The organism is Cohnella phaseoli (genome assembly GCF_003386235.1).
GTDB classification, from domain to species: Bacteria; Bacillota; Bacilli; order Paenibacillales; family Paenibacillaceae; genus Cohnella; species Cohnella phaseoli.
This window is the reverse complement of record NZ_QRDZ01000040.1, coordinates 1-92,504: the sequence shown is the minus strand read 5'-3', so window position 1 is coordinate 92,504 and position 92,504 is coordinate 1. Positions and strand designations below refer to the sequence as shown.

General features: G+C 55.4%; 65 protein-coding genes and 1 pseudogene. 15 read left to right on the top strand and 51 right to left on the bottom strand.

The window, feature by feature from the left end; genetic code table 11:
- Nucleotides 1-219: 219 nt before the first annotated feature.
- Nucleotides 220-1,383 carry a glycoside hydrolase family 172 protein gene (locus DFP98_RS33710; RefSeq protein ID WP_220377210.1) on the bottom strand — a complete coding sequence of 388 codons (1,164 nt, stop codon included), beginning with the start codon at nucleotides 1,381-1,383 and terminating at the stop codon, nucleotides 220-222.
- 164 nt (nucleotides 1,384-1,547) lie between these two features.
- Here DFP98_RS33710 and DFP98_RS33705 point away from each other — a divergent pair, with 164 nt between their 5' ends.
- Both DFP98_RS33705 and DFP98_RS33700 read left to right on the top strand, forming a co-directional pair.
- Nucleotides 1,548-2,492, top strand: coding sequence for an AraC family transcriptional regulator (locus DFP98_RS33705; RefSeq protein ID WP_116065026.1), 945 nt, complete (start codon nucleotides 1,548-1,550; stop codon nucleotides 2,490-2,492).
- 91 nt (nucleotides 2,493-2,583) lie between these two features.
- Nucleotides 2,584-3,726, top strand: a complete 1,143-nt coding sequence (locus DFP98_RS33700; RefSeq protein ID WP_116065025.1) for a glycosyltransferase WbsX family protein — start codon at nucleotides 2,584-2,586, stop codon at nucleotides 3,724-3,726.
- Between the two features lie 114 nt (nucleotides 3,727-3,840).
- Here DFP98_RS33700 and DFP98_RS33695 read toward each other — a convergent pair whose 3' ends face one another.
- From DFP98_RS33695 to DFP98_RS33675, 5 genes are all read right to left on the bottom strand, one after another.
- Nucleotides 3,841-7,719, bottom strand: coding sequence for an S-layer homology domain-containing protein (locus tag DFP98_RS33695; protein ID WP_116065024.1), 3,879 nt, complete (start codon nucleotides 7,717-7,719; stop codon nucleotides 3,841-3,843).
- 80 nt (nucleotides 7,720-7,799) lie between these two features.
- Entirely contained in the window at nucleotides 7,800-8,975 is a 1,176-nt protein-coding gene (locus tag DFP98_RS33690) for a response regulator (RefSeq protein WP_181918114.1), read from the bottom strand.
- Nucleotides 8,976-9,062: 87 nt separating this feature from the next.
- On the bottom strand, nucleotides 9,063-9,686 hold the full coding sequence (locus DFP98_RS33685; RefSeq protein ID WP_116065022.1) for a response regulator transcription factor: 624 nt from the start codon (nucleotides 9,684-9,686) through the stop codon (nucleotides 9,063-9,065).
- 5 nt (nucleotides 9,687-9,691) lie between these two features.
- Complete coding sequence (locus DFP98_RS33680; RefSeq protein ID WP_116065021.1) at nucleotides 9,692-10,909, bottom strand: sensor histidine kinase; 1,218 nt, start codon at nucleotides 10,907-10,909, stop codon at nucleotides 9,692-9,694.
- A 12-nt stretch (nucleotides 10,910-10,921) separates the two neighbouring features.
- Nucleotides 10,922-12,946, bottom strand: a complete 2,025-nt coding sequence (locus DFP98_RS33675; RefSeq protein ID WP_181918113.1) for an S-layer homology domain-containing protein — start codon at nucleotides 12,944-12,946, stop codon at nucleotides 10,922-10,924.
- Nucleotides 12,947-13,290: 344 nt separating this feature from the next.
- Here DFP98_RS33675 and DFP98_RS33670 point away from each other — a divergent pair, with 344 nt between their 5' ends.
- Together DFP98_RS33670 and DFP98_RS33665 are read left to right on the top strand one after the other, a co-directional pair.
- Complete coding sequence (locus DFP98_RS33670; RefSeq protein WP_116065019.1) at nucleotides 13,291-15,066, top strand: ABC transporter ATP-binding protein; 1,776 nt, start codon at nucleotides 13,291-13,293, stop codon at nucleotides 15,064-15,066.
- A complete protein-coding gene (locus DFP98_RS33665) occupies nucleotides 15,053-16,828 on the top strand; it encodes an ABC transporter ATP-binding protein (RefSeq protein WP_116065018.1) in 1,776 nt (591 codons plus the stop codon). Before DFP98_RS33670 ends, DFP98_RS33665 begins: the two co-directional genes overlap by 14 nt.
- A gap of 71 nt (nucleotides 16,829-16,899) precedes the next feature.
- Here the strand turns inward: DFP98_RS33665 and DFP98_RS33660 are convergent, their stop codons facing one another.
- The 9 genes from DFP98_RS33660 to DFP98_RS33620 form a co-directional block, all read right to left on the bottom strand.
- A complete protein-coding gene (locus tag DFP98_RS33660; protein WP_116065017.1) occupies nucleotides 16,900-17,781 on the bottom strand; it encodes a fumarylacetoacetate hydrolase family protein in 882 nt (293 codons plus the stop codon).
- Between the two features lie 71 nt (nucleotides 17,782-17,852).
- Nucleotides 17,853-20,567: an alpha-L-rhamnosidase gene (locus tag DFP98_RS33655; RefSeq protein WP_116065016.1), complete on the bottom strand. Its 2,715-nt coding sequence runs from the start codon at nucleotides 20,565-20,567 to the stop codon at nucleotides 17,853-17,855.
- Nucleotides 20,568-20,602: 35 nt separating this feature from the next.
- Nucleotides 20,603-21,430 carry a carbohydrate ABC transporter permease gene (locus DFP98_RS33650; protein WP_116065015.1) on the bottom strand — a complete coding sequence of 276 codons (828 nt, stop codon included), beginning with the start codon at nucleotides 21,428-21,430 and terminating at the stop codon, nucleotides 20,603-20,605.
- Nucleotides 21,430-22,299: a carbohydrate ABC transporter permease gene (locus tag DFP98_RS33645; protein WP_116065014.1), complete on the bottom strand. Its 870-nt coding sequence runs from the start codon at nucleotides 22,297-22,299 to the stop codon at nucleotides 21,430-21,432. The genes DFP98_RS33650 and DFP98_RS33645 overlap by 1 nt, the downstream gene beginning before the upstream one ends.
- Nucleotides 22,300-22,362: 63 nt before the next feature.
- Complete coding sequence (locus DFP98_RS33640) at nucleotides 22,363-23,712, bottom strand: ABC transporter substrate-binding protein (RefSeq protein WP_116065013.1); 1,350 nt, start codon at nucleotides 23,710-23,712, stop codon at nucleotides 22,363-22,365.
- A 40-nt stretch (nucleotides 23,713-23,752) separates the two neighbouring features.
- Nucleotides 23,753-24,508 (bottom strand): SDR family NAD(P)-dependent oxidoreductase, encoded by a 756-nt coding sequence (locus DFP98_RS33635; protein ID WP_116065012.1) that lies wholly within the window; start codon nucleotides 24,506-24,508, stop codon nucleotides 23,753-23,755.
- A 1-nt stretch (nucleotide 24,509) separates the two neighbouring features.
- The gene (locus tag DFP98_RS33630; RefSeq protein ID WP_116065011.1) at nucleotides 24,510-25,529 is read right to left on the bottom strand and encodes a zinc-dependent alcohol dehydrogenase; all 1,020 of its coding nucleotides are present in this window, start codon (nucleotides 25,527-25,529) and stop codon (nucleotides 24,510-24,512) included.
- A 44-nt stretch (nucleotides 25,530-25,573) separates the two neighbouring features.
- A complete protein-coding gene (locus tag DFP98_RS33625; protein WP_116065010.1) occupies nucleotides 25,574-26,545 on the bottom strand; it encodes a C-terminal binding protein in 972 nt (323 codons plus the stop codon).
- Nucleotides 26,546-26,558: 13 nt separating this feature from the next.
- Nucleotides 26,559-27,200 (bottom strand): cyclase family protein, encoded by a 642-nt coding sequence (locus DFP98_RS33620; protein WP_116065009.1) that lies wholly within the window; start codon nucleotides 27,198-27,200, stop codon nucleotides 26,559-26,561.
- A 452-nt stretch (nucleotides 27,201-27,652) separates the two neighbouring features.
- Between DFP98_RS33620 and DFP98_RS33615 the strand changes: the two genes are divergently transcribed.
- Nucleotides 27,653-28,759: a GntR family transcriptional regulator gene (locus DFP98_RS33615; protein ID WP_116065008.1), complete on the top strand. Its 1,107-nt coding sequence runs from the start codon at nucleotides 27,653-27,655 to the stop codon at nucleotides 28,757-28,759.
- 111 nt (nucleotides 28,760-28,870) lie between these two features.
- On the opposite strand, the gene DFP98_RS33610 is transcribed toward DFP98_RS33615, so the two are convergent.
- The 11 genes from DFP98_RS33610 to DFP98_RS33560 all read right to left on the bottom strand — a co-directional run bounded on the left by DFP98_RS33610 (nucleotide 28,871) and on the right by DFP98_RS33560 (nucleotide 44,637).
- The gene (locus tag DFP98_RS33610) at nucleotides 28,871-30,013 is read right to left on the bottom strand and encodes a response regulator (protein ID WP_116065007.1); all 1,143 of its coding nucleotides are present in this window, start codon (nucleotides 30,011-30,013) and stop codon (nucleotides 28,871-28,873) included.
- Nucleotides 30,010-31,818, bottom strand: coding sequence for a sensor histidine kinase (locus tag DFP98_RS33605; RefSeq protein WP_116065006.1), 1,809 nt, complete (start codon nucleotides 31,816-31,818; stop codon nucleotides 30,010-30,012). The genes DFP98_RS33610 and DFP98_RS33605 overlap by 4 nt, the downstream gene beginning before the upstream one ends.
- 134 nt (nucleotides 31,819-31,952) lie before the next feature.
- Nucleotides 31,953-34,223 carry an ATP-binding protein gene (locus tag DFP98_RS33600; RefSeq protein ID WP_116065005.1) on the bottom strand — a complete coding sequence of 757 codons (2,271 nt, stop codon included), beginning with the start codon at nucleotides 34,221-34,223 and terminating at the stop codon, nucleotides 31,953-31,955.
- Nucleotides 34,224-34,265: 42 nt separating this feature from the next.
- On the bottom strand, nucleotides 34,266-35,573 hold the full coding sequence (locus tag DFP98_RS33595) for a hypothetical protein (RefSeq protein WP_116065004.1): 1,308 nt from the start codon (nucleotides 35,571-35,573) through the stop codon (nucleotides 34,266-34,268).
- 115 nt (nucleotides 35,574-35,688) lie between these two features.
- Complete coding sequence (locus tag DFP98_RS33590; protein ID WP_116065003.1) at nucleotides 35,689-36,234, bottom strand: glutathione peroxidase; 546 nt, start codon at nucleotides 36,232-36,234, stop codon at nucleotides 35,689-35,691.
- A gap of 135 nt (nucleotides 36,235-36,369) precedes the next feature.
- Entirely contained in the window at nucleotides 36,370-38,118 is a 1,749-nt protein-coding gene (locus DFP98_RS33585) for a methyl-accepting chemotaxis protein (RefSeq protein ID WP_116065002.1), read from the bottom strand.
- Between the two features lie 38 nt (nucleotides 38,119-38,156).
- Complete coding sequence (locus tag DFP98_RS33580; protein ID WP_116065001.1) at nucleotides 38,157-39,182, bottom strand: protein-glutamate methylesterase/protein-glutamine glutaminase; 1,026 nt, start codon at nucleotides 39,180-39,182, stop codon at nucleotides 38,157-38,159.
- Nucleotides 39,183-39,187: 5 nt separating this feature from the next.
- Nucleotides 39,188-40,003 (bottom strand): CheR family methyltransferase, encoded by an 816-nt coding sequence (locus DFP98_RS33575; RefSeq protein WP_116065000.1) that lies wholly within the window; start codon nucleotides 40,001-40,003, stop codon nucleotides 39,188-39,190.
- Nucleotides 40,004-40,107: 104 nt separating this feature from the next.
- Nucleotides 40,108-41,967 (bottom strand): methyl-accepting chemotaxis protein, encoded by a 1,860-nt coding sequence (locus tag DFP98_RS33570; protein WP_220377209.1) that lies wholly within the window; start codon nucleotides 41,965-41,967, stop codon nucleotides 40,108-40,110.
- Between the two features lie 45 nt (nucleotides 41,968-42,012).
- Nucleotides 42,013-42,507: a chemotaxis protein CheW gene (locus tag DFP98_RS33565; RefSeq protein ID WP_116064999.1), complete on the bottom strand. Its 495-nt coding sequence runs from the start codon at nucleotides 42,505-42,507 to the stop codon at nucleotides 42,013-42,015.
- Between the two features lie 18 nt (nucleotides 42,508-42,525).
- Nucleotides 42,526-44,637, bottom strand: coding sequence for a chemotaxis protein CheA (locus DFP98_RS33560; RefSeq protein ID WP_116064998.1), 2,112 nt, complete (start codon nucleotides 44,635-44,637; stop codon nucleotides 42,526-42,528).
- Nucleotides 44,638-45,003: 366 nt separating this feature from the next.
- Between DFP98_RS33560 and DFP98_RS33555 the strand changes: the two genes are divergently transcribed.
- Complete coding sequence (locus DFP98_RS33555; RefSeq protein ID WP_116064997.1) at nucleotides 45,004-45,780, top strand: copper amine oxidase N-terminal domain-containing protein; 777 nt, start codon at nucleotides 45,004-45,006, stop codon at nucleotides 45,778-45,780.
- Nucleotides 45,781-45,989: 209 nt separating this feature from the next.
- On the opposite strand, the gene DFP98_RS33550 is transcribed toward DFP98_RS33555, so the two are convergent.
- Genes DFP98_RS33550 through DFP98_RS33540 form a run of 3 tightly spaced genes read right to left on the bottom strand, consistent with a single transcriptional unit; the run spans nucleotide 45,990 to nucleotide 47,389 of the window.
- Nucleotides 45,990-46,439, bottom strand: a complete 450-nt coding sequence (locus DFP98_RS33550) for an SRPBCC family protein (RefSeq protein ID WP_116064996.1) — start codon at nucleotides 46,437-46,439, stop codon at nucleotides 45,990-45,992.
- On the bottom strand, nucleotides 46,436-46,885 hold the full coding sequence (locus DFP98_RS33545; RefSeq protein ID WP_116064995.1) for an SRPBCC family protein: 450 nt from the start codon (nucleotides 46,883-46,885) through the stop codon (nucleotides 46,436-46,438). The genes DFP98_RS33550 and DFP98_RS33545 overlap by 4 nt, the downstream gene beginning before the upstream one ends.
- A gap of 12 nt (nucleotides 46,886-46,897) precedes the next feature.
- Entirely contained in the window at nucleotides 46,898-47,389 is a 492-nt protein-coding gene (locus DFP98_RS33540) for a MerR family transcriptional regulator (RefSeq protein ID WP_116064994.1), read from the bottom strand.
- Between the two features lie 200 nt (nucleotides 47,390-47,589).
- On the opposite strand from DFP98_RS33540, the gene DFP98_RS33535 reads away from it, so the two are divergent.
- A complete protein-coding gene (locus DFP98_RS33535) occupies nucleotides 47,590-48,582 on the top strand; it encodes a GNAT family N-acetyltransferase (RefSeq protein ID WP_116064993.1) in 993 nt (330 codons plus the stop codon).
- Nucleotides 48,583-48,688: 106 nt separating this feature from the next.
- Here the strand turns inward: DFP98_RS33535 and DFP98_RS33530 are convergent, their stop codons facing one another.
- Nucleotides 48,689-49,270 (bottom strand): cupin domain-containing protein, encoded by a 582-nt coding sequence (locus tag DFP98_RS33530; RefSeq protein WP_116064992.1) that lies wholly within the window; start codon nucleotides 49,268-49,270, stop codon nucleotides 48,689-48,691.
- Between the two features lie 146 nt (nucleotides 49,271-49,416).
- Between DFP98_RS33530 and DFP98_RS33525 the strand changes: the two genes are divergently transcribed.
- Nucleotides 49,417-50,862: a hypothetical protein gene (locus DFP98_RS33525; RefSeq protein ID WP_116064991.1), complete on the top strand. Its 1,446-nt coding sequence runs from the start codon at nucleotides 49,417-49,419 to the stop codon at nucleotides 50,860-50,862.
- Between the two features lie 353 nt (nucleotides 50,863-51,215).
- Here the strand turns inward: DFP98_RS33525 and DFP98_RS33520 are convergent, their stop codons facing one another.
- The 8 genes from DFP98_RS33520 to DFP98_RS33485 form a co-directional block, all read right to left on the bottom strand.
- Nucleotides 51,216-52,220 (bottom strand): ABC transporter ATP-binding protein, encoded by a 1,005-nt coding sequence (locus DFP98_RS33520; RefSeq protein ID WP_281275183.1) that lies wholly within the window; start codon nucleotides 52,218-52,220, stop codon nucleotides 51,216-51,218.
- Nucleotides 52,198-53,205, bottom strand: coding sequence for an ABC transporter ATP-binding protein (locus DFP98_RS33515; RefSeq protein WP_116064990.1), 1,008 nt, complete (start codon nucleotides 53,203-53,205; stop codon nucleotides 52,198-52,200). Before DFP98_RS33515 ends, DFP98_RS33520 begins: the two co-directional genes overlap by 23 nt.
- Before the next feature lie 29 nt (nucleotides 53,206-53,234).
- Complete coding sequence (locus tag DFP98_RS33510) at nucleotides 53,235-54,419, bottom strand: hypothetical protein (protein WP_116064989.1); 1,185 nt, start codon at nucleotides 54,417-54,419, stop codon at nucleotides 53,235-53,237.
- A gap of 18 nt (nucleotides 54,420-54,437) precedes the next feature.
- Entirely contained in the window at nucleotides 54,438-55,331 is an 894-nt protein-coding gene (gene nikC / locus DFP98_RS33505; protein ID WP_116064988.1) for a nickel transporter permease, read from the bottom strand.
- A gap of 12 nt (nucleotides 55,332-55,343) precedes the next feature.
- Entirely contained in the window at nucleotides 55,344-56,327 is a 984-nt protein-coding gene (locus DFP98_RS33500; protein WP_116064987.1) for an ABC transporter permease, read from the bottom strand.
- 74 nt (nucleotides 56,328-56,401) lie between these two features.
- Nucleotides 56,402-58,039 (bottom strand): ABC transporter substrate-binding protein, encoded by a 1,638-nt coding sequence (locus DFP98_RS33495; RefSeq protein ID WP_116064986.1) that lies wholly within the window; start codon nucleotides 58,037-58,039, stop codon nucleotides 56,402-56,404.
- Nucleotides 58,040-58,082: 43 nt separating this feature from the next.
- A complete protein-coding gene (locus tag DFP98_RS33490) occupies nucleotides 58,083-59,117 on the bottom strand; it encodes a ketopantoate reductase family protein (protein WP_116064985.1) in 1,035 nt (344 codons plus the stop codon).
- A 6-nt stretch (nucleotides 59,118-59,123) separates the two neighbouring features.
- Nucleotides 59,124-60,875: a M28 family peptidase gene (locus DFP98_RS33485; protein WP_116064984.1), complete on the bottom strand. Its 1,752-nt coding sequence runs from the start codon at nucleotides 60,873-60,875 to the stop codon at nucleotides 59,124-59,126.
- A gap of 213 nt (nucleotides 60,876-61,088) precedes the next feature.
- Between DFP98_RS33485 and chrS the strand changes: the two genes are divergently transcribed.
- The 4 genes from chrS to DFP98_RS33465 are packed head-to-tail and all read left to right on the top strand — an operon-like array spanning nucleotide 61,089 to nucleotide 64,390.
- On the top strand, nucleotides 61,089-61,574 hold the full coding sequence (gene chrS, locus DFP98_RS33480; protein WP_181918112.1) for a chromate efflux transcriptional regulator ChrS: 486 nt from the start codon (nucleotides 61,089-61,091) through the stop codon (nucleotides 61,572-61,574).
- A 12-nt stretch (nucleotides 61,575-61,586) separates the two neighbouring features.
- A complete protein-coding gene (chrB, locus tag DFP98_RS33475) occupies nucleotides 61,587-62,171 on the top strand; it encodes a chromate efflux transporter ChrB (protein WP_116064983.1) in 585 nt (194 codons plus the stop codon).
- A complete protein-coding gene (chrA, locus tag DFP98_RS33470) occupies nucleotides 62,168-62,719 on the top strand; it encodes a chromate efflux transporter ChrA (RefSeq protein WP_116064982.1) in 552 nt (183 codons plus the stop codon). Before chrB ends, chrA begins: the two co-directional genes overlap by 4 nt.
- A 60-nt stretch (nucleotides 62,720-62,779) precedes the next feature.
- Nucleotides 62,780-64,390 carry a gamma-glutamyltransferase family protein gene (locus DFP98_RS33465; RefSeq protein ID WP_116064981.1) on the top strand — a complete coding sequence of 537 codons (1,611 nt, stop codon included), beginning with the start codon at nucleotides 62,780-62,782 and terminating at the stop codon, nucleotides 64,388-64,390.
- 222 nt (nucleotides 64,391-64,612) lie between these two features.
- Here the strand turns inward: DFP98_RS33465 and DFP98_RS33460 are convergent, their stop codons facing one another.
- From DFP98_RS33460 to DFP98_RS33450, 3 genes are all read right to left on the bottom strand, one after another.
- On the bottom strand, nucleotides 64,613-66,808 hold the full coding sequence (locus DFP98_RS33460) for a hypothetical protein (RefSeq protein WP_116064980.1): 2,196 nt from the start codon (nucleotides 66,806-66,808) through the stop codon (nucleotides 64,613-64,615).
- 183 nt (nucleotides 66,809-66,991) lie between these two features.
- Complete coding sequence (locus DFP98_RS33455; RefSeq protein WP_116064979.1) at nucleotides 66,992-71,245, bottom strand: cadherin-like beta sandwich domain-containing protein; 4,254 nt, start codon at nucleotides 71,243-71,245, stop codon at nucleotides 66,992-66,994.
- A gap of 200 nt (nucleotides 71,246-71,445) precedes the next feature.
- Nucleotides 71,446-77,292, bottom strand: a complete 5,847-nt coding sequence (locus DFP98_RS33450) for an S-layer homology domain-containing protein (protein WP_116064978.1) — start codon at nucleotides 77,290-77,292, stop codon at nucleotides 71,446-71,448.
- A gap of 182 nt (nucleotides 77,293-77,474) precedes the next feature.
- On the opposite strand from DFP98_RS33450, the gene DFP98_RS33445 reads away from it, so the two are divergent.
- Both DFP98_RS33445 and DFP98_RS33440 read left to right on the top strand, forming a co-directional pair.
- Nucleotides 77,475-78,161: a response regulator transcription factor gene (locus DFP98_RS33445; protein ID WP_116064977.1), complete on the top strand. Its 687-nt coding sequence runs from the start codon at nucleotides 77,475-77,477 to the stop codon at nucleotides 78,159-78,161.
- Nucleotides 78,158-79,576 carry a sensor histidine kinase gene (locus DFP98_RS33440; protein ID WP_116064976.1) on the top strand — a complete coding sequence of 473 codons (1,419 nt, stop codon included), beginning with the start codon at nucleotides 78,158-78,160 and terminating at the stop codon, nucleotides 79,574-79,576. The genes DFP98_RS33445 and DFP98_RS33440 overlap by 4 nt, the downstream gene beginning before the upstream one ends.
- Before the next feature lie 49 nt (nucleotides 79,577-79,625).
- Here DFP98_RS33440 and DFP98_RS33435 read toward each other — a convergent pair whose 3' ends face one another.
- The 8 genes from DFP98_RS33435 to DFP98_RS33400 all read right to left on the bottom strand — a co-directional run bounded on the left by DFP98_RS33435 (nucleotide 79,626) and on the right by DFP98_RS33400 (nucleotide 90,814).
- The gene (locus DFP98_RS33435) at nucleotides 79,626-81,311 is read right to left on the bottom strand and encodes a glycoside hydrolase family 5 protein (protein WP_246016986.1); all 1,686 of its coding nucleotides are present in this window, start codon (nucleotides 81,309-81,311) and stop codon (nucleotides 79,626-79,628) included.
- Between the two features lie 33 nt (nucleotides 81,312-81,344).
- Nucleotides 81,345-82,178: a carbohydrate ABC transporter permease gene (locus DFP98_RS33430; RefSeq protein WP_116064974.1), complete on the bottom strand. Its 834-nt coding sequence runs from the start codon at nucleotides 82,176-82,178 to the stop codon at nucleotides 81,345-81,347.
- Entirely contained in the window at nucleotides 82,175-83,059 is an 885-nt protein-coding gene (locus tag DFP98_RS33425) for a carbohydrate ABC transporter permease (RefSeq protein ID WP_116065028.1), read from the bottom strand. The genes DFP98_RS33430 and DFP98_RS33425 overlap by 4 nt, the downstream gene beginning before the upstream one ends.
- 44 nt (nucleotides 83,060-83,103) lie before the next feature.
- Nucleotides 83,104-84,429: an ABC transporter substrate-binding protein gene (locus tag DFP98_RS33420; RefSeq protein ID WP_116064973.1), complete on the bottom strand. Its 1,326-nt coding sequence runs from the start codon at nucleotides 84,427-84,429 to the stop codon at nucleotides 83,104-83,106.
- 111 nt (nucleotides 84,430-84,540) lie between these two features.
- Entirely contained in the window at nucleotides 84,541-85,614 is a 1,074-nt protein-coding gene (locus DFP98_RS33415) for a response regulator (RefSeq protein ID WP_181918110.1), read from the bottom strand.
- On the bottom strand, nucleotides 85,607-87,400 hold the full coding sequence (locus DFP98_RS33410; RefSeq protein ID WP_116064971.1) for a sensor histidine kinase: 1,794 nt from the start codon (nucleotides 87,398-87,400) through the stop codon (nucleotides 85,607-85,609). Before DFP98_RS33410 ends, DFP98_RS33415 begins: the two co-directional genes overlap by 8 nt.
- 445 nt (nucleotides 87,401-87,845) lie before the next feature.
- Nucleotides 87,846-89,492 carry an N-6 DNA methylase gene (locus tag DFP98_RS33405; protein ID WP_116064970.1) on the bottom strand — a complete coding sequence of 549 codons (1,647 nt, stop codon included), beginning with the start codon at nucleotides 89,490-89,492 and terminating at the stop codon, nucleotides 87,846-87,848.
- A 59-nt stretch (nucleotides 89,493-89,551) separates the two neighbouring features.
- Nucleotides 89,552-90,814: an MFS transporter gene (locus DFP98_RS33400; protein WP_116064969.1), complete on the bottom strand. Its 1,263-nt coding sequence runs from the start codon at nucleotides 90,812-90,814 to the stop codon at nucleotides 89,552-89,554.
- A 135-nt stretch (nucleotides 90,815-90,949) separates the two neighbouring features.
- On the opposite strand from DFP98_RS33400, the gene DFP98_RS33395 reads away from it, so the two are divergent.
- Nucleotides 90,950-91,846, top strand: a complete 897-nt coding sequence (locus DFP98_RS33395; RefSeq protein WP_116064968.1) for a LysR family transcriptional regulator — start codon at nucleotides 90,950-90,952, stop codon at nucleotides 91,844-91,846.
- An 80-nt stretch (nucleotides 91,847-91,926) separates the two neighbouring features.
- Here DFP98_RS33395 and DFP98_RS33390 read toward each other — a convergent pair whose 3' ends face one another.
- Complete coding sequence (locus DFP98_RS33390; protein ID WP_116064967.1) at nucleotides 91,927-92,145, bottom strand: RpnC/YadD family protein; 219 nt, start codon at nucleotides 92,143-92,145, stop codon at nucleotides 91,927-91,929.
- Between the two features lie 80 nt (nucleotides 92,146-92,225).
- Nucleotides 92,226-92,504: pseudogene (locus DFP98_RS33385) on the bottom strand (hypothetical protein); the annotation flags it as partial.

Here is a 92,504-nt window from a genome sequence, read left to right as displayed (position 1 = left end):
CACTTGTATATTAGAAATAGTTCGTCGTGTGGTATCCAAATTCCTTTAAAATTTATGAAAAAGTCTCCCTATTTTCGGGAGACCTAAGTAGTAACGATAAACCACATAAAATAGACGCATCGACCGACAAAATCGCGGTGTTTATACGATTTATCGCACAAATGAACACAAAGATAATAGCCCGCACCATAAAATCCAGCGCGGGCTTTCGTCCCTTATTTATCCGTCCATCCTCGTCACCGCATCTGGCATGTCCGGCAGTCCCGCCATCCGGGCCTCGGCGTCAAGCAATCCGGGAAGCTCGTTGTCGGGACGATCCAGATAGAAGTACGCACAGCTGGACCAATCGTCCTGCCGCTCGAACAATCCCCAGTTCGGCGCTCCCCCACGCTCGGAAAAATTGACGGCCTTCAAGCCTTGTCCGGCTTTGTACACCGTCCGGCCCGCATTGTGCAGAAGCGGCTTCACCTCCGGCGACCAGCCTCCGATTTGCTGCATGGAGACGCGAATGTCCCGATGAAAATAAACCGGATCGGCGAGATGGTAACGGTAGAAGCAATAATGCATTCTCTCCGTATCGGCAATCGGGCAGCCCTGGCTCCATTGCGCGTATTGCCCTTGGCCCCATCCCGTTCCGATGTAGTCCTCGGTGCCCGTGCCGCACAGGCTGGGAAATCGCTCGTCGCCGTCGAGATATATTTTGCATTCGCCCTCGCCCCACCAGGAATGGAAATAGCGCTCGCGATCGACGATGACCCCGGCGTTCAAGCCAAGAAAACGTCCTCTCCCGCACACCCGGGGCAGGAAGGCGTAGTCGTGCTGCAAGCACGTCGGATTTTCCCTGTTGAAATACGCGTGAAAATACATCGTGTCGTCGCCATGCCCGTCTCCCACCGTATAGTTAATGTCGTAGAAGAGACTGTCCAAATCAAAACCGCTCTCGTTCGTCAACGTTATTTTCATCCCCGCCTTAAAGGGCATCGGAACGGTGCAGTGGAAGCTGCGTCCCTCCGGACTTGAAAATAGCGCGCATTCGAAAGCGGCGGTCCGCCCGAGACCGATGCCGAAGAAATCGCCAAGCGGAACGCTTACCGCCGGCTTCTCGGCACCGTCCCAGCAGCAGTCGAGCCGCAGCCCGCGCAGCATAGCCGGAGAGCGATTCTCCATCGTCATCCAGATGCGGCGGATCGTCCCGCTGCCCGCCGCTTCCTCGGCAAGTAGGATACTCGCCCCCGCTTTCAAAGGAACGTTCGGCGCCCCTTTGCGTCCTCCGTTGCTTTTTCCTCCCGCTCCTGCGGCCGCAGATGGATTTTCCGGACTCGCCCATTTGGTGCTCAACGTTAGCTTGGGCATTACGAATAGCGGATTGCAGTCGTCGTACATGTCGCCTTTCCTCCTCGATTGTTCTCCCATACTCTACAGCGCCTCCATTGTACAGGATTCGGGCGAGCATGGATTTGGCCAAAACTTCGAACTTGGCGGGGGCAATATGATAGAATATCCTCAGTAACCAACCATACAGCCGCCGGCATTGAGGGGGCGCTTAGATGAGTTCCAACCAACCACAAATAGATGAGACAAGGCAAGTAGGCTTCCAAGAGCTGGCGCCCTACGTCCGGCTTGTGCAGCACATTGAGGGGGACGACAGCTACAGGCTCCCCCCGAGAATCATCTATGATTATGAGCTTATATACGTCGTTGCCGGCCGCTGCGATTATGTTATCGAGGGCGCCGATTACCCGATCGGCTCGGGCGATCTGCTATTTATGCCGCCGATGGTGAGGCATTGCTGCTCGGTGCCTGCCGGAGAGACGTTCCGTTATTACGCCGTTCATTTCGATCTCGTCTATATGGGCGAATCGTTCGATTTCTCCGTCGACGACGTATACACGAGCCACGATTATTTGCATGCCCCGTATATTCCCGACGAGCCGGAATTGACGGAGCGCCCGGTCGTTCGCCTTGCCGAGGCCGAGCTTCCGTACGTGCTGTCGGCGCAGGAGCCGCTTGCCTGCGAATCGCTGCTGCGGTCGATGTTCCGCGTCTACGAGAGCGGCTCTTACGGCAAAGAGCTGCAGCTTCGGGCGGACATGCTGAGTCTGCTGGCCGTTATCGTCCGTCAACTGGCCACTCCCTCGGGCATCAGCAGACAGCATCCCCAAAGCGAGCGCATCCAGCAGGCCATGCAGTGGATGAAGCTCAACTACCGGATGCCGATTCAGCTCGCGGATATCGCGGCATCCGTCCATCTGTCCCCGAGCCACTTCCGCGCGCTGTTCAAGGAAGCGACGGGCAAATCTCCGATGGAGATGCTCGTGGCGCTGAGACTGGAACGCGCGAAGGAGCTTCTGCTGCATTCGGCGCTGTCTGTCGGCCAGGTCGCCGAGGAGGTCGGCTATGCCGATCTACATTATTTCAGCCGATTGTTTAAGAGATCAGAAGGGATGTCCCCTGTTCAATACGTCCAATCGCTGCGCCCTAAATTCCGCTAATCGTCCAACAGCATCGGCGTTTCGTCCAAATACGCGGTCCCTTCCATGCGATACACTCGGAGTAACCTCTTGATGAAAGGTGATTATCCGAATGAATCGTAAACCGGAAGTGGCCGTCTATTATTTTCCTAACTATCACGTCGATCCTCGCAACGAGGCCGCCCACGGTCAGGGCTGGACGGAGTGGGAGCTCGTGCGCAGAGCGACGCCGCGCTTTCCCGGCCATCAGCAGCCGAAGGTACCCTTATGGGGTTACTTGGACGAAGCGAAGCCGGAGACGGCGGAGCGGCAAATCGCGGCGGCAGCCGATCACGGCATCGACGCCTTCATCTACGATTGGTACTGGTACGAGGACGGTGCCTTCCTGAATCGGGCGCTGGAAGAAGGTTATCTGCAGGCGGGCAACAACGATCGGTTGAAATTTTCGCTGATGTGGGCCAATCACGACTGGATCAACATTTTTCCATACAAAAGGGGAATGGACCATACGCTGCTGCACAGCGGTCAAGTCTCTCTGCAAGCGTTCGAGAGAGCCTGCGATTATATGATCGAAAAATACTTCCGCCATCCGTCCTATTGGCGGGTCGACGGCGGTCTGTACTTCTCCGTGTATGAGCTGATGAGCCTGATGCAAAGTTTGGGCGGCTTGGAGGGAACAAAAGCGGCGCTGGACGGGTTCCGCGCCAAAGTACGCGCGGCGGGTCTTGGAGAGCTGCACCTGAACGCCGTTGTCTGGGGCATTCAAAACCTGCCGGGAGAACGCACGCTGGAAAATCCGGGAGAGCGCGTAAAGGAGCTTGGTTTCGATAGCGTCACCTCGTACGTATGGATTCACAACGTGCCGATGGAGACGTATCCGACCGTCAATTACCCGGCTTACGCGCTGAAGGCCGAGCAGGATTGGAGCAAATACCGCGAACAGTTCGGCGATTACGACCTCCCTTATTTCCCGAACGTCTCGATGGGCTGGGATTCGAGCCCTCGCACCGTTCAATCCGACGTGCACGCGAACATCGGCTATCCGTTCACTCCGATTCTCGTGGGCAACACGCCGGACGAATTCCGCAAGTCTCTCGCCGCGGTGAAGGGATTCTTGGCAGAAAGCGGCACGAATCCGCCGATCGTAACGATCAATTCGTGGAACGAATGGACGGAGGGCAGCTACATCGAGCCGGATACGGTTCATGGCTTCGGCTATCTGGAAGCGATCCGGGACGAGCTCGTCGGCGAATAAATGTTGGCGGCGACCCAGATCGTGTGAAAATCGCACAAACCTATTTCCACTAACGCGAAAACGGACGGCTTTCCAAGAGCGTCGCGCTCTCGAAGAACCGTCCGTTGTATCCCGCTAAATCAATCCCGATTTTTGCAGAAGCCGCTCGATCATCACCGCGACTTCCGCTCTCCGAATCAATTCCTTAGGTGCAAGCAAGCCATCGTTCGTCCCTGTTACGATACCGGCTTCGATCGTTTGCGCAACGCCGCCGATCGCCCAGGCGGAAATCTCGCCTGCATCCCCGTAAGAGCGAATCCGTTCCTCCGCAGAAAAAGCTTGTGCCCTCTCGCTCAATCCCGTAAGCTTCATCGCATTGGCGATCATCGTCATCGCCTGCTCCCGGGTGATCTTGTCGTTCGGACGGAACGTTCCGTCTTCAAAGCCGCTAATCAACCGGTAGGCATGAGCCGTTTGTACTGTGCCGCCATACCAGTCGGATTCCTTCACGTCCTTAAAGACGTTTGCGTCGGCGCTCGGTCGGAGTCCCAGGGCGCGCACGATCATAGCCGCGAACTCGGCGCGAGTGATGTCGCGGTTTGGGCCGAATTGATTGTCGCCGACTCCGCCCACGACCATTCGCGAGCCCATGCCGTTGACGGCGCCCTTCGCCCAGTGCCGTTCGACGTCCTCGAACGCAACCGGATTCGATACGAGAGAGTACGTGCTGTTCGTCAAGCTGTGGATAACCGCATACGCGGCTCCGTTGCGAACTTCCAGCTTCGTCGGTACCGATCGGATCGTTCCGTCTTCGTGCAGGACTACGGTGGTCGTGACGGTTCCCGCTTCGGTTCCCTGAGGAATCGGGATTTCGCGCTCCACGAAAGAATTAAAGCTCGTCACCCGAATCGTACGACCGCCGGATGAGGCCGTGACCTCGAAGTCGATCGGTGAAGCGACGAGGCTGAATCCGCCGGCTTGCGCCGCCTTCCGGAGTCGTTCGACGTTTGCGCCGTCGCTTCGGACAATATCCGCCTGAACGGTGACGTTCTCCGGCAGCGTTCCCGCCCCGAACTGCGCCAGCAGCCGTTCGATCGGCACTTCGGCCGCCGGTAGCCTGTAGCTGCCGTTCGGCGTACGAATATCCAGAACGGCGCCTTTCTCCGCCAGTGCTTTGACGGCATCCCCCGTAAGGACCACGCTCACTTTATCCGCGCTGAGGGAAACAGGGATAACGATGATCGGACGATCCCCCGCCTCCTTCAACCGTTCGATCAGCTTGGCCGCGTTCACGGTCGCCGTCAGCACGGTTCGTCCGTCTTGATCGGTCATCTTCCCGGTTGCCACGGCTACCGCCGCATTGCCGTTAATCGTTATCGCCAGATCGGCATCGGTCTGATCCGGCTGGGCAGGCGTCACGCTTCCGCCTCCCCCTCCTCCGCCGTTGCCGGGAGACCCGCCTCCGCCGGAAGAACCTCCTCCGCTTTGCCTCGTTACCGCGATCGTATAGTTCTTCTTAGCGCCGTTCTGCGCCACGACTTCCACCGTGATCGTATTGCTACCGGCGACGAGATCGATCGGACGGCTTACCTGCCCGCTTGGGACCGGTTCGCCGTTAACCGTCACGCTCGCTTTGCGACCGGCTTGCGCGGTCGGGGTTACCGTGATGCTGGCGACCCCGCTCGCCACAGATGCGGTATAATCGGTCGTGGCCGGGTCGAACGCCCGATCCAGCGTGCCGGACGACAGATGTAACGCGGTCAAATCCCGAAGCGTACTTAGAGCTCGCCGGATGGCGGGTCCTCCTTCATCGTAGAAAGCCGCATAGGGGGTTCCGTCGTCTACGGATAGTCCCACGATTGCCGCTTGTCCCGTCGAAAGGTTCGCATCTCCTACGAGGAGCCATTTGTCCACCAAAGCCTCGTATTGTACGACCGTCGCCGCGCCGCCCAAACGCCGGTCCGAGAATACCGCGTAAGGAACGCCGCCGTCTATCGCGAACGCGATCTCGGACGAATAGCCTTCGAAGGGATTCATTCCGCCCAAGAAGCCCCACTCTCCGCCTTCATACTTCGCTACCAAAGCGAACTCGTTGTCATGCAATCCCAAATAAACGACGCCGTCTTCTATCTCCAAGCTTCCGATATTCACATACCGGGGGCCGTCCTCATCTTCTATGGCAGGCACCCAACCGCCGCCGATATATTTTTGAACGACAATTTGTCCATCCGTCTGCGGATACGCGACATAAGGAATTCCGTTGTCTACCGTCACGGACAAAGCTCCGCTGGCATAATAGTCTTCGTAGAGGGAAGAACCAATCGGCTCCCAGCTTCCGTTCTCATGCTTCATCACTCTGACGGCCGAAATAGAATTGGTTACTCGTTCGAAGTATGCCGCATAGACAATTCCTTCTTCCACGTGTACCGCGACATTGTACGCCTCGTCGTCCGAGAATCCGGCTCCGCCCACGGGGTGCCATGCTCCGTCCTGATATTTCGCGACGGTCGCTTTCCAGCCTTCGGCTTCATCCGAATACGCCGCATAAGGAATTCCGCCGTCGACGCTGAAAGACACGTGATCCCCGGCATCGGCTTCTCCGAATGAGAAGAGGCCGCCGACAGAATGCCACTCCCGGCTCGTATCCTTCACAATCTGATACGTTTTTGCCTGGACGTAATTCTCCGCCGATACCGAGATCAACGCAATGCCCGGAGTCAACACGCCTTTCGATATCGTGATTTTCCCTTCGGTTATCTCGTATTCGGTCCCGGCGGCAAGCGCGACGCCGTCGACCTTCACCGCGGTAACGGCTGAACGCCAAGCCGCATCGTCCGGGAACGTAATCTCGATGTCGTGTCCGTCATCGTTATCGATCGTATCCCCCGCTAACTCCGGCGAAGCTCGGTAAAGACTCATCACCTTTATTCTGTCGCTGTCCTCTTCCCGATAGGAAAGATACGGGATGCCGTCGGATACGGCCAACGAGAGAGTCGATACCGGCTCCGCGGATAACCCCGCTCGTCCGACCGTTATCCACTCAGCGCCGTCGTATTTCATTACGGTCGCCTTTCCGCCATTATCCCAGTCCTTAAATGCCGCATAAGGCGTACCGCGATCGAAGTACAACGAGAGGTCGTCGACCTGATCGGGCGAAAATCCGGCGTCGCCGACCGCCACCCAATCGTTGCCGTCATACCTTTTTACCGTAGCTCGAGAGTTTTCGTCATTGTCCTTATAGATCAAATACGGAATATCGTTATCGATCGCCAAGACGCCGCCTCCAAACGACGTTCCCGGAGAGCTCAGCGGCACCCACTGGTTGCCGTCATACTTCATCACGTTCATGCTGAGCGTACTCTGATAAACGACGTAAGGATGGTCTGAAGAGTCTGCCGCAACGGAAATGCCATTGATCGGCCCGGAGAAGCCGGCGGGGCCTACCGTAACCCAATCGCTGCCGTCGTGCTTCATCACCGTCCCTTTCCACCCATTGTCCCGATCTCGATATGCCAGGTAAGGCGTGCCGTAGACAGAGACGCTTACCGACATGGAATACGCCGCTCCCGCGGTAAATCCGGCATGGCCTATCGTCTCCCAGCCGCTGCCGTTGAATTTCTTCATCGTTGCTTTGCCGTCGTTATCCCCATCCATATAAGCGACGTAGGGCGTACCGGACCCGTCGAGCTCCATAAGCGGCTGATCCAACCAACTGTCCGCTTCCACCGGATTGCCGACGGTCTCCCAACCGCTGCCCCCGTGCTTCATCAGCTTCGCCTGGCCGTCTTCGTTCAGATACATCACATAAGGAGCGCCGTCATAGACGGCGATGGACGTCTGTGAGCCCTTCTCCGTGATGGCCGGGTCTCCGACCTCGCCCCAATCCAGCGCTGCGGGCGCCGCTTCCGCCGTTCCCGCGACCGGCCCTCCGATCGCTCCCAAAATTCCGCCTGATACCAGCAGCGCCGATAACAGTAACAGTGCGCCGACTCGTTTCTTCCCTCTTTCAAACATGTTCTGCCTCCAAGCTTCGTATGATGTTTGATCCGTGATTAAGTGTAAAGCACGCCAATGATACAACAATGACAACTCGACTACCCGGCGTCGATCGTCGATTGCAAATGAGCGTACAGCTTCCGCAGTTCCTCGGAAGGCTCGATATTCAGTTCCTGTCGCAATATTCTTGCATAAGCTTCATAGCGTTTCGTCAAGGAGGCTCGATCTTTCTTCATTGCATAGACGCGGAGCAGCAACTCGACGTTCTCTTCGTCCAGTTCATTGCGATCGGACAGCTTGCTCAGAAGCCGGAGGGGAACGTCCGTATGCCGGCGCTCCATCAGCTCGCGCGCCAGCTTTTTGACGAATCCGGCATACACGGCGAAAAGACGCTCCGCCTCCCCCAGCGCCCAGGCGTATCCCTTCTCGCCGAACAAATCCCCGGCGTACAGCTTCTCGATCTCCAGAGCCGTCTCCGGCTCGAAGACGGCAGATCCGTCATTCCGTCCCAATCGGCCCTCAAACTCCACGAAATCGATCCAGGCGCCGGCAAGATGTACCCCGTAACCATCGGCGTCCGATTGAATCAGGGTTTTCAAGCCGTGAGAATCCAGCGCTTTTCTCAATTGGTAGACGGACGTGTTCAGATAGATTTCCGCGTTTTTGGGCGGCAACTCGCCGAACACGTCGGAGATCAGCCTCGCGCGCGATACCATCCTGCCGCGATGCAGCAGCAGATAACCGAACAACTCGGCGCTTTTTCTGGAATTCCATTTCACCCTTTCTCCACCGCTAAACAGCTCAAGCCCGCCCAACGCATAAATCCGAATGGAGCCGAACTCCTTCTTCCACGGCGACATCGATTCGGGTAAACGAGATGACTCGGATAACCGACGGAACGCTTGCGCGCGCTTTATCGAACGCTCGATTCGCTCCAAGGATACGGGTTTGACGATATAATCGAGCGCCTGAAGCTCGAACGCTTGCACAGCGTAATCTTTATGCGAGGTGATAAAAACGATCGAAAGGTCCGGTCGCAGCGCAATCAAGCGCTCGGCCAGGCGCAATCCGCTTTCCCCGGGCATGCGGATTTCGATGAACGCCAAATGAACGTCCTCCTCTTCGGCGAATCGGACAGAGGCAGCCGCGTCCGAGAAGCATCCGACGACTTCGACATCCGGCAGCTTGCCGAGCATTCCGGACATAATCAGATGCATAGCCCCTTCGTCGACGACGATTGCTCTTACGGGGCCGCCGCCTTCCCGCTGACTCATGTTCTCATCTCCTGCGGTCGTTGTTTCGCGAATATTCATTTTATAAGGAAACGGACAAAGAAAAAATCCCCCGTTCAGGGGGGATTCTCAGAAAGTAATGTGAAGTTGTTCGGCTCGCCGGAGCAGTTGGACCCGATTGCTCACGTCCAGCTTCCGATACACGTTTTTCATATGCCATTTGACGGTTTCGGCGGCGATATTCAGCCGTGCGGCGATTTCTTTGTTCGACAATCCTTCGAAAACGAGGAGCATGACTCTCATTTCCTGCTCAGTCAACATTCCTTCGCTCAGCGTTCTCACGTTACTGGGGGATGGCCCGGGACGGAAACTCCCGTCGTTCGCTTTCCTGTCTCTTCGGCGGATCTTGTCCAGAACGAGCGACATTCTCCCGGCGGTTACCGGCTTCATCACATAATCGAGCGCGCTTAATTCGAACGCCCGGACCGCATATTCTTCGTAGCCAGTCGCAAACACGATGCGGATATCGGGATCGATCTCGCCCAGCAGGCTTGCCAGCCGCAGGCCGTCGAGTTCGGGCATCGAGATGTCCAGAAAAGCCAGCTCGAGCCGGCGCTCCTTCGCATATTGATACGCCTCCCACGGATTCTGGGTCATATGAACGATTTCGATCTCGTCAAATTCGGACAGCATTATCTTTAACCGCTCTACAGCCAGTTCCTCATCGTCCACGATCATCGTTCTCAGCCGCATCCGCTTCACCCTCCCGTCGATCCGGACGTTCCCGCAGGAATGCGAAAAACGACCTTCGTTCCGGCGCCTTCGGCGCTCTCAACCCGCAAGCTTCTGCCGTACAGCAGTTCGAGACGCTCGCCGATATTCCGCAGCCCCACGCCCTTCGTCTTCCGCTTGCGCACGGCTTCCAACTGCTCCGCGCTCATCCCGCATCCGTCATCCTCCACGGCTATCGTAAGCTCGTCGTCCGGATGTTGAACGACGGAGATTTTCACCTTTCCGCCGCGCAGCGTGGACATCAGCCCGTGCCTCACGGCATTTTCCACTAACGGCTGCAAGATCAACGGCGGGATCGGAGTATGGGGGCGGACGGCATCTACGTCGTATTCCACGACCAATCGGGCCCCAAAGCGCGCTTTCTCCACATTTAGATAAGCCCTGACGAGCTCCAGCTCACGGGCAACGGAGGTCAGGGAATCGAGTCGATCGAAAGCAAAGCTTTTTCTTAAATACTGCGAAAACTCCAGCGTCAACTCCTCGGCTTTGCGGGGATCCTTGAGACATAGCGTCGCGATCGAATTCAACGTGTTATAAAGAAAATGCGGCTTGATCTGGGAACGCAAAAAGGCGATTTCCGCATCCTTGGTCTCGGCCTGCAGCTGTTGATTTCTCCGAAGCATATCATTGATCGTTTCGCTTAACGCCGTGAACACCAGGACGGATCCGACGATAATAGCGGCATGGATTCCATGCATCTGCAGCGTGTGCATACTGAAACCTCTGACGACCGTGACGACGATAAGGCCGACGACGCAGTAGAACATGGCCAACGCCGCCGCGATATCGATTCTCATTCTTTCCGCGGCGGCGAAAAATCGTTTTCGGACATACAGGATCGCAGGCATGCTGAAGGCAAGCGTTAACAGAGTCGTGTAAAAGCCCGCGTCCATCCCCATAAACAATCGATAGAGAACGATAAGCGCCGACAGGGCCAAGCCCGCTCCCGTCCCGCCGTATAAGGTTCCAAGCAGCAGAGGAACGATCCGGATATCCAGCCGTATGCCCTGCGCCATATAGGCGGGGAAGGACATGCACAGCAGGATCGCCAATCCCATCGCCGCGGACAGGATGACGTTCGAGCGCGGCTTGTCCGATCTCCTTCCCGCATTGAAGATCTGGGAAATCGATACAATCGTTGCGATAATCGCCATTTGCGTCAAGAAATCTTTGAGCACATTCATCTTCCCATTATATCAGGGGTTTGCAAAGATACGATAGGAAGCAAAACGCAGCATGACCGTCGCCGCCTCCGCTCGCGTGGCCGATTCTTTCGGACGGAAGAAGCTTCCGCCTCTGCCCTTCATGAGCTCCAGCCGGTTCAACTCCTCCGCCGCGGCTTTCGCCCACGCCGGAATGTCGCGATCATCCGCGAAAGACGTCGGCGATCCCTCAGGCAGCGATAGCCGCGACGCTCGGGCCAGCATAACGGCGATCTCGGCGCGCGAAACGTTCGCGTTCGGGCGGAACGAGCCGTCCGCGTAACCGGATACGATCCCGGCTTGCGACGCCTGAGCAACCCCCTTCCTTGCCCATTCTCCAATCCCGGCAACATCCGTAAATCCGGATTCCGCAGCTTCGTCCGCCGGCATTCCGAGCGCGTTCATCAGCATGACCGCGAATTCCGCCCGGCTCACGGGGGCGTTCGGCCGGAACGATCCGTTCGCATACCCCGATACGAGACCTTTCCCGGTCGCCTCCAGGATGGCGTCCTCCGCCCAGTGTCCGCCTATATCGCTAAACTTAGGCTCCGCAGGCTTCTGCTCCGAACCTACGGCAAACACCGCGAATTTCGTAAAATGGTCCACCTGGACCGAGAGCAGGCCGTCGGCCGCCGCGCCGCCGATTTCCACCCACTGCGCCGACGCTTCGTCGTAATAGAATACGACGGGCTTCTGACCTTCCGCCAAGCGGGCCGAATCGTAAGCCAGCTTCAATGTGACCGGCCTCTTGAAGTTCTCGGGAACGTTTTTCGTGATTTCGAAGATCGAACTGAGCAAACGTTCCTTATCGAATAGAAGCTTGCCGGTGTCCAGCACTTCTTCGATGACGAGAATCAGCTCCCGCTCCGCTGCGCCGGCCGGAACCGATACGCGAACCGCCTCGCCGAGACTCAGCAGTCCCGCTCTCCCGACGGGAAGCGTCAAGCGGCCGTTCGTGGAACTCAAAGGTCCATCGTCATGCGATGCCGCGCCTGAGCCTCCGCCGTTGGAAGAAGATGCGGCAGCGCCGCGCCTAACCGTCACCGTGTAGGTTTGAACTTCGCCGGTTAACGGCGTCACGTCGATTCGAATCGGGTTGCTCCCCACGTTCAGACCAATTGCTTCGCTGGCTTGTCCGCTGGAGACTTCGGTTCCGTTCACCGTCAACAAGGCATGAACGTCATATACGCTCGCCGTGACCGATAAGCTGGACACTCCATAGGCTACATCGGCTACGTAGGACGTGATCGACGGGTCAAATTCCGGGAAGAGAGCCCCTGTCGACAACGATAATGCGCTTAATTCCGCATGACCGCCCGTTACGATCGGAACCGGCGTCGGTCCCGAGTACAGGGCGATCGGAATCGCGGAAAGATCCGGATCGTTGCTATCGATCAAGCTCGACATCATCGTGAACGTGACGAGACCCTTATCCGTGAAGCTGGACATCGCCCGGCTTTGCGTTTGGCTATTATGCCGGGGCTCGTTGTCGTAAAACGTCACTTGCTCCGAGGCTTCGATGTAAATTTCGGTTCGGTCGTCCACCGGTTCCCTGTTATTCCCGTAAACCGCATAAGTTACGCTCACAAATCCCGTTCTATTCGGATCCGCGACCGGTCGGCCCGCCTGAATGGCCGCGATCGGCTTGGCCCGGGGCTTGCTCTCGGCGATCTCCGAGAGGTAGACCTTCGAGCTGTTGTACACATCCTCGTATTCAAACCGGGGAACCCAACTGATCCCTGTCGCCGAGTCGTGAACAAACCCTCCGATCATCCTTTTATAGTCGGGATTCATAATGGAAAATGAAGCTTGTCCGGCCTGATTGTCCGAAGTAAGCGGTGTCGAGCCGTCTTGCAAACGCAAATAAAGCCGTTCATCGGCTTGAAGCGTATGGCCGTCAATTTCGAATTGGAGTTCCCCCTTCGTATTGATACACCCGCTGACCGCAGCCGCAATGAATAACAGAACGATCGACAAACTTAGCATCCTTCCGAAAACGAACCTTTTACTTAAGTTCAATTGTTCTCTTCTCCCTCTGCTTTTGACTGAATGCGTAACTTCAAGCATAACGCTCGCCAATGACAGAAGAATGACGGAAATCGGAGAGCACCGCCTTCGCCGTTGCGATTCATAATGCGACGGGTCGGCGTAAACGGAAGCAAATACGAAGCGATTCGCGAAAAACTAAGAATGCATCGTCCCCGAGTCGCGTCTTCGTTCAATTTGGCGCTCTTATCCGCTTTTCACCCGATTTGTCTCCGATAGCTTTATTGCCAAGCGTGATATAATCTCCATAGTTTGCGCAAATCGGGAGCCCGTCCTCGGCGCTCCGACACCTACAACAAATAAAAGCCGGTGATGGAATGTTTCAGCTAAAGTGGCTATGGCAAAATTTGAAAGGAGATCGGGTACGGTACGTACTCGCTTTATTGTTCTCGGTCGTCGGCTCCTCGCTCACGATCGTGAACCCGTACATCGGCCAGCTCATCGTCGATACGTTCATTACGGGCGCAGACGCGGCTCAGAAGCTGACCGACGAGCGGGCGCTGCTCATCGGGCTGTGCCTGGGCATGATCGGCTTTTCCCTTCTCCGTACGGGACTGGCTTACTTCACGACTCTGATGTACGAGCGCGCTTCGCAGAACATGCTCTACCGCATCCGCATTTTTCTGTACAACAAAATTCAAGGCCAGGACATGCACTATTACGACCACAATCGCACAGGCGACCTCATGACCAAAATGACGGGCGACCTGGATATGGTCCGGCATACGATGTCCTGGATTTTCAAGACGATCATCGAGTCGTTAACGGTGTTTGTGGCCGCAGTCGCCTATTTCTTTTACATCGACGCGGCGCTGACCTGGTGGATGCTGCTGCTGTCCCCTCCGATTTTTATCGTGACCTTTCTGTTCGCCAGACGCGTTCGCCCCATGTACACCGATCTCAGGGAGCGTTTGTCGCAGCTGAATACGATGACTCAGGAGAACATTGCAGGCAATCGCGTCGTTAAAGCGTTCGCCAGAGAAGAGTACGAGGTCGAGAAATTCAACGAGAAAAACATCAACTTCGCCAAAGCGAACAAAGCCGCGGCCATGGTGTGGCTCGATTACTTTCCGTATCTGGAGACGTTGGCCCAAGGCTTCACCGTGATTCTGATGATCGCCGGCGGATTGTTCGTCATGGACGGGCGCATCACCTTCGGGGAGTTCTCCGCCTTCTCCGCGCTGATCTGGGGCTTGTCCAACCCAATGCGCAACATCGGTATCATCATTAACGATATTCAGCGCTTCTTCGCAAGCTTGAGCAAAATCGTCGAGGTGTACTATGCGCATCCGAAAATCGTCAACGAGCATAAAGGAGACGCGAAGCGGCGTTACACGGGGCGAATTCAATTCGATCAGGTGAGCTTCAAGTACGACAATGCGATGGTTTTGGAAAATATCAGCTTCTCTGTCGAGCCCGGCGAGACGATCGCCATTATGGGCGCCACCGGTTCGGGCAAAACGACGTTGATCAATCTGATCCCCCGCTTCTACGACGTTGCGAAAGGGCGCGTGCTTGTCGACGGTACCGATGTACGCGAGCTGGAGCTGGATGAGCTGCGCGGCAATATCGGAGTAGCGACTCAGGACGTCCTGCTGTTCTCCGACACGATCGACGGCAATATCGCCTTCGGCAATCCGGAGATGCCGGAGGATGAAGTCGTGAAGTTTGCCGAATTGGCGGCCGCTCACAACTTCATTCGCAAAATGCCGGAAGGCTACAATACGATCGTCGGGGAACGCGGCGTCGGCCTATCGGGCGGACAGAAGCAGCGTATCGCCCTGGCGCGGGCGATGGCCGTGCAGCCGCCGATTCTGATTCTTGACGATACGACTTCGGCGGTGGATTTGGAGACGGAGGAACACATTCAGCAAAGCTTGCGAGAACTGGATTATTCCTGTACGAAAATCATCATCGCGCAGCGGGTATCCACCACGGCGCAGGCCGACCGTATTCTCATTCTGGATAACGGCCGCGTGATCGAAGAAGGCACCCATGCCGAGCTGCTGACCAAGCGGGGCTATTATTACGAGGTATTCATGCTGCAGAACGAAGGCATCGGAAGGCAGGCGACAGCGAATGGCCAGAAATAAATTCGACATCGACGAAGAGCTGGAATCGCCGTTTAATATACGGCATTTCCGACGTGCGCTCGTCTATATCAAACGGCAGAAGAAGCCGATGATCATCGCTTTCGTCCTGAGTGCGCTATCGGCCGGCATCGGGCTCTCCGCGCCGCTTATTATGCAGCACGTCGTCGACGTCACGATTCCCGCTAAGGACAAGACGGGCCTGGTTGGCTGGTCGGCGCTTATTTTCGCCACCATCGTCTTCAGCGTCATCCTGGCCACCATTCGTTCGCGCATTATGACGCGCGTCGGCCAAGACATTATTTTCGAGATTCGCCACGATCTGTTTAAGCACTTGCAGAAGCTTCCTTTCCAGTATTACGACGACCGGCCGCAGGGCAAAATTCTCATCCGCGTCGTCAACTACGTCAATGCCGTGTCGGATGTGCTGTCCAACGGGATTATCAACTTTATACTCGAAATTATGAACCTGTTGTTCATCGCCGCCTTCATGTTCGCGGTGGACGCGCGGCTGTCGCTGATCATTCTCGGCGGGCTGCCGATCTTCCTCGGCATTATGCTGCTGATCAAGACCAAACAGCGCCGGGCCTGGCAGGCGGTATCCAACAAAAGCTCCAACCTGAACGCTTATATGCAGGAGAGTATCAGCGGCATTCGCGTCACGCAAATCTTCACCCGCGAAGAACGCAACGAAGGGCTGTTCACCCGACTGGCCGCCAATGCCCGCCAAACGTGGATGAAGGCGATGTATTTGAACTTTCTCGTTCCGTTCACGGTGGACAACCTGACGACGATCGTTACGACGGCGCTTTTCTTCGTGGGACTGCTGTGGATGGGGCCGGCCGAGATTACCTTCGGCGTCATTCTCGCCATGAGCGGCTATGCGGCGCGCTTCTGGCAGCCGATTCTCAACCTTTCCAACCTGTATAACAGCTTTATCAACGCCATCGCCTATTTGGAACGTATTTTCGAGACGCTTGACGAGCCGGTAACCGTAACCGACGTTCCCGATGCGCTCGAGCTGCCGACGCTGCAAGGTCGAGTTACATTTGACGACGTGACCTTCGCCTATGAACCGGGACATAATATTTTGGAGCATCTGAGCTTCGATATTAAGCCCGGCGAGAGCGTCGCCCTCGTCGGCCCGACGGGCGCGGGCAAGACGACGGTCGTCAACCTGATCTCCCGCTTCTATAATGTAACGGGAGGCCGGATTCTCGTCGACGGTCAAGATATCGCGGAGGCGACGCTGCAATCGCTGCGCAGCCAGATGGGCATCATGCTGCAGGACAGCTTTATTTTCTCCGGTACGATTATGGACAATATCCGTTACGGCAAGCTCGACGCTACCGAGGAGGAAGTGATCGCAGCCGCCAAAACGGTGCGCGCCGACGATTTTATTCGCGAGTTCGAGAGAGGCTACATGACGGAGGTCAACGAGCGCGGCTCGAAGCTGTCCCAGGGGCAGCGCCAGTTGATCTCGTTCGCCAGAACGCTGCTGGCCAATCCGCGCATTCTGATTTTGGACGAGGCGACTTCATCCATCGACGCCCGAACGGAACGTTTGCTGCAGCAAGGGCTGAACGAACTGCTCAAGGGCCGAACGTCGTTCATTATCGCGCACCGTCTCTCTACCGTCAAAAACTGCGACCGCATTATGTACATCTCCGACAAAGGCGTCGCCGAGTCCGGTTCGCACGACGAACTGCTTGCCTTGCGGGGACGTTACCACAAGCTGTACAGCGCTCAGAAGATGGAGGCTTAAACCTTCCTTATAGAAACAACCCGTCCACGAGTTTTTCGCTCGTCGGCGGGTCGCTTTTATTGGTATTCGGATTAGTGCGGACGTTCGGCGACAAAACGGTTTGTCAGCGAGCCCAGCTTGTCGATCTCGATCGTCGCTTCGTCGCCCGGCTGCAAGTACACTTGCCGCTCCGGTGGCAGTCCGAGCACAACGCCCTCCGGCGTGCCCGTCAAAATCACATCCCCGGGAACCAGCGTCATATGCCGGGAAATGTAGCTGACGATCTCGTCGACAGGGAAGATCATGTCCGACGTATTGGAGCTTTGGCGCACCTCTCCGTTCACGATCGCGCGGATCGCCAAATCGTTCGGGTTACCGACCTCGTCCGCCGTGACCAAATACGGACCTAGCGGACTGAAGTCGTCGCATGTTTTGCCGAGCAGCCACTGCTGCGTGCGAAGCTGCAGATCGCGCGCGGACAAATCGTTCACGCAAGCATAGCCGAATACGTAATCAAGCGCCTTTTCTTTAGCTACGTTTTTCGCTTTCTTGCCGATTACGACGGCCAGTTCGGCTTCGTAGTCCAGCTTCCGAGTGACCTCGGGCACGGCGATCGGACGCAAATGCCCGGTCAGCGTGTTGTTGAACTTGTTGAACAAAATCGGATACTCCGGAATCGCCGCGTTCGTCTCTTCGGCATGCTTGCGGTAATTCAGACCGACGCAAATGATTTTGTTCGGGCGTGTGACGCAGGGTCCCCACTCCAAGGACGATTCGTCCAGTACAAATTCGGAGGAAGCCGACAGCTCCAACTCCCCGATCGCCCGCTCCAGCTCCGCCATTTTGGCTGCGCCGCCCTCTATCACTTCCATAATATCGCTTGTCAATCCGACTCTTGCCACATCGACAACGCCCGCATCCACCTTCACGCCAAGCTGCTGTCTTCCGTTTCTAACGAAAGTTACCAGTTTCATAGTCCCAAGTCCCCCGTATTCCAATTCTGATCCTATTGGCCATACCAAAATTTCAAGCTTCGAGTCTCCCGTCAGGTCGAGACTGTAAAGCGGTAAGTGCCCGGCTGGCATAGATAGGCCGCGTTTTCTTCGTCCCGTCTCAGGAGAGCAACGCCATCCGCCTGTTCGGCGGGCACGCCGCTTTCCGTAACCGTCGCTCCGAATTTCAACGGAATGACGACCTCTCCGGAAGCGTTGGGCGGGATTGTCACGCACATTTCCAATTCGCCCCGATCGGTCACTTCCCAGGCGGACTCGATCAACCCTTTGATGCAGCGATAGTGAACGTCGGCCTTGCGAAGACGCTCGTTGATTCTCGGCTGGATGACGATTTTCTTGTATCCCGGCTCCGCTGGATGGATGCCTCCCATATAGCGATACATCCATTCCCCGACCGAGCCTAACGCGTAGTGGTTAAAGGAATTCATTAACGTATTCTGGAATCCCTTCTCCTCCGTCCATCCGTCCCAACGCTCCCAGATCGTCGTGGCGCCTTCATGGATCGTGTACATCCAGGACGGATAAGTATCCTGTTGCAGCAGACGATAAGCAACGTCGTCATAACCGTACTCGGACAGCACAGGGAGCAAGAAGCGGATGCCATGGATGCCGGTCGTAATGTGCCAATCCTCGATCTCGATGCGGCTGACCAGATGCCGGGCCGCTTGCTCGCGCTTGTCCTCCGGAAGCAGATCCATAAACAGCGCCATGGCGTAAGCCGTCTGCGTATTCCCGCTGATGCGCGCATCTTCGCCGACGAACTCCCGGTTAAACGTCGCTCTGATCTCTTCGTGCAGCTCGGCGTATTGACGCTCGTCCTCCAACTTGCCGAGAACGCCCGCGATATCCCGCATCATGCCGGCGACATAAGCATAATAAGCGGTTCCGAACACTTCAAACGGCGTCGTCGAGAACGCGCTGTAACGAGTGGTGCCGTGCTGCTCGTCGGTCTGATCGGCCGCGGGAATGGACAGCCAGTCCCCGTATTGCGGTTTGTTCCACCGGATATGACGCGGGTACAACATCCGGTTATAGCGAATCCAACGGCTCATGGCCTCGTAATGCCGCTCGAGTATGCGCTTGTCTCCGTAGATCCAATACATGTTCCACGGAATCACGACCCCGGCGTCCGCCCATCCCGAAGAACCGACGAGCGGATAGGCCGAGATCGTCGAATACGGCAAATGCGGCGAGACGTCTGTAAACGCCCCCGTCGGTTTCTGCGCATCCTCGACGTCGATCATCCACTTTTTGAAAAACGAGGCGACCTCCATATTAAAACTGGCCGTAAAAGAATAGATTTGCGCATCTCCCATCCAGCCCGCTCTCTCGTCGCGCTGCGGGCAATCCGTAGGTACGCTGAGGAAATTACCGCGCTGCGTCCAAAAAATGTTGCTGAACAGGCGATTCACCATCTCGTCCGAAGTCTCGATCTGGCCCGTGACGTCCATCGCGGAGTGTATCACCTCGCCGACCAGACATTCTTCCGTCAACTCCCCGGGATACCCGTCGAACTCGACGAACCGGAAGCCGTGAAAGGTGAAGGTCGGCGCGTACGTCTCATCTCCCGAGCCGTTTGCGATATAGACATCGAGCTGTTTCGTGTTGCGAAGATTGTCCGTATACAGCTCGCCTTCGCGAGTGAGCACTTCGCCGTGGCGTATCGTCATCCGGTCGCCCCATTCAGCGTTCGCCGGAAGCTTCGCGATCACTCGGCCAACCATGTTTTGGCCCATGTCGACGATATATTTGCGAGGCGCGACCCGCGTTATTTTTTGCGGCTTAACGTTCATCGTCACTTTGATGTCAGGACCGCACTGCGCGTTCAAATAGCCTTTGTAGTCGAAATTGACGCTCGGGTCCAGCCAGCCGGTCGCCTCGTATCCGAATTCGTTCCAACCCGGCAACTCGAGTCTTGCGTCGTACACTTCGCCCATGATCAGGTCGGAGGAAACGATCGGACCAAAGGAAGCCTTCCAGCTTTCGTCCGTCGCCACGTACGACGAGCTCCCGTCTTCGTACTCGACATTCAGCTGCATCAGGGCAAAAGGATCGGTACCGTATTTCTGAAAATCGTACAGCCCGACGTAACCGGCATACCAGCCTTGGCCCAGCGTCAGCCCTATGCCGTTGCCGCCTTGCCGGAGTATTCCGGTCACGTCGAAAGTCTGATAATAGACCCGGGTATTGTAATCGGTAAATTCCGGAGAGAAGACATACTCGCCGACTTTTCTTCCATTAATATGGCACACGTACAAGCCGAGCGCCGTAGCATGCATCGTCGCGCGTTTGACCGGTTTGGAGACGTTGAAAGTCTTGCGCAAATAGACCGAGGGCTTCTGAATCTCTTTGTTCGGCACGATGTCGGATTTCAGGCCGATCCACTTGCCCTTCCACTCGTCCCGGCTCAGCAGCCCCATCGACCAGCCCCCGTACGACCAGTCGGAAGATTCGTCGTTTTGATTCCATATTTTCACTTTCCAATAATACCGCTGCCTCGATTGCAGCTCCGCGCCCGCATACTCCACGTGCTCCGACTGCTCTGACGCGACTTTGCCTGTATCCCAGGCATGGCCTTCCTCGGCGTCGAGAAGCGACAACTCGGTCGCGACAAGAATGCGATAGGCCGTTTGACGGGTCCCTCTGCCCGAAGCTTCCAGGGTCCAGCCGAGCCGGGGGCGCAACTCGTCCATGCCTAGCGGATTTTCCAAATATTCAACTCTCAAGCGTTCTGGGCGGAATGCCATGTGAGCACCTCGTTCGTTGGGTTTGTTCAGTTAGGTCAGCCTTTGATGGCGCCGGCCGTCATGCCGGCAATAATGAAGCGTTGCGCGAAAAAGTAAATGATCAGAAGCGGAGCCGAGATAATCAGAATGTTGGCGAAAACAAGATTCCACATCGATCCGAATTGTCCGGTAAATAAGTACATGGTCAGAGGCAGAGTCATCTGTTTGCCGCTGGACAAGAAATAGAGCACGTACATAAAGTCGTTCCAGACGAAGGTGGAGTTAAAGATAAACAGCGTAACCATGATCGGTCCCATTAGCGGAAGAACGATCCGGAAAAACAATTTATATTTGCCGCAGCCGTCGATGATGGCGGCTTCGTCGATCTCTTTACTAATGCTCTTCAAGAACTGGTTCGCCAGAAATACGCTGAGCGGCGAACGAGTCGCCACGTTGATCAGGACGACGCCGAGGATCGTTCCGTTCAAATGAAAAAAGCTAAGCACCTTGTATAGCGGAACGATAGCGGGAGGAACGACGAGCCCCAGCATAACCAATACGTTTAATGCCGCACTCCAACCGTCTTTTCTTCGCTGTATCACGAATGCGGCCATCGCGGCCGAGATCAGAATGATCGCTACGCTCGAGAAGGTGAGCACAATGCTGTTCGTAAAGGCGAGCGGCAGATCGGCGACTTCGAACACTTTGGAATAATTGCTCCATTCCAGCTTTGAAGGGAAGGCAAGGCCCAATTCGCTCGCTTCAGCGGGCGACTTCAACGAATTGATGAAGATGAGGTAAAAAGGAACGAGGATCAGCAAGCTCATAGCGGATATCACGGCAATGAGAGCGATTTGTCCATACGGAAGGGAACGCGACTTCATTAGACCTCAACCTCCCGCTTGTCCAGGAATTTCCTCATTGTAACCGTCAGCGTGATCACGATCACGAATATAATCAACTCGCCGGCGGTAGCCAGGCCGTATCGGCCCATGGCGAATTGCTTGTAGACCAATGTTTTCAGCACTTCCGAATAATAACCCGGTCCGCCGCCCGTCGTTACGAATACGAGATCGAATTTCGTCAATCCGACGATAAGCGCGAAAATGACGTTGGCGTTAAACGCCGACGCAAGCATCGGAAACGTAATATAGCGGAATTTCTTCCAGGGTCCCGCACCGTCTATGGAGGCCGACTCCATCATGTCGGAGGGAATAGTCTGCAGCGCCGCGATAAAAATCGCCAAGTGGAAACCGGCCGATTTCCAGACGTCGATGAAGACTAAGGAGTAGATGACCTGACCTTTCTCGATGAGCCAATTCAGCGCCAAAAAATCCAATCCTATCGCTCGCAGCGCTTTGTTCAGCACGCCGATCTCCGGATGCATGATCGCAGTAAACAGGACGCCGATCGCGATATAGCTCAGAACGTAAGGGGAGAAGAAGATCGTACGAAAAAAGTTGCTGGCGATGCAATGATACAGAGCCATGGCAAGCGCAAGGGACACTCCGACTTTAAGGACGATCGACAGAATCGTAAAAATAGCGGTATTGGCCAGCGCCGTGGAAAACACCGGGTTGTTGAACATCTCGACAAAGTTGCTGAACCCGGAAAACTTCGCGGATGTCAGATCCCAGTCGGTAAACGCATAGTAGAAGCTGAACAAAGTAGGCAAAACGAAAAAAATGCCGTAGATGAGCAGCCAAGGAATAGCGAAGCTAATCGAGTAGGTTTTGCGTTCCAATTTATGCAATCTGATCTCCCCTATCCGATATTGAAGCCCCGTACGGGGCTCCAATATCCGTTATGCCGTCTATCAGAATCCCGGGGCGCCTTTGGCTTTCGCGTTCTTCGCAAGAATGTCGGACAACTCCGCGGCAAGATCCGCACCCGATTTCTGGCCCATCAGAATTTCTTGTACCGTTTGACCGAACGCGCCCATGTTGGCGACGACGCTGAAGTCGACTGTAGCGAACTGCTTCGCCGTTTTGGTGACTTCGATCATTTCTTTTACCGGATCAAGCAGTTTCGATTCGTCAAGCTCGACGCCTTTGTAAGCCGGTACGCCGGCTGCCGGCAACGTGTCGAAGTAAATTTTCTGTCCTTCGGAAGAGGCGAAGAACTCGATGTACTTCTTGACGGCGTCGGCGTTTTTGCTCGATTGCGGAATACCGTAGATCATCGGAGGCCATACGGTAACCGTCTTATCGCCTTCGACCGGCCATGGGAAGAACCCCACGTCGTTGATCAGGTCGGGCATCGTATCCAGAATGGTGCTAAAGGCGCTCGTCAGCACCGGATACATGCCCGCCTTGCCCTCGGAAATGGCTTGCAAGCCGTTCGTGTACGTAGCCGACAAGTAGTCGCTGTTCACGTAGCCTTGATCGACCATCTTCTTCATCGTATCGAACGCTTCGATGAAATGGGCAGCGTCCTTGAACGTAGCTTGATTCGTATTAATTTTGTCCAGTATGCCCGGGCTCTGCAGTTGGTCGTACGAGAAGGCGGCAAGTCCAGGAATTTGCAGCGTCCAGGAGTCCTTCGCCGACAAGTAGAGCGGAACCTTGCCGGCCGCTTTCAGCTTCTCGCTGACGGCGAACAGTTCGTCGAGCGATTGCGGAATGCTGACGCCCGCCTCCGTAAACGCTTTCTTGTTATACGCGATTCCCCCAAATTTCAGCGCCTGTCCCGGCACGCCGTATACTTTGCCGTCCGGTTCTACGTAATAGGGCTTGATGTCGTCCAATATATTCTGAATAATCGGCATGTCCGACAGGTCAATCAGTTTGTCCTTCGCCTGCAGGTCGTCTCGCGTCCTCGCACCCGGGTGATAGCTGATCAGATCCGGAAGATCGTTCGTGCCGGCCTTCACTTTGTAGATTTGTTCCATTTGCTCCAGCGGCAGTACCTGGATGTCGAGCTCGACGCCGACCGCTTCGCCGATCGCTTTCATCCACACGTCGCGGCTCGGGCTGTCTCCGCCCACCGCATGAGATATCGTAACCTTTTTGCCCGTGTTCGCTGATCCGGCCGGTTCGGAGGAGCCTGCGGACGGCGACGCGGTCGAACTGGAAGGACTTGCGTTATTGCCGCCTCCACATGCGGTGGCGGCGACTAAAGCGGCGGCGGACAATGAGAACAGCGCAGTACGAATGACTTTTGACATCTTGAAAATACCCTCCCTGATTTCTATTTATTTTTTGGCGTTACATGGCGAGCAAACCGCCGTCGACGTACACCGTAGTCCCGGTAACGTAATCCGAATCCTCATGCGCCAGAAACACCGCAGTGCCGGCCAGATCCTCCGGCTCTCCCATGCGGCCCCAAGGAATTCTCTTAACCGTCTCTTCTCTCATGCCCGGCTTGGAGAACTCCTCCATGCTGATATCCGTATCGATGACGCCGGCGCCGATCGCGTTGACGTTGATTCCGTATTGGGCCAGCTCGAGCGCCATGCACTTGGTCATGATTTTAATGCCGCCTTTGGTCATGGCGTACTGGGTCAAATCGGCAGTGCCGACTTCTTCGGAAATAGAGGACATATTGATAATTTTTCCGCCTTTGCCCTGCCGAATCATCTCCTTCGCCGCCCGCTGGCCGCTGAAGAATGTTCCGAACAGATTGACGTTCCATATTTTCCTGACCGTCTCTGGCTCGACTTCGATAAAAGGCTGGAATATGGCGATTCCCGCATTGTTCACGACGATGTTGATCTCGCCGAATTTCTCCAGCGTCTTGTCGTAAAGCCGATTGATCTGATCGAGATCGGAAACGTCGCACACGATGCCGATCGCAGACCCGCCTTCCCGGCGGATCGATTCCGCCACCTCCTCGCACAGCTCCGCATTCGTGCCCGATACGATCACGTTCGCTCCTTCTCTGCCGTAGCGGACGGCGATTCCCTTGCCGATCCCTCTGGTGCTTCCCGTCACGATAGCCGTTTTGCCCGCTAACCTGCTCATTTTACCTCGCTCCTTCTGAAAGATTTATGATGTATTTGCTGAACTTGGCCTTGCCGTCGGCAAGATCCGCGAACACTCCGATCGCTTCCTCCAATCCGCATGTCGACGACCAGCCCTCACCGGTTACCTTGCCTTGGGACAACAATCTAACCGCCTGCTCGAAATCTTCGTCCGAATAGGTGTACGATCCGACGATCGCGATTTCCTGACGCACGACGTGGTTCATGGAGAGCAAGGATTGATCCTGTCCCAGTCCTACCGCAACGATCGTCCCGCCCGGATTGACGTTCCGGATCGCATCCTCGCGGGTGGATTGAACGCCGACGCAATCGATGATCGTATCCACTCCGCGTGCGCCGAACAATCTCGCGCAGGCTTCCTCCGATTGCTCCGGCGTCGAAGTGTCGGCGCCGAGCTGTTTGGCGAAAGCAAGCCTGTCGGGTTGTCTGTCTATGACCAGCACGCGGTCGGCGCCCATCGTCAACGCCGCTTGCAGCGTCAGCAGTCCGATCGGTCCGGCTCCGTAGATCATCAAATTTTCGTAAGGCTTCAGCCCCAGCTTGACCGCATGGATGCATACCGCAAGCGGCTCCGCCAAGGAGGCCAGGTTGGAGTCCATTGCCGCGGGTACGGAATACAGATTCGCGGCGGGCACGGCGACGAATTCCGCGAACGCTCCCGGACGGTGAATTCCGACGATCTGCCGGTTGCGGCATATGTTCCCTTTGCCGATCCGGCAGCGGTCGCACGTCCCGCAAGAGACGAGCGGGTTCACGATGACCTTGCTTCCGATCGTGAATTGGTTTACATGACTCCCCAAATGAACGATCGACCCGCAAAATTCGTGCCCCATCACGAGAGGAGGTTTTCTAATGCTACTGTGGCCTAAATACCCTTCCAATTCACTGCCGCAGATCCCGACGGCTTCGACGCGAAGGATCGCCTCGTCCGGTTTCGGTTCCGGAACGTCTCTCTCCTCGACCGCCAACTGTCTAGCTCCCAAATATACAAGAGATTTCATTGCCGCTTCCAACCTCCGCTGCTTCGGTTCTGTTCCGTTTCCCACTAGATCTTGCCGACTCCGTTCACCACGTGCAGCAGACGCTCCCCGGAAAACAATCTCTTGATTTCGAGCGCCGCATATTCCTGCAAACGAAGAAGAGAGCTTTCCGAATACCAGGCGCAATGACTGGTGACGAGGCAATTGTCCATCTTCAGCAGCGGGCTGTCGGGAGCGATCGGCTCCTGCTCCAGCACGTCGACCGCGGCTCCCGCGATCTTGCCGTCGCGAAGGGCGTCAATCAAAGCTTCGGTGTCGACCGTTCCTCCGCGGGAGGTATTGACCAAGAAGCTTGTCGGCTTCATTTTGCCGAAGGCTTCCTCGTTAAACATCCGTTTTGTCGCCGGCGTAAGCGGCATGTGGACCGACAAAAAATCGCTGCGAGCGAGCAACGTCTCCCAATCCACCTTCTCCACGCCCCATTCGGCCATTGCCGACTCGTCGACGTACGGATCGTAAGCGATTGCTTTAAGACCGAAACTCACCGCCCGCTTCAGCACCGCTTTTGCAATATTGCCGAATCCGGCCAACCCGATCGTTTTGTCCTGCAAGCCGACAATCGGCCGGCAAGGGGAAATCTCCCATATGCCGTCTCTTACCCGTTGCACGACTTGAGGAATTTTGCGAACGATGGCCAGCATCAAGGAAAGCGTATGATCGGCCACTTCCTGGATCGCGTAATCGGGAATGTTAACGACGGGGATATTTTTGCGTTTGGCCGCTTCGAGATCGACATTATCGACTCCGATGCCGTATCTCACGATCACCCGGCATTTCTCGAACGATTCGATCGCTTCCGCCGTAACCGGCGCCCATTGGGTCAACACGGCGTCCGCGTAGCGGCACAGGGCGGCGACCTCGCTCGCCGTCCGGCATTGCCCTTCGGCAAAAGCGAAGCCTAGCGGCTGTAAAATATTCTTCTCTTGCTCCAAGTCGGGAAATCCGGAATCCGTAACTGCTACCAAGTAGTTGCTCATATTTCCCCTCCGTCTATTTCCGTATCGCCAGCGCTCTTACCGGCGAACCGTCGCGTCCCTTGATCCGCAAGGGAGCCGCCATGAAAAAGAATTCGTCCGCCCCAATGTCGCCCAAGTTCGCCAACCCTTCCACGATGACAATCTCCGCCTTCAGCAAAATTTTGTGAACGGGGTCGAAATCGGTTGGATTCGGCGTCGGAACGTCCATGCCGATCATCGCGATTTTGCGTTCCGCCAGCCATTCCGCCAGCTCGATCGTCATGTAGGGAAAATCGGAGAAGTAATGCTTCTGCGGATATTGTCTGAACCAATCCGTCCGGTAGATAAGCCGGGTTCCTTCGCCGATCCGGTGGGCCACGGAAGCGAAGTCTTCGATCGTGATCGCTTCCTTGGGCTTCTTATGGGACAAATCGACGAGCACCGCATCACCGATACACTTGTTCAAATCGAGCTGCTCGACCGTCTTCCCGTCGTCGAGGAAATGGAACGGCGCATCCAGGTGAGTGCCTTGATGGGTGCTCATGACGAGCTGCGAAATGTTATACCCCATACTGTCGACCGTGTGATGGACGATGACCGCGCATTTCGGATCCAGAGGAAATGTCGGTGCGGCATGGTAGATGTCCAAGGACAAATCCACGATGTTTCCGTTCATAGCTTCTCCAACCTCCCGCCAAAAGTTATATCCAATTTTCCGAAAACAAAGAACAATAAAACCCCGTCATTCCATTAGTAAGCGTTTGCAGATCAAGGTTAACACCGATAAATTGGTTATGTCAATACACTATTTAAATTTTAAAGTTATATTAGTATTGTTGTTATATCTATAAATAAAGAGGAGAAAGTTTGGTGCAGTCTAAAATAAAACAATATGTCCAATTTAAGGGATTTAGAGAAGGCGTCTCGGCACTGGTTGAAGCGGATAGTTAAAAGAGCTTACCATCGGCAATCTGGATATGTCAACGCAATGAATTGTTTTCGGAAATTTTCATTGGATCGCTCCACGCCACCCTCTATTGATATATCAATACAAATGTTATATACTTTCATCAAATCCCATTCAAACGGGATTCGATTTTAATAACGATTTCGGAGTGAATCCAGAGCATGAACGCTAAGAAGCCCCTATACTCGCAAATCCAGGATTACGTTATCGCCCAAATAGAAAAAGGCCAATGGCCGCCGCACTATCAAATTCCTCCCGAACGGGAAATCGCCGAGCAGTTTCAGGTCAGCAGAATAACGGCAAAGCATGCTATGCTTGGCTTGGTAAATGACGGCTTCCTTTACAGGCATCGCGGCAAAGGAACGTTCGTCTCCGACAGAAGCCCCAGCTCGACTCCGACGGAACCGCAGCGAACCGCGCCCCTCCTCGTGCAGCAAAACAAGAGGATGATCGGATTCATCATGCCTTGGATGGAATCCCACTATTCCTCTCTTTTGATATCCGGAGTAGAGTCCGCCTTGTCCCAGCTTTCCTATCATTTTGTATTCAAGAGGATTGCCACTCGCGAGGAAGAATCGCAGGCTATTCACGATTTTTTGAATATTCCCGTAGACGGGATCATTATCGTTGCCAGTCAAGGAGAGCAGCACTTCAACGATGACATCGTGCGCCTTGTACTTAACAAGCACCCCGTCGTTCTTGTCGAAAGAACGATGCGCGACATTCGGACCAACGGCGTTTATTGCAATACGAAGGAAATCGGCGCGCTTATGGCCGATTACCTGATCGAACGGAAGGCCCGCTCCATCGGACTCGTCACCTACCCGCCTTTATATACGATCGGCGTAAGCGATCGGGTAAGCGGGTTCCAGGACGCGCTGGCGCAGAAGGGGAAGGAGGCTTTGTCTCCCAGCCAAATTCTCTCGGTCTCCGCCTCGATACTCGAGCATTCGAATGCAGACGACATTCCTTCGGAAATCATCGAATTTCTGGACAACAACAGAGAGCTCGACGCGATCGCCGCCGTCGACGCGCTGCTCGCCCGTTACGTCGGCAAGGCTTGCGCCAAGCTCGGCTTAAAGCATATTCGCATCATTTGCTGCGACCAACCGCTTCTCTATCCGGATTGCGTCTCCCCTAGCGCTTATATTGACCAGTCCCCATTCGAGATGGGGACGATCGCGGCGCAGATGATCGTCGATGCCATCGCGAACGGAACCGAGCCGCGCAAGCATAAAATCCCTCCCCGTCTCGTCGAGCTGTCGTAGCCGACTGCGATTGAGTCAGATATGAAAAAAACCGGAGGTGCCAGGTCTTGTACCCGACGTCTCCGGTTTTAAGCTTCTTTGCGGCAATTCGCCAATCACTTCTTCCCCAACCTATCCGATCAAGCTCTCATAATAGCCAACCAAATCGTCGGGCGGACGAATGCCCAGTTCGCGGTCAAGCAGCCGAACGTAGTCGGCGTACAGCGCGTTCAAACCGTTCTTGTCCCCGATCCGCTCGCGCGCCAGCAGCATTCGGCGAATGACCGATTCGTCCAACGGATTACGCTGGTTCAGCTTCGCGAGCAGCTTAAGCGCGGCCGCCGCGTTCCCCATGAGAAGATAGGCTTCGGCAAGCTTTCCGGAGAGCGAGGCGTACAACTCCGCGTACCGTTCCGTCTCATGGACGGCCCATACGTATGCCCTGTCTCCGAACAGATCGCCGGTATAGCCTTGTTCTATCCGCTGCGCCCGGTCGATATTATCGGACGCGACCGTCTGAAGCCGACTCGCCTGCGCCGCAAACTCGACATAATCGATCGCCGAGTCGGACGGCAATTCGAGCGCGTACCCGTCATTCTCGGAACGTACCGTATCGCGCAAACCGAGCGGTTCCAGAGATTTGCGCAGATGATAGATCGATGTATTCAAATATTTTAGCGCCTGCTCATGCTCCATGCCTCCGAAAATATCGGAGATCAGCCGCGAGCGCGGAATCCTTCTCCCTGGATGCAGCAGCAGATAGGCGAACAGCTCCGCGGATTTGCGGGAGATCCATTTGATGCGGCCGGCTTCGTTGCTGACGACCACGTCGCCAAGCACTGTGACGACCGTCTTGCCCGTACCGACCGCCGTCGCTGCCGGAGCCGGCATCGCCGGCCCCGGCGCCCAGGTCCGACTCGCCGCAAGCGCCCGCTGAACCGCTCGTTGCAGCCGCTCCTGGGTGATCGGCTTTACCAGGTAGTCCAGCACGGACAGCTCGTAGGCTTTCAGCGCATATTCCTTATGGGACGTGACGAACACGATCTGCATCGGGGCCTCCGCAGCGTTCATCCCGGCGGCAAAAGTCAATCCGCTCTCGCCCGGCATAGAGATATCGACGAAAGCGAGACCTATATCCCCGTGCTTTTCCAGATAAGCCTTCGCCGACCTCGTATCCGAGAATGCTCCGACCACCTGAACCTCCGGTAGCTTGGCCAGCATTTTGCGCAAAATCAGATGCATCGTCGGCTCGTCGTCCACTACAATCGCTTTCATCCGCTCTCCCCCTCCCGATCGCCTTCGACGAATTCGGCTAGACCGCCTGCAAAGCCGGCCAGTGAAAAATAGAAGGTCGTGCCCTCTCCCGGAACGCTATCGAACCACAGCCGTCCGCCGTGAATCCGCACGAATTCTCGCGCCAGAACAAGCCCAAATCTGGCGTTCAGCGATTCGTCTCCGTGCACCTGAGGCTTGAAAAACGGCTCCTCCAGCCGCAGAAGCTCGGAAATATCCGGGTCGATGCCCGCTCCGTTATCCCGCACGGATACGACAACCGCTTCTCCCTCCTGCGAGGCGCCGACTTCGATCGAGCCTCCGATTCCCGTATACTTGATCGCGTTGGAAAGCAGGTTGCGCAAAATCAAATCCAGCATCTCTTTGTCCGCGCGAACCGCCAGCCGAGCGTCAATGCTCTCCGTCAAGTCAATTCGTTTGATTCCCGATTTCGCTCCCGCCAGAGCTAGCGCCTGCCGGACAACCTGCTGCAAATTCCAGCTCATCGGACTAAACACAATCTGGCCCTTCTGGCTGCGATACCAATCCAATAGCTGCTCGACCAGATGGAACGTGCCGTTCACCTGGTCCTTCAATTCGAGAAATAGCTCGGCATGCTCCCGGCCGGCGGCGGTCAGCTCCTCGCCCAGAAGCTCGGTCAAGCTGACAAGCAGCGCGATCGGGTCCCTGATATCGTGCGCAACGACGGTAAACAGCTTATCCTTGAAGGTGTTCAGCTCGGCGAGCTGACGGGCGTTTTCGCGCAGTCTCGCCTCATTTTCCTTCAGCTCCGTAATATCGTTGAGCATTAAAATTTTGCCGATCGGCTGCGCGTCCGCTTCCATGATCGGAGTTAAGCTGCAGGCATAATACCGAGTTCGTTCCCCGTCCGTTCGGCGAAACGGAAATTGAGCTTCTCCCGAGCCGGCGCCGCGAATACTTTCCAGCAGCTCCGGGTGCGCGGTCAACGCCACGGCGGTCTCGGCCGGATAGCGGGCAATACCGGACAACTCGCCTATCACAGACGCCGCTGCCCGATTAAAGCTTACAATCCGATCGTCTCCGTCTATCAGCACGACCCCGTCGCGAATCGTATCGAACAGCTTCGCCTGTGCGAGCGGCATGAGCCGCAGCAGATTAAAACGATAGATTCCCCATACGTAGACGATTCCCGATACGACAAAGCCGAACGGGGTGAGATCGACGCGAATGCCGAACCAGAACACCGCATTGAGCAGCATCGGAGCGGCCCCGCCGAAGGCAAGGATGACGATCTGCTTGCGCATAAGCGAAGGGGAACGCCAGTAAAGCGGGATAAACAACAGCATTCCGAACAGCATTACGCCGTAATTGTAGGCGCCGTGCACCTTGTACCAGAAGCCTTTGATCGTCGTGTATAGAGGAACCTCGGAATCCATATTTAAGATGTAACGTTCGTATACGAGGTGATGCCAATCGTTGGTCAAATGAAATCCGAACACAAGCGCCGGAATAATCATCAGCGCTACCGCCAACTGCTTCCGGCGCTTCGCGGCGATCCCCGCAAACTGAATAACGAGAAGCAACCACAGCGTGGAGCTGAAAGGAATGCCCAAATATTCGATCTGCAACGACAGCTTAAACTCGTCCAGAGTTCGGCTGAGCACCTCCAGCCCATAGCCGAACGCATAGAAAGCCGCTGCCAGCATCATGAAGAAAACCGTTTTGGCGACGGGCAGATGGCGCTTCCGGTAAGCAAGCCATGAGATGAACAGCATGATCGCCGCGGCGGCGAACAGAAAGATCGACATCCACTGCTTAATATCCACGAAGACGGCTCCCTTGCTTGCGATGATTGGCGGCCGGGCCGGAATGCAGCCCCAGTTCGGGATTCAAATCCCTCCGCTATCATCATAACATCCGAAGGCCACAGTCCGAATCGTTTTTTCGACATGGGGCGGAGCTAGCCGTTGCGAATCTCTTCGAAGAAGTAGCTGTATTCGCCCAACTCCTCCCGCGTAATCGTGCGATTGGTCTTGTCCAGCTCATATTGATACGCCTGGAAAATGTGTTTCATCCCGACGGACTCGCCGTTCCCGCTGGCCAGGAATGCCGCGGTGAGAGCGACGTTCTTGATGCTTCCGCCCGACATCTGCAGCTTGCGGCCAAGGAAGCCGCAGTCCAGATCGGGAGCAAGCGGCGTCTCCTGCGGGAAAATGCTCTTCCAGATCGTCTCCCGCTGTCGCTCGTCCGGAAACGGAAAACGAATGACGTAATTGATGCGGCGCAGGAAGGCTTCGTCCATATTTTGCAAATAGTTTGTCGCCAAAATGGAAATGCCCCGATACTCCTCCATCTTCTGCAGCAGAAACGCCACTTCCGTATTGGCGTTCTTGTCGTGGGAATCCTTCACCTCGGACCGTTTGCCAAACAGCGCATCGGCTTCGTCGAAAAATAAAATCGCATAGCTCGACTGGGCCTCGTCGAAAATTTCGCGCAAGTTTTTCTCGGTCTCTCCGATATATTTGCTAATAATTTGCGACAGATCGATTTTGTAGATTTCCATGTCCAGCTCATTGGCCGCGATTTCCGCCGCCATCGTCTTGCCCGTTCCCGGAGGACCGGAGAACAGCAAGCTGACCCCTGTGCCGTAGGAGAGCTTGCGCTGAAATCCCCATGAGCCATACACCGTGTGCTTGTAGCGGATATGGTTGCATGCATGCTGCAGCTTGCGAGTCTGGGGCTCGGGGAGCACAAGGTCGGCCCAGCGATGCTTGGGGGACAACCGCTTCGACTTCGCCCCCAGATTGTGGTTCAGCTGCTTGTAGCAGGCCTGGATCAGATCGCCCCAGCCGATGAGCTCCCGGCCTCCGCCGGTCAATCTCCACTGTGCCGCAGCCCGTGCCGCAGCTAGCGCGCCTTCGATCTGGCCGGGATGGAAAATGAAACGCGACGCCAGCGCCTCCCAGTCGATGCCGCCCTCCACCTCGTAAGCGAGCGCAAGGGTTTGCCAAGCCTCGATCCGTTCCTCGTCCCGAAGACCCGGAATTTCCAGCTCTAGGCCGATGACGCCGCGACGATCAAGCGAACGCAACGGTTCCTCCGACAGCAGGAAAACGATGCCCGGAAGCCGGGCCAACCGTTCAAGCAGCGCCGTCATGCGGCGCTTCTCCGCTTCTCCGTCAATCGCAGCGGGAAAGCCGTAAAAAACGGGGATCGCCTGTTGAATGGCCGCTTCGCGGAACACTGCGTCCAGCGCGTCCGGCCCGCCTTCGTCCGTCTCCGGAAGCTTCGCCATATCCACATACAGCAGCGCTTCATTAAAGTGAACGCCGATATGGGCGGCTTGCGCCCTCCCCCCCGCGCCTTCGGCTCCCCATAGAGAGACGACCTGCGAGGCTCCGTTCGATCCATCCTCCTCGATCCGCCGGGTCAGCCAGCTGCGCAGCTTCGTTTGAATGTCGAAGTGCCCCAGCAGCGGCGGCGTCTCCGCAGAGGGGGACACAATTTCCATATAACGCGCCAATTCTTCCGGCATAGTAATCGAATCGAGCGCGAACCTGACGATGCGTTCATCCAGACGACAGTATTTGTTAATGGTCGTTCCGCCTTTGCGCGTCCCTGCCGCTTCTCGGAGGAAATACCGGCTTAATACCCCGTCATCCCGCAAAATTCTCGCCGCCAACCGGCGCTCGTCCGCATTGCTCGCGGCAAGCGACGCAATTAAATCCCGGCTCGGATGCGTCGCGCTGCGCTCTCCTTGCAGCAACGCAAACGCCGATTCGTATTTCCGATCTACCTCTACCGCCAGGCAAATGACGGCAATTCTTTGCTCCAGCTCCGTCAGTCCGAACAGACGAGCCAAATACGGTAGCGGCAAAAAGGCATTATCCCGCTCCCCGAGAAGCTCGCCCCGCTCCGCCCTTTCGCGAGCGCGTTCCCATTGAAGCGCCAGCTCCAATTCAAACTTGTCCAACGGCGGCTCGCCCTCATTCGTGCGGCGGGTCGGATGACGAAAATCCCGCGCTCCCGCACTCATTGCCGCGCCCGTACTGAACGCCTCAGCAGCAGAGCCGAGCTCCCCTTCCAGCCTCTCTCTCCGGTAAAGCATAAGCGAAATTCCGGCATCCAACCATTCCAGCCATCCTCCGACATAATCCGTTCCGTCCCGAAAAGGCGCCCCGTTTTCGGCTCCGCCGTATGCCGCCTCCGCTGTTGCAACTGCTTGCTCCATGCCGCTCCCCCTGCCCTAAGATGTATTCAGGAACAATCGGCGCTAGGTTCGGCCGAACAGCCGCTTCATGCGAGACATGATCCCGCCTTCCTCCGTTTTCGGCTTGGCCGCCTCGGCTCTCTCCTTCTCCACTTCCTTGGCGCGCTGCTTGTAGAATTTATGATGCTGAGTTTCTCCGCGCGCATGCGCGGTCAGCCGCTTGACCTGCTCGTCGCTATCGACGCTCGGCGCTTCCGCGCCCGCTTTGCCTTGCCCCGCCGCGACGAGGGCATGCCGCTGCTTCTCCAAGCCGATGAATTCATCGATATTGTCGTAGGCCGAGAACTCCTTCTTCCCCATATCTCTGCGCGCTTCCTGACGCGCCCGGGCCTTGTGCACCTGGTTCCGCGAGTCGCCTGTCGCAATATCGCCGACGACTCCGGCCGCCGTACTCACCGCGCTCGTCGCCACGCTCGCCCCAGGCACAATATTGCCCGCTATTCCCGCAACCGTGCTGATGCCCGCCTTCACCCGATCGGCCTTTATTTTCGTGCCGACTGCCTGCGCTTGGGAAGCCGAGCTTTCCTTGATCGCCTCGTTGCCGGTTGTCGCCGCGATCCCTCTGAGCAAATCGCGTTCCTTCACATCGTACTTTTCCGCCATTTTCTGCTTCAGTGCGGCGCCTGCCAGAGGAATCATGCCGACTGCGGTCTGCCCCGGATTTTGCACCATGTCGTTAATCGCATTTTTGGCTTTCTGCCGTACAGCGAATTTGCCCGGCATCAGCCGGTTCTCGATCTTATTCGTGCGGACATCCTCTTCGAGATTGACGTCGCGCTCGCGATTGCCGCTCCGATCCCGGCTCTGGGAGAGATCCCATTTGCCGTAACGCTTGTTGCGGATATGCTGCGGAAGATCGTACCATTTCGGATTGTTGGCCGCGTCCGTCGTTTTCTGAACACGCTCATGAAACGCCGAGTCGATGCCTCCTCCGGCCTCCTCCGACTCTCCGCCCGACGACTCCGACTCTCCGCCGGCCTTCGGCCCCTCGGCTACGGGCCCGCTCGGCGCTTCCGACGGAGCCTCCACCCCGGGAACGGAAGACTGCATCGGCGCTTCTTCGGCCTCCTCCTCCATCTCCGGAGCTTCTTCCGCGCTTGGTTGCTCCGCTCCCTTGCTCGCGCCCGGTCCTCCCATTCCTGGAAATACGCGAACCGCTCCTTGCGCCTTCAGCCTTTCCAGTATGGCGGACTTGTCCGATTCCTGGCTTTCCGTCTCGCTCTGCTCCTGCAAATCCTCGTCGCTCCGGGATAGGGATCGTCTCCGTGTGGAGCTCTCCTCTCCTTTGCGGGCTTCGGTCGTTTTCGGCACCGGCGTCCAGTCCTCTCGTCAATGACTTGATTTACGTGGATTATACCAGACGCCAATAAAAGAATAATAAAAGAAAAAAAGACCCCCGCGTTGACGGGAGCCTTAAACTTGCGAGCTATAGCAGCTTCTCGATTTCCGACGCGATCTCCTCGGGAAGAACGGGAGGCTCGAACCGCGCGACGACTTGGCCGTCGCGATCGACTAGAAACTTGGTGAAGTTCCATTTGATCTCGTTGTCCAGCAGCTTGTCCGGCATGTTGTTCGCAAACATCGCATGGAACTTCTGTCCCGACGGTTGCGTCTGATCGAAGCCTTCGAACGCCTTCTCTTCGGTCAGATAAGCATACAGCGGATGCTTGGCGTCTCCGTTGACATCGATTTTCTCGAAGAGAGGGAACGATACGCCGTAATTCACTTGGCAGAACTGCTCGACTTCCGCGTTGGAGCCGGGCTCCTGCGCCCCGAACTGGTTGCACGGGAAACCGAGAATAACCAGGCCGCGATCCTTATACTTCTGATAAAGCTGCTCCAGCCCTTCGTACTGCGGCGTCAATCCGCATTTGCTGGCCGTATTGACAATGAGAGCGACCTGTCCCCGATAACGGTCAAGCCCGACCTCTTCTCCTTGAATCGTATTCGCGCTGAAACTGTAAACTCCCATATTCGCGCCTCCTTGTAATGACATCTCCCTATAGTGTACACCAGTTGCAAGACGGATGAAAATACGGCCGTACTCTAACCGAATACTCTCCTAATCCAGGACGAGTGGGACTCCTGTTTGCCGATGTGGCCCGATTTATACTTTAAACCGGGTGACCGCTTCATTAAGCTGGGAGGCCAAAGTGCTTAATTGCTGCGAAGCGCTCGCTACTTCCTCGACCGATGCCAACTGCTCCTCGGATGCGGCGGCGACCTCCTGCGCATTGGAGGCAGACACTTGGGCCGTTCGCTCCAGCTGCTCCAACGAAGCGGCTACCTCCTCGCTGCCCGCGGACATCTGCTCCGCAGCCGAGGATACTTCCTCCACTTGACCGGATACCTGCCTCACCGCATGATGAATCGCTTGGAACGACTCGCCGGAAGCGTTCGCCAGCTTCGTCCCCTCGCGCGCTTGTTCCGCGGAGATGTTCAGCGATTTCGTTACCGCTTGGGAGCGCTCGCCGATTTCGTGCAGCACATCGGAAATCTCCTCCGAGGATTGCTTGGAACGCTCGGCCAGCTTGCGGATTTCGTGCGCGACAACCGCGAAGCCTTTGCCGTGCTCGCCCGCTCTCGAGGCCTCGATCGACGCGTTCAGCGCCAGCAGGTTCGTCTGATTGGCCACTTCCGCGATGTGCGCCAGAATCGAGCCGATCCGTTCGCTGGAATGATTCAGCTCCTGCATATCCCTCGCGGCGTTACCCACATGGTCTTCGATCAGTCCCATCTGCCTAACCGTCTGTTGGATGACATCCGCGCCATCCGTGGCCAGATTGGCCGTATCCGCGGCCAAATCGGAGACGACTGCCGTCGACTCGGCGATTCTCTGAATGCCGGCGGCCATCTCCGACATCGCCCGTTGGCATTCCCCGGAGCTTGCCAGCTGGGTATCCGCTCCTACGGCCACCTGGGAGATCGCCTGAGCGATCTCGTTGGTCGCAGCCTCGGTCTGGCCTGCGGTTTCCTTCAGATGACCGGACGAATTCGACACTTCGCTGGATGTCCGATTGATCTGGATCGCCAGTTGACGCAAATTGGCTACCATCTCGTTAAACGAGCTGCTCGCACGCCCGACCTCGTTCGTGCTTGTTACCGGAACGCTGACCGTCAAATCTCCCTCCGCCGCTTCCTTTGCCCGCGCGGCCATCACCTGCAGCGGCCGCAACGCCTGGCGCAGCAGCAGGAAGATTAGCAGCGCGCTCAGAGCAATCGCGGCCGCGCTGATCAAGATCGCGGTCCAGACCAACGCCGAAAGCCGCTCGCTTACGGAATGATAGTCGTAATCCGCACCGTACACGGCCACCACTTTGCCGCTGTCATCCTTTAGCGGCGACAGGTACGTCAGCCATTCCCCGTACTCGTCGGCGAATACCTCCGTCAGCCCGGCTTCGCCCTTAAGCGCCTGCTCGTAGACTTGGCTGAAGCTGCCGTGGTTTTCGTACTCGCTGCCTGCGACGATATCCATCGATTCCAGCGATTGGCTCGCCTGCAAATAGCGAAAATATTTATTATCTCCCTCCTGCCTGTATTCCGGAAGCAGATAGTATGCGTTCGCAACCAGATAATCGTCCGTCGTACCGCTCAGAAGCCGTTTCATAATCGCCATTTCATCCTGCGGCGGCTCTTTCCCCTCGGCCATCGCAGCGGCCGTAACCGAAATCATATGGATGTCCGCCTGGGCTACGTCTCTAAGCTTGTTTCCGACATGGCTGAACTTGCGAAAAACTTCGTCCTTCGTCGACTGATACATCAGAGTCGCTACGATGCTTACCGCCGCGATCATCAATACGGACAGCGCCAGCGAACAGCTCGCGACCAGGCTTTTTTTCCTTAACCACTGAATCATGTTGTATTCCACCCTTTCGACTCTGATTTTCTAAGCTGCTAGCCCAGACATTCGAACAAAGCTTGCGGAATTCTGCCGAGCGGCGTCTGTCTCTCGACGGCTCCGATCTCATACGCCACCTTCGGCATCCCGTATACGACCGACGAAGCTTCGTCCTGCGCGATCGTTCTTCCCCCTCTGCGGCGAATGGCCAGAAGCCCTTTCGCTCCGTCTCTGCCCATTCCTGTCAGCAGCACTCCGACGGCGCTGCGCCCCGCCTCCTTCGCGACCGATTCGAACAGAACGTCGACCGACGGGCAGTGTCCGTTCACCCTTTCACCGTCGAAGCATTCCGCGCGGTATTTTGCCCCGATCTTTTTCAGCCGCATATGTCGATCTCCCGGCGCGACCAGCACGGTGCCCGGTTCGACGTAGTCGCCGGTTTCGGCTTCCTTGACGCGCAGCGAAATTTGGCTGTTCAGCCTCTCCGCGAACATTCTCGAAAAAAGGGGAGGAATATGCTGAACGATCACGATTCCCGGGACGGCGGAAGGAAGCTGGCGAAGAATGCTGAATATCGCTTCGGTTCCCCCCGTGGAAGCGCCGATGGCGATAATGTCATCCGTCCTCTGTACCTTGCCTGAGGGTGAGCGAATCGCCGTATCCTCTGCTGTCCGCATCGCGGTTTTGGCCGTTGAGGCGATTTTGATTTTATAGATCATATCGCGAATAAACGTCGCAACTCCTGTCGGAGACTGCACGTCCGGCTTTACGACAAAATCGACGACGCCCGCCTCCATTGCCTCGAACACCGCCTGACTAACCGCGCTCACCATGACGACCGGAACAAAATATTGCGGCAGCAGCCGGCGAACGAATTCGATCCCGTTCATCTTGGGCATCTCGATATCGCAAGTGATCACATGCGGGTGGAATTGCAATATTTTATCTCGGGCCTCGAACGGATCGCCGGCCGTAGCGACCACTTCGATCAGCGGATCGGACGAAATGCCCCTAGCAATCACTTCGCGAAATACGAGACTGTCGTCCACGACCAATACTTTGATTTTATTGCGGACCGCCAAATGCCTCACCCCTTCCTGTAGACCGCGGGCATTACATATTTGAATCGGGTGGCATTACGGTCAAGGGATTCCGAATGTCCAATAAACAAATAACCGCCGTATTCGGTCAAATCGTATAATTTGTCAATCAGCTGGTACTTCGTCTTATTATCGAAGTAAATCATCACATTCCTGCAGAAAATAACCTGAAATTTGCGCTTAAACGGAAAGACTTTATCCATAAAATTCAGCTTGCGAAAAATAACCTCATTGCGGATGCGATCCGCCAGAACGGATTGTTCCCCATCAAGCTCCCGAAAATAATTCAATTTCCAAGCGGCCGGCAGAGCCGCAATCTTGTCCTTAGTGTATATCCCTTTTCCAGCAATTTCAAGAACTTGGTTCGATATGTCTGTGGCTAATATTTTCGTATCCCATTGGGCTTTCTCCGGTCCGAAATATTCGTCGATCATCATCGCCAAAGTGTACGGCTCCTCGCCCGAGGAGCACGCGGCGCTCCAAATGCGCAAATCCTTGTCCTTGACCGTGCTTGCCAGATAAGGCAAAACCTTGTCCCGAAAAAAGTAAAAATGAGCGGGCTCTCGCATAAAAAAGGTGTAGTTGGTCGTAATTTTGTCGAGAAGAGTGACAGCCGCTTGACCGGTCCTGTCGGCCACGACGTAGCTCAAATAGTCGGATAGGTTGTTAAAGTTTCGGCCGGCAAGCTCGCGGTTCAGCCTGCTGGCCACCAGAGATAACTTCTCCGCCTTAAGATGGATGCCGTAATGGAGTTTGATATATTCGGAGAATTGCTTAAACTCTTGCTCGGTAATGCGATTCATCGTTTCCCACCCGCCCTGCCGACTGGCTTTTCGTACCGCGAATTCTAACGCGTAGGGAGAAAAAGAGCGGTCAACCCTAAGATTGGACCGCTCCTTCTTCCTGCTTAATACTTGCCGAACTCGAAATCGCTCAGAGCGATCTTCTTGGTTCCGGAAGCAGCGGCTTCTCTATAGCCATCGGCGTGCTCTTCCGTCCTTTTGTTTCTGCTCATCGCTTCCAGCATCTTCAGCACCTCGGGGTTTAAGCCGTCCAATTCCCGATAGGGCGAACGCCGATTTTCTCTTTTCAGCCGGAATCTGCCGACCTGATCCTTCAGCAGCTCCGCCTGGCTGGCCAACTGCTCGCTGGCTGCGGCGCTCTCCTCGGACGTTGCCGAGTTGTTCTGCACGACATGGGACACTTGCATAACTCCCTGGTTGATTTGCGAGATGCCGATCGCCTGCTCGTTGGAGGCTACTGCGATATCGCTGACCAGCGTCGCTACCTTCTCGACATTTTCTACGATTTTGACGAGCGCGCCGGCGGTCTCGTTAGCTATGCGGGTGCCGCCCTCCACCTTGCGAATTGAGCTTTCGATCATATCGGTCGTTTCTTTCGCGGCATTCGCCGAACGCGCCGCCAGATTCCGCACCTCTTCCGCAACGACGGCAAAGCCTTTGCCGTGCTGGCCCGCCCTGGCCGCTTCCACTGCGGCGTTCAGAGCCAGGATGTTCGTCTGGAACGCGATCTCGTCTATAACCTTGATAATCTTGGAGATGTTGGCGGAGGACTCGTTGATATCCTGCATCGCTCGGAGCATCTCCTTCATCTGTCCGTTGCCTTGCTCCGCATTCATCTTGGCGGTTTCGGCCAATCCGTTCGCTTCGCTCGCATTGTCGGCGTTCAAACGCGTCTGCGCCGAAATTTCCTCGATAGACGCGGTAAGCTCCTCAATGGAGCTGGCCTGCTCGGTAGCTCCCTGAGACAACGAAATGCTCGAATCGGACACTTGCGCCGAAGCGGAGGCGACTTGATCCGCCGCGGATTTCACGTCGCTCAGCACTTCATTGAAGGATTCGACGATTCGATTCAGCGAGGTTTTGATCTCGGCGAAATCTCCTCTGTAATCGCTGGTGATCTCGACGACAAGATTGCCGTTCGACATTTCCGTCAAAATATGCGTAACTTCGTTTACCACGCTTTGGAATGTCGCGATAACAGTCGCCGTCCCATACGCCAGCTGCCCGATTTCGGTATTGTCGATCGTGACCTTGACGGATTGCGACAGATCTCCTTCCGCCACCCGCACCATGTTTTCTTTAATCCGGATAATCGGCTTAATGATTTTGAAATGCGACAGCAGCAGGCTAATGCCGCTGAACACTGCGGTAATCACGATAAGCACGATCATGATAATAATGTTCCTCTGCATATCGTCAGCTGCCTGGTCCAGCTCGCCGGAGGCTCTGGCGTTCATCGTTTCCTGGAATTTCTCGATTAGCCCCTTGATGGCCTGCTTGCCCTGATCGTACTGTTCGCCGAATACCAGACGCCGACCGTCATCGAGCTTCCCTTCCTCCACCGCCTGCATCGCTTTTTCTTCTATACCGACGAGCGCATCGGAATTCTTTTTCGCTTCGGTGATCAGATCAAGCTCGTTCTGCGGAGCTCCCAGCTCCGTCAGCTTTGCGACAATGTGGTCCCTCGTTTTCGTCTCGTTGACTTCTCTCCAGTAATTGTCGTAATGCGTTTTGTCTCCGAATTGGACGTAAGCTCTGACCTCGCCTGTCAAATATTCCGAGGCGTTCGTCAGATCGAAGCCAAGCTGCTTGAATTCGGATTTTCTCTGCTCGGCGGTTCTCATCTTTTCGAATGAACCCATCACTTGAATCGACAAAATCACCAGCACAATCGCCAGCACCAAGGACAGGCCGCCCAACAAATAATTCAACGTAGATTGCTTAATGCCCCTCTTATTCACCATACAGCTTCCTCCTAATGGATGTGATCTGTTTCTAGCTGTTCGCAATTATAAAATGGAGCTGTGCAGTTGATCGAGATCTCCGTCATTCAGCAATCTGTTGCCGTCCAAAATCAGCTTGACTTCATTTCCGACTTTGCCAACGCCCTTGATGTACCTGTTGCTCGTTCTATGAATTTCCGGAGGGGCGATAATGTCGGCTTCCGGAATCGCGAGCACCTCCGCGACGCTATCCACGATAAGTCCAATGCAGTCGTCGTCGATATCCACTACAATGACGCAAGTGCGATCGTTGTACGCTCTGTATTCCTTTTTGAACCGGAGCCTCACGTCCATGACGGGAATAATTTTGCCTCGGAGATTAATGATCCCTTTGATGTACTCCGGAAGCTCAGGCACCTCGGTAATCGGCTGAATGCCGATAATCTCGGTGACATACCGAATTTCGATGCCGAACGTCTCGTTCCCCAGCGCGAAAGTAAGGAACTTCCCTTGTTGCGTATCCTCTTGCTCCATTTGTTCCTGTTGTTGGATCTGCGCCATTCGGACACTCCTCTCTAGTCATTGGGAAGAAATCTGCGACTTCTTGTTCAGTAATCCGCCGATATTGAGGATCAGACTGATGCTGCCGTCTCCGAGCAGCGTACACCCGGCCAGCCCTTCGATTCTTCGGTTGTTGGCAATGTAGCCGGGCAGCGCCTTGACGACGACCTGTTGCTGCCCCAGAAGCGCGTCGGCGAACAGGCACACGCTTTTGCCGTCCTGCTCCACCATGAGCATAATGCCCTCTGTAAGATCGGCAACGGCGGCCGGCACCGAATACAGCTCATGAAGGCGCAGAATCGGATACACTTTGCCGCGCAGCAAAATCATTTCGTTCGAATCCGGATCCGTGACGATATCCCGCAGCTTCGCTTGGAAGGTTTCCTGGATCGAGGTCGTAGGGATCGTATACTTGGCGCTTCCGACCCGGATGTTCATGCCGTCGATAATCGCCAACGTAAGCGGGATTCTCAACGTCGTGACCGTTCCGACGCCCTCCTCGCTGTCAATCGACACCGAGCCGCCGACCGCCTCTAAATTTTTCGAGACGACGTCCATGCCAACCCCCCGTCCGGAAAATTCCGTTACGTTCTCGTTGGTGGAGAAGCCGGGAAGAAAAATCAGATTGTAAATTTCCTTGTCCGTCATTTCATTCTCAGGCTTCATCAACAAGCCCTGCTTCTTCGCTTTGGCCAATATTTTGTCTTTGCTCAATCCCTTGCCGTCGTCCTTAACGGTAACAAGCACGTTGCTCCCGGCATTTTGCGCCTCCAGCGTAATCCGACCGGCCTGCGGCTTGCCGCTTGCCGCTCTCGCTTCGGAGGACTCGATGCCGTGATCGGCGGCATTGCGCACGAGGTGCATCAACGGATCGGAAATATGCTCGATGATGTTTTTGTCCACTTCGGTTGCTTCCCCGATCAGCGTCAGCTCCAGCTCCTTGTCCAGCTTTCGCCCCATATCTCTGACGATGCGATGCATCTTATGGAAGGTGGCGGACAGCGGAACCATGCGAATGGACATCACCATATCGCGCATTTCGCTCGTAATTTTCCTGAGCTGGCGAGCCGCTTTGTCGAAGCCGCCCAACTGCAGCGCCTTAAGCTCCGGGTTCTGGGTCACCATCGCTTCGGCGATCACCATTTCCCCCATCAAATCCATCAGCTTGTCCAATTTGTCTACGTCAACGCTGATAAAGCTTTGCTGGGCGCCCTTATTCTCCGCCTGCTCCCGGGTCGGCGACTGGGCTTTGGCCGGGGGTTCGGCCTTGACGAGAGGCTCCGCCGCGGCCGCGAGCTCAAGCTCGGCTATCGCAAGCTCCGTTTGTTCAGAAGGCTTCGAAGACGATTCGTCCTCCAGCTCGACAAGCGACAGATTGCGCACGAACGCGGTGCTCGCGATTATATCATGCAGCTCCCGCAGCGTTCTTGCGCTTCTGAACGTCGCCTTAAAGCCCCTCTCCCGAATGATATGGACGCTGTCGCCGTTCTCGACGATATCTTCGGGAGAATACGAGAAATCTTCGGCAATCTCGCTTAGATGATGGACGATAGCGTACGCCCTGATGTTCTCCATCTCGCAGCCGTCGTCAAAATGAATGACGGCTTCATAAGCTTGCAGCCGCGAACGGGCCGCTCCGGCGCCAGGCCCGGAGGGAAGCGACCGCGGCTGCGCCGCGACGGCTTCCTTCCTCGCTCTGGGAGGCGATGAGCCTCCGCCTTGCGCCTTGATGACGGACAGGAATCTTCTGATCGTCTCGATCAGGCTGCCAGGGTCGCCGTCGAGGCTTCCCGCGCTTCTTACTTTGTCTAGTTCCAGTTTTATGAAATCGATACCTTCTAAAATGAGGTCGGACAGCAGGACGAGATCTAAGTTGACATGTTTCTCCTCTCGGATGTAAAAAAATAAATCCTCCATCGCATGGGCCAGCGACGCAATATTGTTGTACGTCATCATGGCGGACGAGCCTTTGATCGTGTGCATAATTCGGAAAATCTCATTCACGGTGTCGAGGGTAAGACCGTTAGCTTTTTCGAACGTCATAACGGTTTTTTCGAGCTGATCGATATTTTGCGTCGTTTCATAGATGTAAATGTCCAATATCGAATCGTTGGAAAATCCTTGATCCAAGCGCCTTTCCCCCCCATCTCATAGCTGATCTGAACATCATCCGTTTATGCAATACGTTAACCAAGCCTTACATTAGCCATAATTTCGACAAAAATCGCCAAACACCTTTTTTTGTCAGGCAAAATAATAGAGCGATTGTAGACGAAGTTAACAGGGCCGAAACACCGTCCGAGCGGGCACCGGCTTCTCTCTATTATGCGGCCTGCGACGGGTGTTCAAGCTATCGATAATCTCTTATGACTCTACTTAATGAGAACCCCCGTTTTCGTTTATACAAATGCTGGGTATATATTAGTCATGACGTCATCTTTGCCCCTGAAAGAGGCGTCCAAATGACCATAGTTATTTAATTAAGGAGGAATATCCGTGTCCAAAAAATTAACGCCTGTTTTGCTCGCTGCATCCCTGATGCTGCTGCCGGTTCTGTCCGGACAAGTCTCCGCGCAGGAGTCACCGACAATTACAGCTCCAGTGTACGGAAAAAACGAGCGGGGTCACATCCTTATTCCTCTTCGCGTCGTCTCCGAAGGGTTGGGAGCCAAAGTGAAGTGGGACAAGCCGACATTATCCGCAAAAATTACAAGAGAGAAAATAGAGGTTAATGTGCCTCTTAATTCGGATTATGCGACGGTTAACGGCAAAAGCGTGCGCTTGGACGCACGCACCATTATCGAACGCGGAGTCACTTATGTGCCGCTTCGCTTTGTCGCTCAATCGCTGGGAGGAACGGTCACTTGGAACAACGAAACGCAAAAAGCCACCGCTTCGCTCGGCGACCGGAAGGTCGTCATTAATGCCCGACAGTATCCGGAGCTGACTCAGACGCGGCTTAACGCGCTCGTCCAAGCGGCGAACGATTCGGCCAATCCGTCCAAGTACAAGCAGATTCGCACGAAGTTCAAACCTTATTTTACGGATGAGTTCATTAACAAGATTGTTCAGAGGAAAAGTGTCTTGACGCAGCATCGATTTGTTTCGAAGCCCTACATCTACTACTATGAAGGAACAGGTCGCGGCAGCATCACTCAGCTGGAAAGTCCTCGCGATGCCGGAGGCATGAACGTTGAACGCATCATTACGATTCGCTATATCAACGGCAAGTGGATGGCGGAGAACGTGGATTATCTTCTTGTCTCCCCTTAAGAAATACACGAGGGGGGCTGACTCATAAGTAAAGGCGTACAAGAAGATTATCGATGAAAAAATAAGGGTATCTATCTCCTGGAGACTGCCTCATACGGTCCTGAAACTACCCCTTTACGGGTTTACCCTTCAAGTTTCAGGATCGTATAGCAACGGAAGGAGATAGATACCCGGAATATCCCATCGATAATCATTTCGTAAGACTCTCTTTACTTATGAGCCAGCTCCGACAGAACCGTTCCCAACCGATCCAGATTTTGCTCGTTGGCATCGATGCAGTACGGCTTGGCCTGCTCGAAGTCCTCCTTTAGCTTAAAGCGCTGACGGAAGGTAACTACGGTTCTCCCATTGCTCTCCTCGAAAGTGGCCGTTATCCGAAATTCATGGCCGGACAGATGATCCAGCACGACTCGTTCCGGCTGCACAATCTCGACAAATACGCATTCGTTCGGATAATTTGTACCGTCGGGTCCGTGCATCGTGAATTTCCATTCGCCGCCCGGACGAACATCGCACTTATGGAATGTATTGTTGAAGCCCTCCGGCCCCCACCACCGAGCAAGCAATTCCGGAGTTGTCCAAGCCCGGAATACGAGCTCCCGCGAACAACCGTACTCGCGTGCGGCTACCAATTCATTTTCATTTTCGCCGATCGTCACGCTTCATCGGCTCCTTCCACTAACGGAACAATCCCGTCCAGCATCAGATTTGTACCATGCTCCCTGATTTCCGGCGTATCGTGCCCGTCAAAATAAGCGCCCTGCTCGGTGAAGATCAGCTTCGTGCCGCCTTCCGTCCGAACGAACTCGACCGTCGTGATCGAGACGGAAATACGCGTATCGTCCGAATCCAGCGTATAACTATAGACGATGCGTTGATCTGGAACAAGCTCTTGATAGCATGCGTCAAAGGTGAAAACCGGCCCTTCCGGCGGCCCGCCGCGGCTATACTCTCGTCCGCCGACCCTGAAGTCGAAGCTGTCTGCCGGCGAAAACCATTTGGCTTTAAGCTGCGGATCCGCCCAGACGCGGAATACCCGCTCCGGCGCGGCGGCATATGTTTTCTCGATGGCAAAGGTGGCGTGTTTGACGAATCTTTCGTTCATGATAGTTCCTCCTCAGGGTTCTTGATTTTCATTTTCCTCGGCAAGCGTCTCTCCCAATCGATCCAGATGCCGCTCCCAGCTCGAACGCCGCTCGAAGACCGGCTTCTCGAATTCCGTTTTCATCGCCTGCAGCAAGCTTGCAAAATCCTCGGCCGACAGCCGTTCCTCTCTCTGTACCGACTTGGAAACGTGTCTAAGCAGGTCCAGACGATTCTCATGGTGTCTGATTTGCTCCCGAAGACGTTCCATCTGCAGCTCCAAGATGGCCAGAGGACTGACTTGTCCGCCATTCAAAACCGATCTTACTTCTTCCAGCGATAGCCCCAGCTCCTTCAGCGCCAAAATCTGATGCAGCCTCGACAAGTCCGATTCTCCATATAGCCTGTGGCCGGATTCGGTCTGAGCGGACGGGGAAAACAAACCGATCTGATCGTAAAACCGTAAAGTTCGCACCGTAAGTCCCGTCAGTTTGGCGAGGTCGCCGACTTTCCATAGCTTGGTCATGAATCAACTCCGTTCTTGGGCGCTAGCGAAGTACCGGTAGCTTCATTATAAAACCTTACGTAACGTAACGTGCAAGTGTAAAAATCAAAATTGCCGCAACCGCCAGCTGCTAAAATTCAAGTGTATTTGTTTATAGTCAAACTCTACCGCGAAATGAAGAGAAAGTAATGCGATAATAAGGAAATAATAGGAACGGGAGGTTGGGGTTTATTCATTTCTTAATCAGAAAATTGCGTCACCCGGACGATTATCCGGCTGTAGCGCCTCTGCTCAATCTGATCTGGTCGGAGCCGACCACAGCCCAAGAGCTTCAGGCGGACGAAGAAAAGATTCCTCCCGGACAGCTCCATTACAATGAGGACGGCAAGCTGATGGGCTGGGATCGGCCCAAGTGGGTGGCGGAAAACGAGCACGGCCAGGTTGTCGGCTACGCGATCGTCTGGAGAGCGCCATGGAACGAACCCGGGTCGCTGGGTCATACGGTCGTCGTACACACGGACGCGCGGCGCAACGGAATCGGCGGCGCCCTGTACGCTGAACTGATGAACTGGGCACGCGAAGTTAAAGCCTCGCGCCTTGTCGATTATTTGCGAGAATCGGACGAAGCGTCCATCGCGTTCGCGCAGCGGCGAGGCTATGTCAAAGGACGGCATTCCTTTGAATCCGTATTGGATTTGGAGGCCTACACAATTGAAGAAGCTTTGAGCGAGTCGATCGCCGATGCAGAACGCGGCGGCATTCGTTTCGTTACGTTGGCGGAGGAACCCGGCGAAGAGAACGAGCGTAAGCTCCATGAGTTGTATAAAACGACTCATCCCGACATTCCCGGCTTCGTAGGCGATTATCCTTGGTTCGAAGAATGGAAGAAATGGAACCTTCAGCTGCCCGGCATACGGCCGGAATGGATTCACATCGCCAAGGACGGAGATCGCTACGTCGGAGTCGTGGCTCTTCAGTACAATGAACAAACGCAAGCCATGTACCATCAGTACACCGCCGTGCTGCCGGAATACCGAGGGCGCAGAATAGCGTTGGCCTTGAAGCTGCTCGGCGTGCGTACGGCTCAGACTAGCCGGGTTGCCTATCTGCGGACGAATAACTATTCCATGAACGCTCCGATGCTGCGAATCAATCGCGATTTGCTCGGCTTTCGTGCGGAGCCGGGCAACTTCGAAATGATCCGTACGCTTTGATTGAGGCTGTACGCACATCGTATATCCGCGAAGTTAAAAAACATCGATCGCCTTCAGCCGTCGGGCTTTGGGAGATCGACGCTTTTTTAACTTCGCTTCTTTAGACTTATTCAGACGCCATGGCATCCGCTTTGGTAAGATGAACCGTGCCGCGCGGATGCTCCGGCGGCGCATAGATCGAGTACACCTTAAGCGGTTTGCCGCCCGTATTCGTAACGTTGTGCCACGTTCCCGCCGGGACCATGATCGCATACCCGTCATCGACGTTGGCCGTATAGTCCAATTGCTCGGGACTTTTCCCCATTTGCACCAAGCCTTGACCCTCTTCCACGCGAATAAACTGATCCGTCTTCGGATGAACCTCCAGACCGATATCGCTGCCGACCGGGATGCTCATCAAGGTCACTTGCAAATGCTCCCCGGTCCAGATTGCCGTACGGAAGGTTTGATTATCCTCGGTCGCTTCGTCAATATCCAGCACAAACGGATTGGGCCCTTGATCCTGAAGTCTCGCTCTCCGTTCATCCGCAGAAACGTATCCGTTCCTGTAATCATAGCCGTAGCCCCTATTGCGTCTGAGCAATGAATAATCTGGCGGCGAACCCGCCAGCGCCTGCTGCCTCGGACCATAAGCGGCGGAGTAGCCCCCGGGATAGACGACATAAGTTATCGGGTAACTATAGTACATCCTTACTAACCTCCATAGGTTGATAAACCATCTTATGCCTATGGAACGTTATGGTGCTTGCCGGGCAGCGATGCTCCAGGTCATATCCATCATTCTGACGATCGAAAAGTTTCTTTTCATCCGCAAACTATGTTTTAATAACTTATATGAAATCATCCAAACTTCCGATTATCTACGGTATCGTCGTCATCGCCGTCGTGCTGCTCATGCTGCCCAAATACGCTTTTAACGATCCGGACACGTTCTGGCATATCGAATTGGGAAGCTATATGCTTGAGCACAAACAGGTGCTCTATCACGCCATACATACGTTCTACGAGGACAAGCTGCCCTACATTCCGCATGAGTTCGGCTTTCAGATTCTAGTGGCGTTGTCCTATCAGGCGTTCGGCTGGCCCGGCGCTTATTTGCTGACCGCGCTTAGTCTGCTGCTGCTTATACCGGGGCTGCTTCGTCTTGCCCGCATATCGCGCAAGGAGTTGGGCATGGAGGAGGAGCATCCATTGCTGCTCCTGTTCGTGCTGCTTATCGCCTGCTGGATTTATTACGGCTATTTCAAAATCAGGCCGCAGATGATCTCCGCCGGGCTGATCGTCTGGTTTGTCGTCTATTTGCGGGAATTTCAGCTGCGTGTCGGCTGGAAGCCTGCTGCCGCCTTGATCGCCCTATCCCTGCTCATTGCAAATATTCATACGGGCGTCTGGCTTGTCATCGCCGTGTTCACAGGTATGGCGCTTTTGGAGTCGCTGCTGAACAAACAGCTGAATAAACCGCGGATGTTGGCGTTTCTGGGCGTCTGGTTAGTCGGGCTGCTAAATCCGGGAGGTCTCAAAAGTCTGTTCTTCATTCTGACCGTGACGAAGAACGACTTTAATATGCTCATTAATGAATGGCAGCCGCTTCAGTTCAACAAGCTGGACAGCTTGCCGATCATGCTGTTGCTGCTGTTTTTTGTGTTAACGCTGCCCTTCGCGCTGCGCGGCAAGCCTTTCCGTTTCTTTCTGGCTGCCGGCATCCTCTACTTGGGCATCGCAAATTTTAAGCAAAATCTGTTCATGTGGCTGCTTATTCCTTATTTCGCCGCGGCCGCTCTGGATGCGGCTCCGCCATGGCTGCGTTCGTGGCGTTCGCAGCTTCGCATGCCTGCCATTCTGCTCTGCTTGGCGGTTGGACTCGCCGTCAACAGCGCTTACGTATTCGTCAGGACGCCGCAGATTGACGCGAAGAATTACCCGGTCGAAGAGATGAATTACATTATGGAGCGCAAGCCCGAAGGCAAGCGGCCGAGAGTGCTGTCCACCTACGGTACTTCCGGCTACGTCATGTTCCGGGGCGGCGACATTTTGACCGACGGCAGACAGGACCCTTTTATTACTGAACAGTCCAAAGGAACGTTAGGCTGGACCGCATTCGAGCGCTCGATGCACGGCTTCTCGGTCTACTTGCCGGAAATTGTCTCCTATGACAAGCCCGACTACGTGATCGTTCGCAGCGATTCCTCCTGGAAGCTGTACGACGGCTGGGTCGAGGCGTTCGGAGAGCCGTCTTTCAAAGGCACGTACGGCAGCGTGTTCGTTATCCCAAGACGGTGACGAAATGATGTTCGTATTGGCGATTGTCGATCCCGACTCCCGTTAGACAGCTTGACTGCGCGGGCTTCGGCCCAGTTGAGGACCCGGTTAGGGCCGTTAGTCGCCGCTCGCCAACTTTATATGGAATTTCGTACAAAGTTCGGCTCTCATCGTCTATTTGAGGCCAACTTGTACGATTTATCACACAATCCGCCGCTCCGGCCGCTCCAACGCCGTATCTTTGTACGATCAATCCTACAAAACAGACACAGCGCTCCACAAAATTGCGGCACTTATACGTTAAATCGCCCCGATTGCCGCGTCCAAGCGGAAAATGGGGCGATTTATCGGGATATTCTGCGAGACGCCTGCGCTTAATACAGATGGCATGAAACCCGTTGGCCCGGCTCGACTTCCTTCAACGCCGGAGCGACGGTTTTGCAGATGTCCATGCAGCTTGGACAGCGCGTATGGAACGTGCACCCGGACGGCGGATTCGCCGGACTCGGCACGTCGCCGCGCAAAATGATGCGCTCCCTCTTCGCCCCCTCTGCGCCGCGCACCTCCGGTGCCGCCGACATCAGCGCACCCGTATACGGGTGCTTCGGCGAACGGAACAACTGCTCCTTGCTCGCGAGCTCGACGACGCGTCCAAGGTACATCACGGCGACGCGATCGGAAATATGCTCGACGACCGATAGATCGTGAGAGATGAACAGATACGTCAGCCGGTACTGCTCCTGCAAGTCCTGCATCAGGTTGATCACCTGCGCTTGGATGGAAATATCGAGTGCGGACACCGGCTCATCGGCGATAATCACCTTCGGATTTAGGACAAGCGCCCGTGCGATGCCGATCCGCTGCCTTTGACCGCCGCTGAACTCATGTGGATACCGAGAAGCGTAGCTTGGGTTCAAGCCGACGTTGTCGAGCAACGAAGCGACCCGCTCGATTTGCTCTCGCTTACTTCCGATTCCGTAGATTTTCATCGGCTCGGCCAACGTGCGTCCGATCGTCCATCTGGGGTTAAGCGACGAATACGGGTCCTGGAAAATCATCTGAACGTCGCGACGCATCGCCCTCAGTTCGGCGGGCGACTGCGCATGAATGTCGCGCCCGTCCAGACGGACCGAGCCTTCCGTCGCCTGCAGCAGGCGAATAATCAGCCGCGCCACGGTGGATTTGCCGCAGCCGCTCTCGCCGACGATGCCCAGCGTCTCGCCGCGACGAACCTTAAAGCTGACGCCGTCCACCGCTTTCACATGCCCCTTCGGCCTGGAGAACACGCCGCGCCTGATCGGAAAATATTTTTTCAACCCGTCGACTTCCAGAATGGCGTCATCAGCCTCGTCGGTTTTATCCAATAGATGATCCAACAAGCGCTTGTCCTCCTTTCTCTACAAGCCAGCAAGCCGCAGCTCTGCCCGCTTCGTCTATTGGGAACAGCGGCGGCAGCTGCTCGCGGCACTTGTCCATCGCGTGCGGACAGCGATCGACGAAGCGGCAGCCTTGGCCCCACTGCGATGGAGGCGGTACATATCCGGGAATGTAGTTCAGTCGTCGTTCGCTGCCCGCGCTCTTGGGCAGCGAGTTGAGCAGCCCTTGCGTATATGGATGGCGCGGCGAATCGAGAATATCCCGCACCAGGCCCTGCTCGACGATTTTGCCGGCGTACATGACGATGACATGGTCGCAAACTTCGGATACGACGGCCAGATCGTGCGTGATAAGCATCATCGACATATTGTTCTGCTTCTGCAAATCCTTCATCAGCTGAAGAATTTGCGCCTGAATCGTCACATCGAGAGCGGTCGTCGGCTCGTCCGCGATCATCAGCTCCGGCTGGCAGGCCATCGCCATGGCGATCATGACCCGCTGTCGCATGCCTCCGGATAACTGATGCGGATAGTCGCCGGCGATTTCCTCCGCCCGCGGAATGCCGACCATCTGCAGGAGCTCGATTACTCGTGCTTTCAGCGCTTTGCCGGAAGCCTTCTTGTGAATTTTCAGCGCTTCCCCGATCTGGTTGCCGATCGTATATACCGGATTAAGCGACGTCATCGGCTCTTGAAAGATCATTGCGATTTCGTTGCCGCGTAAGACGCGAAGCTCCCGCTTGCTCACCTTGAGCAAGTCTCTGCCTTTGAATTTGATTTCGCCCTTCGTGATTTTCCCGGGCGACTTGATCAGCCCCATGATAGACAAGGAGGTTACGCTTTTGCCGCAGCCGGATTCGCCGACGATGCCCAGCGTCTCGCCCTTGCGGATCGCAAAGGAGATGCCGTCGGTCGCATTGAAGGTATGATCGCGGGATTGGAACGTGGTCGTCAGGCCGTTAACCTCCAGCAAATATCGATCGTCCATGTCATCTCCCTCTTCTTGGGCCGGTGCCCTTACACAAATTGTTTTACCGTGTCCGCAGACAGCATCCTCGAATAAATAAACTGGAAGAACCGCTGCCGATCTTCCGGCGCCACTCGTTCGTATACTTGCTTAACCGCTTCGTTGCCGCGCCAATACGTATAAATAAACGGCGAACGCAGCGGATGGGTAAAGAAACGGAGCCGGGAAGCGATCCAGTTCTCTTCGCCGAACGCGTACTCGGCCAGAAATTGCGCCACCTCTTGCTCGGGTTTGCGCTCCGCATGCAGCATGTGCGCGGCGTTCATCCCCGAGGTCGAGCGAATTTGCTGATAGATTTGATAAATATGATCGTCCTCGGTCTCCAGCCAATCGATGAAATAAATCCCGTTGTCGGCAATTCCCTCGAATACCGAGCTGCTTGCGGTATTGACGACGACCATGCTGGCATCGATCGGTATATCTCCGGACTGCATGCCCAACTCCCGGAAACGCATATGAGTCGTATGACCCGGAAAGCACTCGTGAGTAACCAAATGCTTCAGCCCTTCATAAGTGAAAGGAATATCGCCGTTCAAATACATTTTGCCGTTCACATAGTCGCAATAGGCGTTAAAAGGGAAATCGTGAACGATCTCCGGAACGACCTCGACATCGGCCATCTGCGGAAACATTCGATCGACGACCCGCTGTTTCGCCACGGCCAGCAGCTCCTTCAGCACCGTCTCCAGCTCCGCGACCGGGACGCGCCGTTCGGCCTCCCATGCCTGAACCTTCTCATGAAGCGACCCCTTATACCCTCTACCCGCAAGCGCGACGTCGAGCCGACGATGCAGTTCGCCGCGTTCCGCCTGGCTGAGCGGATTCTCGTTGACGTACAGCAGCCCTCTTACTTTATCGCGAAAAGGCAGTTGAACTCCCGCACACCAGTCGGCCAGACAAAGCACGGAGCCGATCTGCTGCTGCATATAGTTACGGCGCACCTCATTCTCAATGTCCAGATAGCGGAGGCGCAAATAGTTCAAATCCTCCTTCACGTCGGACCAGTTGCTGTACGTAATGGGATGTTCATCGGATAAACTGTACGTCAGCCCTTCGTTGTCGAACAGAGCTTCCCCGGTTTTTACCAGCTTGGAACGGTAAAGCTGATCCATGCCGAGCACAATACGAGTATACTCCACGGCCAAACGGTGATCGGTTTTCTCCATACTCGTCATTAACAAACCCCCCTCTATTTAATTCCGCTTTAGCTTGGAATCCGTCAAGTCGCGAATGCCGTCTCCGAGCAAATTAAAGCCGAGCACGGTAATCATAATCGCCAGCCCGGGATAGATCGACAGATGCGGCGCATCCTTCAGAAACTTCATCCCGAACGCCAGCGTCCAGCCCCAGCTCGATTCCGGCGGCTGAATGCCGAGCCCGAGGAAGCTAAGCGTCGCTTCGGCGACGATCGCCTGTCCAAGTCCGAGCGTCGCCACAACGATGATCGGAGCAAGACAGTTCGGCAAAATATTGTAGAAAATAATGCGAAAATCGCTGGATCCGATCGTACGCGCCGCTTGAATGTACTCCGCTTCCTTGACGACGAGCACGTTGGCCCGGACGAGACGGGCGTAATTCGTCCAATACACGAGTCCCAGCGCGATAATCACGTTATTGATGCCCGGCCCCAGCGCGGCCACGAAAGCGATCGCTAGCAGAATAACCGGGAACGACAGGACGATATCCACGATACGCATGATTAACGAATCGACCCAGCCCCCGTAGTAGCCGGCGATCAGCCCGAGCGTAACGCCGATGATAAGCGACAGGCCGACGGCAACGATCCCGACCTCAAGCGACACTTTGGCTCCGTACAAGATGCGCGTATACAGATCTCTGCCGAACTGATCCGTACCGAGCAGATGACCGGACGTCATCGGCTTGGCCAGACGTTCGCCCATGACCATCTCGTACGGATCGTGCGTCGACAGCACCGGTGCGAGCAGCCCGGCGAGAAGCACGAGACAGACGATGATTCCGCCGATCAGCACCGATTTGCTGCGCGTTGCCGCGAGCCAGCCCTTTTTCCATCCGGAGGAACGCGGCTTGATCGCCTTCCCGTATTCCGCTTTTGATGAAGCGCTCATCGCTCCTCCTCCTTACCTTTGCTGAATCTTCGGGTTGATTTTCGTATATAAAATATCGATGACCAGGTTCGTGAGCGCAAACATCAGCGCAATAACGAGCACGCAGCCCTGGACGAGCGGAAAGTCGCGTTGACTGATGGCGGAAATGACAAGACGTCCGATGCCCGGCCATGCAAATACGGTTTCGGTGACGATCGCCCCGCCGAGCAGGTTGCCGAATTGAAGACCGATGATTGTCACGATCGGAATCAAGGCGTTGCGAAACGAGTGCTTAAAGATGACCGAGAGAGTGCCGACGCCTTTCGCTTCTGCTGTCCGCACATAGTCCTCCTTCAGCACCTCAAGCATCGTCGAACGCACCATCCGCGTAATGAGCGCGGCGCTCATGATACCGAGCGTGAACGCCGGAAGCAGCAAGCTGCGAAGGCTTTGCACGATATCGTACAAATTGCCGGTGCGAACGAGCGTCGAGAACGCTTCGGTCAGCGGTTCTCCCCGTCCGAACGACGGCAGCCAATTCAGGTTGACGGAGAAACCGATAATGAGCAGCGTCCCCATCCAGAATACCGGCATCGATACGCCCAACTGCGCGAAAAACATACTGACGTAATCAATCCACGAGGACTGCTTCACCGCCGACAAAATGCCGAGCGGAATGGAGATAATAAGCGCGATGACGAGCGCGAACACGGCAAGCTCAATCGTCGCCGGAAGATGCTTCATAATGAGCGAGTAGACGGATTGATCCTGGAAGATCGATTGCCCGAGATCGCCTTGCAGCAGCTGTTTCAAATAGACGAAAAACTGCACGTACAGCGGCTCGTTTAAGCCCAAAATGTTGCGGATGCGCTCCACTTCGTCCGGCGGGGCGTCCTGGCCGAGCAATACCGTTGCCGGATCGCCGGGAATCATATGCAGCAGCAGAAAGACGAGAACCGTTATCCCGAGCAGCACGGGAATGAACTGCAGCAACCTTCTTCCTATATACGTCAGCAAGTTAACGCTCCTTACTTAAACCGAAAGGAAGGAGCGAGCGATCCGCCTCTCCCTCCCCGGCCTTTTTTTCCGTGCTATTTAATTACCGCGTTCTTGAAATTATAAAAGCTGCCTTTCGGATGAAGCGTAAATCCGCTCAGCTTGTTGGAGTGCATGACGATGTACCCTTGGTACAGCACGATGTCGAACGCCACGTCGTTCACCATCATTTGCGCGGCTTCTTGATAATACTGCTTGCGTTCGTCCAGATTCGAAGTCGTTCTGCCTTTTTCCAACAGTTCGTCGACCTTCGGATTGCTATACTCGCCGTAGTTGTTGCCGCCCGTCGTCGTCCACTGGTTGTAGACCGCTTTGTCCGGATCGACGATATTCAAGAGACCGAACATCGCGATATCGTACTTGTGAGCGAGCAGGTTAGCCAGGAACGTCGGCGCTTCCGTCGTCACGACTTTGGCGTCGACGCCGGCTTTGACAAACTCGTTCTGCAAGTATTCGAGCGCCTGCACGCGATTGGAGTCTTCCACGTACGTCGACAGCTCGATCGACAGCTTCTTGCCGTCCTTATCGACCATTCCGTCGCCGTTGGTGTCCGTCCAGCCGGCTTCGGCCAATAGCGCTTTCGCTTTCTCCGGATCGTAGTCGAACCCTTGGATATCGTCCGTATGCGCGAACAGCGGCGGGATAAGCGGCGACTTGGCCGGCTTGTCCATGTTCTGATAAATATCGGCCGAGATCACCTGCTTGTTGGTCAGATGCGCGATCGCTTGACGCACCTTCACGTCGGACAGGAACTGATTTTTCTGATTGTAGGAAAGGTACGTGTAGCCGAGTCCTTCCGTCTGCGTGACGGTAAACTTGTCATTGTCCTTGATCCGGTTAATGTCCTGCGGCGACAGCGGCGAATGAACGAAATCGATGTCGCCCGCCTCCAGCGCGGACACCCTTGTCGTGTTGTCCGGAATGACGAAATACGTCATTTGCTTTGTTTTGGCTACGCCGTCGTGGTATTTGTCGTAGGCTTCGAAGAACAGCTTACTGTTCTTGTCCCACTTGACGAATTTGTACGGGCCGGTTCCAATCGGGTTCGTCGCCATCGTCCCGTCGTTCTTCTCGCCGATATGCTTGGGCACGATGCCGAGATCGAGATAATACAGCAGCGGCGCGCTAGGCTGCTTCAGCGTGAACTTGACGGTGTAGTCGTCCGTCGCTTCGACGCTGTCGATCGCCTCGTACAGCTTGGCGTTCGGCGCTTTGAACTCCGGATCTCTGATCGAATCGTACGTGTACTTCACGTCTGCGGAAGTAAACGGCGTGCCGTCATGGAAGGCGACGTCCTTGCGCAGCGTAAACACGATCGTCTTCGGATCGGGCAGCTCCCATTTCTCCGCCAGATCCGGCACCGGCTCCAGCTTCTCCGTCAGACGGACGAGACCGCTGAACACGACTTCCGCTACGCGAGCGTTCGACGTATTGCGGCCAAGCCGCGGATCGAGAGTGTCGGGATCGACGTCCAGCCCGATTTTAAGTTCGCCCGAAGCGGCGGCCGGCGGATTACTCTCCGTCCCGCTGCTCTCGCTCGCATTTCCATTGTCACTCGTGCCGCTCGCGCTCGATCCGCTGCTGCTGCCCGAGTCGTAGCTGCAGCCGGCAAGCATCGCGCTTGCGAGCATCATGCAAACAATCAGTAAACTGACCAACGATTTTCTGCTCATGTGACAACTATCCCCCCTGATGATTGTTCAAATGAATGTTTGCTCAGTTCGATCCCATCTGTCCGAGCTGCCTGTCCAACTCGCGCAGCTCGTCGAGGTTCGCCAGCGTAAGCTCTCTTTCCCCGCGCTCCGCTTCTTTAATTAGCCGGACCAGACATTCCAGACGAGGCACTGCGATCGACTTCTCCTGGGCGCGCTGCACGACCGGGCCGACGATCTCGTTCACTTCCGTCGGGCGGCGATGAATCGCGAGGTCGCGCCATACGCCGGTGCGCCGCTGGTCATGCTTGTACCAATAGATCTTCTGCGCTTGCCAGCAAGCGTTCACCGCTCCTTCCGGCGGCTCGGCCATCGCGAAGATTTTCGGGTCGAAACCGTCGATCACCTCGCATACGACGCCTTCCGCCTGGCACACCTTAACCACTTCGCCGGCAAGACTGCCTAACACGCCTCTGTATTCCAGCCGATCGAAAATGTCCGGGACGTCTTCGCTGACAAGCGCTGTGGCGAAATAAACGGCGCCGACGGCGGCTTTGCCCCATAAAAATCCGAAAATGTTGTCGGTAACCTTAATAGGCTGCAACGCGGACAGCACCTGCTCCAGCTCGTTCAAGCGCGGAGTCGTCCGGCCGTCCATCTCGCCGATGCAGAACGAACCCGTGCCGCCGAACGATACTTCGCCCGGCTGTACGTAATGGCCGCCGAACGTCAGAAACGCGCCAACCGTTCGCTCCTCGCCGACGATCCTGGCAATCTTGTACTCCTCCAATCCGTTCTGAAGCGAAAGTACGTAGCCGCCGGGCGTCAGATGCTTCGCGAGCGGTTCCAGCGCCGGGGCTGTATGGCGGGCCTTCACCGCCAGCAACACCGTCTCCAGCGGCTCGTTCACTTCTTCCGGCAGCAGGATGCGCGGATGAACGACGAAATCGGCTTCGCCCGATACTTTCAGCCCGTTCTCCCGAATGGCCTGCACATGCTCCCGCTGCGCTTCAACGAAAGTGATGTCGTGACCCGCCCGAACCAGATGGGCGCCCAGAATGCCGCCGATCGCGCCTGCGCCCACAATTGTTATTTTCATTGCCGTCTATCCTTTCTGAAAATATTGATCGATGACCGCAATCGCATCGCGGAGGCTTACCGCTGCGCGATTGCGCTCCCTAATTAGTCGAGAGGCGAGAAACTTGAATTCGTCGCTGTCGGGATCGAGTCCGCCCAGCCGCGGCATATCGCTTAAAGCAGGCAGCGAGTGCTGCTTCAGTGCCGGATCGTGACCGAATCTGTCGCCGTACGTGTAATCGAGCGGGACGAGCACCCGGCTGAGTTCCTTCAAACAGCCGTTCAGCAGCGCCGCCGCCTTGCCGGACTCTTCGCCCTGCGTCCGAATCGCTGCATTGAGCCGATCGGCTCGCTCCTCCAGCTCTTGCGCCCGTTCCGTCAACGGCGCGAGCGACAGCTTGCCGCCCGCCTGCTCCTCGTAACGTTTCAGCGTTGCGAGCGCTTCCCGCGCATAGGCGGCGTAATCGAGCGGCAGCACCTGATCGGTAAGCAGCCGCCAGACCGTATATTGATAGATGCGCGTATCCCTGTCCAAAATGTCTGCATCGATCTTATCGCCCGTATCGTGCGGCGTATGCCACCACCAGCCGGTTCCGTGACCGAGTCGATTCTGGCCGCCGAATACGGCGGCGGAGGCGTTGGAGCTGCCCGGCTTGGCCGGCTGCTCGCTCATATTGCCGAAGATGGCGGGGACGCCAATGCCCCAGAACGACTGGTCCCCGGCCCGCTCCATCCGACGGCCGGTGAAGTCTTGTCCGGCCTGTGTGCTCAGCGCCTCCTGCGCCAGCTCGGCAAGCTCCGACGCCGCCGTCGTGTCGCCAACAACGGTATTGCCGAGACCGCCGGTCGAATCGACGTTGACATGCACGAGAGCCCGGCGCTCCAGCTCCTCCCAATGATGATCGGCGTACCAGGAAGAACTGGAGTAACGCCCCTGGGAGTGACCCGACCAATAGATGACGCGCAGACTGCGCTCCCATAAATCCGCCCGCTGCACGCACAGCCGCGATACTTCGAGCATCGTTGCGTTCGCGCCGCCATTGTCCATTACTCCGTAATACCACGTATCATGATGGCCCGTGTACAACACGAAAGGATCGTCTCGATCGGCTCCCGGACGAATGTAATCGGCCACCAGAATCGGCGTCTTGCGCCAGCCCGTATCGACCTCAGCGAACAGGGCGACGTCGACCGTCTTGTTGTCGGCGATCGCCTGCTTCAAACGCTGTCCGGTTTCGAGCGGCACAGTGACCACGACCGATTTGGGCAAAATCCCCACCTGATCGTCGCCCGGGCTGCCCCATACCGCCGAGATACACATCTCATGCACGTATTCGTGCGGACTGATATGAATCTGCCCGATCGCTCCCTGCCGATTCGCTTCCAATGTGGCAGCCGGGTTCGCGATACCTTCCAGCAGCACTACGCAACCGCTTACATTTAATCCCTCATAATCTTGCGGTCGGCCGATTCCCGCATAGACCAAGCGACCAGTCGTGCCGTCAGGACCGCTGGATCGGGAAAACGAATGGGCAATGCAGCCGAAGCTTTCGCCCAGCGCATCGACGCGGGCCTCGCCCGGCAAACTGATATAAGCATCGTGCAATATAAGTTGCGTTTCGTAACCGTAAGCCTGCATTTCCCTTTCCACATACTTCAGGCTCTCCAATTCGCCTTCCGTTCCGGCATGCTTCGTCCATCTGCTGAATTCTTCGATATGAGCCATCATTTTTTCTTTCGACATTTCATTCATAAGCGGGGCCAATTCAGCAATTTTCAACGTTGTTCCTCCTTCTCGACACTTCCATTCGTGTCGCCGCGTTGCTCAATAAGTAGGATGCCCACGATTTAATATAGAATTTCTCATAGAACAGATTGTTTTGTCAATAACATAATCTATATTGATTTCGTTATATATTCGTCGTATAGTTATACAAAACGTAAACCATTTTGCAAAAATGCCTACTTTATTAAACTTCCCAGGAGGTTCTATATGTTAGTTTATACCGAAGCGAACGGACTTCCTCCGATGCAGCTTGACGACATCGACAGACAAATTTTGGACGCTCTGCATGAGAACAGCCGCATCTCCTATACGGATCTCGGCAAGAAAATCGGCCTGTCCCGCGTTAGCGTTCAAGCCCGCATCAACGCCCTGATCGAGAGCGGCACGATCGAACGTTTTACTGTTGTTATCAACCCGACGAAAGTCGGTATTCAAGTGTCCGCGTTCTTCAACGTCGATATCGAGCCGGCGTATTTGGATCAGGTAGCCGAGAAGCTGGCCGACGAGCCTTCGATTACGAGTCTCTATCATATGACCGGTCCGAGCACGCTTCATATGCATGGCATTTATCCGAGCAATCAGGAAATGGAGAAGTTTCTGCTCGAGAAGCTGTATACGATGCCGGGCATCGTTCGCGTGGAAACCCAAATGTTGCTTAAACGCTATAAGAGCAGGATGGGCATGAAATTGTAAGGAGGACGCTTGATGGCTGCCGGATCAGCAACGTACAGACATATTGTTTTCGCCATGGTGCGCACCGGCATTTTGGGTTACGGGGGAGGGCCTTCGGTCATTCCGCTCATTCGTTACGAAGCGGTCACCCGTTATCGTTGGCTGGACGACGACGAATTCGGCGAGACGCTTGCGCTCGCCAACGCCTTGCCAGGTCCGATCGCGCCGAAGATGGCGGCCTATCTCGGATATAAGCTAAAGGGCTCGATCGGAGCGACCGTCGCTATTCTTGCGCACATCCTTCCGACAAGCCTGGCCGTCATCGCCCTGCTCGGAACGTTGTATTCGCTACAGCATTCGAAGATTGTTGCCGGAATGATCGCGGCCGTCCGCCCGGTCATTTTTGTCATGCTTGCGATGATGGCCTATGAATTTATCGCCAAAGCATGGAAGGGTCTCGGGAAAGCTTTCGCGCTGTTGTTCAGCGCGGCGGCCTTTGCGCTGCTGTTCTTCGCGAACGTGCACCCCGGCATCGTCGTCGTGCTGTTTCTCGGCTACGGAGCTTTCCATCTGACGTTGGTGGAACGTTATCGGCGGCGGAAGGATACATCCGCATGAGTCTCTTAAACGATTTGCTTCAGCTGTTTTGGGGATTTTTTGTCGCGAATTTGCTCGGCTACGGCGGAGGTCCGGCATCCATTCCGCTTATGCAGCAGGAGGTTGTCGATCATTACGGCTGGCTGACGACGGCTCAGTTCGCCGATGTGCTGGCGGTGTCAAACGCGCTGCCCGGTCCGATCGCTACAAAGATCGCCGCCTTCGTCGGGTATCAGGTGGCCGGCTGGATCGGCGCTCTAGTTGCGACGGCTGCCACGGTCGTACCGTCCGCCGTCGCGCTTATCGTGCTGCTGAAAATCCTGAACCGCTACCGCCAATCGTCTGCGGTCAAAGGAATGACGCTGCTCGTCCAGCCCGTCATCGCCGTCATGATGCTGCTGCTCACCTGGGAGATGGGGGAAGTATCGGCGGAATCGATCGGCATCTGGCAGTCGCTCGGCATCGCCGCCGTCGCGCTGCTCGCGATGACCAAATGGCGGATTCATCCCGCCCTTGTCATTGTCGCCGCTTTCCTGTACGGAAGCCTAGTGCTCTCGCATTCGATGTAAGGAAACGAAAAAGACAGATGCAAACGGCTCGAAATTATTGATCCATTCCGGGAGGATGCCATGTTAAACATCGATCCGCTGTATGACCCCTATCCGTCGCGCCGCTCGGCCGTCTATGCCGCTAACGGAATGGTAGCCACCTCTCAGCCGCTTGCCGCACAGGCCGGCCTCGATGTTATGAAGAAGGGGGGCAACGCCATCGATGCGGCGATTGCCGCGGCCGCGGCGCTGACCGTCGTAGAGCCGACTTCCAACGGCATCGGCGGCGACGCCTTCGCGCTCGTCTGGACGCAAGGAAAGCTGCACGGCCTCAATGCAAGCGGTCCCGCTCCGCTGAGCCTGTCCATCGAAGCGCTGAAGAAGGCAGGCGTTGAAGCCATTCCAACCCATGGCTTCATCCCTGTCACCGTGCCGGGCGCTCCCTCCGCTTGGGCCGAGCTAGCCGCCAAATTCGGCAATCTTCCACTGACCGAATCGATACAGCCGGCCGTCGAATACGCCGAGCGCGGCTACCCGCTGTCGCCCGTGCTTGGCAGCTATTGGAGAAGAGCGTTCAACAACTTCAGCGCATCGTTGAAGGGCCCGGAATTCCAACCATGGTTCGATACGTTCGCGCCTAATGGCAGAGCGCCGGAAATCGGCGAGCTTTGGTCTTCTCCCGACCATGCCGCTACGCTGCGTTCGATCGCAGAGTCGAATGGCGAGTCGTTCTATCGCGGCGAGTTGGCCGAGAGGATCGACCGGTTTTCACGTGAGCACGGCGGATATTTGCGCTTGGCCGACCTCGCCGCCTATAAGCCGGAATGGGTCGAGCCCATCGGCGTCAACTATCGCGGCTACGACGTGTGGGAAATTCCGCCGAACGGCGGCGGGCTTGTCGCGCTGCTGGCGCTTAATCTATTGAAGGGCTTCGACTTCTCTGAACGGGATACGGTCGATACGTATCACAAGCAGCTTGAAGCGATGAAGCTCGCGTTTGCCGACGGCGCCCGACATATCGCCGCCCCCCATTCGATGAACGTGCGCGTCGAGGATTTGCTGTCGGACGCCTATGCCGACGAACGCAGACGATTGATCGGACAAACCGCGCAGCTGCCTGAGGCCGGCCAGCCTCCCAAAGGCGGAACCGTCTATCTCTGCACTGCAGACAGCGAAGGCAATATGGTATCTTTCATCCAGAGCAACTACATGGGATTCGGCTCCGGCCTTGTCGTTCCGGGAACGGGCATCGCGCTGCAAAACCGCGGCCACAACTTCACGCTCGACCCTAATCACGCCAACTGCCTGGAGCCGGGGAAAAAGTCTTATCATACGATCATCCCCGGTTTTCTCACCCGCAGCGGCCAGCCTGTAGGACCGTTCGGGGTTATGGGCGGTTTTATGCAGCCGCAGGGACACGTGCAGGTCGTGATGAACACGGTCGACTTCCATCTTCATCCTCAAGCTGCACTGGATGCGCCGCGCTGGCAGTGGATGGAACGGAAGACGGTCGAACTGGAGCATACGACTCCGTCTCATATCGTCGATGCGCTCGCGCGCAAGGGCCACGATGTGAAATGGGCGCTCGGCTCCGGCAGTTTCGGACGCGGCCAAATCATTTGGCGGCTGGACAACGGCGTGCTGGTCGGGGCAACGGAAGCGCGGACGGACGGACATGTCGCTTCCTGGTAAAGCTGCTTTATATGAAAAGAGTCGTATGAAATGATAATCGATAGGGAATGCTGTCGTGCATGTGTCTCCTTAGAACACATGCACTTTTTCTTTCTTAATCGTAGGACGTAAAAAAATAAATAGAGCGACACATTCGCCGCTCTATCTATAAAACTACCGCCGTAACGACACCCGGATTCCAATATCCCTACACCATCGATTGATTGGTTGATTGCCTGCTGCTTAATCATAGGAATCTTCATCAAAATCTTTATAGCTAAATGGTTTAGATCCGGTATATCCCCGACTAATAGGCTTATTATAGCCGTTGCTTTTGTTGTAGGACATGCTGCTATTCAGCAAAGGTGCGCTGTTGTAGGCATTGCTGCCGTTCAGCAGAGGCGAGCTGTTGTAGGCGTCGCTACCGTTCAACAGAGGCGAGCTGTTGTAGGCGTTGCTGCCTCCCTGTGCAGTCTCCTTTTTGTAGCTCTTGCTGCGTGCTTGAGCTTTACCGCCATCTTTAATAGCAGCGCTATTACTCGCCGCCGCACCCCAGACCTCATCAGATTCGCTTGTCTTCACATTGTTGTCTCCGGCAACGGGCAGGCTGCTCCGGGAGCTGCGCTCGTTGTCATCCACTACCAGCTTTTTGCCGGGAAGATTGGATATCGAGCCGTAGCCAAAATATTTCTCCTGCGGCAGATCCGGAACAGGCGCTGCTTTCTTCCGTTTCGCCAGCAGTTCCTCCATCACACTTGCATGCTTCGACTGCACATCTCCGCGATAATCGTATGCGATGGGATCGTGACGCTGGGTCTTGATCAGCAACTCTCTAAGCATGCTGTTTTTCTGATCGTGCGCGTCGCGCATGCGCTCTTCAGCAGCATCGGGGACATGGTCCGCATACCCGAGCAATTCCAGCGCGGAGACTTGCATGTTCTTCGTGAACGATTGCTTCCCATTCTGCATCTTAGGCATCAGATTGCCGTCAACGTCGCGTCTACGCACTTTTTTCCCCGTCGTCGGATCGACCTTGTCCTCACCTGTTAAATAATCCAATTCGTACTGAAATTCAGGCTTTCCTACAAACTCCACGCCGAGCTGTTCAATCGGAACATTGTTTTTCTCCAGTTGTTGTACGGTCTGCACCATCTGCTTCGAACCCGGCTTGTAATGACCGCTTGCATCGGAAAGCAATTCAACTTGTCCATCGCGAACTTGAAGCTCGCCCGCACCGGCAATGTCATCCCCGGCATTAAAGGTGGAATGATGGATTCTCTCCATTGAAGGGAGCTGCATATTTCGCAGTTCCGCTTGAAGTTGCGGTTTATCCTTCAAATCTTTCAAATCCTGTTTGCGCTGATCATGAACACGCTTGGAGCGATCCGAGTTTTCCTTGACGGCATCCATCGAATGAAATTCGCCCAGAGCGTTCATCGTGAAAATATGCCGATCCGCCTTCGCCCCCACCGTCGACGATTCTAAAGCTCCCATCGTGTCCAGCGATTTGCCGTCTGTCGCGTTGATCATTTTACCGGACTTGTCGAAACCGCGGGCATAGGAGGCTCGCTGTGATTCATTCGCATAGAAGGTCGTCGAATTCAGGTCCACCCCACGAATACCGCCTCCGTACAGCATATCTTTATCAAATTCGGATTCTTTGTTTTTCTCCAGCGCAAAACTCGATCCCGCTCCAGCAGGCTGAAGGGATTGAGCAATCAGTCCGGACAACTCGTCCTTGTTGGCGTTATCCGAGTCATCATCATAGTCGTCATCGGAGTCATCGTCAAAATCGTCGGGCTCTTCGTCGAACAAATCCTCTCTCACCCGAGCCGGAAACACCCCTTGCTCCGGTGTAATCGCTCCTACCGCAGAGGAAGGCGATGTGTTGGTCGTCGGTGTCGTACTGCCGCTCTTGCTGATGCTCTTGCTGTCCCAGTCATCGTCAAAGTCATCATCGTCCGAATTATCGTCGTCCTTAAACGGCACATAGCCTTTCGGCAGTGGCTTCGACTTTGGCGCTGTCGTTGCACTGCTGCCGAGATTCCAGTCAAAGCTCGAACCGGCATCCTTCGTCTCTCCGGTATCAAACGGCACATAACCCTGCGGCAGTGGCTTCGATTGCAGGGAGTCCGACAACTGCTTCGGCGTTGTTGGGTTCTCGGTCACAGGCTTCGATTCCAGTGTCGGCTTCGTGCGATGTCCGCCGATTTGTGTCTTTATTCGATGCGAGCCAAGGGTGGGCTTTGGCACTGTCGGCACAAACTTCTGCGTCGCCTGATTTCCGATCATCCCCTGCATATCCAACACCTGCTGCGTACCGTGCCCGCCGATTAGAGACTTCGTGCGATGCGAGCCGATAATCGGCTTTTTCGACGGCTTGGCCCCGGTGAAAGGCGCATTCTTCGAAGAGACGGCGTTACTGCGTTCTCTAGGCATGGGATACCCTCCGGTCATCAGTATTCTTGCGGTATCTTTGATCACGATATTTCTAATGAGGAATCTTTAACACGGCCGCCCTATTGATGTCCTTACTCCTTACGGTCTGGCAGACCGCAAGCGAATTCGGTCGCCCGACTGCTTCATGCAGTCCGGTAGACGACGCTCGAATGAAACTGCGATCTAATCCACCATACCTAGCGCTTGCAACGTTCGGATAAACACGGTTGCCGCCTGCGCTCGCGTTACTTGACCCTGCGGATCGAACGCATCTTTCGATACCCCCGTCATGATCTGCAGTTTGACCATTAGCCGAACGTCTTCCAGGTAGGCTGGATCTACACTTTCGATGTCTTTGAAGTTATCTGCGCCGATCAATTCCGTTGCCGTTGGCAACTTGCCCTGAGCGATGACGGCAGCGAGCATACTTGCCATTTCTTCGCGAGTCAGCGGTTGATCGGGGCGGAAACTCGTGCCGCTCACGATATCAAGCAGACCCAGTTCCTTCGCCTGCGCGACAGCATTGGCGTACCACGCTTCGGGCTTTACATCGACATACGCAGTCGAGCTTGCATCGAAAGCTCCTCTCCCTAACGACCGGACAAGCAGCGTTGCAAACTCCGCTCTAGTCATCTTTTTATCCGGAGCATACTTCTCGTTCCCGATCCCCTCCACAAGCCCTTTCACCGCCGCCAGATCAACGAACGACCTCGCCCAGTGCTGCTCCATATCAGAAAAGCCGACCGTTTTCGATGCTGCCAAATAAACGCTGTTCGTGAAAGATAGAATCGAGATGTAAGCTACACCATCCTTCTTCACCTTCTTAGCAGGGACGAATTCGAGCTTCTTGTTCATCTCGTTATAACGAAAAGCACCCCATAATTCCGGCAAATCGGTCGACTTGTTCGGCATCGGGATCAATCTCGTCAGCGCCTGATTAAACTGACCCGCCGTGCCGATCGTCAGCCCTGTATTCGTATGGACGATATCGATGCGGAAGTCTACAATCGCCCCTAACACTTTGCCATTCGGCAAGACGCTTGCGATCTCCGCTTGCAAAGTCTTGTCGCCGGACTTGTCTGTTAACGTAATTTTGAAGCTGACATCTTCGGCTTTGAGACGATTTTTTTCAAGCAAGGCATTGAATTCGGGAATCCGCGAGACCAGATTAACAGCTACTTGGTAAATGGCGTACGGCGTTGTGATCTCCAGGTGAAAATCGGCATTCTTGACGGACAAGTCGGTTAAAATACTCGCCGGAACGCTGACATAAGTCACCCCGTCTTTCGGCGTTGCTGCCAGCGTAACGAACGGATTCTTCGTGTCGATGCGAGCAGGGTCCAGCGTCTGTCCGTTCAAGTCGATGACAGGTTTGCTGATGAATGCACCTCCGCCGCCACCTCCACCACCGCCTCCGCCGGGTGAAGTACCGGAAGCCGCGCGGGTGATGTCGATCTTATAAGTTTTAGTCGCGCCGCCCAGCGTCGTTACGACAAGCGAAATCTCGTTGCTCCCCGCATTTAACGCAAGCGAAAAGGCTGCCGTTCCGCTCGTCATTGCGAAAGGTCCGCTGGTCAGCGTTCCGGTGCTGTTATAGACGCTCACCGTTGTTGCCGCCTTGTCCATATCCGACACTGTCATCGTTACCGTGACGTTGGAGATGGCAGCCCCCACGCTTGCCGTATATTGAATCGTATCCGGGTCGAACGACGGGCTCAGCGTTCCGCTTGACAGAGATAATCCGCTCAGATTTGCTTGACCGCCGCCGGCAGCTCGCGTCACCGTCACCGTATATATCTTCGTTGCGCCATCCTGCGCCGTCACGACAACCTCGATTTTGTTGTTGCCTTCGCTCAGTGGAAGCGCCGGAGACGCCGTTCCGCTTAGCACGATATGCGGCCCGCCTACCAGCGTCCCGCTCCCGCTATATACGCTGGCCGTTACGGAAGCGTTCGCGGCCTCCGACAATGTCGGCGTTACCGTGATGCTGCTCACGGAATGCCCTACGCTCGCCGTGTAGGTTCCTGCGAACGCCGGCACCAGCGTCCCGCTCGACAGCGTTAAATTACTCAAATCCGCGTTGCTGCTTGCGCCTCTCGTCGCCGTCACCGTATATGTCTTCGTAGTTCCATCTTGCGCAGTGACCAGCACGGTAATCGTATTGCTTCCCACAGCAAGCGGCAGAGAAGGAGACGCCGTCCCGCTTGGCACTGCAAACGGACCGCTAACCAGCGTCCCGCCGCCAGCATACAGACTGATCGTAACTGTGGCATGAACCGTATCCGCTACCGTTGGCGTCACCGTGACACTGCTGACTTGATGCCCTACGCTCGTTTTGAACGTTCCCGGCACGAACGACGGAATCAGTTCCCCGTTCGACAGCGTCAAATCGGTCAAGTCTGCATTGCTGCTCTCTGCTCGCGTTACCGTTACCGTGTAAAGTCTTTTCATGCCGTTCTCTGCCGTAACCTCTACCTTAATCATGTTGCTCCCAACAACGAGCGGGAGCGGCGCAGAGGCAAAACCGCTATTCACCGGCACGTCGTTCACAGTCACTCCCGCGCTGCCGTCCGCTGTTGTCGGTGTCACTGTAATGCTGCTTACGCTATTCTCGACACTCGCCTCATAATCGGTCGTACCCGCTGCGAACGCCGGACTGAGCGTACCGCTGGACAATAATAATCCGCTTAAATCCGCATTTGCGCTTATCGTTCTCGTTACGTTTATCGTATAAGATTTGGTTGTTGTCCCATTCTGCGCAGTCACAACGATCTCAATCGGGGTGATGCTGCCCATGTTAAGCGAAATCGGCAGGGATGTCGTACCGCTCACAACCGGCGTCCCATTCACCTTCACCGAAGCCATAGCATCCGACAATGTCGGAGTGACCGAAATCTGACTCTGACTGGCAGTCGCCGTATAGGTCGTTGTTGTAGAGATAAATGTCGGGCTTAACGTACCGTTCGACAATGATAACTGACTCAAATTCGCATTACTGCTAACTTCTCTCTTTACAATTATCGTGTACGGCTTCTCTGTTACACCGTCCTCCGCTAAGACCACCAGGTCAATCCGATTATCCCCTACATCCAGATTGATGTCTCCGGACCCGGTTCCGCTTGCGATCCGCTGACCGTTCACCTTTACGGACATCAAGGAATTCGTGGTCGTAGGCGTCACCCGAATACTGCTTATGCCATTCACGACGCTGGCCGTGTAGTCGGTCGTTCCGGGTGCGAACGCCGGGCTCAGCGTACCGCTCGACAGCATTATGTTGCTCAGACTTGCTTCGCTTGAAGGAATATACGGATCTTGTATGCGTATCGCATAGTTGTATGTATCGGCGATAATCAGGTTGCCGGCGCTATCCAGCGTTATTCCAAGCGGCCCATTCAATTCCGCCAGAAGACCCGAGCCCCCATCTCCCGAATAACCCCCTGTCCCGATTCCTGCTATTGTCATGATCGTGCCGCTCGGAATCACTTTTCTGATCCTGTTGTTGTCCGTATCGGAGATATACAGATTTCCGCTGTCGTCTATCGCTACGCCTTCCGGTTCATTCAATTGCGCCTCAACGGCCGAGCCTCCGTCTCCGCCAAAGCCATCGGTCAACGACGACCCGGCCACAGTGCTGATGATGCCGATCCCGCTCGAAAAATCTACTTTACGAATCCTGTTATTGTAGGTATCGGCGATATACAGATTCCCGCTGCCGTCCACCGCTATTGCGCTCGGATAGTATAGTCTAGCCTCGACAGCCTTGCCCCCGTCCCCCGAATAACCGCTATCATCCGATCCCGCTACTGTATGGATGTTGCCAGCAGCGTCGATTAGCCGAATTCTATGGTTCGATGTATCGGCGATATAGAGATTCCCGTCGTAAATCGCTACTGCGCTCGGATTGCTTAATGCAGCGTCAACGGCCAAGCCGCTATCTCCCGAGTAATCGTTTACTCCCGTTCCTGCTATCGTGGAAATATTGCCGTCCGCGTCTATTTTACGGATTCTATTGTTGTATTTATCAGCAATATATACATTGCCGTCATCGTCCACCGCCACTCCGGTCGGATTGCGAAATTGTGCGCCAAGAGCCGAATTACCGTCTCCTGCATAACCATAGTTTCCATCCCCGGCGACGGTGCTGATTTGCTTGGTTACAGCATTCACTTTCCTGATCTTGTTGTTGCCGGCATCGGCGATATACAGATTTCCGATGCTGTCCATCGCAACGGCTGAGGGGTTCTCTAATTCGGCATCGACGGCCGGTCCCCCGTCGCCTTCGTCGCCATAACTCCCTCCAGCTACGGTGTCAATGATCCCGCCCGTCCCGGCATAGGCCCGCTCGTGTCCGAATGGCAGCCACCCTGCCAACATTCCTAATGTAAGTATGCAAACTGTAAATTGCGCCATTCTGCGCCGAAATTGGAACTTCATCATCGATCTTTCCTTCCTGATTTCTAAGTAATCGACTCTACAAACGACTATATCATTGGGAGAGAATCGATAATCTTAATGAAATCTTAAAGGACTTGTCCACGAATCAACCGGCTTCTCTTGCTTTGACCACTGGTTAGAAAGATAAAAAACAGCGCACAGATAGAAGGATTCAGCCTGTACGCTGTTGTAGGATCTTAACTCTAATCGAATGAATCAATCAAGCCAAGCACTTGCAGCGTACGAACGAATACTGTGGCCGCTTGCGCTCGTGTTGTTACACCTTTGGGGTCGAAAGCATTCTGGCTCGTACCGGTCATAATCTGAAGCTTCGACATCAGGTGAATGTTCTCCAGATCGGACTCGGCCACGCTTCCGATATCCTTGTAGGCATCCAAGCTTACTTCACTTGACGCAACCGTCGGCTGCTCCAGTCTAATCGCCGCCGCCAGCATGCTTGCCATCTCCTCGCGAGTCAGAGCCTGATTCGGCTTGAAGCTGCTGCCGCTCATGAAACCCAGCAGTCCCAGTTCCTTCGCCGCTGCCACAGCGTTTGAATACCAGACGCCAGCTTTCACGTCGCCATAAGCCGCATTGCCGGCGGTCGATGTACCCCGTCCCAACGCACGGACGAGCATAACGGTAAACTCAGCTCTCGTCACCGCTTTGCCTGGGTCGTACCGTCCGCCTCCTACACCTTCGACAAGACCTTTGGCCGCCGCTAACTCCACATCCGACTTCGCCCAGTGCTTCTGTACATCGGCAAAGCTTACCGCATTTTCCGCAACCGCATAGGTGCTATTGGAGTAAGAACTTATCATCGCGTACCATACGCCATCCAGCTTCACAGCCTTGGCGGGAACAAACTCGAATTCCTTCGCATTGTCGTTATAGCGGAAGGCTCCCCATTGCTTCGGCATAGCCGCCACATTCCTCGGCATCGGGATCAGTCGGGTCAGCGCCTTGCTGAACGGATTCGTCGTCCCGATTGTCTGCCCTGTCTGCGTATTCACGATCTCCAGGTGATAATCGACCATCGCGCCCATCACTTTGCCCTTCGGCAGTCCATTCGCCAACGCAGCTTGCAAGGCCTTGTCGCCGGATTTGTCCGTTAACGTGATCTTAAAGCTGACATCCTCGGCTTTGAGATTGCTCTTCGCCAGCAACTCTTTGAGATTGGGAATCAGCGAAGCCAGTTTAACCGGAATCCGATAGCTCCCGTATGGCGTCTTGATCTCAATCATAAAGGCGGCGTTTTCGCTCTCGAAGCTCGCTAGGATGCTCGCCGGTATGCCGACATAGGCTGTTCCGTTCTTCGGCTCCACTTCCAGCGTGACCGACGGCTTGGTCGGATCGATGCCCGTCGGGTCCATTGATGTGCCGTTGCGATCGATGACCGGTTTATTCATAGTCGGCTCGTTCACAGACGGCGCAGAACCGCCACCGCCGCCACTGCTGCTATTTTTGGTGAACGTCGCGGATAATACGCCGCTATCGCTCATCCCTGTCTTGACCGCAATCGCCCTTAGCGTTACGGTAGCGGTCAATTGGATTGGGGCGGTATACAGCAAGCTTCCTGGCGTCGGCGTCGTGCCGTCCGTCGTATAGTAAATGTCCGCGCCCGGCGTTGCCGAGGACAAAGTGACTTGTTGACTACCGCTGAAGGAGCCGCCCCCCGGCGACGCTGTCGGTGTTTGTACTTGAAGCAGCGGTAGAGTCAGGCTATCGCTTGCGGCCGGGCTGGCATTATAGCCGGGCCTTGCCGCCATGCGCTTATAGCCTGTCACCGTTGCTCCGAATGCAAGACCCGACTTCGTATTGCCCCCGCCCCATGCGATGCCGTCAAAACTATATTCCGCACCTGACGTCGCCGGAATCGTCACCGTATAACTCTCGTCGTTCACCCGTTCGTACGTAAGAGCAAAAGCAGACGGAGCGCTCTGATTCCGGTTTGCCGTACTGACAATCGCGCTGGCGAAGTCGGAAGCGTTATAAGTAACCGTCTCCGCCAGACGGATATACAGCGTTACGTCCTCGGCGCTGCTTGAAATGTAGGTATTTACCGCACTGTAACCCCCGTTATCGAACCGATACTCCGCACCCGCAACCGGTGCGATCGTCACGGTTTTGGGAAAATCGCTTTCGCTTACAGTGTAGTCCAGTGACGGAGCAGGGCGTCCGTCCAGCTTGGCAAAGACGACTGCGCCACTCTCTCCCGCCGCACCCGCATTATAGTTAGCGGTTTCCTTAATACGAGCATAGAAGGTGTGACTGCTTCCCGGTGCAATGCCTGCAAACGTATTACCGGTCTGCCATGCGTTGTTGTCCATCCGATACTCCGCGCCGGGGATAAGGTCTACCGTGAAGGTGTAGGTGCTGCCGCTTACGGAGGAGCTTCCGGTTACGTCTGTCGGTGCGGAAGGCCCTGCGGCTTTATGGATAGCGAAAACAATCTCCCTCGTCCCCGCAAAATTGCCTATTCCATTCATAGTCACAGTAGCGCTGCTTCCTGCATCTGTGTTGTGCGCGTCGGACAACGTATAATCCAGACCCTTTATCAGTGTATTGCCGTCAAAAGCAACGGTTAACGCCGGTTGAATCGGGCTGCCTGTATAGGCGTAGTTCCCCGTAATCTGAACGGAAGCGTGCGCAATATCCCGAATGATGAGGTGCAGCCCTCCTTCTCCGGACTGGGCGCCTCCGACATTTCTAAGCACGGGCAGCTTGCCGTCGTCAATCGTCCACACCGATTCATCCCATCCGCTGCCGTCCCAATTGCTCGCCGTCGTCCAGAAGGTAGCGGCGTTAATCTGCGGAAGGGCGATGTCCGCTCCGTCTAATTCGTCTGCGCCCGGATTGCTCCATGCGCCGGATATTCCGCTGAAGGCTGCGTTGCCGGATAAAACCGCGCCGGCTTCGCTGCTTCCCGCGATGCGTCCGCCTGCGCTAACGGCCACGCTGACTCCGGCGTTCAGCGCGACGCAATTTTTCAGCATCGTCTGATGCCCCAAATTCCCTACCACGCCGCCGACGTAGGTGCTGCCGCTGATCTGGCCGGTTGCGTAGCTATTTTGCAGAGTACTGGCGCCCTGCGCCTCCCCGATCAAGCCGCCCACATCGTCTGCGCCGCTGACGTTTGCGGTACTGTAGCAGTTCCGGACTGTGCCCGAGTCGACATATCCCGCAACACCGCCGACACGGTCTGCGCCGCTGATCTGGCCGGTGACGAAGCAGCTTTGCACCGTGCTACCGCTGATCTGTCCTGCAATGCCGCCAGTATAGGAGCCACCGACGATATTCGCGTCCGCTACACCAAGGTCATACACTGCGGCGGAGCTAATCATCCCGAACAGCCCTTGAAAATCGCTGCTTGAGCGGTTGATGACCAGCCCGGTAACCACCTTGCCTCCGCCGTCAAAATTGCCCTTAAACGGTGCAACGTTCGTTCCGATAGGCATCCAGCCTGAGCCGTTAGCGTAACCGGACAGGTTGAGATCGTTCATCAGCTTATAGGTTTTTCCCGCATCCGCATAGGGAGCGGTTCCCGCGTTCACGAGCTCGGCAAGCCGTGCCAGTTCCTCCGCTGTGCGAATCTGGTAAGGAGCTCCGACTGTGCCGTCGCCCACAAACTCCGCGCCGTCCTTGTCTACGAGATGGACGGGCATCTCTATCGCCGCGCCGAACAGACCAGGCAGCTTCCCGTTTTCGTAGGTCCACGCCGGAGCGTTCCCGAACAACGCTTCAAAAAAGCCCGCAACGCCGATATCCGCAGCAGTTCTGCTTTCCCCGTCAAAACCGTCTGAATAGTCATCGTTCCACGTACCGGGTATGCCGATAAATGCCGCATTGTCGTCAAGATCGCCGCCCATGGAATCTCCCGTAACACGCCCGACGTCCATGCTGCCATTTACCGAGATGTTCAGCGCGGCGCAGTTTCGCAACGTACCGTATATCGATCCTGCTAGGCCGCCGACGCTAAAGATGCCGCTGACACTGTTGGCCGCGTAACAGTTCCGCAATGTGCCAAGGTCCGTCGTATGTCCCGTCACTCCGCCGATGTCGCTATTGCCGTTGACGCTGCCGAAGGCGTAGCTGTTTTTCACCGTTCCGTCCACATACCCGGCAATGCCGCCGATATAGTTCCCCGTCCCGCTGACACTGGCGGAGACATAGCAGTTTTGCACCGTTCCATTCGGCGCAGCTGCGGTTTCGTCAACATATCCGGCTATACCGCCGATGGTATTGACGCCTTTGACACTGCCGGTAACATAGCAATTTTGCACGTTCCCGACAACATTACCGGCTACGCCGCCAACATAGCGTTTGCCAACGATATTCACATTCGTCACGCCAAGATTTTGTACGTTTCCGCCCGAACCGACGGCTCCGAACAAACCTTGGTCATCGCTGCTAGGGCGATTGATAACCAGCCCGGCGATTATGTGGCTGCCGCCGTCAAATTTGCCCTTGAACGGCCTGGCATCCGTTCCTATGGGCGTCCATCCCGTCCCGGCAGCATACCCGGAGAGATCAAGGTCATCCATTAACTCGTAGTATTTATTCGCGTTGGCATAGGGGGCCGTTCCCGCGTTCACGAGCTCGGCAAGGCGTGCCAGTTCCGCTGCTGTGCGAATCTGGTAGGGAACTCCGACTGTGCCGTCGCCCACAAACTCCGCGCCCCCCTTGTCTACGATGTGGGCAGGCATGTTCACCGCCGTACCGAACAAACCGGGCAGTTTGCCGCTCTCGTAAGTCCATGCCGGATCGTGGGCGAACCAAGCTTCGAAGAAACCCGCCGCACTGATTTCGGCGGCGGGTTTGCTTTCCCCGTCCACGCTGTTCGCACCGGGATTGCTCCATATACCGGGTATACCGTTAAATGCCGCGTTGCCGAAAAGAGTATACCCGCCGCTTGCCTGTCCCAGCACGCGACCAATAGCGGTATTTCCCGTAATGCCAAGGTTCAGCGCGGCAGAATTTCTTAGCGTGCCGCCGTCCATGCTTCCTGCAATCCCGCCGATCTTGCCGGAAGCCGTTATACCGCTGACGCTGCCGGCGGCGTAGCCGTTTTCCATTATGCTGCCGGGCAGAAGCGCTCCCGCAATGCCTCCGACATCGTCTTTGCCTCTGACGCTGGCGGTAGAATAGCCGTTACTAATCGTGCCGCGAACGCCGCCCGCCATGCCGCCGACATAGCTGTCGCCAAGGACGCTGCCGGTCGTATAACAGTTCTGTACTCTGCCATGGACTTGACCCGCTAATATACCAGCAAAGCTGGAAATGCCATTTTGCACGTTAATATGCGCATGGACCACGCCCAGATTTTGCACGATACCGCTCACGCCGATCTGTCCGAACAGCCCCTGGTCCGTACCGCCGGGTCGGTTAATGGTCAGCCCGGCGATTATGTGGCCGTCTCCGTCGAAGATGCTCTTAAACGGCTGTGCACTTGTTCCGATCGGCAACCAACCCTCGCCAGTTGCGTATCCGGATAAATCGATGTCGTTAGCCAGCTTGAGGGAAACTGTCGCAGCCAAATCGTTGAGCAGGAAGGTTTCCAGTCTGCCTGCATTTACGAGCACGGCAACCTCGGCAAGCTGCGCCGCCGTGGTGATTTCTACCGGGCTTGCTTCTGTACCGCTGCCAACGATGCGCGCCGCCATCCCGCCTGCGTTCGGCGGTATGTAAACCGTAATGCGGGGCGCCTCCACTCCCGCTGCCATCCCAAAGCTCCCATCGGGAACAGCCGTGAACACATACAATCCCTGCGCCGGAAAATTGGCATCGTAAGTGCGGTCCGCCTGCCAGATCACCGGTATAGAGGCTTGTTTCCCTTCCAGGATGCCGGAAAGGGTATCGGGAAGCTCGGGTACGGACGTATTTTGCCATCGCAGCTCATCGGGAAGCTCGTTAAATGCCGCAACTCCGCCTCCACCGCTTATCCCGTCAGGATACGCTTGCGCTGTCGCCGCAGCCGGCATCATTCCCAGCACCAAGACGATGGACAATGCCGCCGCCAACAATCGCCTGATTCGTATGTATGGATCCATCTACGTTCCTCCGATTCTTCTCTATCAGACTTCTCTAAGTCAAAATTATACTCACTGCCTCTCTATAAAAATCTTAATGAAATCTTAAAGGATTCGAAGTCGGCGCCCTGAAAAAAACAAATCCCGAAAAAATCGTGCTATGATCAAACTAACTCAAATTTCTGGACGGTGGCGACCCTACAATGGAACAAATACTCGTAGTGGATGACGATCCGCAAATCCGCGAAGTAATCCGTACCCATATTGAACAATCGGGCATGAGCGTCCTTGAAGCCGAATCCGGACGTCAAGCGATTGAACGACTGGAAGCGGAACGCATAGATGTCATTATTCTGGATCTCATGATGGACGATCGCGACGGGTTCGAGGTGCTGCGCTACTTGAACGCCCGCCGACTCGACACCTTGACGATCGTCGTCAGCGCCAGAAGACAGGAGCAAGACAAGATCGACACCCTGGGCCTGGGAGCCGACGATTATATGACGAAACCTTTTAGCCCGATGGAATTAATGGCCCGTATTCGCGCCGTTCTGCGCAGACGATACCCGGTCTCCAATCATCCCTCTCTGGTCATCCGCTTAAATCATCTGATTCTGGAGGTCGACAACTATACGCTGCTCGTCGATAACGAGAAAATTCCGCTGACTTATGTGGAATGCGGTCTCATGCAGCTCTTCATGCAAAATCCCGATAAAGTCATGACGAAGCTCGAAATCTATCAACAGGTGTGGCAGCATGAGCGCTATGACGACAACAATCTGAGTGTATATATGAGCCGGCTGCGCAAACATTTGGAACGGGCGCAGTCCACCTGGGAAATTCAAACGGTTCGCGGCGTTGGCTACCGGTTGACGGGAGCCGGAATATGAAGCTGCGCACGAAGCTATGGCTGTTGCTTGTCGTGAGTACCGCTATGAGTATGGTTCTGTTCGGCTACAGCTCGGTCTGGATCGGAAAAGCCGTGAATAAGGGCTACGCCCTGTTCCAGCTTAATCCGCTGGCGCAATCTATCGTGGACTCGATCGAGGATGGACCTGAATTCGGAGAAGATACGCTGAAACGAATTTTGGATAACGCCCATGAGGAGCATCCCGCTATTCGATGGCTGTGGCTGAATGATCAGGGTCAATCTATCTATGATACGGCAGGGCTCAATCCGACCTTATCCTTCAAGGACTTGGCCGTACTGATGCAGCAAACGCCCCAGAGATTTTTGACGGATGACGACGTTCATATTCTTACGCCGGCAACGAGAGACGGACAATCGTATTTCTTGCTCCTCAGCATTCCGGCTTCCGAGATGAAGCAAGGCGAAGTGTATTTTATGGTTCGTACGTATAAATCGTTGCTAACGCTCGTCGTTCCGATCATTCTTTCGTTTTCGTTGCCTTTTTTACTGGCCATCTGGTTGTTTACCTCTATTAATAAAAGAATCCGCAAGCTCAATCATGCCCTGAATCAACTGAATATCCAGAGCGATTCCCCGGTAGTACAATTAGTGGATTCCTCCAAGGACGAGTTGGGCCAGCTTACTCAGCATTATAACTCCATGGCGCATCGAATCCGCTCCCAATTCGCGGAAATTCAGCAGTTCGAGAGCAAGCGCAAGCTGCTGCTGTCCAATCTGTCGCACGATCTGCGAACGCCTCTGACGACGATGCTCGGCTGCGCCGAAATGATACGTACCGGCAATTATAAGGATCAGCAAGAATTACAGGGCAGAGCCAAAATCATTCTTCAACGCTGCAGATACATGGACAAGCTGCTGGATCAGATGCTGGACATTTCCCGTCAGGATGCGGACGATCTGACCATTCGCTTGGCCGAGCACAATCTATCCGAGATCGTTCGCAAAATCGCGGTCGAATATATCATGATCCTCGACGGCGATCAGGTTCATCTCGATGTCGAAGCCCCGGATGAGGATATTCATCTCCTCGTTGACGCTTCTCTTATCGAAAGGGCCCTGCGAAATATTTTGGACAATGCGATTCGATACGGAAAAGATGGACGATATCTCGGCATTCAGCTGACGGCGGACGAGCATTCCGTGAATATTATCGTGCAGGATCGGGGTAAGGGGATCCCTGCTGAGCATCATGCGTATATTTTCGATCGTTTTTATCGGGTGGACAGCGGAAGGAAAGGCGAAGGATTGGGGATCGGCCTGGCTATTGTCAAGGACATCGTCGAAGCCCACCAGGGCAGCGTGGAGATGAGCAGCATTCCGAATGTGGAAACCGTATTCCGGATCTCTCTGCCTCGACTTAACCTCCCGCAATAAGCAGCAAAGCGAGATTACGCCAACGCCGCTGGCTGTAATCTCGCTTGTTTTATTTCCTTGCCGCAGATAGCAGCTCCAGCCACATCAACCGCAAAGACCCTGCTGTGCAACGAACAGTCAGAGCATGGTCGCCCGGCCCCGCAGCGCCCAACTCGATGTCGCCGTATTCCCGCCAATTTCCACCTCGCGCTTCCACACTTCCCAGCGTTCGCCCGTTCAGCGCCGCCTCCAGCTTCCCTGCTCCGTCAACCGCCTGCAGCTTAAAACGGACGGCCAGTTCCTCCTGCGGCTTGCTATCGTCTCCGATAAAATCGTAGACGAACCAATCGCCGGCCGACATCTCTACGCAGAGCCACTGGTCCGGCTGCCACTCCTCGCCGCCGCCATGCGCAAACGTTGCAGTCGTCCGCTCGCTGTCGACAAATCGGATCGCAGTGCGATCCCCCGTGCGGAAGCCCACGCCTGCGGCAGTCTGTTCCGTTCCCGCTTCGGCGGCTGCGCGTCCGAAGCTGACTCCCTCTCCCTTATAGCCGTAGAAAACTGCCGGAATGCGCACCGGAGCCCGGCGCAGCAGCGACCGCACGACCTCCGGCCTGTACTCGCAATCGGTCAAACGCATATTGTCCAAATAGCTCCACAAAATGCGCTCAGCCGTCTCGGCGGACGGCTTGGCTCCGCCCTGCAAGTAATCGACCAGCAGCCCCCAGCCCTCCGGTATGCGGATCGAGCAGGGCGAATTGGTCGTGCCGAGCTTTTTCCAAGTCCAGAAATTCCACGAAATGTCGTGATCCTCGAATAGCCGGAATGCGCCCGCATACCAATCCTTATTATTTTCGCCGCCCTCGCCCATAAAAATCGGCACATTCCACTTGTCGCGAAGCTCCAAATACCGAGCGATGCTTTCCGTATCGGGATTGTTCCAATACTTATGGAATTGCAGCAGCACATTGTCGTCCAGCGGCTCATCGCCGAACGCCCCCTCGAAGATCGACCAGTCCGTCGACCAATGCACGCCTTCCAGAATGATCATATGCCGTGAGTCCACCTCGCGAATAGCCCGTACGATCTCTCGATACAGCGGCATCACTTTGCCGTACAGCGACGAAAACCATTCGGGCAGCGGCTCATTCAGCAGATCGTACCCGGCCACGATCCACTCGTCCTTATAGCGGTCGGCCAGCATACTCCACAGGTCTACGGTTTGCCGCCAGCTTGCCTCCACCGTAAACAATTCCGGACGGTCGAACTCCGAATCGTCGATGTTCGCTCCGGTTTGCCCCCCGGGAGCGCCGTGCAAATCCAAAACCACATAAAGCCGGTACGTCCGGCACCAGTCGATCACACGGTCGATCAGCTTGAGCCGCTCCTCGCGATAGATCGGCGCGCCGCCCGTCGCTCCCGTCCCGGCCAACAGAAACCGGGCGTTAATCGGCAGCCGCACCGAATTAAACCCATCCTCGGCAATTCGGGCGATATCCTCTTCCGCGACATAACGATTATAATAGCTGTCCCAGAATAGCTCCGCCTTCTCCCTGCCGATCAGCCTTTCGATCATCGCCTCAATGCGACGGGGACGATCGCCCTCCTTCGGAAACTTCCACATATACCCTTCCGGCAGCAGCCAACTGCCGAATCCGACGCCGCGCAGCAGCAGCTCCTCGCCCGCGCCGTTGCGCAGCTTGCTGCCGTCCGCCCTTACAAATCCCGTTACTTCCTGCTTCCTTCTCTGCGACACAGGAACGTCTCCCCCCATCGATAATCGAGTCTATCAAGCTTTAATAGCCCCTTCGGCTATGCCGTGCAAAATATATTTCTGCAATGCGAGATAAAGCGCGATAACCGGCAGCATGGCCAGCACGAGCGAAGCCAAAATCGCCGACCAGTCGTTGTTGTATTCCCCGAACAGCATGTTGGTCGACAGCAGCAAGGTGTAGCTTTTATAGTCCGTCAAAATCAGCAGCGGCAGCAGGAAGTCGTTCCACATCCACAGCGTGTTCAAAATGGCGATTGTCGCCGTAATCGGCAACAGCAGAGGCAAAATCACCGTGAAAAACAACCTAAATTCACCGCAGCCGTCAATCACCGCCGCTTCGTCCAGCTCCTTGGGCACCGACTTCACAAACCCGTGATACAGAAACACAGCTACCGCTACGCCCAGTCCGATATACAGCAGGCCGAGCCCTACCGCCGAGCCTTGAAGCCGCAGCTCCTTGCTGATTTTGACCAATGTGATCATAATCGAATGAAAAGGGATCAGCGTGGACATGACCAATAGTCCGAACAGAAAGCCGCTCAGCTTGCCCGGCGTCCGCGATAGCTTGTAGCCGGCCATCGACGCAAACAGAATAATGCCCGCCAGTCCCACCGCAACTACCACAAATGTATTCCATAGGCTGCGAAAATAGTTTATTTTCCGAAACGCGTCGGCATAATTGCCGACCTCTAGCGACGAAGGCAGCGCCAAAATATTCGTCAGCATCTCGCCCTGCGTCTTAACGGAGTTAAGCAAGGCCATATAGATCGGAAACAGCGTGACAACTGCCGCCACCAGCAAAAACAGCAAAGCGGTCCACGAGCCGAGACGTCCGCCCAACCGATTCATGCCTGCACCTCCCGCCGCTTCATGATCGCCAGTTGAATGATCGTAATGACGACAACGATACCGAACAGAATCATCGCTTTGGCGCTGGCATAACCGTAACGGTTGCTGAAGCTGAACGCCTCTTCGAAAATATTGAGCGCGATCACCTGCGTCGCCCGCCCCGGACCGCCGCCCGTCAGCGAATACACCGCATCGAACGCCTTGAATGAAGCGTTCAATGTCAAGAACACGCCAATCGTCAGCGCCGGATAGATCATCGGCAGCGTGACATGGCGAAATATCGCCAAGGGGCCGGCTCCGTCCATCGCCGCCGCTTCCTTTAAATGCTGCGGAACGCCCTGCAGAGCCGCGATATAGATGACCATCAAGTACCCGACGCCGCCCCACAGCGACAGCGCGAGAATCGCAAAGAAGGAATAGCGTGGATCGCCGATCCAGGATTGATCCAGCAGCCGCCAGCCCGTCTGGTCGGCCAAATACGGAAACACGCGCGTAAAAATAAACATCCACATAAACCCGCCAATAATGAGGCTCAGCATGTTGGGCATAAAAAAGATCGTCCGGAACCATACCTTGCTCCGCCCCATCGCCTCCACCAGCACCGCCAGCAAAATCGCCAGCGCGTTCTGCAGCACCAGCATGTATAGCACGAACTTGGCCGTAAACGCCAGCGATTTCACAAAAAAGCGGTCGTTCATCGCTTCAATGTAATTGGCCAACCCCACCATGCGATAGGCGGGGTTTAGTCCGTTCCAATCGGTCAAGCTGTACGCGATGCCCCCGAAAGCGGGGGCAAGCGTAAAGGCGATGTAGAATAGGAGCGCGGGAAAAACGAAGGCCAGCAGCATGGCGTGTTTTTTCCATGATCTCGTTGTTGCCATTGTATTCACTCCCGTTATCCGGGCGCCGCGTTTGGCGCGCTTCGTCAATTGCTGCTGACGGACGTCCGCCATACTTTATCCAGCGAAGCGATGATGTCGTCCTGCGTGACGTCTTTGGCATAGTAGCTTTGCAGCAGCTTGGCCGTCTCGTCCGTCACGCCGTTCGGCAGCTTCAGGTCGAGATACGCTTTGCCTTTGGACACGTATTCGCTCGCTTCGTTTACCCATGGGAACACCTCGTACGTATGCACAGTAGCAATCGGGTTAAACTTAAGCTCTTCGAACAGTGCGGAGGAATCTTTGTCATCCAAAATGTAGTTAAGCAGGTCGAGCGCCACTTCTTTATTCGCGCTTTTTGGGGACAGCGCCAGAGAGGTCGAGGTCGCCAGGTTGATCATCGTGTCCTCCGGGTTGTTGCTGACCGGCAGAGGTGCGACGCCAAACTCCATGCTCGGGTTGACCTTGAGAATCGTCTCCGCGTTCCACGGTCCCTGCACCCACATCGCGGCGCCGCCGCTCGCAAACTCGGCGGAGCCCGCTTCGTTGCCCGTCTCGAACGGCTTGTCGGTGCCATTGGCCATAATCAGGTCAATACTGTCGAAGACGGACCGGACGTCGGCGTAAGACGCTTCGCCTGCGTTCATCTTCTCGATCCAGTCGGGATGAGCCGAGGAAACCGTGCCGCCAAGCGATAAGGCCATCATTAACTGCGGAATCCACGATTCCTGGAAGGCGAGCAGGAACGGCTTGACGCCGGCCGACTGCAGCTTCTCCGCCGCGGCTTTCATCTCGTCCAGCGTTTGCGGCGGCGTCAGCCCGTTGTCGGCAAATATTTTCTTATTGTAGAGATAGCCCCAGGACAAGCTTTCCAGCGGCAGCGCGGCGACTTTGCCGTCGTACTTCACCGTTTCGGTTACGGCCTCGTACAGCTTGCCGACGAACGGCTGCCCCGTCAGATCGGCGACATACCCCGCATCGAAGTAGGTCGGAATATCGTTGGCATGAAGCGTGTACAGATCGGGCGCGTCGCCCGAGGACAGTCGCGATTGCAGGATCTGCTTCGCCTGATCCGCGTTCGGCATCTCCAATTGGATCGATACGTCGATATTTTTTTCCGCAAGCTCCTTCTCCTTGAATTGAGCGAAATAATTTTCGAATTGGTCCTTGAAGCGAGGAAAACTCATAAATACTTTCAGCTCGACCTTTTTGGGAGTTGCCTTCGTCGCCTCTCCGGTTGTCTCGCTTGCGGTCGGCGATGACGACGCCGTGTTGTTGCCGCTGCCGGTTCCCCCGCCGTTGTTTCCCGAGCTGCATGCCGCCAGCGCGGCGGTCATCGTAAGTGCCAGCAGCAGATGAAGCGCTCTTTTCATGCTCGATTCCCCCTATGAGTAAGTTGCAGCTTCAGTATAGCCGAGGGGTAAAACGCTTTCTTTCGGGGATTTTAACATCGGTTGTTGTACAATATTGATAGGAATCCCCGCTCACCCGTCCTTGCGCAGCTCTCCCGGCGTCATGCCGTAATGCTTCTTGAACACGCGATAAAAGTAGGCGATATCCTCGTATCCGACAAGTTGCGCCGCATGCTTGATCGATACGCCTTCTTCCGCGATCAGCGCTTTCGCTTTTTCCATCCGCCTTCGTACGATGTAGTCCGATAGATTTTCCCCGGCGAACGCCTTGAACATTCGGCTAAGATGCTCTTTGCTGATCAGAAACTGTCCCGCGACCGATTCCAGCGAGATCGCCTCCTGATAGCGGGCATCGATATAGTTGGCTACCTCTGCCATATCAAGCCGGCTGCGCGAATGTCTGAGCTCCAGCAGTGCGTCGATTGCCCGCCCGTAGAGCTCACGCGCTCCCCTCAGCGCCTCACTTCCGCCGGGCGACGAGAACTGCTCGCTCTCCGGGTGCAGCTGCCCCAGCGTCAGCGATTGCTGGGACAGAAACTGCTCCAGCATCAGCGTCAAATCCGCCGTCACCCGTCCCTCTTGGCCCTCTTTCGCCTCGCTCTCGTCGGTGCTTCTCATCTCACGATGCAGATGGTCGAACGCCTCCTCCGCCCGCTCTCTGTTCAGCTCCAGCAGACTGGCGTACAGGCGCTCCCGCTGCTCCGCATATCGCTGCAGCGCCGCCCTGTTCGGGAAGAGCGGCGAAAGCGACTGCGCCTCGGACTTTCGCGCGGCTTCCAGCTCCTTTTTGCTCTGCTTAAGCGCAGCCTCCAACTCCTCTGGGCTGATCGGCTTTAACAAGTATTCGATCGCTTTAGAACGAATCGCCTGCTTCAAATAGATAAAATCGTCGTAGCCGCTCATTACGATAATTTTGAGCTGCGGCCAACGGCTTCGCATTGCCTCCAGCAACTCAACGCCGTCCGTTCCCGGCATCCGCATATCGGTGACGACAATGTCGGGTTGAAGCTCCTCGATCTTCCGCAGCCCTTCGTTGCCGTCCTCCGCTTCGCCAACGACTCGCAGCTCCAGGCGATCCCACGGTCCGAGCGCCTTCACCACTTCCCTCGACCACGGCTCGTCGTCGATAATGAGCACGTTAAACATGACGCTCTCCCCTTTCCGCATCCGGCGTGTCGCCGGTTGCCGGCAACGTGATGACCACAAGCGCGCCCGCCCCGCTCTTGCTGAACAGCCGGACACCGTACCTCTTGCCAAAGCGCAGCGTCAACCGGGCATGCACGTTGTGCAGCCCGATGCCTTTTCTTCCGGATCGCGTCTCCGCTTCAGTCTCCTGCTGTCGCCCGCCGCCGCGCAGCTCCGCCCGCAGCGCCGCCAGTCGGGCGGCCTCCACGCCGAGCCCGTCATCCTGCACCATCAGAACAAGCCGCTCGCCGACGACTCGAACGCGCACCTCAAGCCGCCATTTTCCTTCCTTGCGCTGCAAGCCGTGCTCAAAGGCGTTTTCCACGATCGGCTGCAGCGTAAACTTCGGCATCCGCGCTTCTCCCACGCTGTCGTCGGAAGAGACGATCACCTCACATCGGCCCGCAAACCGCTGCTCCTGAATAAACAAATAGTTGGCCGTATGCTTTAATTCCTCGCTAAGACTAACGGTCTGATCGCCTTCGGCGCTAATCGAGTAACGAAGCAGGTCGCCGATGACTTGCGTAATGCGGTAGATTTCCGGCGCGCCTTTCGTCAGCGCCATTCCGCCGATCATATGAAGCGTATTATTCAGAAAATGGGGATTAATCTGCGCCTGAAGCGCGATCAACTGCGCATTTTTGACCTCGATTTCGTGCTGGTATTCGTTTTCGATCAACGCTTTGATCCGGCCCATCATAAAGTTGTAGCCCGCCTCCAGCAGCCCGATTTCGTCGCGGCTTTGCACCGATTTTATCTCGAAATCGTGAATGTGCGATTTACGCATCGTTCTTGCAAGGCTCACAATAGGGCGGCTGATGCGCAGCGATACGATAATCGACAACAGGATCGATACCGCCGTAAAGATCGCTCCCGTCCACAACCCTGCCACAATCGTTTTTTCGGCGCTATGATTAATCGTCGCTACCGGAATCGCCTTCACCAGAAACAGTTGGCCGCCGCTAACCCTCCTGGAGAACACATAATGGTCGCTCGTTCGGTCTAATACGACAGACGCCGGCTCCTCGCGCAGTTCAGCCAGGCTCGCCGCCAACTCCTCGGGCGTGAATAACGGCGAAGAGCCGGGAAGCACCTCCCCCTCGTCGTTGAGAAGAAAAATCGCGCTCTCAGGCTCCGATTGCAAGATGGCTGCCGCTTGCTCCCACACCTTGCCGTTAATTCGCGCGGAAATACCGCCAATGAGCGCCTGCCCCTTAAACTCGTTCATCGAATGGTAGGCGCTAAGGGAATCCCCCGCCGCCTTGAAATAAATCCCCACGGGCGTTGTCAGCATCCGGCTCCACGGCCCTTGCCCGATATCGAGCGAATGCGTCAGGCCGCTGCTGGCGTAGTTGACGGAATAAGCCCTGCCCGTGGAATGGATATACAGCGTCAATTGGTCGATTTTGCGGGAAAACGAATAAAAGGCTGTATTCAGCGTGCCGAACAGCCGGTTCTGCAGCGGATACCGCTCGCCTGCGTCCAGCGCGTCCACGCCGGACAGTTCGTCGATCAGTTCGGTCTGGATATGAAGCGAATAAAATAGTGTGTCGAGCTGCTGGATCAATTCGTCCAAATACTGGCTCGCCCACTGCATGCGCGACTGGTTGGCATCGATCATTTCCTTTTCCACCGAATCCCGCGTATTGTTGGTCGCCAGCCATGTCACCGTAATGACGGGCAGCGTCGTCATGCAAATCATTAGCATCATGAGCCGGAAGCGGATGCTGATTCCTGTGAACGGCATAGTCTCCTCCTGCTCCCGGTCTGCCGGGAAATCCTTGGTCGGCTTTGTTTTCGACTACAAAAACTCGTCTTCCTGCCGAATTCAATGTTAGCGCTTTCAATATTGCCGGATTAGTATAGAATTGCCCTATAAGTATATCCCAATCCCGTCGCCTGTTCATTTGATTCTATTAATCCGATGTATTGTACGATATTGATGGGGAATGAAGGAGCAACGTCGGCAGCTCCCTATAGGACGACATACGCTTGGCTGAACCGAGAAAAAGGCACAGACCTCTCGATTAAGAAAGGCTTGTACCTTTGTCGCAAAATTGACCATCTTCGGCACCCGATCAAAGACTCGAAGAATCCAACAGCCCCCGGTACACGCCAGAAACGGAATCGGGAAGCTCGGGCAATTCATACAGCTTGGCAAGCATATCCGGCATGTTAACGGTTCCCCCCTGCTATCTCCTGTTTATCCTTCTGTCGCGCAGCTTCCTCCAGATCTTCCTCAATGCCAAAGCCTCTTCTCGAGCCAGGCCCAGTCCGTCTATCAGCAGCGCCTTGTCCGTAATCTCCAAAACCTCTTCTATTCGATTGAAGCGGATCAGTTGATCAATCTGCTCAACATCCAGCTTGTCCGCTCCGCGCAGGGGCAGCGGAAGGCTTTCGGATTCGCTTGGCTCAAAGGTCAATACGCCGGCCCCGTAGCTTCTGCCGGTCACCTCGGAAAAAGCAAGCGTAAGAGAGTTCAAGAAAGCCGCGGTAACCCGCGCCCCTTCGTAGCCTTCCTTAAAGCGGACGCGATGAACGGTATCCGTACATGTCGCTTTCGCTTCGTTTAATATAATTTTGGGGTAGCTGTGCACCTGGCGAAGCATAAAAGCATCCGGAACCCATACGGAAGGGACGACGAACCAGTTTTTGCGGATTCTGCATTTGTATCCGGTATGAACGCCTTGCTTTTCGCCGGAAACAATGTACTGCCGAACCTCCTCGGCCTGCTCGCTAAACGGGGCATTCGGCAAATGCAGCAAAGCGGTCGCATATTGCCTGGCTACATTGTCGGCCCAATCCTCCTCGGTCATAACGACCCCTTCAAGATGGGCGGACTTCGTAATGATTCTCTTCGTATGCGCGCCCAGCTTATTTTTGGCAACTTGAAGCTCGTTTAACGCAAAAAATTCGTTCAGCCCCGTAACTACACCAACATCGACGTCCAAAACATCCCCTGACACCGCGATTTCAGGGTGGGTACGCCATTTTCGCAGCAGCGTGATCTCGTCGGCCGTTAAGTAATATTGCGTCCATTTTTCGCTGGTGTGGTCCAGCGGTTTTAATTCGATATTCGATAAATCCTTTGGGTCAAATGCCTGTAAGTCTCCCATCTCCTCAAGCTCCACGACTCTAATGCCGGAATGCCGATCGCCGTCTTTCTCGCACAACAGCAGCACGACCTCCTGGTTGATCTCGCTGAAGACAAGCTTCTTAAAGGTGATGATCGTCAGCTTGCGGAAATAGTCGCTCAAAAACAAGCGGGTTTGCGCGGCGTAACCGACCTGGAACAGCTCGGCCGGCACCACCATGCCCATTCTTCCCTTGTCGGTCAGCAGCAAAGAGGAGGCGATCAGAAACGGAACCCATGCGTTGGTAAACCGATTGGGGGTCAGCCCGGCTTCCTGCATGATTTCAAAGGCCAGCTTCCTATGTTCCTCCATAAAGCTCTGATAGCGAATAAACGGCGGGTTGCCGACAATCGCCTCGAACCTAACCCCGCCATCTATAAAATTCCGGCAATATGAGAAAAAGTCCCCGTTCCGGACTGCGCCGCCGGCGGGAATCCCCAGGCTCTCCAGCCTTTCTTGAGCCTTCCTGGCCTCTTCGGGATCGAATTCGATTGCGCAAATCTGCCTTGAAATACGGTCGCGGTCTTCAAGTCCACGCTCTCTATAGGTTTGCGCCATCGATTCCAAAAAGTTCCCGTCTCCGCAGCTGGGTTCAAGAATCGTTGCTGTCGGGGAAGAGACGGCCCATCTTGTAATAAAGTCGGTGATCGGCTTAGGAGTATAATACCCCCCTCGCAGCTTCTGATGTGTAAGTTCGCTTTTCATGCTAGATATAATTCTCTCTGGGAGCTCGAAAAACCTCCTCTACGATCAACTTCGACACACTAATGGGCGGAACCGACCGCATCGATATGGCGTAAATGCTTACGCGTCGCCAAAATGAACAGAACCGATACCAGTACAAAAGCGCCGCCAACGTAAAACGGAACATGCGGATTAAACCATTCGGCCAGCTTGCCGGCAAAAAAAGGCGCTGCCGCCCCTCCGAGAAAACGGAGGAAGCTGTATGCCGCCGAAGCTGTCGAGCGTTCGACCGGGGCAGCGTGCATGACGGCCGTCGTAATCAGCGTATTGTTGTTGCCAAGGAAGCCGCCCGCAAGGATGACGGCCGCAATCACGACTTCTCTGGTCGAAGTCCAGATTCCCATCGCAATCAGCGTCAAAGCGAATAAGGTCAGCATCAGGCACATGGCTTTGATCGTGCCCAGCTTTCTCTCCAGCCATGGAGCCATAAAGACGGAAGTGACGGCGAGCAGCAAGCCCCAACCGAGGAACACGTAGCCGAGACCCTTCTCGTTCAGATGCATGACAAACGGAGAGTACGCGAGCAGCGTGAAAAATCCGAAATTGTACAGCAGCGCCGCAATGCCCAGAATCAGTAGCGCCGGATATTTTAGAGCGCGGAACGGGTCTAGAAGAGATGTTTTTTGAGCCGGTGCAGTTGGTGCAGTTGATGCGATTGGCGCAGCAGGTACGCCCGATACGGCCGTCTTCGTCAATACAACATTCGGATGGCGGGAGGGCATCATAATCAAGAGCAGCAGGAACGCAAGTCCCATCAAACACGCCACGCCGTAAAAAGGCCCTCTCCAAGAGATAGAGCCAAGGCTGCCGCCAAGCAGCGGTCCAACGGAAATTCCCAGCCCGATGGCTGCTTCGTATAAAATAATCGCCTTGGCTACGCCCAGCCGCGAGAACGACACAATCGCCGACAAAGCCGTTGCCACAAACAGAGCATTGCCCAGCCCCCAGCCTCCTCTAAGCCAGACGAGCTCCCATATGCCGCCGGAGTTTCCGCCAAGCGCAGAGAACAAGGCGATGATGACGATCCCGCACATCAGCGTCCATTTGACGCCGAGTCTGGACGAAATTGCCCCTGTCACTAGCATGGCGACCGCCATAACCAAATTATAGCTGGTAAATAATAAAGTCACCTGGCTCGCGGAAGCATCGAGCTTCTCCGCAATCGCCGGGAGAATCGGATCGACGAGCCCCAGTCCCATAAAAGCGATTATGGAAGCGAACACGATCGCCCATACCGCTTTGGGTTGGTTCCAAATGCTTTCTTTGCCTAAGGATTGATTCATAATTAACCTCTTTCCTGATGCGTATAATCGACATTATCCATTATAAAAAGCGAATGATCTGCTGTATAATACATAGTTAGTTATCGATTGATAGCCTCGGGTCTATATATCGAGGGAAGAGAGGCTGCAGAGGCAATGGAATGGCTTCAATTAAAGTATTTTCAGACGGTTGCTCGGTTAGAGCATATGACGCAGGCGGCAGAGCAATTGCACATTGCCCAGCCTTCTCTGAGCAAGACGATCGCCCGACTGGAGGAAGCGGTCGGAGTTGCGCTATTCGATCGCCAAGGGCGGCAAATTCGGTTGAACCAGTTCGGACGGGTTTATTTGGAGAGAGTGGATCGGGCTTTTCGCGAGCTGGAGGAAGGGGAACGACAAATCCGCGAAATGGCCGGACTTGCCCGAGGCAGCATCCGGCTGGGCGTATCGATTACGAGCGTGCTTCCGGAGCTGATCGGACCGTTTATTCAGCAGCATCCGTCCGTTCATTTTCGGCAAATCCTCGGCCCTACCGCCGAGATGATTCAACGGTTAGAGGACGGAGACATCGATCTATGGATCAGCTCGGTTCAAGCCGAAGGGGCGGATTTGGAATGGCAAGCGCTGATGACGGAACAGGTATGGATAGCGGCCTCTTCCGAGCACAGGCTGGCCGAACGCGATAGCGTCACGCTCGAAGAGCTGGCGAACGAGCCGTTTATCAGCATGAATACCGGCTTTTCCTTCCGCGATTTAATGGACGACCTGTGCCGCCAAGCGGATTTCAAGCCGAACATTACGTTTGAGGTGGACGAGCCGGACGGCATTGCGCGCTTAGTTGGGCAAGGGCTGGGAATCGCGTTTATGCCCGAGCTCTCCTTCAGGGCGCGATCTCGGGCCGGTCTGAAGCAGCTGCAGATCGAGAGTCGGGATTTCAAAAGAACGACCTGGATCGCGTGGTCGAGGAGACACTATTTGTCGCTGGCTGCCAAACAATTTCGGGAATACATTATCGAGAGCTATAGGCACATGCAGCGGGAGCTTTATGATTAGCCGTTCCAAATTTCCCCGAGCGAACAAAACAACGCCCTTGATCGGCTGCTGAGATCAAGGGCGAATCCTTTTATTCTGTTTCAATTGTTACCCTGTGCACGTAATTGATCGATCTTATCCAGAGAAAAGCCGGTTACTCGGGAAATCAGATCAGCGTCCAACTGCTCCTCAATCATCCGCATTGCAACTTGTTCCCTTTCCTCGAGCTTTCCTTCAATCTTTCCTTCAAGCCTACCTTCGAGTCTCCCCCTAAGCTCACCCTCACGCTCAATATCGTCCAAAACTTTTTCCAGCGCCATGTACGATGCATCTCCTTTCACGTTAGAACAAACGCCCTTGATCGGCTGCTGAGATCAAGGGCGAATAATTTTATTCTGTTTCAATTGTTACCCTGTGCACGTAATTGATCGATCTTATCCAGAGAAAAGCCGGTTACTCGGGAAATCAGATCAGTGTCCAACTGCTCCTCAATCATCCGCATTGCAACTTGTTCCCTTTCCTCGAGCTTTCCCTCAATCTTTCCTTCAATCTTTCCTTCAAGTCTACCCTCGAGTCTCCCCCTAAGCTCACCCTCACGCTCAATATCGTCCAAAACCTTTTCCAGCGCCATGTACGATGCATCTCCTTTCACATTTTGGATAAATTGCTGCAGGTTCGG

What these genes read in the sequence shown, in the direction of transcription:
- DFP98_RS33710 (WP_220377210.1), bottom strand. Translation starts at nt 1,383, where the DNA reads ATGTACGACGACTGCAATCCGCTATTCGTAATGCCCAAGCTAACGTTG.
- DFP98_RS33705 (WP_116065026.1), top strand. Translation starts at nt 1,548, where the DNA reads ATGAGTTCCAACCAACCACAAATAGATGAGACAAGGCAAGTAGGCTTC.
- DFP98_RS33700 (WP_116065025.1), top strand. Translation starts at nt 2,584, where the DNA reads ATGAATCGTAAACCGGAAGTGGCCGTCTATTATTTTCCTAACTATCAC.
- DFP98_RS33695 (WP_116065024.1), bottom strand. Translation starts at nt 7,719, where the DNA reads ATGTTTGAAAGAGGGAAGAAACGAGTCGGCGCACTGTTACTGTTATCG.
- DFP98_RS33690 (WP_181918114.1), bottom strand. Translation starts at nt 8,975, where the DNA reads ATGAGTCAGCGGGAAGGCGGCGGCCCCGTAAGAGCAATCGTCGTCGAC.
- DFP98_RS33685 (WP_116065022.1), bottom strand. Translation starts at nt 9,686, where the DNA reads ATGCGGCTGAGAACGATGATCGTGGACGATGAGGAACTGGCTGTAGAG.
- DFP98_RS33680 (WP_116065021.1), bottom strand. Translation starts at nt 10,909, where the DNA reads ATGAATGTGCTCAAAGATTTCTTGACGCAAATGGCGATTATCGCAACG.
- DFP98_RS33670 (WP_116065019.1), top strand. Translation starts at nt 13,291, where the DNA reads ATGTTTCAGCTAAAGTGGCTATGGCAAAATTTGAAAGGAGATCGGGTA.
- DFP98_RS33665 (WP_116065018.1), top strand. Translation starts at nt 15,053, where the DNA reads ATGGCCAGAAATAAATTCGACATCGACGAAGAGCTGGAATCGCCGTTT.
- DFP98_RS33660 (WP_116065017.1), bottom strand. Translation starts at nt 17,781, where the DNA reads ATGAAACTGGTAACTTTCGTTAGAAACGGAAGACAGCAGCTTGGCGTG.
- DFP98_RS33655 (WP_116065016.1), bottom strand. Translation starts at nt 20,567, where the DNA reads ATGGCATTCCGCCCAGAACGCTTGAGAGTTGAATATTTGGAAAATCCG.
- DFP98_RS33650 (WP_116065015.1), bottom strand. Translation starts at nt 21,430, where the DNA reads ATGAAGTCGCGTTCCCTTCCGTATGGACAAATCGCTCTCATTGCCGTG.
- DFP98_RS33640 (WP_116065013.1), bottom strand. Translation starts at nt 23,712, where the DNA reads ATGTCAAAAGTCATTCGTACTGCGCTGTTCTCATTGTCCGCCGCCGCT.
- DFP98_RS33635 (WP_116065012.1), bottom strand. Translation starts at nt 24,508, where the DNA reads ATGAGCAGGTTAGCGGGCAAAACGGCTATCGTGACGGGAAGCACCAGA.
- DFP98_RS33630 (WP_116065011.1), bottom strand. Translation starts at nt 25,529, where the DNA reads ATGAAATCTCTTGTATATTTGGGAGCTAGACAGTTGGCGGTCGAGGAG.
- DFP98_RS33625 (WP_116065010.1), bottom strand. Translation starts at nt 26,545, where the DNA reads ATGAGCAACTACTTGGTAGCAGTTACGGATTCCGGATTTCCCGACTTG.
- DFP98_RS33620 (WP_116065009.1), bottom strand. Translation starts at nt 27,200, where the DNA reads ATGAACGGAAACATCGTGGATTTGTCCTTGGACATCTACCATGCCGCA.
- DFP98_RS33615 (WP_116065008.1), top strand. Translation starts at nt 27,653, where the DNA reads ATGAACGCTAAGAAGCCCCTATACTCGCAAATCCAGGATTACGTTATC.
- DFP98_RS33610 (WP_116065007.1), bottom strand. Translation starts at nt 30,013, where the DNA reads ATGAAAGCGATTGTAGTGGACGACGAGCCGACGATGCATCTGATTTTG.
- DFP98_RS33600 (WP_116065005.1), bottom strand. Translation starts at nt 34,223, where the DNA reads ATGGAGCAAGCAGTTGCAACAGCGGAGGCGGCATACGGCGGAGCCGAA.
- DFP98_RS33590 (WP_116065003.1), bottom strand. Translation starts at nt 36,234, where the DNA reads ATGGGAGTTTACAGTTTCAGCGCGAATACGATTCAAGGAGAAGAGGTC.
- DFP98_RS33585 (WP_116065002.1), bottom strand. Translation starts at nt 38,118, where the DNA reads ATGATTCAGTGGTTAAGGAAAAAAAGCCTGGTCGCGAGCTGTTCGCTG.
- DFP98_RS33575 (WP_116065000.1), bottom strand. Translation starts at nt 40,003, where the DNA reads ATGAATCGCATTACCGAGCAAGAGTTTAAGCAATTCTCCGAATATATC.
- DFP98_RS33570 (WP_220377209.1), bottom strand. Translation starts at nt 41,967, where the DNA reads ATGGTGAATAAGAGGGGCATTAAGCAATCTACGTTGAATTATTTGTTG.
- DFP98_RS33565 (WP_116064999.1), bottom strand. Translation starts at nt 42,507, where the DNA reads ATGGCGCAGATCCAACAACAGGAACAAATGGAGCAAGAGGATACGCAA.
- DFP98_RS33545 (WP_116064995.1), bottom strand. Translation starts at nt 46,885, where the DNA reads ATGAACGAAAGATTCGTCAAACACGCCACCTTTGCCATCGAGAAAACA.
- DFP98_RS33540 (WP_116064994.1), bottom strand. Translation starts at nt 47,389, where the DNA reads ATGACCAAGCTATGGAAAGTCGGCGACCTCGCCAAACTGACGGGACTT.
- DFP98_RS33530 (WP_116064992.1), bottom strand. Translation starts at nt 49,270, where the DNA reads ATGTACTATAGTTACCCGATAACTTATGTCGTCTATCCCGGGGGCTAC.
- DFP98_RS33525 (WP_116064991.1), top strand. Translation starts at nt 49,417, where the DNA reads ATGAAATCATCCAAACTTCCGATTATCTACGGTATCGTCGTCATCGCC.
- DFP98_RS33515 (WP_116064990.1), bottom strand. Translation starts at nt 53,205, where the DNA reads ATGGACGATCGATATTTGCTGGAGGTTAACGGCCTGACGACCACGTTC.
- DFP98_RS33510 (WP_116064989.1), bottom strand. Translation starts at nt 54,419, where the DNA reads ATGACGAGTATGGAGAAAACCGATCACCGTTTGGCCGTGGAGTATACT.
- nikC (WP_116064988.1), bottom strand. Translation starts at nt 55,331, where the DNA reads ATGAGCGCTTCATCAAAAGCGGAATACGGGAAGGCGATCAAGCCGCGT.
- DFP98_RS33495 (WP_116064986.1), bottom strand. Translation starts at nt 58,039, where the DNA reads ATGAGCAGAAAATCGTTGGTCAGTTTACTGATTGTTTGCATGATGCTC.
- DFP98_RS33490 (WP_116064985.1), bottom strand. Translation starts at nt 59,117, where the DNA reads ATGAAAATAACAATTGTGGGCGCAGGCGCGATCGGCGGCATTCTGGGC.
- chrS (WP_181918112.1), top strand. Translation starts at nt 61,089, where the DNA reads ATGTTAGTTTATACCGAAGCGAACGGACTTCCTCCGATGCAGCTTGAC.
- chrB (WP_116064983.1), top strand. Translation starts at nt 61,587, where the DNA reads ATGGCTGCCGGATCAGCAACGTACAGACATATTGTTTTCGCCATGGTG.
- chrA (WP_116064982.1), top strand. Translation starts at nt 62,168, where the DNA reads ATGAGTCTCTTAAACGATTTGCTTCAGCTGTTTTGGGGATTTTTTGTC.
- DFP98_RS33465 (WP_116064981.1), top strand. Translation starts at nt 62,780, where the DNA reads ATGTTAAACATCGATCCGCTGTATGACCCCTATCCGTCGCGCCGCTCG.
- DFP98_RS33460 (WP_116064980.1), bottom strand. Translation starts at nt 66,808, where the DNA reads ATGCCTAGAGAACGCAGTAACGCCGTCTCTTCGAAGAATGCGCCTTTC.
- DFP98_RS33455 (WP_116064979.1), bottom strand. Translation starts at nt 71,245, where the DNA reads ATGATGAAGTTCCAATTTCGGCGCAGAATGGCGCAATTTACAGTTTGC.
- DFP98_RS33450 (WP_116064978.1), bottom strand. Translation starts at nt 77,292, where the DNA reads ATGGATCCATACATACGAATCAGGCGATTGTTGGCGGCGGCATTGTCC.
- DFP98_RS33445 (WP_116064977.1), top strand. Translation starts at nt 77,475, where the DNA reads ATGGAACAAATACTCGTAGTGGATGACGATCCGCAAATCCGCGAAGTA.
- DFP98_RS33440 (WP_116064976.1), top strand. Translation starts at nt 78,158, where the DNA reads ATGAAGCTGCGCACGAAGCTATGGCTGTTGCTTGTCGTGAGTACCGCT.
- DFP98_RS33430 (WP_116064974.1), bottom strand. Translation starts at nt 82,178, where the DNA reads ATGAATCGGTTGGGCGGACGTCTCGGCTCGTGGACCGCTTTGCTGTTT.
- DFP98_RS33425 (WP_116065028.1), bottom strand. Translation starts at nt 83,059, where the DNA reads ATGGCAACAACGAGATCATGGAAAAAACACGCCATGCTGCTGGCCTTC.
- DFP98_RS33420 (WP_116064973.1), bottom strand. Translation starts at nt 84,429, where the DNA reads ATGAAAAGAGCGCTTCATCTGCTGCTGGCACTTACGATGACCGCCGCG.
- DFP98_RS33415 (WP_181918110.1), bottom strand. Translation starts at nt 85,614, where the DNA reads ATGTTTAACGTGCTCATTATCGACGACGAGCCGTGGTCGAGGGAAGTG.
- DFP98_RS33410 (WP_116064971.1), bottom strand. Translation starts at nt 87,400, where the DNA reads ATGCCGTTCACAGGAATCAGCATCCGCTTCCGGCTCATGATGCTAATG.
- DFP98_RS33405 (WP_116064970.1), bottom strand. Translation starts at nt 89,492, where the DNA reads ATGAAAAGCGAACTTACACATCAGAAGCTGCGAGGGGGGTATTATACT.
- DFP98_RS33400 (WP_116064969.1), bottom strand. Translation starts at nt 90,814, where the DNA reads ATGAATCAATCCTTAGGCAAAGAAAGCATTTGGAACCAACCCAAAGCG.
- DFP98_RS33395 (WP_116064968.1), top strand. Translation starts at nt 90,950, where the DNA reads ATGGAATGGCTTCAATTAAAGTATTTTCAGACGGTTGCTCGGTTAGAG.
- DFP98_RS33390 (WP_116064967.1), bottom strand. Translation starts at nt 92,145, where the DNA reads ATGGCGCTGGAAAAAGTTTTGGACGATATTGAGCGTGAGGGTGAGCTT.